Origin of the sequence: Rhizobium sp. WW_1, assembly GCF_003610155.1 — a bacterium.
Lineage (GTDB): Bacteria > Pseudomonadota > Alphaproteobacteria > Rhizobiales > Rhizobiaceae > Rhizobium > Rhizobium tropici_A.
On sequence record NZ_RAIN01000004.1, the window covers coordinates 337,165 to 450,958 of the forward strand.

A 113,794-nucleotide genomic window follows, 5' to 3' on the forward strand; every position below is an offset into this window, starting at 1 on the left:
CTTCGGAAGGCGAACTGGAACAGGAATTCGGCGTCAGCCGCACGGTCGTGCGCGAGGCGGCAAAGATATTGTCCGCCAAGGGTCTCGTGACCGTCAGGCAACGCACCGGCACACGCATCGAACCGCGCGAGCGATGGCAATGGCTCGACGGGGAATTGATCGCATGGCTGTCGCGCGGGCGGATCTCGCATGGCGAGTTAATGGCCTTTGCCGAAGCCCGCCAGATCATCGAGCCGGGGGCTGCCGCGCTGGCGGCGTTGCGAGCAACCGATCCGGAACGACAGGCAATCCTCGACAACTATCGCCGAATGGAGCAGGATCAGAGCGACCCGGCGGCGGCCGTCGCCGCCGACAAGGCCTTTCACATGTCGATCCTCGCCGCGACGCATAATCCCGTGCTGCAAAGCCTGCGTCAGGCAATCGAATCCATTCTCGATGCTGTCTTCCCACATACAGTCGGGGCATTCGCGGCCAATCTCGAAAACCATGCCGCGGTCGCCAAGGCGATCACAGCAGGTGACAGTATCGCCGCCAGGCTCGCCATGGAGGCCGTTCTCGACCAGACCGCAGGCTTCCTTGGACACGCGCGGACGCAATCAGCATCATAGCCGTCACGGCCTGCCTGCCGGAAAAGCGAATATCGACGAAGCGATTGACGGGAAAGGACCGGACCGCGAAAGGGGGTTCGCCCCTCGTAAACGGAACGCTCTCACGGCCGGTCCCACATTCCTGCGGGCCAGGCCCGCAAGAGGCGGCGCTTTTGCGCGCGCATTGCGGCAATATATTGTCTGTCGCTAAAAAATAGGCGGCGAAGAAAATCGCGCAATGCTAGCTTTCATTGCCGCCTCGCGCCTAGATAGTCGTATCAGGTTTATTCTCTCGACACATCTGTCGGCATTTTTCAATCCGCAGGGCGCCCTATGATGACCGCAACGCCGATCCCCCGCTCCTCCATCGCAACAGCGCGCCTCCGCCTGCGCCCGACTTCGGCGGCCGACGCGGAACGCGCATTCGAAATCCAGAACGACTGGACCGTGACGCGAATGCTGAGCAACGCCGCCTATCCCCCTCACCAGAAGGATGTCGAGGACTGGTTTTCCGATCACGCGCACGAATGGGCCGATGGCACCGCATATCGCTTCGCCATCGAGCAAGGGGAAAGAATGATCGGTGTCGTCGATGTCGACGGTATTGCCGGCGGCGCAGGCAGCCTTGGCTATTGGCTGGAGCGACCGGCTTGGGGCAAGGGCTACGCCTTCGAGGCGGCACAAGCACTGGTTAGCTTCGCCTTCCACGAAATCGGCCTCTCCAGCCTCGAATCCGGTCACGCCTCCGACAACCCGGCTTCCGGACGGGTGTTGACGAAACTGGGATTCACGCCAATCGGCAACAGGGAACTTGTCTCGAAAGCGCGCCGCGAAACCATCGTCCAGTGCTGCTATTTGCTGCGGCGCTAGGCGAGCCGCATGCGCAGCATAATCCGAGGCCGGGCCGTCCCGTGACTTCGTTCCCGTTACAGCTCGATTTCGTAGACCTGCTCATGGGTCGCGACGAAAGCCATTCCTTCCGGCGTCACCCAGCCGCGAAACATTCCCGGCGTGTTATAGGGCGCCACGGCGACACCCTGGGCATCTATGGCTACCAGCCCGGCGCCGATCTCGTGAGGCGCAAGGTCATGGTGGATAAGCCCATCGGTCGCGGTCGCGATATCCTGCCTCAGATAGGCCATGCGAGATGCGATCTCGTGCCCGACGACATAGCGAATGAAAAACTCGCCCTTGCCCGTTCCCGAAACCGCGCAGACGCCATCGCGCGCATAGGTGCCCGCACCAATGACCGGGCTGTCGCCCACACGCCCGTCAGGCTTGTTGGTGTAGCCCCCCGTCGAGGTGGCAGCAGCGAGATGACCGGCGGCATCGAGTGCTACGGCCCCGACCGTACCGTGTTTTTCGTTCTCTGTTCCCTCGGTGCCGGCAGCGGCATGACGCTTCATCGCTTCCAGCGCGTCAACGCGCTTCTGTGTGGTAAAATAGGATTGTGGCTCGACCGGCAGGCCTTTGGCTTCAGCAAACCGATCGGCTGCAGGACCGGTCATGTAGACGGCGCGGCCATCCTCCATCAATGCACGCGCGGCCTTGATCGGATTGCGGATCGCGCGAGAGGCGCTGATCGCCCCCGCTTCCAAGGTTGCCCCGTCCATGATCGACGCATCCAGCTCATGAATGCCGTTCTCGTTCAGCGCTGCGCCATGGCCAGCGTTGAAATGTGGGCTGTTTTCCATGACCATTACAGCAGCCTCGACCGCGTCGATCGCGCTGTGGCCGGCCTTCAAGCGCGTATAGCCTGCACGCAAAGCGGCAGCCAGATCATGGCGCGCGCCCTCCCACTCTTCCGGTGTCATGCTGTCTTCGGGCATGACACCGCAACCGCCATGAATTGCCAGTGCAATTTTCATCATTTTCCACTCCGACCAGGTGACGGCATATCCTGTTTACCGATCACCGCTCCGATGAATTGCGCCCGATCCTGGAGATCGGGCATCGCGATTCAGTTGAAGGCGATATCGCCGATGACCCTTACCCTTACACGGCGCGCACCGCCAGGAAGATAAGCGATCGGAATGTCCTCGACTTCAAGCGTCTTCAGGCTTTCACGGCTCGCGCCGGAAGCGACGGCTGCGTTCTGAGCCTCCGCCTCCGCCTTGGCGAGAGCCTCGTCACGGCTCAACCCTGAAAACACCTGGTCAACTTCGCCCGACACCTGCGCCATCGCAGCACCGAGCGCATTGGCCACGCCGGCATTCTCGACGCGAAGAACCTCCGAGGCGCCCGCGATCTTGTCGGGAATCAGGAAAGCGCCGCCGCCGACGGCGATCAGCGGCACATCCTCCGCCGACGTCTTCATCTGGTCGAAACTGTCAGTCACCATGTCGCGGATACGTTCGAGGCTCGCCTTGACGAAGGCCGGATCGAGATCGCGAACACGATCCCTGTCCCCGATCTCGATCAGACCGGCGGCGACGGCGACGTCCGAGGTCGTCAGCGTATTGCCGCCAAAGACGCGCGCCTCCGTCAGGATGCGGTAGCCGACCGAGCGCGGCCCGATCTTGCCCGTTTCCGGATCGATGATCGTCCCACCCCCAAGCGCGATCGGCAGGAGATCGGGCATACGGAACAGCGTGCGCACGCCGCCGATATGGACGATGTTGTTGGCCTCGCGCGGGAAGCCACCGACGAGGCAACCGATATCCGACGTCGTACCACCGACATCGATGACCATGGCGTCGCTCAAACCCGTAAGGAAGGCCGCACCGCGCATCGAATTCGTCGGGCCGGAGGCAAAGCTGTGGACCGGATTGGCCGCGGCGACATCCGCCAGCGCCACCGTACCGTCGTTCTGCGTCAGGTAGAAGGGTGCTGTAACGCCTGCTTCGCGCAGCGCGTCTGAAAATGCCTTAACTGTGGTCTTGCCGAGCGCCTGCAGCGCCGCATTGAGAAGCGCGACATTCTCGCGTTCCAGCAGCCCGATCCGCCCGAGCGTGTGCGACAGCGTAATCCTTGCATCGGGGATCACCGAGCGAACGATCTCTGCGGCCTTGACCTCGCATTCGGTCGTCAGCGGCGAGAAGGTCGCCGATATCGCGATCGACGTGATGCCGGCATCGCGGATCTTCATGGCCGCTTCACGGATTTCGTCCGGGATCATGGGCACGAGTGGGCTGCCGTCATACTCGTGGCCGCCGTGGACCATGAAGATCAGCGGATCGACGGCCGCGCGCAGATCGTCAGGCCAATCGCACATCGGCGGCAGGGACGCGCCGGTCGGCAGCGCAATACGGATCGCCGCCACCCGCTCCAGCCGCGCCCGCTCGACGACGGCGTTGGTGAAATGCGTAGTGCCGATCATCACCGCATCGATCGGCCGTCCCGCGCCGACGTGACCCGCCACATGGCTCAAAGCTGCCTTCACGCCCGACATCACGTCCTGTGTCGTGGGAACCTTGATGGAGGCGATGATCTTCTCACCGTCGATCAGAACGGCATCCGTATTGGTGCCGCCAACGTCAATACCGATGCGTTTCATGAAAATACCGATCTGAAATCAATGTCATAGCCGAAGGCACGCGGGCCGACAGCAGCGATCCCCGCAGGCGTCGTCAGGAGTTCCGGAGCCGGCAGGGCGACAACGGTTACGCGCTGGCCATAGCGCACGGATTCCGTGCCGATCGCGCTGCCGGAAATCGTGTCCAGAAGGCATAGAAGATCCGGCGTCATCGCCACCGGCTCGCCATCGCGGAAGGCAACAGCCCATTCGTTCTGGAAGGCAAGCTCCATGCGCGAACCCCTGTCGGCATCGATGCCTTCGATGACGGTCCGCCCGCGCAGGAAGCCGCCGGTCGTTTCGCGCGCCACATCGATCACCTTGCCGCGGAACAATTGCTTGCCGCCCTCGTGATCGAGAACCGCCTTCACCGGATCGTCGTGACGGGCGCGCGCCTCGATGACGGTGCGTCCGAGTTCCGTCGCCTTGGTGATGGTGTAGTGAATGCCCCAATCCTTCACCTCACGACCCGTGCGTGGAGCCTTGCAGGTGGCGGCGGTCGAACCGACTTCGGTGCAAACCTTGCGGGAGATCCGCTCCATCCACTTCCAGGACGCCGCCCTGGTGACGATGACCTCGTTGTCGCGCACGTCGACGAGGGAAAGCGGGTACATCGGCAGGTTGCCGATGGCAAAGGAGGTCATCTGCGCCTCGGGATAGGCGCGCCCCATAGCATCGGCGTTGACAACAGGCCGGCCGAGCATTGCGGCTGCGAGGAAGGAGGAGAGTGCATTCGAGCCGCCGATCTCGACGCTCATGATCGCGCGGAACGGCTTGCCGAGATAATCCTCCATGACCTCGACCGCACGCGCCAGATGCACGGGATCGCTGAGGCGTTCCTGCCCAACCAGCGGCGCACCCATCTTCGAGACGACGGCAACCATGTCGTCATCATCGAGCGCCATCGGGTCCATCACCTGCACGCGACGGCCCTCGGCGTAGAGCCTTCGGAGATTGAGCGTAGAGATATAGGGGTTACCACCGCCTCCGGTACCCAGAATCCAGGCTCCCGTTGCGAGCGGCTCGATATTTTCTTCGGAAAATTCCTGAAGCATGTTTCACCTTTGGCAGTAGAGCAATTCCAGGAAAAGTGCGCAGCGGTTTTCCGTCCGGGATTGCCTAAAATAAGGAGATAGAGCGGTTCGGAGATTCCATGAAAAGCTGAACCGCTCTAGCTTTCCCGACCCCGAATGGGGCCGGGCCTATTCTTGTGCAGGCGAAGATCAGTTCGCCTTGCAGTCCCAATGGAAGTTCGAGAAGTTGAGGTCCCAGCTCTGCATCGGAATGAACTCATAGCCTTGCAGGCACTTGTTCGCCGCATAGCGCCGGTTCGGTGATACCGCCCAAACATCGGGCTGCAGCTCAGCAAGCTTTGCCTGCAACTCCTTGTAGGTCGCATTCTGACCCTTGATATCAGTGGTCGCCCGCGCCTTGTCGATCAGGGCATCGACCTCGGGGTTTTGCAGCCATTCCATCGACATCCAGGTGCCTGATGCCTTGGAGTGATACTGATTGTAGAAGATCGCATCGGGCGACGGGTAGTTGGGCGAGATGTTGACCTGTGTCGATGCCGGAGTGGTTTCCGGCTTCGACGAGAGTTCGACGATACGGTTCCAGGGCTCCGGCTTGATGTCGAGCGTGATGCCGATCTGTTCGAGATTGGCCTGCATCAGCAGCGCCACTTCCGACTCGAAGGCTAACGAGGCGACATAGCTGTTGACCAGTGTGATCTTCTGACCGGCATATTTCGACTTGGCGAGCTCTTCCTTTGCCTTCTCGAGATCGAAAACCCCGGGCGGGATGTCATCGTTGTGAGCATCCTTGAAGACGGTCGAAAGCGGGCCGGTCATGTCGAAACCGGGATAGATCGCTTCCTGAATGGTCTTGTAGTCAGTGGCATAGGCTATCGCGCGCCGAACATGCACGTCGTCGGTCGGATAGACCTTGCTGTTCAACTTGATGACGAAGCCGCCTGCTGTCGTCGACTGAAGCAGTTTGTAGCCCGGCATCTTGCCGATGGTTTCATAGGTATCGTTGCCGAGGCCGTGCGAGGAGAGACCGAGATCACCCTTTTCGGCCAGCGCCTTGACGGTCGCGTCGTCGCTTGTCTGGATGAAGCGCACTTCGTCGATCGGCGTTCCCTTCGTCCAGCCGAGGAAATAATCCGGATTGCGCGCGATCACCATATCGGCGGAGCGATTATAGCTGACGAGCTTGTAGGGGCCGGAGCCGGCGGAGTGCTCGCCGACATAGGCTTCACCCCATTTGTCGTCGGGCTTGGAGTTGGCTTCGATTAGCTTTTCGTTCAGTGCCATCATCAGCGGCGTCACAGCCATGAACGGCGAGAACTGGCGATCGAGCTTGACGACGACGGTCTTGTCATCCGGCGCGGTCACATTGTCAGGTTGCACGAGGCCGACGACAAGGTTCGAGGGACCCTTGTTGATGCCGATCAGGCGGCGGATCGACCAGACGAAGTCGGATGCCTTGACCGGCGTGCCGTCCTGAAACTTGGCGTCATCGCGAAGATGGAAGGTATAGGAGAGGCCGTCCGCGGAGATGTCCCAGGATTTTGCCAGATGGGGCACGATCTCGCCTGAAGGGCTGACCGTCGTCAACGCGTCATACATGTTCACGATGGCCATATAGCCCGTATAGTCGGTGACCTTCGCCGGATCGAGCGAACTGAAGATCTGCATCGTGTTGACGGCGATCGACACCTTGTCAGCCGCCATTGCCGCAGCCGAGGTCAGCGGCAACGCCATGGCGCTGGCGAGCAGAAGCGTCGTCAGACGCAGACCATTAAAACCCATCTTCATGCAAGTTCTCCTCTTATATGCGGGAACCATCCCGCTTATGGTTATGCTGCCTTTCGTTCGGGCGCAGGCAGCGGCGAATAGGTGATGTCCGGATAACCGAAGGCCGCGGGGCCAACGACTTCGAGCGCGCGCGCGCTGCGCAGCAGCTCGTGGCAGGGAATGGCGACGATCGCGACGCGCTGGCCGTAGCGCAGCATTTCCGTGGTGATCGGGTAGCCGGTATCGACATCGAGCAGCACGATCAGGTCCGGCACGCAGACCTCGATCACACCATCGCGACGGAAGACCAGAAACTCGTTCTGGATCGCCACGTTCGCCGTCTGGCCGTTGCAGTCGTCGAAGCCGGCAAGCTCCATATCGCCGATGACGAAACCGCCGCGCAGATGACGCTTCAGGTCAATGATCTTGCCATTGAAGACCCGCCGGCCGCCTTCCAGCGCGCAAACAGCGGCAATCGGATCTTCTTGTGCCTTGCGCGCGCGGATCACCGCTTCGCCGAGCGCAATCGCCTTGGTGAAGCTCTTCGGGATGCCGTATTGGTGAACATAATGGGCCTGCATCGGCGCCGTTGCCAGCATAGCGGCACCGCCCTGGGCAACCACGCAGGCGCGTGCCATGCGCTCGTGCCAGACTTCCGACACGGCGTGGCTGAAGATCACGGCATTGCCGTGCAGGTCGCACATGACCGAAGGCGTCGAGCTGTGACCATAGATCGAGAAAGTCGTCATCTGCATTTCGGGGAAGGCCCGGCCCATCCCATCGCAATCGAGGATCGGCAGGCCGCCGAGGGCTGCTGTTACAAGCGGGTTCATCGCATTCGCGCCGCCGATCTCCTCGCAGACGATGGCATCGACCGGCGTGCGAATAAGCTCTTCCATGGCGCGCAGGCAGCGCAGGCCTTCACGTCCCTCGCGGATGCGCTCGACGCCGACAACCGGTGCGCCGATGCCGCCGATCGACATGCACAGGGCATCCGGCTCGATGGCGTCGGTCGCCAGAACCTTCATCTCGTAGCCCGCCTTCATGGCTTCGAGAGCAAGCAGCTTGCCCTGATAGGGGTTGCCGCCGCCGCCGGTGCCGAAGATGCCGGCACCGATTTCAAGGGCGTCAAGATCTTCGGGGGTCAGCCGGCGCAGTGCCGCGTCATCGTATTTCTGCTTGCGCGTCTCAGGCATGATGGCCTCCCATTTCACCGACGACTTTGACGTGAATGCGCGTGGCGTTGCCTGGCAGATAGGCAAGCGGCGTGTCCTCACGCTCGATAACTTCAAGGGTTTCGGCAAGCGCTCCGGCGGCGATCGCCTTTTCGCGGGCTTCCGCTTCGGCCTCGGCAAGTGCGCTCTCGCGGGTCCGGCCATCGACGAGCGAGAAGACGCGATCCGTCTCGCCGCTGATCTGGGCAATGGCAGCGCCGACGGCGTTTGCGACGGCAAAATTCTCAGGCATGATCACCTCGAGATCGCCGATGCGATCAGGCATCAGGATCGAACCGCCACCAACGGCGATGACCGGCACAGGCGTCGAAGAAATCCGGCTGCGTTCGACGCAGGCCTCCAGCATGGCGTTGATTTTCGCCACAGCCGCATCGACCAGACCCTTGTCGAGATTGGCGACCAACGCAGCATCGCCGACATCAGCCTTGCCGGCGGCAACGGCGATATCGGTGGCGGTCAAAGTCGATCCGCCAAAGCAGAGCGCTTCCTTGCGGACACGATAACCCACCGACTTCGGCCCGACAGTGATCCCCGCCTCCCCCTTAACGACGAGCGAGCCGCCGCCGAGCCCGATCGAGAAGACATCGGGCATGCGAAAGTTGGTGCGAACCCCGCCGATATCGACGGTCGTGGAGGCCTGGCGCGGGAAACCGTGCGAGAGGGAGCCGACATCCGAGGTCGTGCCGCCGACATCGACGACGACCGCGTCCTTCAACCCGGTCAGAAATGCCGCGCCGCGCATCGAATTGGTCGGGCCGGAGGCAAAGGTCAGCACCGGAAAGGCACGCACGACATCGGCTGCCATGAGCGTGCCGTCGTTCTGCGTGATATAGAATGGGCATGGGATACCGGCTGCCGCAAGCGCCTTGCCGAAGGCAGCGACGGTGCGATCCGCGAGAGACAGCAGGCTCGCATTCATGATGGCCGCACTTTCGCGAGCCAAGAGGCCATGACGGCCGATATCCTTCGACATGACGACAGGCAGGCCGGGGCAATGCTGCTGCAGGATTTCCTTGGCCCGCAGCTCCATGGCATCGTTGATGCCGCTGAAAACGCAGGTCACGGCCGCGGCCTTCAGCCCTTTCGCCCGGATTTCACCGGCGATGCGTACGATGGCATCCTCATCGAGCGGCGAAAGCTCGCGTCCGTCAAATTCGTAGCCACCCTTGACCTGGTAACCGTGATTTCCGACGATCTCGCGCAGCTCATCTGGCCAATCGACCATCGGCGGCAGGCCGGCGCCCGACGGCAGGCTCAAGCGGATGGCTGCGACCTCGTCCATATGCCGGCGCTCGATGACAGCATTGGTGAAATGCGTGGTGCCGATCATGACGGCCGCAATACGGGTCCGGTCGATGCCGGAGGCCTCGATGACCTTCTCCAGTGCTTCGATCACGCCCGAAGTCACATCCTCGGTGGTCGAGGCCTTGACCCCGGCCAGAACGGTCTTTCCCTCCAGGACGACAGCATCCGTATTGGTGCCGCCGACGTCAATTCCAACGCGATACACGTCAGGCTCCTCTTCGATCAATCTGTGGTTTTGACGAGGAAGCGCGTGCGCTCTTCCTCGCTCACGGCGGGTTTCAGACGCTCCTCCTCGTCGGTGACGACGGGAATCGCGGCTATCAGCGCGCGTGTGTAGGGGTGATTGGGTTCGGCAAAGACCTTTGGCGTCGGTCCTTCCTCGACGATCTCGCCGCGCAACATGATGGCGATGCGCGAGCAGAAATTGCGCATCAGCGATAGATCATGCGAGATCATCAGATAGGTGAGACCAAGTTCCTCGCGCAACTGCAACAGCAACTCGATCACGGTCTTCTGCACCGAAACGTCAAGCGCCGCGGTCGGCTCGTCCAGGATCAGGATCTTCGGCTCGGCGGCAAGCGCGCGGGCAATCGCGACGCGCTGCTTCTGGCCGCCGGAAAGCTCATGCGGATATTTCGCCAGGTAGGATTGCGGCAGGCGCACGAGATCCATGAGCTGCTTCATCCGCGCCTCACGGGCCGGCCCATCCATGCCGATGGATTTCAAGGGCAAGGCCAGAGTTTGCTGAACGTTGCGCTTGGGATTGAGCGAGGTGCCGGGGTTTTGATAGACGATTTGCGTCAGCCGCTTGCCGCGCCCGGGGGCCGGCGCGTCGATGGTGACGCTGCCTGACGTCGGACGCGACAGTTCCATGATGATGCGCGCGACAGAGGTTTTGCCGGAACCGGACTCGCCGGCCAGCCCGAAGATTTCTCCCTGGCGCAACGACAAGTTCACGTCACGGACGGCGTGGAAACCAGGTTTCCTGCCATAGACCTTATTCAGGCCCTCGACCTTGACGATGGGAGCCCTATCGCTCTGCGGCAGATCGGTGACGCGCTCGCCATATAGCGGCGGCACGGCTTCCAGTAGCGCTTTAGTATAAGCCTCACGCGGCTTGGTCAGAATCTCACGGCACGGGCCGGCCTCGACGATGTCGCCGTGATGCATGACCACCACCCGGTCTGCGACCTTGCGCACGACGCCGAGATTGTGGGTGATCATCAGGAGCGCCATGTTCTCCTCGATCACCAGTTGGTTGATCAAATTGAGAATCTCATCCTGCGTCGTCACGTCGAGCGCCGTGCCGGGTTCATCGGCGATCAGCAGCTTCGGCTGGTGCAGCAGTGCAAGCCCGATCAGCACACGCTGGCGCATACCGCCCGAAAGCTCGGAGGGATAGGCGTTCATCACGCGCTCAGCATCGGCAAGCTGCACGCGCCGCAAGACGGCGGCAATCCGCGTCCGACGCTCGGCCTTCGACGAGCGGACGCCGTCGCGCTTGTCTGCGAACCGCATGACATCGTCGAGATGTGTGCCGATCTTGAAGACCGGATTAAAGGAGGAAAGTGGGTCCTGCATGATCAGGGAAAAGGCCGTGCCTTTCAGCGCTTCGCGCTCTCTTCTCTGCATTTTCAGGACGTCACGCCCTGCCACCGAAATCACGCCCGAGGCAATGGAGGCATTTTTCGGCAAAGTGCCGATAATCGCCTTTGCGGTTACGGATTTGCCCGACCCCGTCTCGCCGATGAGAGCGACCCGCTCTCCAGCGGCGACAGTGAGGGAAATATCACGCAGCACCTGCCGAGTGCGGCCGTAGGTCGTGAACGAGACGTTCAGCGCCTCGATCTTTAGAAGCGGCTCGGTCATGGCTTAGCTCTCCACATCAAACATGTCGCGCAAGCCATCGCCCAACAGATTGAAGCCGAGCGTCACGTAGAAGACCGCAGCACCGGGGCACACGACTTCCCACCAGTAATCGGGCATGAACTGGCGACCATCGGCGACCATGGAGCCGAGGTCCGGAATGGGCGGCTTCACGCCGAAGCCGAGGAAGCTGAGAGTGGCGCCAAACAGGATGACGAAGGCTGCATCCAGCGTCGTCTTGACGGAAATCACCGCGACACAATTGGGCAGGATCTCGCGGAAGAGGATGTGCATCGGCCCGGCGCCGGCAAGGCGGGCCGCCTCGATATAATCTTCGGACGCGATCGACTTCGAAACGGAGTAGATCAGCCGCGCATGCCACGTCCACCATAGCAGCGTGATGGCGATCATCGCGTTCATCAGGTTCGGCTCTAGCAGGTTCGACACGGCAAGCGCCATAACGAGCGGCGGCATTGCCAGCATGACGTTCGTCAGACCGGTGATGATCTTTTCGACCCAGCCGCCGAAGTAGCCGGCGATGAGGCCGAGCACGGTGCCGATCGGCACGGAAATGCCGAGCACGCCGATGACGAGAAGCAGGGAGACGCGCATGCCGAAAACGGTGCGGGAAAAGATATCCCGGCCCACCTTGTCGGTGCCGAACCAATGGGTGGCATCCGGCGCAACGTGCCGTGCACGAAAATCGACGACGGCGCCCACATGCTTCGGATAGGGCGTGAGCCACGGCGCAAAAACCGCGAGCACGACAACGGAAATCAGGATCAGCGTACCGATCACCGCAGCTGGATTGCGGCTGAAGCGGTACCACATCATGTAGCCGGTGCTCAGGGCGCGGTCGGAGGCATCAAGCATCTTCATATCGGCCATCAACGTGCCTCCTTGCGGCGCTGGCGCGGGTCGATGATCGAGATCAGGACATCCACGACCAGGTTCGCAACGATGAAAAACAGCCCGGCGACCAGCACCACTGCGGTCACGGCGTTGAGATCCTTTTGCAGGATGGCGTTCAGCCCGTAGGAGGCGAAGCCACCCCAGGCAAACACCATCTCGATGACGAAGGCGTTGCCGATGAGCGACGCGAATTCGAGCCCCATGATCGTCAACGGCGCGATCGACGACAGCTTGAGGAGATAGCGGAAAATGATGACCCGCTCGGGTACGCCGAAGCTCTGCAGGGTCAGGACATGGTCCTTGCGCTGGTTCTCGAGCATGGAGGAGCGGGTGATGCGGGTAATCTGTCCAATGCCGGCCATGGAGAGCGCGAAAGCCGGCAGCAAAAGATGCTGCAGTGCGTCCACGAAGACATCGAGACGTCCAGCCAGCAGGCCATCGATCAGCAGAAAGCCGGTCGGCCCGGGCTGAAAGCCAAGGGAATGATCGAGACGACCGATGATCGGCCAGTTCGGCAGACAGCGCGCTGCGAGCAATTGCAGGCTGATCGCGAACAGGAAACTCGGAATGGTCACTCCGGTCAGCGACAGGATGCGGCCGATATGATCCAGCGCGCGATCCCGGAAATGGGCGGTGATGACACCAAGCGGGATGGCCACCACGAACATGAAGATCACGGAGACGAGCACCAATTCCACCGTGGCCGGCACGGTCTGCTCCAGATCCGTGGTGACCGGGCGCTGGGAAACCAGAGACATGCCGAGATCGCCATGCAGCGCCTTGCCGACATACTCGGCATATTGCACCGGCAGCGGCTTATCCAAACCCATCTGCACGCGCAACGCATCGACCTGTTCCTGCGTTGCCGCAGGACCGAGGGCCATGCGCGCCGGATCTCCCGGCACGACGCGCGCAAGCGCAAAAATCATGATGGAGAGCGCGATCATGACCAGCACGAACGTGCCGAGCCTGGTCAGAATCGCGACCAACGGATGTTGCTGCATCGACGGGAGGTTCCTTGTTCGCCAGCTAACTCACGAACAACAATCCTGATCTTCGGACGACGAACAACTGCGTCAAGGTATAGTTTTTCAGCTTTATGGTATAGGTTATTTTTCGATTTGCGCTTACAAACCCGGCATGAACAGACTGCTCCCCCGCCCCCGCCTGTGTGATCGCATCGCTGCAGAGCAAGCCGGCGTGATTTTTCTGCGTGCGCCCGCCGGCGCCGGAAAGACTGCAGTTCTGTCCATGGCGGCGCAGGCGATGGGCAAAAAAACCTGCTGCCTCCAGCAGCCGCGCATGAGCGACGTCGAGGAGGGATGGCTCTTCTGGGACGTACCGGTTTCGGCGCGGTCCGCCCGCCTTTCCGCACAGCTCCTCGAAATCATCCGTGTCGTGGTGATCGCCTGCCGTCCCGATCAGCGCATCAGTGGGCTGGCGCGGCTTATCCTGCATCGCGGATCGGTCACGCTCGATGCCGGAGACTTCACATTTTCAGCCGAGGAACTGCATGGTCTTCCCGCCGAGGACGCAGCCCGGCTCGCCAAGGATTATGCCGGCTGGCCCGCATTTCTGTCGCTGACACGCCTGCGAGACCCGCGCCTTGGCATCGACTACCTGCGCGAAAATTTCCTCGCTCACCTCTCACCGGGACAGACGGCTTCGCTATCGATCTGGCTCGAAGCGCCCGCATCGCTCCCCGCAGAAGAATGGGCGGGCCTTTTGCCGCCCCTTCTCGCAAAGGCTCCGGATGAGCATCCGGCACTGTTGAAGCTCCTCACCATCGCCGTCAACGAGCGACTGGCGACCTTCGAGACAACGGTCGCTGTGATCGAGGTTGCCGCCGCCTTCGAACGGGCGGGACGAGCGCTTGCCGCCATGGCCCTGCTCCTCGATCACGGCCACGAGGCCCACGCAGCGCAAATTCTCGAGCGCGCACGCGGACTGGAGTTGATCTACCGCAACAGCCTCGGGACCTTTCGCGACATCATCATGCGCTTTTCCCATGAGATGATCGCGACCAACGAGGTCGTGCTTTTCGCCCTCGCCCGCACGCTGCTGAAGCTAGGAGAGCTGCAGCGCGTGCGCCATCTGGTCGGCAAGCATTTGGGTTCGGACTATCTCGATCCGCTCAAGGTCTTGCTGCGCGGATCGCGCTTTTCCTTCGCGGCACGCACCTTTCGGCTGAACCTCATGATCTCCGAGGATCTGATGCCGACCGACGCCATGATAACCCGCCTCGGCGAGTTCATGGCGGATTATCCAATGGGCGACTACGGCAAGTGGGCAGCCTATTACAATGCACTGCTCGAATTCGAGATTCGCCGCCGGAACTTCCGCGAGGCGGAGGCTGCCGCAGCCAGAGCCCTAATCTACCTCGGCCATATGGGCGGCCAGCCGCTATTGGAATTCTTTATCCATCTTCACCAAACGGTGCTGCGCCTGATGAGCGGTGATGCCCTCTTTGCCCGTCGCGCGGCACAGGAGGCACGGCAGAAACTGGAACAGGTGCCGCATGCGGCGGAAGCCGAATTCCGCATGCTGCGGCTTGCGGAAGCCTGCATCGTCTATGAGGCCGGCCAACCCCGCGATCTCCTGCAATTCGTTCAAAACGAGTTCGATAGTTTCGCAGCCGTGGAAATCTGGCCGAGCCTGATGCAGTTCGCACTTCACTATGCGTCACAGGTGCTGGCGGACCACTTTCCGATGGTGATCCGGCCAGGCTTTCTCGACGGGCTCTGGATACATCTGTCGGAAGGCTTGCAGTTTCACGCCATGATGGAGGTCCGCACCGCTATCGCTTATCAGAACGCCAATCGCTGGAGCGATGCTGCAACAACGCTTTCCGCTATCCGCATGCGGATCGGCCGCAACTGGGTCGAAAGCGCCAACGAGGAACTGACGCGCCTGACCAGACGTGACGAGATTTCCTATGCCATGGCTTGGCTGCGCGATTCCGTGCGCCTTTCGACACCGCGTCCCTATCTGTCGCGGCAGATCGATGCGCTGATCGCCAATCCGAAAGTCACCAACCGTGAGAAAGTCGCCCTGCAGCTCTGGCAGAGCTACGCCGCCTATCAGCGTCGGGACAATGCCGCTACGCGAGCGCATCTGCTATCCGCGCTTGAAGGTGCGACCCGCCTCGGCTGCAACGGCGTCCTCTCCGAGGAGCGGATATTCCTTTCACCGCTTCTCAAGAACCAGCGCATCCGCAGCTTCATCGAAACCTCGTCCGATGTCCGCACCGCGCTTTCGCTCTTTGCGAGCTCCGTGAATTCGCCACAGGCCAAAGCCTTGCAGGGCGGCCTCTCGCAACGCGAGGTGCAGATGATCCAGTTGATCGCCAGCGGCATGTCGAACAAGCGCATTGCCCACACGCTCAGTGTCTCCGAGGTGACGGTGAAGTTTCACCTCGGAAATCTGTTTCGCAAACTTGGCTGTCATCGCCGCGCCGAAGCGATCCGGGCAGCAACCGCGCTCGGCTGGCTGTAACCGCGACAACTGCCGGGTCAGACCAGGCTTGCCTTGTCGGCATCCTCCTGTAGGGCGCGGCTGGCGCCGCTGTCTTCCGCTCCCAGCACCGCATAGCCGATGCTGGCGAAGTGAGAGTTGACGAGCTTAAGATCGCGCAACGTTGCCAGGAACAAGCTGCTTGAGCCGAGCAGGGCCGGATTGGCACCGCCAAGGCGCACCAGATGGTCCCTTGCTGCGGCTCGCTCGGCTTCGTTGAGCTGCCGTTTTGCATCCACCAATTCCTGGGCGGAGCGCCGGTCTTCGGTCGTCAAGGTCGACAGCGCCAGCCGCAGATCGGCAGCGACCTCTGCCTGGATCGTCTGCAGGGCAGCATGATCGGCCGCATTGAGCGTCCCTTCCGCCCGCCGCGTGATCTGTTCCAGGCAACGCTCGAGAATATCCCCGGCATGTCCGAGATTGACGGCAAACTCGATGACATCGGAGAGGCGGCTGGCATCGCGATCGGTCAGCTCCGACGGCTCCAGACGGGCGAGATAGGCTTTGACAGCCTCATGCAGCATGTCAAGCTCCCTGCCGAGGCGGACGGCCTGCGCTGTCGCCTGCTTGTCCGGGCGGGAGAGATCGGCCGGAACCAGACGCAGCAGCGCTTCGACCAGGTCGCCCATGCGCAGAATCTCGCGTGCCGCGCTTGTCAGAGCGAGATAGGGCGTTTCCAGCACCGATTTGTCGAGGAAGAGCGGGCGTGTCGCTTCGCCGACAGGCTTGATCTTTTCAGGAAACAATTTGACCAACAGGGTCTGGGTCGGGCCGAGCAGACCGACGCAAGCGATGGCCAATAGGGCATTGAAGGCCAGATGGAAGTTTGTCAGCACCGAAGCCGGATCTGCCATGTGCTTCTGGAGCATATCCGCAAGAGGGTGCAGAAACGGCAGCACGACGATGCAGCCGATGGCGCGGAACAGAAGGTTGCCCATCGGCACGCGGCGGTTGGCGGGATTGGCCGCATTCGTTTCGAAGACCGGAGGCAGTGCGCCACCGAGATTGGCCCCAAGAACCAATGCAAGGCCAGCGGTCGGCGTCACGACATCGCCGGCGGCAAGCCCCACCAGCAGCAACATCACGGCGACGCTGGAATGCGCCGCAAAGGTAAGCGCCGCCGCCAGCAATATGTCGAGCACGGGATCACCGGTGATGGCATCAAGTATGCTGCGCAGCACGGGCGCGGTGCTGACCGGCTGGATCGTCTGCACGAGGTCATGCAGGGCAAGCAGCATCAGGCCGAGCCCGATACCGACGCGTCCGAGCTGCCGGATGCGCCCCTTCGGGCCGCGCTTGAAGGCGACGTAGCCGGCAAGAAGCAGCAACGGTGAAATGAAGGAAACGTCGAAGGAGAGTGCCTTGACGATCAGGGCGGTACCGACGTTGGCGCCCAGCATGACGGCGAGAGCCGGCACGAGCGCGACTGCGCCACGCGCCGCAAATGAGGTGACCATCATGACTGTCGCGGTACTGCTCTGAAGCAGCATCGTTACACCAGCGCCGGCCGCGACTGCGACCAGCCGATTGCGTAGCGCGCGGCCGAGAACACGCCTCAGGTCGGAGCCGAAGGCTTTTTCTATGCCGCCCTGCACCATGCGCATCCCCCAAAGGAGGAGTGCGACATGCCCCATGAGTTCCAAAATGACGAGACTACCGGTCATCACACATTATCCGGTTGAGAATGAAAAAGGATTGGCAGCGGAACACTGGCGGCCGCAAAGCCGCCGAGCATCGTCATCTTCGACACGACACATTTCCGTCATGGCCAGAATCACCCCCCGCCCTTTGCAAGCGACCACACGCAGAAGTATCACGCCAATTGCGACAACGAGATAACCACGTCGTGCGGTCGTTCGCTGGCACTGTTGCGCATTGTATGCCGCTCTTCGTGACGGCGAGTTCAAAGGTGGTGGTCATGATACTGACCTCCTGGTTCGATGGTTGTTCGAACCCGGGAGGCCAGACCGCGGATCAACGCCGGCAGCGCTGACCCTTGCGGTCACATGGTCTTCCCGGGCGGTGGGTCAGCACGACGAACGCATTCGACGAACGTCGACTGTCGCATTCCGTGTGCTGGCGACTAGATCGCGGGTTCATGTGGTCCTCTGTGATAGTCCGAGCCTGATCAGAATCAGGCATCCTGAGATGCGGAGCCTCAGGATAAGTTGCTGTATACGCCACCGCGAAACAGGATCAATCGATACCATAGTATAATCGGCTAGGCCCGTATCGGCACGTGCCGGTGCAACCATTGCTCTATGGCGAGGACTGCTCGGCCTCCGGCTGGCTTGGGGCTTGTTTGGGCGGCACGTTGCCGTTCTGCTCGGCGCGGTCGCGATGCAGTGCTGCGCGGGCCAGCAGCATGAAGGTGACCGGCGTCGTGACGGTGACGAAAACACCGATCAACAGTTCATGAATAACGAGCGTTTGCGTCGAGATCGAAAAGAAGATCAGCGAAGCGATCATGATCGCTCCGATGCCTCCGCTCGTTCCCAATGTCGGCGCGTGGATGCGCTCGTAAAATGTCCCAAGCCTCAGAAATCCGATCGCTCCGACGAGCGTCAGGAAGGCGCCGACCACGAGAAGCCCGCCAACCGGGATCGCAGCCCAGAGAGGAATGCTTTCAAGCGGCGCACTCATTCGATCACCTCCCCGCGCATCAGGAATTTTGCGAGCGCGACGGTTGCGACGAAGCCCAGCATGCCGATGACAAGCGCCGCCTCGAAATAGACGACGCGACCGGTGCCGATGCCGAAGGTCAACAACAGCAGCATGGCATTCACATAGAGCGTGTCGAGCGCGATGATGCGATCCTGCGCGCGCGGCCCGCGGAACATGCGAATGGAAGCGATCGCCATCGCCGCCACGATCATCAGCTGGGCAGCCGCGACGGATATATGGATGATCATGGCGCTCATGCGAATATCTCCAGCAACAGGCTTTCGTAACGATTGGCGATCGTATCGCGCCATTGCGCCTCGTTTTCGAGATCGAGGACATGCAGCAGTACGGTATTGTCGTTGGAATCATATTCCAGCCATGCGGACCCAGGCGTACTGGTCAGGATAACCGCAAGCAGCGCCAGCGGGATCTGATCCCGCACCCTGAGCTCAAGGACCACGAATCCAGGCGTCGCCCTGCGCGAGCGTCCCCTCAGGATGATCCACGCCACCTCTACATTCGATTTCAGAACATCGAAAACGACCCGGAAGAAAAGCTTGGGCAGCAAATACCATTTCCGCAGCCCCGGCTTTTCGGGCCGCAGCGAAGCCATGCCCCAGGAGGCGAAGACTGCGACCACGATACCGAGAATAAGCTGGCCGAGCGTGAAGCCGTTCAACAGCAACCACATCAGGATCAGGCTCAATGCCAGAAGCGGATAAGGCAACATCAGAGACCTCCCGCCTTTACCGGCGCGACCACCGCATTGCGGACAGCATCGACATAGACATTCGGATCGCTGAGCGTGCGAATGGTCGCGTCCATGTACTGCATGACCGGCCCCGCCCAGATGGTCAATGCCAGTGTCAATGCCAGCAGACCCATCACAGGGACGATCTCGATGACGAGCACTCGCGGGACCGTACCCTCGATCGAGCTCCAGAACGTGCGGATGCCGGCGCGCGTCATGGCGATCAGGGCAGCAATACCCGAGAGGATGACGAGCAGGATCAGGGTCCAGACGGCAGCGCTCGGCGGAATGCCGATCGCACCGGTTCCCATCATGGCGGAGAGCATGGCAAATTTGGCGACAAAGCCCGAAAGAGGCGGCAAGCCGGCCAGCAGGATACCGCAGGCAGCAAAGCAGATGCCGAGCATCGCCATGGTGCCGGGCATGGTCACGCCGTCACCCTCCACCGGCTCCTTCTCCTCGGCATCGCCATATGCCTCCATGGTGACGGCAAGAACGCTCGCACCGGCGTCCTGTCCGCGCTCGACGAGCTCGATCAGCATGAAGAAGGCGCTGATCGTCAGCGTCGAGCTGACGAGATACATCAGTGCTCCGGACGAAATGGAACCGTCATTGATGCCGATCACCATCAGCAGGGTGCCGGATGATACAAGCACCGAAAAGCCGGCAAGCCGACCAAGCGCCTGCGACGCGAGCACGCCGACGGTTCCGAATATCAGCGTTGCCATGCCGCCATAAAGCAGCACGGTCGCGCCGAAGCCGGCCGAAGGGCCAACGCTGAAGAGAAGCATGGTCAGCCGCAGGATGACATAGATGCCAAGCTTGCTGAGGATGGCGAATATGCCGGCAACCGGCGCCGAAGCGGCACTATAGGCCGTCGGTAGCCAGAAGCAGAGCGGCCACATGCCGGCCTTGATGAGGAACGCAATGCCGAGCACGCCGGCGCCGGCCTGCATGAGCATGCGCCGATCCGCCGACATTTCCGGGATGCGCATGGCGAGATCGGCCATGTTCAGCGTTCCCGCCGTCCCATAGATCAGGCTGACGCCGATGAGGAAGAGCAGTGCCGCTGCCAGATTGACGGCGATATAATGCAACCCCGCCTTGACCCTCAACGGCCCGGAACCGTGTAACAGTAGGCCGTAGGAGGCGGCAAGCATGACCTCGAAGAAGACGAAGAGATTGAAGAGGTCGCCGGTCAGGAACGCGCCGTTGACCCCCATCAGCAGCAATTGGAACATGGTATGAAAATGGGCGCCGACGGCGTGCCAGCGCGCCAGCGAGAATATCAGCGCGGCAACGGCGACGATGGATGTCAGGAGCAGCATGAGCGCCGACAGCCCGTCGAGCACGAGCACGATGCCGAAGGGGGCACTCCAGTTTCCGAGCAGATAGGCGCGTTCCTGACCGGGCGACCCGCCTTCCGCACGGAAGAGCACAAGCGCAATCCCCACCAGCAGCAGTGTCGCCGCCAGGCTGATGAGCGCCTTCAAGGTGCGAGAGCGCTCATCGATGAAGACAAGCAGAGCGCCCGCGATGAGGGGAACGAGGATCGGCGCGATGATGAGATGGTGCGACCAGCCTGTCATTTCCGGTCGCTCCTTCCATCGACATGGTCCGTGCCTGTCAGTCCGCGCGAGGCCAGCAGCACGACCAGGAACAGGGCCGTCGTTGCAAAGCCGATGACGATCGCCGTCAGCACCAGGGCCTGCGGCACCGGGTCAGCCAAGGCACGCGTTACCGTGCCATCGCCAAGCAGCGGCGGCACATTCGTCTTCACGCCGCCGACGCCGAAGATGAAGAGATTGACGGCATAGGAGAGCAGTGACAGCCCGATGATGACCTGATAGGTGCGCGGGCGCAGGATCAGCCAGACACCGCAGGCCGTCATCACGCCGATCGCAATGGACAAGATGAGTTCCATCAATCCCCCCTTGCCTTCTCGGCATCGAGTGCGCGCAAGCGGTTGATACGGATCGACTGGTGCGCGAGCGCAACAAGGATCAGAACCGTCGAGCCCACAACGAGCAGGAAGACGCCAAGATCGAAGAGCAACGCGCTTGCCGCCGGCACCTTGCCGATCAGCGGCACATCCAGATACTGGAAATGCGAGGTGAGGAACGGATAGCCGAAGAACCACGCACCGATGCCCGTCGCCGTCGCGATCAGAAGCCCGGCGCCCATCCATCGCAGCGGCAAGATGCGGATGCGATCCTCCGCCCAACGCGTGCCGCCGGCGAGATATTGCAGCAGGAAGGCGATAGACAGTGTCAGGCCGGCCGCAAAGCCGCCGCCCGGCGCGTCATGCCCTCGCATGAAGATGTAGACCGACAAGGCGATGACGAAGGGGAACATCCACTGCATGATCACGGACGGGATCAGCATATAGTCGCGGACCGTATCGCCGGCCGAACGCTCTGGCCTCTCTTCGTCGAACCGGTTCTGGATCTGCTGCTGCTCCGGCATCTCCATGCTGTCGGGTGCAGGGCGAAAACGACGCAGCAGCGCATAGACGGTCAAGGCAACGACGCCGAGAACGGCGATTTCGCCCAAGGTATCGAAGCCGCGGAAATCCACCAGGATGACGTTAACGACGTTGCGGCCGCCGCCTTTCGAATAGGCGTTCTCGAGGAAGTAATTCGCGATCGCGTCGGGCACCGGCATGGTCATGACGGCATAGGAGACGAACATCATGCCGACGCCGCAGATGACGGCGAGCGCAAGATCACGGAAGCGGCGGAAGCGAGCGCGCAGGCTGACCGTGTCGTCGATGCCTTCGGTCCGCTTCGGCAGCCAGCGCAACCCCAGCAGGATCAGAACTGTCGTGACGATCTCCACCAGAAGCTGGGTGATCGCGAGATCCGGCGCAGACAGCCAGATGAAGGTCAGGCAGACGATCAACCCGACGCCACCCAGCATCACCAGGGCGGCAAGCCGTTGATACTTCGCAAAGAAGGCGGTGCCGATGGCCAGGCAGATGCCGATCGCCCAGACGGAAGCGAAAACCGGGTCAGCGCCCAAAAAGGAGAAATGCTTTGCCTCGAACCCGGACAAGTAAAGCGGCAGCAGACCGGCGGCAAAACCCGTCACGACAACCCAGCGAAGCTGCGGCTGCAGCTTGCGCGTGCCGATCCGCTTTTCGGCTATTCTCGCCCAGTGCCAGGAGACTTCGACCAGCACCCGCTCGAAGATGCGCTGCCCCTTCAGCCGGCGGAAAATGGGCGGACCGTCATCGCATCGCGACAGATAATCCTTGAAGACGAAATAAAAGACCGTCCCGCCGATCAGGGCAATGATACTCATGACGAGCGGCAGATTGAAACCATGCCAAAGTGAGAGGCTATATTGCGGCGTATCCGCATGGAGAACGCTGACCACGGCAGCCTGCAGGAAGGGCGCGACCGAAAGCGTCGGAACGATACCGACGACCAGGCACACCACGACCAGTAGCTCGATCGGGAAGCGCATCCAGCGGGGCGGCTCATGCGGCTTGGCAATCGGCAGATCGGTCGGGGCCGGTCCGAAGAAAACCGTCTGAATGAAGCGCAGCGAATAGGCAACGCTGAAAGCGCTTGCGAGCGTCGCCACATAGGGAAGTATGCGATCGAGAATGGAATCTGCATGGGTTTCGATCGCTTCGGCAAAGAACATTTCCTTCGACAGGAAGCCATTGAGCAGCGGAACGCCGGCCATGGCCGCACTTGCAACGATCGCGAGCGCTCCCGTGAATGGCATATAGCGAAACAGACCGCTCAACTTGCGCATGTCGCGCGTGCCCGTCTCGTGATCGATAATACCGGCCGCCATGAACAGCGACGCCTTGAAGGTCGCGTGGTTCACCATGTGGAAGATGGCGGCAACCGTCGCAAGCGGACTGCCAAGGCTAAGCAAAGTCGTGATAAGGCCGAGATGACTGATCGTCGAATAGGCGAGCAGGCCCTTGAGGTCCTGCTGGAACATTGCAAAATAGGCGCCGAGCAGCAGCGTGATGATCCCGGCTGCTCCGACGATGTAGAACCACTCATTCGTGCCGGCGAGAGCCGGCCAGAAACGAGCCAGCAGGAAGACGCCGGCCTTCACCAGCGTTGCGGAATGCAGATAGGCCGAGACGGGCGTCGGCGCCGCCATCGCATTCGGAAGCCAGAAATGGAAGGGAAATTGCGCGCTCTTCGTCAGCGCGCCAAGCAGGATCAGAATCAGCGCCGGCAAATAGAGCGGATGGCTGCGGATGATGTCGCCCGACGCCAGGATCTTGTCGAGATCGTAGCTGCCGGCGATATGGCCGAGCAGGATCAGCCCGATCAGGAGGCAGAACCCGCCGATCCCCGTGATCGTCAGCGCCATGCGGGCGCCATCGCGCGCTGCCGCGGTATTGTGCCAATAGCTGATCAGCAGGAAGGAAAAGATGCTGGTCAGCTCCCAGAATATCGAGAGCAGAATGACATTGCCCGACAGCACGATGCCCAGCATCGCCCCCATGAAGGCAAGCAGGAAGGAGAAGAAGCGCGGAACCGGGTCCTCCTCCGACATGTAATAGCGGGCATAGACGATGACGAGGAAGCCGATCGCGGTGATGACGACCGAAAACAGCCAGGCAAAGCCATCCATCCTGAGACTGAAATTGAGCCCCAGTTGCGGCAGCCACTCTATGCTGTAGCGGACGACGCCACCGTCCATGACGGCGGGATAGAGGCTTGCGGAGATGAGGAGTGCCAGGAATGTGACGGCGCCGGCGATCCAGGCAGGACCGCGCCGAGACTGCGTGCGCAACAAGCATACGGAAAGAAGACTTCCGATAAACGGCAGAGCCAAAAGTGCTAGAATGAAAACAGGCTCGCCAGTTATCCCAAAACGTCGTTCCTTCGTTCTTCCGGATCGTCTCGGACTGCCATGGCGGCAAAACCCCTAGAAATCCGGTATATTATGTCCTATATGATAGATATCGCCCAATATGGGCAGCTTCGAACCCGACGTCAAGGTAAGATGGCGATGATTTTGACACCAGCGCTCTGCCGAGCAGCCCGTGGCTTCCTGGATTGGACGCAGACGGACCTTGCCGACCGCTCGGGCGTGTCGCGCAGTACGATCCGCGACTATGAGGGCGATCGGCACAGCTTGCATCGGGCAACCGAGGCGCAGTTGCGGCTGGCCCTGGAGACAGGAGGCATCGCTTTCTTCCGCATCGAAGGGCATGAGATCGGCATCTGCGCCAAAATCGTTACCGCTGATGCTGAGATTCCCACACATATTGAGAGTTGCGAGATCATATCGGCTTCTGGTGAACGGAACCAGACGTTTCCTCGCAAGGGCGGGCAATAGGGCTCGAACAGACGATTACCGAGATCCTGACGCTCATGAAAGAGCGCAGGGTTTCCGTGCCGAAACTATGCCTGCATTCCGCGCAGGCGAGTTGCATCCATGCGCGCGCCACGACCTAAGCCAGCAGCGCAAAGGCTGAAAGATGGATTGTGATGCCTGCTCGCGAGAAGGTGAACGAAAGAGCCCTCAATTCAGCCATATTGCGACCGACTACCGCATCCGCGTTGTGCCCCAAGACGACCGGAGAGACCAATGTCCGACACCACCGCAACTGCAGCAGATATGCCCAGGACTCGATATCGGCCATCGCAGCGGCTCCTGCATTGGCTTATGGCCATCGTCATCATTTCGGCGCTGATCATCGGCCTCTACTGCTCCTATCTCACGCCGGGCACACCGCTGCGGCGGGCCCTTCTCGACGTGCACAAATCGCTCGGCATGACGGCGCTCTTCCTCATCGCCATCCGCCTGCCGCTGCGGCTCTCACTCGGTGAACCCGCCTTCCGGAGGCCACTTGACGTGTTCAATCACTATGCAGCTCGCGGCGCGCATATCCTGCTCTATTTGCTGATGATCGTGATGCCGCTTGCCGGCTACACGACATCCGCCACCGGCGGCCACGATCTGCCGTGGTTCGGCCTGTTCGAGTGGCCCAATCTGCTGCCGCTCGACAAGAGGCTGGAAAGAATTTCTGCCGAAATCCACCAATATGCCGGCTATTGCCTGATTGCGATCGTCAGCCTGCATATCCTGGCAGCCCTCTGGCACCATTTCATCCGCAAGGACGAGGTGCTGAAGAGAATGGCTTTCTAATACTATTCTTTATCATGTTAATTCAATAATTTATCAGAATATCTGAGCACGACGAATTTACTATTTTTGCTCAGGATCCCGTCGGGATAGCACCGAAAGCCAGCGATGCGTGCGCCATCCGTCCGCCGGAGCTATCTCGATTTCTCGTCAGTTTCTCGAATCTTTGCGACCGACCTCATCCGATCATAAGAAGAATAGGTGAGCCTGATTTCGCCGGGCGAAAGGACGTTGTAACCAGGAAATGACGCGCAGCGTACCTGCATATAAGCCGCGCACGGTTTCGGGGTGGCAGGCGTGCCTCACCTCAACCTCCATATGATATTTCCCTTCGACATCGGCAGTCGTCATGATGCGGGACTCACTCCTATCGATCGCTCGGCTTCCGCAATCGCACGTTTGCCGAGGCCCGATTTGACGATGCGGATCAGTTCCTCCTCGCTCGTCTCGGTGGTTGCCGCATCGAGTACGATCTCCCCTGCATGCAGAAAATTAATGCGGTCGCAGACCTCGAAGATCTGATTGTAGTTGTGAACAATGAGGACGACCGAAACCTCGCGCTGCCGCCGTAGATTCTGGATAAGACCGAGCACCTGGGCGCTCTCGCGGACACCGAGCGCGGCAAGAGGCTCGTCCAGGATCAGCACCGTCGGCGAGGAATAGATCGAGCGCGCAACGGCGATGCACTGCCGCTGACCGCCGGAGAGCATGTCGACCGTACTGTTTATGCTGGGAATGGAGATGCCGAGCGTATCCAGATAGGTGCGAGACAGCTGGCGCATCCGTTTGTTGTCAAGCAGGTTCAAGCCGAGGACCCGCCGGCGCTGCTCCCGCCCGAGAAACATGTTGTGATAGACGCTGAGATCGCCGATGAGCGCAAGATCCTGATAGACGGTCTCGATGCCACGCGCGCGCGCATCACGCGGTGAATTGAACCGCACCTCCTCGCCGTCGAAGAACATCTTGCCTCGGTCCGGAGCGTGAAAACCGGACATCGTCTTGATAAGCGTCGATTTGCCGGCACCATTGTCGCCGACGAGAGCCAGAACCTCGCCTTTGTGAAGCTTGAGGCTGACATCGACGAGAGCGGTCACAGCGCCGAAACTCTTGCTGATATGCTGCATCTCCAGAATGACAGGCGCATCCTGCGGCAGAGCTGGAATGGTTTCGCTCGTCATTTGCGCCTCCGTATGCGCAGGCTGTCGACCTGCACGTTGATGATCATGGCTGCGACGATCGCCGCGCCGAGATAGATGTCGGATGTCGTTGCCTGCGCGCCGACCATGACGAGGCCGTTGTTCAGCGAAGCGACGACGAAGGCCCCGATCAACGAACCGATCGCCGTGCCCGATCCGCCGAGCAGCGACGTGCCGCCGATGACGGCCGCCGCGATCGCCTGCAATGTCAGGAAGGGGCTGCCGGCCGTCGGATCCGCGGAGGAAAATTCAGCCGTGTTGATGATGCCCGCGAAAGCGGCAATGCCGCCGGCGATCATGAAATTGTAGATTTTCATCCAGTCGGTGCGGATGCCGATCTCCCGGGCTCCGGTGATATTGCTGCCGGTCGCAATCGTATGAAGGCCAAAGCGGGTCTTGGTCAGCACCAGGGCAAGCGCAAGCACCACCAGCAACGCCCATAGGAATGGAGAAAAAGCCGTGAGCCCGTGCAGAGAGAAGAGGGAATCGCCGGGGCCGTAGAGGCTCTCGCCGAATATCGCATTGAAGGGCTCCTCTACAGGCGCGACGATCGGCTGGCTGTCATAGATCGAAACGGTGATACCCTGCAGCAGAAACAGCGTACCGACGGTCGTGATAAGCGATGGCACCCGTAGCCGCACGGTAATGAACCCGTTGACGAAACCGACGGCAATACCGAGAAGTATCCCGATGATGGCTCCAACGAAGAGCGGCACACCCCAGGTGATCGACATCAGCACCATGAGATAGGGGGCCAGCGAAAACGTACTGCTCAGCGACAGATCGATCTCGCCGGTAATCATCAGCATGACCTCGGCGACGGAGATCATGCCGAGCCGGCCGGTATCCCTGAGCACGACACTCATCAACTGCGTCGTCAGAAAGCCGCCATTGCTGCCGATCTGGAAGTAGATGACAAGCAGCACCGCAACCACGGCAATGCTTGCCTCTCTGTAACGGGACAACATCGTTGCGAGCCGGCTACCCAGTGAGACATGTCCGGCTGACGTCGGTGAAATCGACCGATTGATATTCTCCATCCTATTGGGTTCGACGTTCATCTGTCATTGGCCTCGTCATTCGTGATGCGGCTTGCGGTCGGCGGAGAAGTGCACAGCCTGACTTGCCGTGCACTCCAATCGTTGCTGCCGGTCTATTTCGGCTCGTCGGCCGTCCGGCCCTCGAAGCGCGTCTGGCCGAGATAGTTGTCGACATTGTCCTTAGTCACATAGGCCTGGCTGGTATCGCTGTTTGCCGGACCGACCAGACCGCCGGATACCTTGTAGAGGAACATCTGCTGCACCGGCAGGAACCCTTGCAGGTAGGCCTGCTGATCGGTCGTAAACGTCACATCGCCGCTCTTGATGAAGGTCAGGGTCTGGGGGAACAGGTCGAAGCCGGCAACGACGCCGCCCTTTTTGGCCAAGCCATATTTGTTCGAAACAAAACCGCAGGCATAGGTATCTGATCCACCAGTACCGAAAAGTCCAGCCACGTTCTGATGGCTGAGATAATAGGATTCGACGCGGGAGATTTCCGTCTGCGGATCCGGGCCGGAATTGACGACATCATAGGTGATGCCATTGCCGAAATCCTTGATTGCCTGGATGTATCCGTCGAGGCGCGGCTGCGTGTTGAGCGAACCGGGCACGCCGATCGTCAGCATGACATGGGCCTTTGCCGGCAGGAGTTTCAGCCATTTCATCGCCACATTGTAGCCGGCCTGATAGAGCGGCTGACCGACATAGGACAACCGCTTGTTCGGGCTGCCAGTCGGGACGTCGGCATTGAAGGCGATGACGGGGATACCGGCGGCCGCCGCCATGTCCGTTGCCGCATCGAAGGCCTTGGGATCGACCAGACAAACGGCAATGCCGTCTGCCTTCTGGGCAATCGCTGTCTGCATGGCGCTGACCATTTCCGAGACGACGTTCTTCTGCGAGCCCGTCCATTGATAGGACGCGCCGAAGGCCGCGCAGGCATCCTGGATGCCGTAGATGCAAGGCGTGAAAAACTGGTCCAGTGTCACATGGCAGACGAAGTAAAACTTGTAGGGCTTCCTAGGCAGGCCGCCGCTCGCGCTAGCGGCTGCCTGGGCCATCGCGAATTGCGGATTTGACATCAGGCCGGCGGCGCCGCTTGCAAGTGCAGCAGCCCCGAGACCGGCCTTGGCCGCGAAGCCGAAGGCTTCCCGTCTGCTCAAAAATTTCTGTGCGCGGTGTTCTTCATTCGCATCATCGTCATTCTTCGACACGGGGCTTCCTCCCTTATGCGATGGGAGCCACACCTCCCGTGTGCTTTCCATCGTACGGTTACATTGTTGTACGACAAGTTTTATGTCAATATGAATCGGCGCGCGGCGGTTGGCAAGCCAGTCTCCAGCCATGTCACGAATTGGTGAAACCTAGAAATCGTCAGGAAAATCTATGCCGATACTGGAAAAGAGAAGCGTAACAGCGGGTGGGTTGACCGTCACCACGATGGGATTGGGAGGAACCGGTCTCGGCAATATGTATCGCGCAACGGATCCCAAGGTGGCGCTCGATACGGTCCAGGCCGCTTACGACAGCGGGTTGCGTTATTTCGATACCGCCCCGGTCTACGGTTTCGGTCTCGCCGAGACGCGGCTGGGCGAGGCGATCAAAACCCTGCCGCGCCGGGACATCGTCATCTCGTCGAAAGTCGGATACGATCTGGTGCCGATCCCTAAGAGCGAGGTAAAGCCTGTCCTGTGGGACGAAGCGCCGCCATTCCGGGCGGAATTCGACTATTCGCGCGACGCGGTGCTTCGTTCGATCGAAAGCTCCCTGAAGCGGCTCGGCACCGATTATATAGACATGCTGGCGATCCACGATCCCGACGAGGCCATCCATTTCGCCAGGGGAGAAGATCCCTATGCGCGCAGCCGGTTCAAGGAGGCGATGGAGGGGGCCTATCCGGCGCTGGACGAATTGCGCTCACAGGGCGTCATCAAGGCTGTTGGCGTCGGCATTAACCAATGGCAGATGCTGTCCGATTTCGTAGAGGCGGGACAATTCGATTATTTCCTGCTGGCGGGACGTTACACGCTGTTAGAACAGGAACCGCTGGCCACGCTCTTTCCGGCCTGCGAGCGGAAGGGGACCAAGATCGTCATCGGCGGCCCCTATAATTCCGGTATCCTGGCGACCGGCGCCGTCAAGGGCGCTACCTTCAATACCCGGAATGCGCCGGCAGACGTCCTTGAGCGAGTGGCGCGTCTGAACGCCGTCTGCGAAAGCCACGGCGTTCCCCTGGCCGCGGCCGCGCTGCAATTTCCCTTCGCCCATAGACTTGTCGTCAGCGTGATCCCGGGCGCGCGTTCAGTCGAGGAACTGAAACAAAATCTCGACTATCTCAGCTGGCCGATCCCGGCTTCGCTCTGGTCCGATCTCAGACATGAGAAACTCATCGATGCCGCAGCACCGCTGCCGGCCGGTGCGGTCTAGGTAAATCTTCGCGCGTCCCCGACGGAGATCGAGGATCGTCGTCGGAAAACGCAGGCTCGGCAAGAGGGCTTCCCGCCTGAAGAAGCCCTGTTGTCGTCATCGGCTCACCCGCGGCTCATATGGAACGACCAACTAGACCAAGGATCACGAAGAGTGCCTGCGTGGCGTCTCAATCCCTCGACATCATCCCAAGCAGGAGCGTATTGCCCACGGAATTCCCGCACCCATGGCACACCAGCTTTTGCGCCAATCGGCCTACTTTCATATCGCCTCCAAAGCGCCTGGCCATGACGTAGCGATCCACAGGAGCAGTTCTTCCACAAACCGAGCAAGCGGCGCGAAGCTCGTACCATTGAGGTAGGCTCGCGAGCGTATGCTGATATTCGTCATGTGCCAGCGGCAGCAGTGCTATGCCTTTTCGGTGTCTCATTGGGCCTCATCCCCATGCGCCATATCGCAGCTTGTTGACTTCCCTGCCCATCAGAACATAAAGGGAACAACACGGAGTAACAAGCCAATGATTCGATATGCACCCGCCGCGACCCCGACGAGCGCCATCCCTCCCACCAAAGCGACAGCTCGCACGCCCGCCTCTTCGAAGGCGAGCATGGAGACGCCGGCGATCGAGACCCTGGACGTCATCGAGGAGCGCAAACCGGCCGGCGAAGGTGACTTGCTGCTTGCGGAGCTTCCGGAGGTTTCCGCTCCAGCCAAGAAGGCGACCAAAGCTCGCGCTCCAAGAAAGTCGAAGGCGGAACTGGTGGGCGCCACCGCTGCCCAGCTCGACCTGAGCGCATAGTGCGCATTTCAGCAAGCAACCGATTCTACTTCGTCGCGTAGCGACCGCCGGGCTTGGATAGATCAGGCAATCCGATCGGCTGGCTGTGGCTGCGTGAAGAGTTCGTCGATTTCGAGCCAGAGATCCGCGGGGATCGCCAGGCGCGACCAAGCAAGATTTTCCGCTATGCGTTCCGGCCGGCTCATTCCGAGAACCGCAGCAGCGACTAGAGGGTTGCGAAACGGAAACTGGATCGCGGCCGCCTGCAGCGGCAAGGCATGGCGGCGACAGATTTCCTCGATCTTCCTGGCTCTGGCGATGATTTCCTGCGGAGGCGCACCGTAGTCGAAGGTTGCGCCGGAGCTGCCGGTGCCGGTTGCCAGAATGCCGGAGTTGAACACACCGGCGACGACCACCTCGACACCCCGCCGCTCTGCCTCCGGTAGAAAGTCCGCCTCGGCACTACGATCGAGCAGCGTGTAACGGCCCGCCATCATCACCGCATCGAGAGAGCAGGCCTTGATGAAGCGCGTCGCGACATCGCTTTCGTTGACGCCGACACCGATCGCTTTCACGTGGTCTGCCTTGCGCAGATCATCGAGTGCCCGATAGCAGCCTTCGATCGCCTCGTTGAACCGCCGCTCATAGCCGTCCCCATGCGTGAAGCGATCGACATCATGGATGTAGACGAGGTCGAAATCGGCAATTCCAAGCCGGTTCGCCGACTGCTCCAGCGACCGCATCGTTCCGGCATAACTGTAATCGAACACCGGTTTCAGCCGCAGTGGCGAGGCCCATAGGCCGTAGTCGACGTTTTCGCCATAGGGAGGCACCATATAGCGCCCCGCCTTGGTGGAAACGGTGACTGTGTTCCGATCGATGGTCCGCAGAAAACTGCCAAGACGCAGCTCGCTGAGGCCATGACCGTAAAGGGGCGCGCTATCGAAATAGCGCATTCCCCCTTCATACGCTTTGCTCAGCACCTCGGCCGCCTGCACTTCCGTGACATCGCGGTAAAGCGTGCCGATACCGCTTGCACCGAAACCAAGCCGCGACTTGAAACCAATACGACTTGCGGATGGACTCTTAGTCATGCATTCCGCTCCCAAAACTCGGGCAGCCGATAGACCTCGATGGCGTTGAGGCCAAAGATTTTTTCGCGCTCGGAATCGGAGAGGTCCTTCAGGCATTCCTGAAGCGCATCGACGACCCGGTCGTAGCTTGCAGCAACCAGGCAGACCGGCCAATCCGTGCCGAACAGGCAGCGATCGCTCCCGAACACCTCGAGCGCCTCATGGACATAAGGCTTCAAGTCGCCCGGCGTCCAACTCTGCCAATCGGCTTCGGTGACCATGCCAGAGAGCTTGCACCAGACGTGATCGCGCTGGCTGCGGAACTCACGGATCAAGGTTGCCCATTCGTCGAAACCACGATTGCGGATCTCCGGCTTCGAGATATGGTCGAGCACGAAACGCGTGTTCGGAAACCCCTGCACGGTCTTGATGCAGGACGGCAGCTGCGGCAGGTTCGGCACGAGATCGTAGACGAGCCCTGCGGCTTCGATCGCTTTCAGGCCCCGTTTGACGTCTTCGCGCAAGAGCCAGTTCGGGTCGGTTTCCGTCTGGATCAGATGGCGCACGCCCACCAGCCACTTTCCCTGCGGCGATGTTTGGAGTTGGGCCAGTGTTTCAGGAAGCTTCGGATCGGTCAGATCGACCCATCCGACCACGCCGGCAACGAAGTCCGTCGCCTCCGCAGTCCTGATGAAGTCCCATGTCTCGCCGAGATCGTTCCAGGTCTGGACGAGTACCGTGCCGGTCACGCCGTTCTTTTCAAGGCTCGGCCTGAGGTCGGCGGGCGCGAATATCCTGTTGATCGGCTCGAAGGGTCCGCTCAGCCAGCCGTAGTCTCCGCCGCTGGTCGGATCCCAGAAGTGATGATGGGAGTCGATGATTGGGCTCGTCATGGCGTCGGCTCCTTACCAGCGCTGGTGAACATATTGCCTGATGTAGGTATCGTAGATCGATCTGATCTCCTGCATCGCGGCTTGCGATATCGCCGGCAGTCCTGCCGCTTCGGCATTCGAACGGGCCTGCGCCGGATTGCGAGCGCCCGGAATGGCGACGGTGACAGCGTCGAACATCAGAATCCAGCGCAGCGCAAACTTCGCCATGGTGGTATCGCCCGACACCAGTGGCCGCACCTTCTCGACAGCGTCGAGGCCGACCTCATAGGGCACGCCAGAGAAGGTTTCGCCAACGTCGAATGCCTCGCCGTTGCGATTGAACAATCGATGGTCGTTCGTTTCGAACCTGGTATCTTTCTTGAACTTGCCCGACAGCAGACCGCTTGCCAGCGGCACGCGCGCTATGATCGCAACTTTCTTGTCCTGCGCCTGCTTGAAGAAATGTTCGATCGGACGCTGGCGAAAGGCATTGAAGATGATCTGGATGCTGACGATACCGGGATATTCGATCGCTTTCAGGGCTTCCTCGACACGCTCGACGCTGACGCCGTAATTGCGGATCTTGCCCTGCTCGACCAGCCGATCGAGACGTTCGAACACTTCCGGATGGTAATAGAGATCCGTCGGCGGGCAATGCAGTTGGACCAGATCCAGGCAGTCGGTCTCCAGGTTCTTGAGGCTTCGGTCGATCCAGCCGTTCAGGTTTTCTGCGCTATACCCCTCGACGGACTGCTGAGGCAGGCGGCGACCCGCCTTGCTGGCGATAAATGGACGCTGCCCGCCCCGTTCCTTCATCACTTTCGCAATGAGGCGTTCGGAATGGCCGTCGCCATAGACATCGGCGGTGTCGATAAAGGTGACGCCCGTGTCGAGCGCGGCATGGAGGGCCGCAAGCGCCTCTTCGTCATTCACCTCACCCCATGCTGCGCCGATCGCCCATGCGCCGAAGCCGATCTCACTGACCTTGCGGCCGGTTTGGCCGAACTCTCTCGTTTGCATATCTCACTCCCTCGCTAGGGTTGCCGGAGGCCCAGCTTCCCAGGTTTGACTTGCTTGACATTCTCCACCAAGCCAATTATCAGAAAACAGGGTTGTACGACAACCCGGTAAGTACGCAAAATCTGCACTGGGAGGATGGGATCGTGCGATCACTGGTATTGGGAGGCGTTTCGCTTGCGCTCGGCCTCGGCGCGTCAGCCTATTCGGCGTCAGCAGAAGACACCATCAAGATCGGTGTCGTCGCCGCCGAATCCGGCGCCTTCGTTTCAGCCGGACACACACTGCCGGCCGGCGTCGGCCTGGCCGTCAAGGAAATCAACGATGCTGGCGGCGTCAAAGTCGGTGACAAAACCTACAAGATCGAGCTCCTTAAGCGCGACGACCGCACCGATATTTCAACCGCGATCGCCGCAACGCAGGAGCTTGTCCGCGACCAGAAAGTCGCTGCGATCTTCGGCTCGGAGACGCATGATTTCACCCTGGCGATGACGAAGATTACCCAGCCGGCAAAGGTGATCCAGATCGCCGGCAACAGCACGCTTGCGAAAATCCTCAATCCGAAGTCGGTCGCGCCGGGCGGAGAAGACCACTACCTGTTCCAGTCCGAGCCGCAGGAATTTCAGCGCTCCGGTTCGACCGCCCGTGGCGTGCTGAGCCTGCTGACGCCGCTCGTCGGCCATCCCTTGAAGAAGTCCGTCGTCATCGTCGGCAACGACGCGACCGGCCAGTTCCTGACCTCCTATTACGTCAAGGCACTGAAGGCAGAGGGACAGGAGGTGCCGGAGGTTATTTCCTATCCGCCCGATACCACCGATTTCTCGCCCTTCCTGACGCGCGCCAAGAGCCTGAACCCCGACGTCGTGCACTTCTGGTACAATGGGGATTCAACGCTGACGGCCCTGCCGCAGGCGCTCGAACTCGGCGTGGCGCCGAGCTACTTCCTGTTTGGTGTCGATCCCGGCATCTGGAAGGAGCGCGGTCTCAGCGCCGACGTTCCGGTTGCCATGAGCTGCGTGCCGATCTGCTGGGGAGAGTCCTCCAACGCCAATGCAAAAACCTACTTCAAGAACTACTTTGCGGCCGGCGCCCCGAAGGGCGTGACGTCCTCCGTGTCCCTCCTTTACTACGATTATGTCCACATGCTCGCCGAAGCTTGGGAGAAGGCGGGTTCGCTCGATCCGGACAAGACGGTCGCTGCGATGGAAACGCTGCATCACAAGGGTGTCGTGTCCGACGACCTGTCCTTCAACAGCAGTCACCAGGTTACCCACGCCACCGAAGTCTGCGCCGCAGCGCCGGGTGGCAACATCTCGTGCGCCATGCAGCAGCCGCCTGCCGAAGCTCCGGCGGAATAGGGCTCCGCGACGCCGTCCCGCCGGCAACAGCCGGCGGTTCTCCATCGGACGTAAACGGGCCTGATGACCAGAGGCCTAGGCAATGGCGGAAAGAAGCCGTGGATATTTTCATTCAACAGCTCCTCAACGGTTTGTCGATCGCAAGCGTCATTACGCTGATCGCCGTCGGTGTCACCTTGATCTTCGGACTAACTGGCATCATCAACTTCGCCCATGGCGAGTTCCTGATGGTCGGCAGCATCGTCACCTGGCTTGCAGTCCGAGCGGGATTGGGCTTTCCCATTGCGCTGGTGCTCGCAGTTCTTGCCGTCGGCGTGATGGGCTTCGTCCTGGAGCGAAGCTTGTTCCGATTCACGCTGACGCGACCGACCAACGGTTTCATCGTTTCGCTCGGCCTCATCGTCGTTCTGCAGCACATCGTCATCTTCTTTTACGATCCGAACCAGAAAAGCATTCCGCGCCCGCTTTCAGGCATCTGGGATGTCGGCGGCGTCCGCATCGCCTCCGTCCGCATCATGGTCATTCTCGTTACCATTGCCGTCGTGGCGATGACCTTCGCCGTGGTCACCCGCAGCCGCTACGGCCGTGCACTGCGCGCCGCAGTCGACGACCGCGATACCGCCGCACTGATGGGGATTCCGGTCCGACGCTACATTACCGGCGTCTTCGTGCTCGGCAGCGCGCTCGCAGGTCTCGGTGGAGCGCTGCTGATCGCCCTCTTCCCCATCACGCCGTTTACCGGAGGCACAATGGTGATGAAGGGGTTCGCTGTGGCGCTGATCGGCGGCCTTGGAAACCTGACAGGCGCCGTGGTGGCAGGTCTCATCCTCGGGATCGTCGAAGGCTTCAGCGCTGGATATGGTTTCTCCGAATGGACCGATGCCTATTCCTTCGCATTGATGATCCTTGTCCTGCTCTTTCGCCCGAACGGCCTCTTCGGCGGTACGAGCGGCCCGAAGATGGCCTGAGACGGGAGTGAACCATGAACACCACACTTTCCTCTCTGCGCTCGCTGGTTCCGGCCCTCGCCGTCCTGATCGTGCTTGCCGCCATGCCGGCGCTTGGACCGAGCAACCGCCTGCTGTCGCTGGCGATCTCGGCCGGCATCAATATCGTTGCGCTTTATGGCTTGTCCGTCCTGTTCGGCCAGACCGGCATCCTGTCGATGGGTCATGCAGCTCTCGTCGGGGTCGGCGCCTATGCCGCCGCGGTGCTGGCGCGCGACGCCGGCCTTGGCTTCTGGATTGCTCTGCCGCTGGGCGGCATCTTTGCGGCAATCGCCGCCGTTATCATCGGTGTGCCGTCGCTGCGGGTTTCGGGCCATCATTTCGTGATCATGACCTTCGCCTTCGGTCAGTTGCTGACTATCGTTCTGACCAATGGCGGCGACTATACGGGTGCGGCAACCGGCCTCGACCTGCAGCTGCCGGTCAGTTTTCTCGGCGTACAGGCCGATGATCTGATGCCCTATTATTATATCGTCCTGGCATTCGTGACGCTCAGCGCTATCGCTAGCTGGGCCATCATCAACTCCCCGTATGGCCGCACATTACGGGCCATTCGCGAAAACGAAAAACTCGCGGCCTCCCTCGGCATCAATGTCGGCAGGCATAAAATCGGCGCCTTCGTGGTCAGCGGCGTGTTCGCCGGTGTCTCCGGCGTCCTGCTCGCCTATTTCCTGCGCCACATCTCGCCCAGCCAATTTGCATCCTTCCCAAGCATCTACCTGGCCCTCATGGTGATGATCGGCGGTGCCCGTCTCCTGCTCGGTCCGATTGCCGGCGGCATCCTCGTGTCCTTCCTGCCTGAAGTCCTGAACCTCGACCCGGTTGAATCCCGCATTCTGTACGGTGTCTGCCTGATCGCCGTCATCCTGCTTCTGCCGAATGGTCTGATTGCCGGCCTGATGGATGGCTGGCAGCGCCTCCTGCGCGGCAATGGTCCGAAGGACGCGGCACATCACGCGGGCGGCAAGCGCGCGTCGGAGGCCAGCCGATGAGCGCGATCCTCGACATCAAGGGACTGAAGAAGCAGTTCGGCGGGCTGACGGCACTGTCAGGGATCGATGTCTCGATCGAGGAAGGCGAAATCCTCGGGATCGTCGGGCCGAACGGCTCCGGCAAGACGACCCTCTTCAACGTCATCACCGGCGTGCACAAGCCGACGGAAGGCAAGGTCAGCTGGCGCGGCCGCGATATTACCAGTCTTGCCGCCTATGAGATTTCCGGTGCCGGCATCGGCTACACTTTCCAGCAAGCAATGGCCTTTCCGGGCCTGTCCGTCTGGGAAAACGTGCAGATCGCCTGCGAGCACGCACGTCGTAGCGCCCGCCCCTATCCCTGGGCGACACCATCTGCCCTACTCGATTTTGTCGGCCTTTTGCCGCTTGCCGGCGAGACGGCCGGCGTATTGCCGTTCGGCAGCCTGCGGCTTTTGGGCATCGCGCTCGCACTTGCGACACGGCCGTCGCTTATCCTTCTGGACGAACCAGCGGCCGGTCTCAACGACAAGGAAACGGCAACCCTTGTCGGGCTTGTCCAGCAATTCCCGACTCATGGCATCAGCGTCTGCGTCATCGATCACGACATGAAACTGATGCAGATGCTCTGCAAGCGGCTGATCGTGCTCGACTTCGGATCGAAGATCGCGGACGGGCCGACCGAGGCTGTGCTCGCCGATCCGAAGGTGCTCGAAGTCTATCTGGGAGGCGCGCTGTGAGCCTTTTGACCGTATCGAATGTCACCACAGGCTATGGCGCGACCGTCGTCAACCGCGATGTCTCCCTGACGCTTGAGGACAATGAGGTGATTACCATCCTCGGGCCGAACGGTGCAGGCAAGTCGACGCTGCTTCGCACCATCGTCGGACTCGTCAGGCCGCGCGCAGGACGCATCAGCTTTGCAGGCGAGGACCTGACGAGCCGAACGCCCGATATCATGGCCAAGCGCGGCGTGGTTCTGGTGCCTGAAGGACGGCGCATCTTCGCCGAGATGACCGTTGAGGAAAACCTCCGTCTCGGTGCCTACGCAAGACGCGACGGCGATGCCATCGAGACCGACGTCAAGACGATGGAGAGCTTCTTTCCGATCCTTGCAACGAAACGCCAGCAGAAAGGCGGGTCGCTTAGCGGCGGTCAGCAACAGATGCTGGCGATTGCCCGCGGCCTGATGGCAAGGCCCAAGGTTCTCCTGCTCGATGAGCCCTCGCTCGGGCTTTCGCCGCTGCTCGTCAAGGAGATCCAGGCGATCATCCTCGATATCGGCAAGACCTTCGGCGCGTCGGTGCTGCTTGTCGAACAGAATGCCGGACTGGCACTTTCGGTCGCCACGCGCGGCTATCTCATGCAGAACGGCCGTATCGCCACATCCGGTCCCATCGCGCAATTGAAGGACATGTCGCTCATGCGCGAACTCTATCTCGGCGGCGTTGCGGAGAAGGCATGATGGACGCGGTCTCGATTTCCTACGGTCGCGGACACCTGGAATTTGCTATGCCCGCGCATGCCAAGCCGACGCTCGTTCGCAAGAAAGTCCTGCCGAAACTACCGGATGCCCGTGCCGCCATCGCCGCAGCACTTGCAGCACCTATCGGTTCGGCGCCGCTTGCCGGATTGTCGAAGGGTCGCTCGAGTGCCTGCATCCTGATCTGCGATATCACCCGACCGGTTCCGAACCGACTGTTCCTGCGGCCGATGATCGAGATCATGGCGACGTCGGGCATTCCACTGGACAGAATATCAATCCTCGTTGCAACCGGACTGCATCGCCCCAATCTCGGCGAAGAACTCGCCGAACTCATCGGCGACCCCTGGGTCCTGGAGAATGTTCGCGTCGAAAACCACTATGCCCGCGACGAGGCGGCCCATGTCGATCTCGGTTTCACCTCAATACGACAGACGCCGGTCAAGCTCGATCGCCTGTTCGTCGAGGCGGATCTACGTATCGCGACCGGCCTTGTCGAACCGCATTTCATGGCCGGCTGGTCCGGCGGCCGCAAGGTGATCTCGCCCGGCGTCGCGCATCACGAAACGATCCGCACCTTTCACTCCGCCCGTTTCATGGAAGATCCGCTGGCCGTCCAATGCAATCTCGTCGGCAATCCGCTGCATGAGGAGCAGCTTGAGATCGTACGAATGCTGGGCGAGGTCCATGCGCTCAACACTGTTCTCGATGAGGACCGCGATCTTGTCTGTATCACCTTCGGCGAGATCATCGCGAGCCATCAGGCCGCCGTGAACTTCGTCAGCAATGCCACGCATGTGCCGATAGATCGAAAGTTCTCCACCGTGGTCACCTCTTCCGCCGGCTATCCGCTGGACAAGACCTATTACCAGACGATCAAGGGTATGGTGACGCCACTCGATATCCTGAAGCCTGGCGGCACGCTGATCATCGCTTCAGAGTGTTCCGAGGGCTTCGGCTCTGGCGAGTTCCGCGAGGCGCAAGCCAAACTCGTTGAACTCGGACAGGAGCGTTTCCTTGCGACGCTGACGGCGAAAAGCCTGGCAGAAATCGACGAATGGCAGACAGAGATGCAGCTGAAACCGATGCGGCTCGGCAGGGTCGAGCTTTATACGACCGGCCTTACCGGAAATGATCGCAGGCTGACGGGCGTCGAGATGATCGACGATATCACCCAAGCGATCGAGCGCAGCATTGTACGAAGCGGAGATCCCAATGTCGCAATCATCCCCGAAGGTCCCTATGTCGTGCCTCGCTATGCCGTTTGAGCGATCAGTGCTGCAGGCTGGCGTCACGGAGTTCTTCGAAGCGAGCCGTGCTCTTCGACAGATGATTGCGCAACGCCTTGCGTGCCGCGGCCTCATTGCCATCGCGGATCGCGTTGAAGATCGCGTGATGCTCCTTGCGCATGCCGGCCGCGTGGCGGATGCGCTCAGCGGCCGTCATCCTGTCGAGCCGCGCCCATTGCCGCGGCACCATCGCCGTCCCGAAAGTATCGAAAAGACGACTGTAATAGGAATTCTGCGTCGCGACGAGAATGGTGCGGTGAAAGGCGAAATCCTCTTCTGCACCATACCCGCCCTCATCGATCGCGCGGTCCAGCGCGTCGAGGCGATCCTGCATGCGGACGATATCTTCCGGCGTCCGGCGAAGTGCTGCAAGCCCGGCCGCCTCGTACTCTATGCCGATACGAAGCTCGAGGACACGAAGCACTTCGTCGATCGATTCCAGATCGTTCGGAATGATCGAGAAGGAGCGCGGCTTCGGGTCGTTGGAAACGAAGGCGCCAAGGCCCTGCCGCGTCACGATAAGCCCTTTCGCACGCAAGGTAGCGAGCGCCTCTCGGACGATGGTCCGGCTGACACCCGTCGCCTCCATGATCGCCTGCTCGGTCGGGAGCCTCTGACCCGGCTTGAGATCACCCGATTCGATCTGGGCAATCAGGCTGTCGGCAAGACCGCTACGCAGGTTAGGCATCTGCTGGATGGTGCTGAAGACGGCGTTATCCCTGTCCTTCATACTGTCTCGAAGTCCGTTTCCGCTGTCCGCCGCGAGGCCATTTCCATCGTAGCTACCTCATATGACTCAAAAAAGCAAAAGCTCGGACGATCACTGACTTCAATTTAACGGGGAGGGAAAAATGAAAGAGAAAATCGGCTTTATCGGGCTTGGCGCCATGGGCTCGGGCATGGCGGCGAACCTGCTGTCAAAGGGGTGGCCGCTGACCGTCCTCGCTCACAGGAAGCGCGAGGCCGTCGACCGGCTCAAGGCGCTTGGCGCGAGCGAAGCGGCGACGCCGAAAGAACTTGCCGAAGCGAGCGACGTCATCCTGCTCTGCGTGACGGGTTCGGATCAGGTTCAAGAGGTCGTTTCCGGCCGCAACGGCATTGTCGCGGCAGGAAAGCCGCTCCTGTTGATCGACTGCTCGACCTCCAATCCTGCCGTAACGGTCAAGCTTGCCGAAGGGCTCGCAGCCTCCGACATCACATTCGTCGACGCTCCCCTTGCGCGGACGCCAAAGGAAGCGGCCGAAGGCAAGCTCGACGTGATGGTGGGCGGAAACGAAGATGCAGTCGCGCGTGCCCGCCCGATCCTCGAAGCCTTCGCCGCGCGCATCGTTCCAACCGGCGGCGTCGGAACGGCCCACACCATGAAGCTTCTCAACAATTTCGTGTCGATGGGCTATTCCGCAATCTATTCCGAAGCCTTGATGCTCGCGGCAAAGGCCGGCCTGACACCTGAAGTCTTCGATAGTGTCCTGCGCGGCAGCCGCATGGACTGCGGCTTCTATCAGGCCTTCTTCGAATTCGTGCTGAACCGCAACGAGAATGCTCAGCGCTTTGCGATGGTGAATGCGCTGAAGGACATGTCGTATCTCGCATCCTTTGCCCAGTCCGTTCAAGCGGCCAACCCGGTCGGTGCTGCGGTGCGCAACAGCTTTGCGGCGGCCGTCGCTTCCGGACATGGGGAAGCATTCGTCCCGGCCTTGTCCGATGTCATCGCGTCGATGAACGGAGTCTCCTTGCAACCAGCAAAACCCGAATAGGCGCACGGCCCAATGCTTGAACTTCATCTCGACCCGATCGGTGGAATTGCCGGCGACATGTTCGTGGCGGCGCTTCTGGATTTTCGGCCAGACCTTGAAAAGGATCTTTTGACGACCCTGTCGCTCTGCCCGATGATCCCGGATGTCACGTTCGAGCCGCTCCATCACGATGACGGCATTCTGGTCGGGCGTCGATTTCTCGTGCAACGACATCAACAGCCGGCGGAGATGCAGACCAATGAAGCGCCGGCGCATCATCCCACCTCCGAGGACCACCCCCATCATGATCATGTTAATTGGTCGATGATCCGTCAGGCGTTCCTTGGCTCGGCGCTAGACGCCGAAACCTTAAGGCACGCAATCGGCATCTTCACGCATCTGGCCGAGGCCGAAGCGAGAGTGCATGGCACTGATCCGGAGCATGTCCAGTTCCATGAAGTCGGCGCATGGGATTCGATCGCGGATATCGTCGCTGCGGCCTGGCTCATCTCGAGGCTTGGCGTCGCCAAATGGACTGTCGGGCCGCTGCCGCTCGGCTCCGGACGTGTGCGGACCGCGCATGGTCTGCTCGCCGTGCCGGCACCGGCGACTGCCCTCTTGATGGAAGGCTTCACGACCATCGACGACGGAATTGCCGGCGAGCGAGTGACGCCGACGGGCGCGGCGATCCTGCGTCACCTCTGCGATCCCTTCGAAACATCCCATGCTCCACGCCGATTGCTGGCATCGGCTCACGGTTTCGGAACGAAGCGCCTACCGGGGCTGAGCAATTGCCTGCGCCTACTTGCTTTCGAGCCGCTTGCAGTTTCCACGCCGCGGGATGAGGTCGCCATTCTCGAATGCGAGATCGACGACCAGACGAGCGAGGACATTGCGCAGGCAATTGACAATCTGCGCAGCAGGGCCGGCGTCCTCGACGTCATACAGATGCCTGTCTTCGGCAAGAAGGGCAGGATGATGACGCATCTGCGTGTCCTGACCGAGCCGGCCGGCCGTGACGATGTCATCGCCGCCATCTTCGACGAGACCACGACAATCGGGGTTCGCCACAGCCTGACGCAGCGCACCGTCCTGCCGCGCCAGACAGCGACGGTCGATGCGGATGGTCGGCGGCTGCGCGTGAAGCTCGTCGAGCGCCCTTCGGGCCTCACCGCCAAGCTCGAGGCGGACGATCTTTCTGCTGTCGGCACCGCTGTCGAACGCGCGCGGCTTCGCCGTCACGCGGAAGCAAAATCCCGGGAGGAAGAACGATGAGGCGGAGACTGGAAGCTATGTTGTCGTCGCTGGAGACATGCGCGGTCGCCATCAGCGGCGGCGTCGATTCCATGACGCTCGCCGTCATCGCGAATCGTCTTCTCGGCACGGCGCACGTCACGATGATGCATGCCGTCTCGCCCGCCGTGCCGCCGGAGGCGACCGAGAGGGTACGGAGGCTTGCGGAGAGCGAGAGTTGGAATCTTCGCATCCTTGATGCCGGTGAATTCGCCGACGAGAACTACATCGCCAATCCCATAAACCGCTGCTTCTTCTGCAAGGGCAGCCTCTATGGCGCGATCGGCAGGATCTCGGACAGGCAGCTGTTGTCCGGCACCAATAAGGACGATCTCGGCGAATACCGCCCAGGGCTGGATGCTGCGCGTCAACATAAGGTCCGTCATCCCTATCTCGAAGCAGCGATCGACAAAAAAGGCGTGCGGGAACTCGCCCGCAGTCTCGGCCTCGGCACGCTTGCCGAACTGCCCGCTTCGCCCTGTCTTTCGAGCCGCGTGGAAACCGCGATCGCCATCGATCCCGAAACGCTGCGGGCCATTCATGCCGTGGAACGCCTTGTCGGCGAGACACTGGAACCAAGCACCGTCCGGTGCCGCGTGCGCAGAAACGGCATCGTCATCGAGCTCGATCAGGAGAGCGTTGCCGGATTGGCAAGGGTCGGTACTGCGGACCTGTCAAACAAAATCACGTCATTGCTGCCCCTGGCGCTTGCCAGCCAGCCGATCAGCTTTGCGGCGTATCGCAATGGCAGTGCTTTCGTCGGAGCAAAACCATGAGTGAAGCGGACGTCGTCTTCGATTTCGATCGCGCCAGCCGCATCGGCCTCAACGAAGCCGTGTTCTGCGAAGGTAAAAGCGCAGAACAGATCGCAGCGATCCTCAAGGATGCTAAGACACGTGGCGTTGGCCTGCTGCTGACCCGGCTTGATGCCGGTAAGCTCGCCGCACTCCCGGAGGAATTGGTCGCCGATATCGATTACTGCCTGCTTTCGCGCACGGCATTCTGCGGACCTTTGCAGCCGGCACGCATCAACGGCAAGATAACGATCGTCGCGGCCGGCACCTCGGATTCGGGGGTTGCAAGGGAAGCTGCGCGCACTCTTCGTCACGCAGGCGTTCAGGCAACGCTAATAACCGATGTGGGCGTTGCCGGTCTCTGGCGGTTGATGGAGCGCATCGACGAGATCCGGCGGCATCCCATCGTCATCGCGGTGGCCGGCATGGATGCGGCCCTTGCCAGCGTGCTTGGCGGGCTCGTGGACGGCGCGTTGATCGCCGTGCCGACTTCCGTTGGATATGGCGCGTCGGAAGGCGGGCGAACGGCGCTGAATGCGATGCTTGCAAGCTGCGCGCCAGGTATCACCGTCTGCAATATCGACAATGGCTACGGCGCGGCCTGCGCCGCCCTGCGTATTTTGACGATTCTTGGAGCCCGCTGATCACCGAATTATCGATGAGAGGAGACGCGCCACGCGCGCCTCCCATTTCGTTATCAAGCCGCGTTGACGGTGAGTTGGGTCTGTTCGCCAAGGCCCTCGATACCGAGCTTGATCGTCTGTCCGGCGGTGAGGAAAAGCGGCGGCTTCATGCCAAGACCAACGCCCGGCGGCGTGCCGGTTGAAATGATGTCGCCCGGCTGCAGACTCATGAATTGCGAGATGTAGTGCACGAGGAAGGCGACACCGAAGATCATCGTCTTCGTCGAGCCGTTCTGGCGCATCGTGCCATCGACCGACAGCCACATCTTCAGGTTCTGCGGATCGGCAACCTCATCCCGCGTCACCATCCACGGTCCGATCGGGCCGAAACTGTCGGCCGACTTGCCCTTGGTCCACTGCCCGCCGCGCTCGGCCTGGAATTCGCGTTCCGAAACGTCGTTGATGAGGCAATAGCCGGCGACATGCTTCATGGCATCGGCTTGCGGAACGTAACGCGCCTCATCGCCGATGACGACGCCGAGTTCGACCTCCCAATCGGTTTTCTTCGAATTGCGGGGAATGATAACATTGTCGTTGGGGCCGGTAATCGCGCTTGTCGCCTTCATGAACAGGATCGGCTCCGCGGGGATTGCGGCGCCGGTCTCCGCTGCGTGGTCGGCATAGTTGAGACCAACGCAGATGAACTTGCCGACCCGAGCGACACAGGGTCCATAGCGGCCGGGATCGGTAACCAGCGGCAGGCTGGCGGGATCGACAGCCGCAAGTCTGGCAAGGCCGGCAGACGTCAGCGTCTCAGCGCCGATGTCGTCCACCTTGCCGCTGAGATCGCGCACTGCGCCAGTGCCATCGAGCATGCCGGGCTTTTCCGCGCCGCGTGCTCCGTATCGTATGAGCTTCATTCCAGGCTCCTTCTTGAAAACAAAGTGACGATCAGGCGTTTGCCCAGCCGCCATCGATGACGATGGCGTTACCGGTCATGAAGGCGGATTCGTTGCTGGCGAGATAAACCACGAGATCGGCCACCTCCTCAGCGGTTCCGAGCCGTCCCATCGGCTGGCGTGCGATGAAACTCGCACGCGCCTGGTCATAGTCGCCGAGCGCCCGCATACGATCCTGCAGGGAAGGACTTTCGACCGTTCCGGGACAAATCGCATTGGCCCGAATGCCCTTCGTCACATAGTCGAGTGCTACGGATTTCGTGAGACCGATGACGGCAGCCTTGGTGGTGCCATAGATGAAGCGATTGGGTGCGGCGATCACGGTCGAGGCGACAGACGCCATGTTGACGATTGAACCGCCGCCGCGTTCGATCATGCCTGGCAGGAAGGCACGGATCATCCGATACATGGCGCGAATGTTGAGGTTGACCGAGAAATCGAAAGCGTCCTCGTCGCAATCGAGAATGGCGCCGTTATGGACGAAGCCGGCGCAATTGAAGAGAATGTCCGGCGCTTCGATGCTCTTGGAGAATGCCTGGATGTCCTCTGTGTTCAGCACGTCCAGCTTGCGCACGGAAACGCCGGCATGATCGCGCAACGTTTCCAGCTTGGCTTCATCGAGGTCGGTTGCCCAGACCTTTGCTCCTTCCCTCAGAAAGGCAAGTACCGTGGCGCGCCCCATCCCTTGCCCCGCCGCTGTGACGACGGCGGTCTTGCCCTCAAGTCTTCCTGTCATTTGAAACCCTCGATCGGTGTTTAGTCGGATTGCTCCTCAGCGAGGCCGACACGGCTTGCGGCACCGTGGAGATGCGCACGCATCGCCTCCTGAGCCTCGGCTTCATTCCTTGTCTCGATGGCATCGAGAATGCGCTGATGTTCGCCAAGCGTGACGGCGGCGAGATCCTCGGACCCTCGCTGATTACCGGAGGCCAGAATGCTCTCTCGCACTTTTTCGGAGACGAAAGTCAAAAACTGAAGCATGTAGACATTACCGGTCGCAGCCGCGACGGTCTTGTGGAACTGAAGATCGGTTTTCAGCCACATGACGCTGCCATAAGGTGCTGCCTGCATCGTTGCGAGCGCATCCTTCATGGCCTGCAAATCCTCGTCGCTGCGGCGACGCGCGGCAAGGGCTGCCGCCTGCACTTCAAGAATGCCGCGCAGCTCGAACAGGGACTGGAAGGCATTGGCCTGCTGCAAAGCGTCGAAATCGATGGTCAGCACCGTGGTATTCGGCTGGTCCGCCACGAAAGCGCCTCGGCCCTGTTGCGACCAGATCCGACCCTCCGAACGCAGACGGGCAATCGCTTCGCGAACGACATTGCGGCTGACACCGAACGTCTGCGCCAGTTGCTGTTCCGTCGGCAGTTGGTCGCCGGGCCGCAAACGTCCCTGCGCGATTTCGCGTGAAATCGAGCTTGCTACCAATGTCGACAAATGCGGGCCTCGATTGACCTTGTCCAATTTCAGCGTCATGTCCTAGCCCCCTGCTTTCCCTTGCGCGCTTGCCAGAATCCGGCCTTCGCTCAGCAAATGCTCCGGATCGAATGCGTCCTTGATCCGGCGTGCCAGCTCCAACGTCAAGGGATCGGCCCGCTTCAGAAAAGCGGCCTGCTTGATCTTGCCAATCCCATGTTCGGCGCTGATTGAACCGCCATGCCGGTCGACGACATCGAAGATCACCTCTTCGGTCGCGTGGAACAAGCTATCGTATTCCTCTGCGGGCATATCCTCCGGCGGCACGATGTTCAGATGGATATTGCCGTCGCCGACATGGCCGTAGGTCACGGCGATCGCTTCCGGGTACTTGTCCGCAAGTGCGGCCAGGGTTTCGGAAACGAAGGCAGCGATGCTCGATATCGAAACGGACACATCCGTGCGCAGATACCGTCCACCGCGGCCCTGGGCCTCCACCATCATTTCCCTGAGCAGCCAAAGCCGCTCACCCTGCGCCTTGCTGCTCGCGATGACACCATCGAGCACGAGGTCGGACGCATCGGCGAAGAAGCCTTCAAGCAGCGCCTTCAGATCGACGCGACCGGCGGCAGACGCCTCGATCAGCACATAGACCGGATAGGACTGGCTCAGCGGATCGTTGAGATCCTCCCTGGCGTTGATGGCGATCTCGATACCGCCCCGCAAGATGAGCTCGAAAGCGGTCAGTAGATCGCTGCATTGCCGCCGCGCCCGCGCATAAAGCTGCATTGCTGCCTCGACGGACTCAAGGCCGACCAGCGCCGTCTCAACCTGTTCAGGCTTCGGAAACACTTTGAGGGCAGCGGCCGCGACGATGCCGAGCGTCCCTTCCGCTCCGATGAAGAGCTGCTTCAGATCGTAACCGCGATTGTCCTTGCGCAGGGTTCTGAGCCCGTTCCAGATGCGCCCGTCAGCCAAGACAACCTCCAGTCCGAGCACCAGATCTCGGGTCATGCCGTAGCGCAGCACATTGAAACCGCCCGCGTTGGTGGAGACGTTTCCGCCGATGCGGCAACTGCCCTGCGCGCCGAACGTGATCGGCAAGATACAGTCGGCAGCTTCCGCGTGGCGCTTGGCATCCTCCAGAATGCATCCGGCCTCCACCACCATCGCAAAATCGATCGGATTGACCGAGCGCACCTTGTTCATGCGCTCGAGCGAGACGACGACTTCCCCTTCCGGAAAGCTCGCAACCGCCGCACCGACGAGACCAGTCAAGCCGCCCTGTGGCACGACATGCATGCCGAGTTCGTGGCAGCAGGCCATGAAATAGCTGAGCTCCTCGGTCGATCGCGGCCGAGCGACCGCAAGCGGCCTGCCATAGTGATCGCCCGACCAATCGCGGCTGTAACGTTCTAATGCTTCCGCATCCGTTAGAAGCAGATCCGTCGGCATCGCGGCAGAAAGGGCTGCAAGCGCTCTTTCCTTGAGGGGCGACTGGGCGTTCATCTTTTGCTCCGACTCAATCTCTGAAAACGGCTGGACAATTAGGTCACTTACATGGTTATCATACAACACTGGTTTCCAACATCAAGTGCATGGACCAGTTCCATCGCCCCGCTCTCGCTAAAAACCAGTGTAAAAACGATAACTTGCAGGAGGATTCGCATTATGACCGCAACGTCCGGCCAATTTCGCATGATGCATACGATGATCCGTGTTTTCGATCTTGATCGATCGATCAAGTTCTACACCGAGCTGCTCGGAATGAAGCTGCTTCGCAAGGACGACTATCCGGGCGGAAAGTTTACCAACGCCTTTGTCGGCTACGGCCCGGAGGAGACGGATACAGTTGTCGAACTGACCTACAACTGGGGCCGGGAAGAGCCCTATGAACTCGGCACCGGCTTCGGCCACCTGGCCCTTGGCGTCAACGACATTTACGCCGTCTGCGCCGCACTGGAAAAGCAGGGTGCAAAGATCCCGCGTCCGCCGGGTCCTATGCTGCATGGAACGACACACATCGCCTTCATCGAAGACCCGGATGGCTACAAGATCGAGCTGATCGGCCTCGACACGATGTAACCATCCTTCTTGCACTTGGAGGCCGCATCGCAGCATGCGGCCTTTTTCTTTGTGAGCCGTCATCATCGCCACCCGATCATTTGATGATGGCGATCTTGCTGCGGTCGATCGTGATCGCGACCGCAAGAATGAGAACGGCGCCAAAGACGACGTTTTCCGCGAAGATGTTGATCCCGACGAATGTCATGCCGATGCGGACGATCGAAATGATCAGCGCGCCGACGGCGGTTCGCGCCACGCCGCCGAGGCCACCGGTAATCGCCGTACCGCCGACGATGACAGCCGCTATGGCGGGCAGGAGCAGTTGGTTCGCAAGGTTGGGTGAGCCGCTCGACAGGCGCGCGGCCAATATGGTCCCGGCGATGGCCGCGAGCATGCCTGAGATCGCAAAGGCGGCAATCTTCGTGCGCTCGACATTGATGCCGGCGGCGATCGCTGCCGGTTCGCCCGCGCCGATCGCCAGACTATGCCGCCCGAATCGCGTGTAGCGCAGTCCGACATAGGCGAGAACGCCGATGACAGCGGCAATCCAGATCACCGTGGGCAAACCGGCAAAGGTGCCATTGATCCAGGCCGTATTCTGGCGGCCCCCTTCCTCGATGGTAATTGCCCGTCCAGCCGCGGCCCAGAGCGCAATGCCGGCAACGACACCGCCGGTGGCAAGCGTCGCCACAAAGGATGGCACCTTCAACCGGACATGCACGTAGCCGCTTAGAATGCCGAAGGCGAGACCGGACAATATCGCTACGGGAAAGGCCAGCGCTCCGATCTGCGGCAGCAACTGAGCAAGAATGACGCTCGCAAGCGACGCTACCGCCTGGATCGACAGATCAATGCCGCCGATGAGAATGACGAAGGTCACGCCCGCGGCGAGAATGAAGAGCACGGCCGTATTCGAAAGAAGCAGGATGAGCGTATCGCCAGTCAGGAAGCCCGGCGCGGCAACCTCGACAATGAGCACCAGAACCACGAGCAAGGCGGGCGGTATCGCGCCTTGCATCCAACCGGTGGCGAGAAGCGATTTGATATCCTTCATGCGTTCCATCATCTCCTCCTCATACCATTGCCCGCACCAGATCGACCTGATCCGGCTTGTTGCCCGGTGTCGCGTCGAAATGAGCCGTCACCGCACCGTCGCGCATCACAAGCACCCGGTGGGAGAGCCCGATCGTCTCCTCCAGCGTGTCGGAGATCAAAAGGATCGCGACGCCCTGCGCAGACAATTCGCGGACAAGCTCGTAGACTTCCTCCTTGGCGCCGACATCGAGCCCGCGGGTCGGATGATCGAGAACAAGAATCCGCGAGCCGGCGGTCATCCATCGCGCCAGCACGACTTTCTGCTGGTTGCCGCCGGAGAGCTTGCGGCAAGCGATGTCCGGGCCTGGCGCCTTGATACGCAGCCGCTTGATCCAGTCGCTGGCAAGCCGGCGTTCGCGGCCGTAGCTGATGGCACCGTTTCGCATGACGCAGGAGAGATCAGCCAGGCTAATGTTCTCGGCGATAGAGAGAAACATCACGAGACCTTCGAGGCGGCGCTCGCGCGGGATATAGCCGACGCGCTTGCGGACGGCCTGCTCGGGCGAGCGAAACTGGACTGGCTCGCCGTTGATTTTAAGGATCCCGCCAGTGTGGGTAAGAAAGCCGCCAATGGCGCGGGTCACTTCCTCACGACCGGAGCCGACGACACCGGCAATGCCGACGATCTCGCCGGCCCTGATCTGCAGATCGACATCGCGGAATGCGCCTTCGATCGACAAACGGCTGGCATCGACGACAATCTCGCTGCGCGGCGGAAGCTGCTTGTCTTCCTTGTAATAGGTGGCCTGCAGACCGCGACCCACCATGATTTCGTGCAACTCAGGTCCCGTCACATCCGCAGCCTGATGTTCAGCGACGACCTGACCATCCTTCATGGTATAGACGCGATCGGAAATGCGCAGGACTTCGTCCAGCCGGTGCGACACGAAAACAAAGCTCGCTCGCGACTTCAGCGATCGTACGCGCCTGAACAGAACGTCGATATCGCTGCCGCTGAGCACGGATGTCGGTTCGTCGAGAAGGATAATCAGCGGGCGGGAGACCGTCTCCTCGAGCGTCAGCGCCTTGGCAAGCTCGACCATTTGGCGAGCGGCAAATGTCAGCTCGGAGGTTCGCGCGGTAACGTCGATGTCAACGCCGATCTTGGCGAGCTGCCGCCTGGCGGCTTCTCGCATTGCCCTCCAGTTCATGATCCCGAGGCGGACGAACTGATCCTCCTGTCCGAGATAGATGTTCTCGGCAACGGAAAGATTCAGCAGCAGCGATTGCTCCTGAAACACCATGCCGATGCCATGGACGGCGCCATCGCGCGCATTATGCAGCTTCAGCGGCTTGCCATCGAGCATAAGCGTGCCGCCGTCCGGCTGGTGTGTCCCGGCAAGGATGCGCATGAGGGTCGATTTGCCGGCGCCGTTTTCGCCGATCAATCCGACGACCTCGTTCGGCCTGATGTCCAGGGAGACATCCTTCAATGCGGGAACGCCTGCGAAGGATTTACTGATCCGGTTGGTTGAGAGCATGGCGGTCACTTCACGATCTGGAGACGCAGGCGGTCGAGCGACAGCGCAACAGCGGCAATGATCATCAGCCCCTGAACCGTCTGCTGCACATAAGGAGAGATGCCGAGCAGGATCATGCCGTTGCTGAGCACCGTGACGATCAGCACCCCAATCAGCGTATTGACGACGCCACCCTCGCCGCCCGTCAGCGCGGTCCCGCCGACGACAACGGCCGTGACCGCGGCGAAGAGACGACCATCGGCGATAACGGCATCCGAGCGGCCAAGCTGGGCGGCGGCCAACACACCGGCGACACCGAAGAAGAAGCCGGCGAGCCCGAACGCCATGATGCGTACGCGGCGAAGGTTGATGCCTGAGAGTTCGGCGACATCCTCGCCGCCGCCGATCGCCATGATGTGGCGCCCGAGCCTGGTATAATACTGGACCGTACAGGCAAGCAGGAATGCGCCAAGTGCCACCCACACCGCAAACGGCAGGCCAAGCAGGCGAGCAAGCGCGAGATCCCGGATCGACGGGTCCATCAGTCGCACGGCTGAGCCGCCGAGCATATACACCGAAATGCCGAGGCCGATGAACCAGACGCCGAGCGTCGCCATGAAGGATGGAATCCTGAGGAATGTCTGGATGATGCCGGTCGTAAGGCCCATGACTGTACTTGCAGCAATCGCGGCGATGACGGCCAGCCAGCCATAGGAGTTCGCGTTCGCATCATTGGTGGCCAGCAGCACGGTCACCATGGCGGCAATCGAAAGCGATCCTTCGACGGAAAGATCGATGCTGCCGAGCAGGATAATGAAGGTCAATCCCATCGCAAGCGTCAATGGCACGGCGGCGGAGTTAGCGATGCGAACCAGATTCCGCGGCTCGATAAAATTGGGATTGGCGAGGCTGATCAGGATGCAAAGCGCGATCAGTACGAGGACCGGAGCGTAGGCGCGCAGGCGTTTGGCATTCGCCTGGCTGAAAAGGCGGCTTCCAATCGTTGGCATGGCGTTCGCCCGCTCGCTTTCCTGATTGGGTTTGATGTGTTCGGCATTGACGGTCAACAGATTATACCTCGCTGCGGCATCAGGGGAACTGGCGGACGCAATAGCGCCCGCCAGCGATGATGCGACCACGGGAGGAGCCGCGGCCGCCGGCAGGGGGTAATCAAGTCCGGATGACACCTGTCACGCGACCCCACAGATCGGTCCAGTCCAGGTTCGGATGGGAGTCGATATTCGTCTTGTAGTAGTCCTCGACATTGTCCTTCGCGATGAGGACGGCCTTGCCGTAGAACTCCCGATGTTCCGGCGGCTCCTTGGCCGGATCGAACTTCTTTTGCAGAGCAGCCAGGCCGATGGCGAGACCCATGCCGCCCTGCCAGAAGGGATCGGAGGTGACCGTGCAGGCAAATTCACCCTTGCGCACGGCGTCAACCGCCGCCTTGATGCCGTCGACACCGACGACCGGCACCTTGCCGGCAAGGTTTTCGGCGCGCAGCGCCTCAAGGGCGCCGGTGCCCATATCGTCATTGGCCGCCCATACGCCCTTCACATCGTCGCCGAAACGCGTGAGCAAATTGCCCGTCAGATCGTAGGCTTCCGATGATTTCCAGTTGGCAACCTGGAAATCGAGAAGCTTGATGTTGGGATTGGCGGCCAGTGCTTCCTCGAGCCCCTTCTTGCGCTCGATCGCCGCAGTATTCGAGATCTGTCCACCAAGCGCGATGATGCCGCCGGAACCGCCCATAGCCTTGAACAGAATCTCGGCGATCTGCTTGCCGCTTGAAATGCCGTCGAACTCGATATGCGAGACGTAGAAGGGGTTGAAGTCCTTCGGATGCAGATCATCCGGCTTGTTCCATTGCGTCACCACATGGGCGCCGGCCTTGGCGCATGCCTCGACGATCGGGCGGGCATCGGGCGTATCGTTCGGATCGGAGTTCAGCACCATGTTGCCGCCGGTCTTGGCAAGCATCGCCTTGATGTCGGCGATGCCCTTTTCACTGTTCCCCTCCGAGACGAGGGTCACGTGATCGAGGCCGACCGATTGGGCGAAAGCTTCGGCTCCGGTTTTCCAGACGGCATGATAGGGATTGGACAGCGAACGGATCGACGTGACGAGCGTCGGCTTGTCGGCGGCAAAGAGTTGCCTCGGCAATGCCGCAACGGTAGCGCCCGCTGCAACCGTCGCCAGAAAAGAACGGCGACTTATGGCGCCGAAAGGGGAATTCAACCTTGTTGTCATTCGAAAACCTCCCTTTGAATGACGTAAATCGGATGCCGTCCTTTTTCCCGCGACACCCAGATCTGAAGCAGTTCTTGCGTATCATTTGTACGACAACCCTTCAAGACTATAACCGTACCCTTTCTCTTGACGAGGAGCAAGAGACTTGAGAATGTGATGACAAAGTGGTGCGGGGCGATGAGGAAATCCCAGCATCTGCAGATTCTTCGGAGGATAAGGATGCCCGACTATATCATCGTAGGAGGTGGCTCGGCAGGCTGCGTGCTCGCGGCGCGTCTGAGCGAGGACGCCGATGTTTCGGTGACTTTGCTGGAAGCAGGCCCGCAGGACAAGAACATCTACATCCATCTGCCAGTGGGCTTCTTCAAGATGACGTCTGGTCCATTGATTTGGGGATATGAAACCGTCGCCGGACGTGAAATCGCCGGTCGTACGATGGTCTATCCGCAAGCGCGCGTTCTCGGCGGCGGCAGCTCGATCAATGCGCAGGTTTTCACGCGCGGATGCCCGGAAGATTACGACGGCTGGCGTGACCTCGAAGGTTGCTCTGGCTGGGGCTATGAAGATGTCCGCCCCTATTTTCGCAAATCCGAAGGCAACGATACCTACGGCGGCCCCCATCATGGGACGGAGGGGCCGCTCGGCGTCAGTTCGCAGACGCCACACGCGCTGACCCGTGTCTTCGCTCGCGCGGCTCAGGAAGCGGGACTGCCATTCAATCCCGACTTCAATGCCGGCTCGCAGGCGGGCGCCGGGTTTTATCAAACGACGACGCGCAAGGGCCGGCGCAGCAGCACGGCCGTCGGCTATCTGAGACCGGCCATGACCCGCAGGAACCTGACCGTTCGCACGGACGCCGCCGTCCACCGTATCGTCATCGAGAACGGCTGTGCCGTCGGCGTCGAACTGATCGAGAACGGGCGGCCCGTGCTGTTGAGAGCTGAGCGGGAAGTCATTCTGACGGCAGGGGCGATCGGCTCGCCGAAAATGCTGATGCTATCGGGTCTCGGACCGGCAAACGAATTGCGCGCACTCGACATCGACGTCGTTCGCGACCTGCCGCAGGTTGGCAAGAATCTACAGGACCATATGGACGTCGACGTGCTTGCCGAACTGAGCGGCCCCTATGGTATCGACCGATACAAGAAACGGCGCTGGCAGATTGCCGCCGGCATGGAATATGCGTTGTTCGGCAAAGGGCCGGTCGCTTCGAATATCGTCGAAGGTGGCGGCTTCTGGTGGGGAGACCGCAACGAGAAGACGCCGGACATCCAGTTTCATTTTCTTCCCGGCGCAGGCGTAGAGGCAGGCATAGACGGCGTGCCCGGCGGCAACGGCTGCACGCTGAACTCCTATCATGTCCGCCCGAGATCGCGCGGAACCGTCACGCTCCGTTCCAAGGATCTGCGCGTCGCGCCGTTGATCGATCCCAACGCCTTTGCCGAACCCTATGATCTCGAACGGGCCGTCGATGGCATCAAGATCAGCCAGGAAATTCTTTCCCAGGCCGCCTTCAAGCCGTTCGTGAGAAGGCTGCATCTACCCGACGGAAATATTCGCACCCAGGCGGAGTACCGCGAATTTGCCCGGCAATATGCGCGCTCCGCCTACCATCCGGTCGGAACATGCCGGATGGGCAGCGCAGATGACGCCGTGGTCGATCCCGAACTCAAGGTTCGCGGCATAGATGGGCTAAGGGTGTGCGACAGCTCGGTCATGCCGAGACTGATTTCATCGAATACCAATGCGGCAACGGTAATGATCGCCGAGAAAGCGGCTGACATCCTGAAAGGCGTGACTCAAGTCAGCACGCAACACGAATATGCCTAAACGTTCCCGCGACGCACCGGATCTATCGGCCTGCCCCTCGCTCACACGCTCTCGGCAAATTATGATGCCCTATCCGCCTCGGACCGTCTCGCGCCAGATCAGATCAGATCGCAATGTCAGCGACTTGCCTTCGGCAATGCCGCTTTCCGACAACCAGGTTACAGCCTCCCGTGCAATTGCCGCGACCGGTTGCGAAAACGTGGTCAGCCGATAGGAAGACCAGGACGCCTGCTCGATGTCGTCGAAGCCGACGACGCAGAGTTGGTGCGGGATGGACAGCGAAAACTGATGGCGAGCGGCATCCATGAAACCACACGCCAGCAGATCCGTTGCGCAGAAGACGGCATCCGGCCTCTCCTTCCTGGTCAGAAGGCGTTGAGCCACGATCCGTCCAGCCTCGTATCCCGTCCAGCCATGCCGCTCGACGGCAACCTCGAGCCCATGATCCCGGGCGGCAGCGATGAAGCCTCCCTCTCTCGCCACCAGGCTTGGCGTACCAGCCTCGGAATTCGCAAAGGCAAGGCGAGTGCAGCCGGCACGCACAAACGCCGTGACCACGCGCGCTGCCGCTTCCCGCTCGTCGAGATTGATGTGCAGTGGGCCTGACTGATCCTCATCGCGATTGATCAGCACGAGCCGTTGCCCGCTGCGCAGACAGAGCTCCGTGATCGACTTGTCCGGCAGGCCGGAAAGGATCACGGACGCATCGGCACGGTAGCGGATCGCCTGCTGCAAGGCCGCGTTGACGCTACCATCGGAGCGATCGGTATTAATCAGCATCGCCACTTTCCCCGCCAACTGCAGTTGCAGTGTTAGCTCCCGCAAAAGAGCGGAACGATACGGTGTCGCGACATCGGAAACGATGAGGCAAACAATGCCACTTTCGTTACGCATCAGCCCGCGGGCGAGATGGTTGACCTGATAGCCGAGCTCCTCCGCCGCCCGAAGGACCTTCCGCTTCGTGGCTTCCGAAACACTGGCGCCGGGCGTGAACGCGCGGGAAACGGCCGAGCGCGAAACGCCAGCACGCTGCGCCACTTCCTCAGCGCTGACGAAATCTCTCTGTGACACGGCGCCTCTCCTGTTACCGACGCGGAGTCCATCACAGTTTGCAATCGCGTGCAATATGCGCACTATGTCAGTTTTGTGAAACTTTTATGACAATATAGGTTGACAGCGTGAGCCAAGCAATGCAGCATTTGCACACGCTTGCAAAAGCGCCCAGCGTGGAGGCGCTGCAAAGCAGGGAGGACATCATGCGATTGGTTAACATGGCCGCGGCGGCCCTTGCCGCGGGAGTATCTCTTATTGCCTGGTCGGCACATGCCGCAGGCGACCTGAACATGATCTGCTCGGCAGATCCCGAAGTCTGCGACATGATGAAGGGGCTCTTCGAGAAGCAGAGCGACATCAAGGTCAATATGGTCCGCCTGTCCGCCGGCGAAACCTATGCCAAGATCCGCGCCGAGGCCCGCAACCCGAAAACCGACATATGGTGGGCGGGAACCGGCGATCCTCACCTGCAGGCGGCAGCCGAGGGCCTGACGCTCGAATACAAATCTCCGCTTTTCGACCAATTACAGGACTGGGCAAAGAAGCAGGCCGAAAGCGCCAACTTCCGCACGGTCGGCGTTTACGCCGGAGCGCTTGGCTGGGGATACAACGCTGACATTCTCAAGAAGAAGGGCTTGAAGGAGCCGAAATGCTGGGCCGATCTGCTCGATCCCTCCTACAAGGGCGAGATCCAGATCGCCAATCCGAACTCGTCGGGCACGTCCTACAATACGCTCGCGACGCTCGTGCAGATGATGGGCGAGGACAAGGCTTTCGATTATCTCTCGAAGCTCAATGCGAATATCTCGCAATATACGAAATCCGGCTCCGCCCCGGTGAAAGCGGCCGCCCGCGGGGAAGCGACTATCGGCATCGTCTTCATGCACGACGCCGTCGCCCAGACGGTCGAAGGCTTCCCCATCAAGGCAGTCGCACCCTGCGAGGGCACCGGGTACGAGATCGGCTCCATGTCGATCATCAAGGGCGCCAGGAACCTCGAGAACGCCAAGAAGTGGTATGACTGGGCGCTCAGCGCCGAGGCGCAATCGCACATGAAGGACGCGAAGTCCTATCAGCTTCCTTCGAACAGGTCGGCCGAGGTCCCGAAGGAGGCGCCGAAGTTCGAAGAGATCAAGCTGATCGACTACGACTTCAAGAAATATGGCGATCCGACGGTGCGCAAGGCCCTGCTTGCCCGGTGGGACAAGGAAATCGGGGCGAAAGCCAACTGATCGACCTTCCCGATTGCCAACGCGGGCCGGCTCCCATGTGTCCGGCCTGCGTAGCCCCTGAATATTGCTGAACGGGATGCGAATCCGACCATGACCAATAGCAAACGCCGGCTGGATGTCGCGCTTATTCTCGGCATCGCTGCCCTGATACTACTCCCATGGTATCGCATCGAGGGCGGCTTCTTCAGCCTCGGCTGGCTGAGCAGCTTTCCCTTCGCCCCCTCCACAGCGCCGGGAATACTGGAAATCGTCAGCTACGGCCGATGGTGGCTCGCGATCGCCGTCGGGCTCTTCTTGCTCGGCGGCATCGCGCGCTTCCTTTCCAATCCGAAGCAACGCGGCGCGCTCATGGCCTGTGCCGGTGCGTTGGGCTTTGTCTTCTTATCCCTGCAGGGTCTTGCCATAACGTCGTCGGGCTGGAGCTGGGCGATCAGCGAAAGCCTGTTCGGCCCGCTGACGGATGGCCAACCTGCCATGGGCGCCGGCGCCATCACGCTCGGCATCGTCTATGTTCTGCTCTTTTCCTTCGGCCTTGCCGAACGCGGCGTGATGAAGGGTGATGCCTTCGTCGTCAGCGCGATCACCATGCTGATCGTACTGGTCGCAATATTCGTCTTCTATCCCGTCGGCAGCATGTTCGTCGGAGCATTCCAATCGTTTGACGGATCGTTCGATCCAAGCGGCTTCGTCAACAACATCCAAGATCCGTCCATCTGGAGCCTCAGCTGCGTGGTCGGCGGCGACCGTTGCGGCGTCGCCTGGCGCACGCTCTGGCTCGCCATCCTGACGGCAGGCACATCGACGCTGCTGGGGCTCTGCTTTGCCCTCGTCGCCACCCGCACGCGCTTTCCCTTCAAGAAGGGTCTCAGGCTCCTGACGATCCTGCCGATCATCACGCCGCCTTTCGTGGTCGGTCTGGCGTTGACCTTGCTGTTTGGTCGGTCGGGCGTCATCACACAGACGGCCGCCTCGCTCTTCGGAATGGAACCTGGTCGCTGGCTCTATGGCCTGACCGGCATATGGATCGCGCAGGTTCTCTCCTTCACCCCGATTTCCTTTCTCGTCCTCATCGGCGTCGTCGAAGGCGTCAGCCCGTCGATGGAGGAGGCGTCACAGACCCTGCGCGCCGATCGCTGGCGCACATTCTGGCGGGTATCCCTGCCGCTGATGAAGCCCGGCCTGGCAAATGCCTTCCTGATCGGCTTCATCGAGAGCATGGCCGACTTCGGCAACCCGATGGTGCTCGGCGGCAGTCACGGCGTTCTGTCGACGGAAATCTTCTTCAGTGTCGTCGGCGCGCAGAACGACCCCTCGCGCGCTGCCGTCCTTGCGATGATCCTGCTGTTCTTCACCCTGAGCGCCTTTCTTGCGCAACGCCTCTGGCTACAAGGCAAAAGTTTCGCGACCGTCACAGGCAAGGGCGATTCTGGTGCTCACGCCGCCTTGCCCCGCGGCCTTTCGATCGCGGTTCATGCGGTTGTCATTCCCTGGATGATCTTTACCGTCGTCGTCTATCTCATGATCCTCTTCGGCGGCTTCGTGCGCACCTGGGGTCTAGACAACACGCTGACGGTCGAACACTACATCAAGGCCTTCTCGATCGGCCTGCGCGACGACGGCGGTCTTGCCTGGAGCGGCGTTGCCTGGAACTCCTTCTGGACGACGATGGAAATCGCCCTGATCTCCGCGCCACTAACGGCCGCTGTCGGCCTGCTGACGGCCTATCTGATCGTGCGCCAGAAATTCGTCGGTCGCGGCCTGTTCGAATTCGCGCTGATGATGAGCTTCGCCATCCCCGGCACCGTGATCGGTATCAGCTACATCATGGCCTTCAACCTGCCGCCGCTGGAAATGACAGGAACGGCGCTGATCCTGGTCGCCTGCTTCGTCTTCCGCAATATGCCGGTCGGTGTTCGCGGCGGCGTGGCCGCCATGAGCCAGCTCGACAGAAGCCTCGACGAGGCCTCGCTAACGCTGCGGGCCGACAGCCTGCGCACCATCCGCAAGGTGATCCTGCCGCTGCTGCGGCCGGCGGTTACCGCAGCGCTCGTCTACTCCTTCGTGCGAGCCATCACCTCCATCAGCGCGGTCATCTTTCTTGTCAGCGCCCAATACAACATGTCCACCGCCTATATCGTGGGCCTGGTCGAGAATGGCGAATATGGTGTGGCGATCGCTTATTCTTCCGCGCTCATCGTCGTCATGATCACCATCATCGCCAGCTTTCAGCTGCTCGTCGGAGAAAGGCGGCTCCGACGCGTAAACCGCGTCGCGATGGCGCCGGCGCCGGCAGCACCCGCATCCCTTGCTCAGGAGAAAACCGCATGAATCCGAAGGCTCCCGGTTCCGTCGTCTTCGAGAATGTCCGAAAGACCTTCGGCGCATTTACCGCCATTCCCGATCTCTCGCTCACCATCGAACCCGGAACGCTCGTGACGCTGCTCGGCCCTTCCGGTTGCGGCAAGACGACGACGCTTCGCATGCTGGCGGGGCTCGAACACCCCTCCTCGGGCCGTATCCTGATCGGCGGCAAGGATGTCACCATGCTTCCGGCCAACGAGCGTGACGTCTCGATGGTCTTCCAGAGCTATGCTCTGTTTCCGCACATGACAGCTCTCGACAATGTCGCCTATGGGCTGGAGTCCTCAGGCATGAAACGCAGGCAGGCGCGCGAGAAGGCCGAAGGCGCGCTCGACCTCGTAGGCCTGACGGGCATGGGCGCGCGCCTACCGGCGGAACTCTCCGGCGGTCAGCAGCAGCGCGTCGCCGTTGCGCGTGCGCTCGTCGTCGAGCCTCAGGTCTTGTTACTCGACGAGCCGCTTTCCAATCTTGACGCGCGGCTGCGCCGTCGCGTCAGGACCGACATTCGCGAATTGCAGCAGCGGCTAGGCTTTACCGCAGTCTATGTTACCCATGACCAGGACGAGGCGCTCGCCGTGTCCGATCGCATCATCGTCATGAAGGACGGCGGCATCGCACAGCAGGGCGCACCGCGCGAACTCTACGATGCCCCGGTCTCCGCCTTCATCGCCGATTTCATGGGCGAGGCCAACGTCATGACATGCGATGTCATCGAGACTGACGGCGACAGCGCCACGATTGCGATCGAAGGACTTCTTCACCGGATCAGCGGTCGTTCGGTCACACGAGGTCCCGCCCAACTCGCGGTGCGACCGAACGCGATCATGCTGACGCCAAGAACGAGTAACGGCTCCTTTAACGGCCTGATCACCCACTCGGCCTATCTCGGCGATCATGTCGAATATGAGGTAAAGACCGACCGCGGCTCCCTCTTCGTCATCGACGCGACCGTCGATTCCGCGCTTCCTCCCGACACGGATGTCACGATCGCTTTCAAGGATCGTGGCGTTGCCGTCATCGGCGGCTAAACGCCGTCAAACATTAGCTATTTAAGGACATCTGCATGACATCCGCACCCCTCGTCGATCTTGAAACACGTCTCTCCCTTGCGCAGGCCATGGCCCGCGAGGCCGGGGCGCTCGCGCTCGACTATTTCAAGCGGCGTGAGACCCTGATCATCGAAACCAAGCGCGACCTGCAGGATGTCGTGTCCATTGCCGACCGGGAGGTCGAAAATCTCATTCGCGGCCGCATCCACCAGGCGCATCCTGGGGACAGCATTCTTGGCGAAGAATATGGACTGGAAACAGGCACCTCCGGCTATACGTGGGTTGTCGACCCGATCGACGGGACAAGTCCCTTCGTCAATGGCATGCCGAATTGGTGCGTTTCCATCGCTGTGCTGCATGACGGCATTCCTGTAATCGGTGTGATTTCGGCGCCGTGCCATGATGAACTCTATGTGGCCGCGCAGGACAAGGGCGCCACCTTGAACGGCAAAAGCCTCAGGCTGGATGCCACTCGCAACATCCGTAACGCCGTGACCGGTATCGGCGCCAACAATCACGTATCGCCTGCTTTCGTCGCCAGGATGGTCGAGCAAGTGCTCGAGGCGGGGGGCAACTTCGTTCGCAATGGGTCGGGTGCCCTGATGCTCGCTTATGTCGCGGCCGGCCGCCTGGTCGGCTATTACGAACCCTACATGCACGCCTGGGATTGCCTGGCAGGCTATTGCCTCGTCAAGGAAGCCGGCGGCTGGTACCACCCGTTTCCGACTGAAGGCGAACGTCTCACCAAGGGGTCGGTTGTTCTGGGCGCGGCACCAGGCGCGATCGACGACCTCAAAAAGATAGCTGGCTTATAAAATTCACGGTAGACAAGAGCCGGGTAGACACTAATTTAAATGAACGCGCTTGCAAACCGCTCACCAGATCCGGCGGATACCTAGCGCAAAGCGGGCTTGTGATCGAGGAGAGTAAGCCAGTCCGTTTCACAGAAGAGATAACAATGGGAGGAATGATGCCTAATCGCTTCACTTGGAGCTGCCTTGGGGTGGCCGCAATTTCATTTGCCGGGGCATCGCACGCGTTTGCAGCAACCGAGCTGCAATGGTGGCACGCCATGTCGGGCGCCAACAACGAAGTTGTCGAACAGCTGGCCAAGGAATTCAACGACAGCCAGAAGGACTATAAGATCCTACCCGTGTTCAAGGGTACCTATCCAGAAGCGCTGAACGCCGGTATCGCCGCTTTTCGTGCCAAGCAGGCACCGGCTATCCTGCAGGTCTTCGATGCAGGCAGCGGCGTGATGATGGGTGCCGAAGGCGCGATCATGCCGGCAGCCGAAGTCCTGAAGAAGGGCGGCTATACATTCGACAAGTCGCTCTATCTGCCCGGCATCGTTTCCTACTATTCGAAGCCGGACGGTACGATGCTGTCCTTCCCCTACAATTCGTCTTCCCCGATCCTCTATTACAACAAGGATACCTTCAAGAAGGCCGGGCTCGACCCCGAAAGCCCGCCGAAAACATGGCCTGAGGTTTTTGATGCCGCCAAGAAGATCAAGTCGAGCGGCGCATCGGCCTGCGGCTTCACCTCCACCTGGCTCACCTGGATTCAGACCGAGAACTTCGCCGCCTGGAACAATGTCAGCTACGGCTCCAATGAAAACGGCCTCGGCGGCACCGATGTCAAGCTGGCGTTCAATACACCGCTCTTCGTCCAGCATTTCCAGGCGATCGCCGACCTCGCCAAGGACGGCACCTTCCGTTATGGCGGCCGCACCTCGGAAGCCAAGCAACTTTTCACTTCGGGGGAGTGCGGCATCCTGACGGAATCATCCGGCGGCCTCGGCGACATCATCAAGAGCGGCATGAATTACGGCATCGGACAGCTCCCCTACTACGATGGCGAGGGCAGGCCGCAAAACACCATCCCCGGCGGCGCCAGCCTCTGGGTTTTCGCGGGCAAGAGCGACGCGGAATATAAGGGTATCGCCGAATTCTTCCACTTCCTGTCGCAGACGAAGATCCAGGCCCGCCTGCACCAGGTATCCGGCTATCTGCCTGTGACGATGGCTGCCTATGAGGAAACCAAGAAATCCGGCTTCTATGACAAGAACCCTGGCCGTGAAACACCGATCCTGCAGATGTTGGGCAAGGCTCCCACTGCCAATTCCAAAGGCGTGCGCCTCGTCAACCTGCCGCAGGTGCGCGACATCATGAACGAAGAATTCGAAGCAATGCTGGCGGGCAAGGAAGATGCCAAGACGGCGCTCGACAAGGCCGTGCAACGCGGCAATGCCGCCATCCAGCAGGCCATCGGCAATTGATGGGTTGATGCGGTCTGGCCCGCAGCCCTCAGGCTGCGGGCAGTGTCCCATCCTAGGAGATCGCCATGCCGCGTGTCGTCTTTCCGAACAAGATCCTTCCGTATTTCCTTGTCGCTCCGCAGATCGTCCTGACGGTGGTCTTCTTTTTCTGGCCGGCAAGCCAGGCGCTTTATCAGTCGATGCAACGCGAGGACCCCTTCGGACTGAAAAGCGGTTTCGTGGGCCTTGCCAATTTCCGCGCTATTTTGTCCGACGAGACCTACCTGCATTCCCTCCAGGTGACGGTGATTTTCAGTGTTGCTACGGCACTCCTGCCGATGATCGTCGCGCTTGCGCTAGCGGCTGCCGCCGACAAGGTGGTGCGCGGTCAGGGTCTTTATCGGACGCTGCTGATCTGGCCCTACGCGGTCGCACCCGCCGTCGCCGGCATGCTATGGCTCTTCATGTTCAATCCGGCCATGGGCACACTGGCCTATATTCTGCGTCGCAACGGATTTGCCTGGGACCCGCTGTTGAATGGCAATCAAGCCATGGTGCTGGTCATCATCGCCGCCGCCTGGAAGCAAATCAGTTACAATTTCCTGTTCTTTGTTGCCGGCCTACAGGCAATCCCCAAATCGTTGCTTGAAGCGGCCTCGATCGACGGCGCTCGAGGCGCCCGGCGCTTCTGGACGATCGTCTTTCCGTTGCTGGCGCCGACCACCTTCTTCCTTCTCGTGGTCAACACAGTCTACGCCTTCTTCGACACGTTCGGCATTATCCATGCCGTCACCGGCGGCGGACCAGCAAAAGCGACGGAGACACTTGTCTACAAGGTCTACAATGACGGTTTCGTCAATCTCAATCTCGGCTCCTCAGCGGCTCAGTCCGTCGTCCTGATGGTGATTGTCATTGCGCTTACGGCCTTCCAATTCCGCTTCGTCGAGAAGCGTGTGCATTACGGGTGAGGCAAGCCGATGATCGAAAAACGTCCCGTCGCCAATCTGATCGGCCATCTCATGCTGATCCTGGGCATCATCATCGTTGCCTTCCCGATCTATTACACTTTCGTTGCCTCGACGATGACATCTGCCGAGATACTGCGGCCGCCTATCTCGCTACTGCCGGGTGGCCATTTTAGCGAAAACTATGGCGAGGCCCTGAACGGCGGCGTCGAGCGTGTCGTTGGTGTCAGCCTCGAGCGGATGCTCTGGAATACATTTATCGTCGCGGTCGTCATCGCCGTCGGCAAGATTGCGATTTCTTTCCTGTCGGCCTTCGCCATCGTCTTCTTTCGCTTTCCGCTGCGGATGGTCTTCTTCTGGATGATCTTCGTCACGCTGATGCTGCCGGTGGAGGTGCGCATCCTGCCGACCTACAAGGTCATCGTCGATCTTGGCATGATCGATACCTATGCGGGACTGACGCTTCCGCTCATGGCTTCGGCAACGGCGACGTTCTTATTCCGACAGTTCTTCCTGACGGTGCCGAGCGAATTGCTTGAGGCGGCCCGCATCGACAATGCCGGTCCTTTCCGCTTCATGCGCGATATCCTGTTGCCGCTGTCGAAGACCAATATAGCCGCGCTATTCGTGATCCTCTTCATCTATGGCTGGACGCAATATCTGTGGCCGCTCCTCGTCACCAATGACGCGAAGATGTCGACGATCATCATCGGGCTCAGGAAAATGGTGGATTTCGCCGATGCGGCGACGCCTTGGAATTTCGTGATGGTGACGGCGATCCTGGCGATCATCCCGCCCATCCTCGTCGTCGTACTGATGCAGCGCTGGTTCGTCAAAGGTCTGGTGGAAACGGAGAAATAATGGCTGGGATCACCCTCAAAAATGTCCGCAAGACCTATGGCGGCAATGTCGATGCGATCAAGGGCGTGTCGCTCGAGATTGCCGATGGCGAACTTGTGGTGCTAGTCGGCCCCTCCGGCTGCGGTAAATCCACTCTGCTGCGTATGATCGCAGGCCTCGAAGCCATCACCTCCGGCGAAATCAGCATCGGCGACCGCGTCGTCAATCGTCTGGAACCTTCCGAGCGCGACATCGCCATGGTCTTCCAGAACTATGCGCTTTATCCGCATATGACCGTACGCCAGAATCTCGCCTATGGTCTCAAGAACAGGAATGTTCCAAAAACCGAGATAGACCAGCGTATCCAATCAGCAGCGCGATCGCTCGAGATTGAGCCTTTTCTCGAGCGCAAACCACGTCAACTCTCCGGCGGCCAACGGCAACGTGTGGCGATGGGCCGCGCCATTGTGCGCGAACCGGCTGCATTTTTGTTTGACGAACCACTCTCAAATCTCGATGCGAAGTTGCGCGTGCAAATGCGCATCGAGATCAAGCGCCTGCAGCGTTCACTCGCGACCACGAGCGTGTATGTCACCCATGATCAGATGGAAGCGATGACGCTAGCCGACAAGCTCGTTGTTCTCAATGGCGGCAAGATCGAACAAGTGGGCAGCCCGATCGAACTCTATGAGACGCCGGCGACAACCTTCGTCGCCGCATTTATCGGCTCGCCCTCCATGAATCTGATCAAGATCAATGAAAGCTCCGGCATCACGCTGCCGGCAAATATAGGAACTGCGGCTGCCTTCCCGACGATCGGAATTCGCCCGGAAGACCTTCATCTCTCGGAAACCGGGCAAGATGGATGGTTTCACGCCAAGGTTCGCGTGCAAGCCGTCGAGCTGGTAGGAGCAGAAAGCTATGTGCATGGGACGTTGCCTGATGCTCAAGCCATCATCTTCCGCGTCCCAGGCCGATCTAATATTGCTATCGACCAGGAATGCTATATCCAGGCAGATCCCAAAAGGCTGCATATGTTTTCGCAGGACGGCACACGGCTTAGATGAAGACGTATAACTGCCGGTAGGAAGAGGATCGGACATCCCGTGATGAATGACCGGCTTCTTGATGATATCCGAGCCATCGGCCACGTCTGATGGGCAAGGTAGTTAGCATATTTGCATGCTGTGGAGCCACGTTATGCCTCGGTTGCCGTCCGTAGATCACGTCAAAGCAAAGTTTCGAATTCATATAGGATGAAAGAAAGCTACATAGGCATCGGCGGTCTAAGGATGGACTTATCCACACAGTAACATCTGATTGAACCAAGCATGTCTTACAAACATCACCGAGATTCCTTTGAACGATCGGAACTAAATAAGATAAAGATGAGAGCAAATATCACGAAGATAGTGATCTTAAACCACTGCCATCACTTATGATGAAATAGCTATCTATGTGTTCAGCGAAGCCCAACGGCGTTCACTCAGGGATCACAGTCAGGCAGGCCCCAGCATGATGAATGTTTCGCTCTTCGACACACCTTCCGTCGCCCTCACGGTTGAAATCAGCTCGTTCAGTTGAGACATGGTCGATACTTCGATCTCGGCGATCATGTCCCAGTGCCCGTTCGTGTTGGAGAGCGATGCAACCCCCGGCAGACGTTTGATGGCGGATATCGGATTTCGCGGAGACCCGGAGATTTCGACGAGGATGAAGGCTCTGATGAGGTCCTTGCTTGCATCGTCCTTCAGCCGGACCGTGAAGCCCTTTATGTCCCCCGTTGCGATTAACCGGTCCAGGCGCTTTTGAGCCGTCGCCCGTGCAACCCCTAAAATCTGCGCGAGCTGCGGAACCGACGCTCTTCCATTGATCCGCAGTTCGGCGATCAGCTGTCGATCGAGGTCATCCATAAATCTATCATTTCGTCAAAATTATTACTATTTCGGCATTTTATCGTGATTTCGATCACTTTGCATTCTTTTTTGTTCGCTGATCCGGGACTACGACTGATCTCGCGTTGACGGGACAGCGGCTGGATAAAAGAGGGCGAACCAAATAACCAGCAGCCGATCCGGCCATCGCTCGGACCATACCTGAGCGCCATCCAAGGTCCATGCGCGACCTATTTGGGAGAGGATCTACAATGAAGTTGAACCATATTCTTTCCGCGATTTTCATCGCGGCAGCGGCATGCCTTCCTGTTACGGCCGTCCACGCCGACGATCTTCAGAAGGTCGAAAAGTCAGGCCAGCTTTCCGTTGCCCTTTCGGGCGTGTTTCCGCCATTCAGCTTCGTCGACGAGAGCAACAAGGTTGTCGGCTTCGATGTCGATATCGGCACGGAGATCGCAAAGCGCCTCAAAGTCGAGCCGAAGATTGTCACGACCGCCTGGGACGGCATCATCGCTGGTCTGGTTACGGGCCGCTACGACACGATCATCGGCTCGATGAGCATCACGGAAGAGCGCAAGAAGGCGGTGGATTTCGTCGGGCCGTACTACCGTTCCGGGCTTGCCGCCTTCGTCAAGAAGGGCGCGAACGTCCAGAGCGTCGACGCACTCAAGGGAAAAGCCGTCGGCGTCACGCTCGGAGAAGCGGCCGAAAAATGGGCGCGCGAGCAGAACGCCTTCGAGATCCGGACCTACAAGGGGTTGCCGGAGATGCTCCTCGATTTGCAGGCCGGTCGCGTGGACGCCGTTATCGCTGACGATGTTCCCGTCTTCGTCGCGATCGCCAAAAGCAATGCGCCCATCGAGCAGGTCAAGGATGACAAGATGCCGAAGTACGACATCGGCATCGCTGTTCGCAAGAACAATCCCGAACTGGCAGCCGCCATGCAAAAGGCGCTCGACGACATGATGGCCGACGGGACCTACCAAGCCATCTCCAAGAAGTGGATCGGTCAGGACATTCGCTGATTATGCGGGCCGGGTCCAAACGCGGCCTGGCCAATATTCCACTTTTTCGGAACCCGGTCGGCTGCGAGATCGCCCCGTCGACCGATTCCACATCGCTTCAACGGTGGCTCGTTGTGCTGCCGCAAATAAGGAGCGCTGGCCCGGGAGGCCGGAATGGACTTTCAACTTATCGGACGAATAGCCCCGTTTCTGGTGGACGCGTCTATGGTGACAATAGAGCTGACCGTCTGCTCGCTGCTTGTCGGTCTCGTCGTTGCCACCATAGTCGTCATCGGCCGCTTTTCGAAGCTGCGGACGATACGGCTGCTTGCGACCGCCTATGTCAGCATCATGCGCGGCACGCCTGTTCTGGTGCAGCTCTTCCTGGTCTTTTTCGGCGGACCTCAGCTCGGCTTTGAGCTTACGCCATTCGTGGCGGGAGTGGTGACGATGGGGTTCAATATCGGCGCATACATGTCCGAGGGGGTCAAGGGAGCGATCATCGCCGTCGACAAAGGGCAGACGGAAGCATCGCGGTCGCTCGGGTTTGGGCGCTTCGATACGATGCGCCTCTTCATACTGCCGCAGGCTGCTCCACTCATTATCAAGTCGCTCGGGGTGAACACAGTCATCTTGTCTAAGAGCACCGCCTTGGTGTCGACCATCGGCGTCGTCGAGCTTACCTATGCGGCGCAACGGTTCGTCACCTCGACTTACAAGCCCTTCGAAGTCTTCACCGTCGCCGGGGCGGCCTATATCGCCATCGTCGCCGCGATCTCCCTGATTGTGCGTGGCATCGAGCATCTCTTTGATGTCACGCGGAGGGCGCAGGCATGAGCTTCGATTTCAGCGTCGTCCCCTCCTATGCGCAGATACTCTGGACAGGCGTTCTTTGGACCATTCTGATAACCGTTCTCGCAGGCGCCATCAGCGTCGCCTTTGGCATCGGGATCGCGGTCACCTCAATGTACGGCTCCAAGATCGCAAGCGTGCCTCTAAGAGGCGTCGCCTTCCTCTTCATGGGAACGCCGCTCCTGCTGCAGCTCTATCTTTTCTATTACGGGCTGTCGCAAGTGGGGATCATGCTGCCGGCATTCTGGACCGGCGTTCTGGGGTTGGGACTGCACTACGCGGCCTATAATGCCGACATCTTCCGGGCCTGCCTGAAAGGCGTCGATACCGGTCAGACAGAAGCAGCCAGATCGCTCGGCTTCGGTCGCGGCGCGACGCTGCGGCATTTCATCATACCCCAGGCCCTGCTTACCGCCCTGCCTCAGGTCGGAAACAACAGCATCATCCTTCTCAAAGATACTGCCGTGCTCTCGGTGCTTGGCATTACGGAGCTGGTTTTGAGTGCCCAAAGGGCAATCAGCGAAACCTACCGCCCCTTTGAGTTCTATTTCACCGCCGCATTGCTCTACTACCTCGTCAACCTGGCGATGGAGTATCTGTTGAGCATCGCCGCACGGAAAGTGGAAGCCATCCGATGACATCACAGCTCCCCATGATCGAACTGCGACAAATCCGCAAATCATACGGAAATCACGAGGTACTCAAAGGTATCGACCTGAGCGTCGAGCGAGGCAAGATCGTGTCGATCATTGGCCCGAGCGGCTCCGGCAAGAGCACCCTGCTGCGATCCATCAACATGCTCGAGGCGCTGTCGTCCGGAGAGATTTGGCTCGAGGGCCAGCAGGTGAACCGCCCGCTCAAGGGGCGCGCATTCGAAAACCACATCAACCATATCCGCCAGGAAATGGGCATGGTGTTCCAGCAGTTCAATCTATTTCCCCATCTGACGGTCCTGCAGAACATCATGATAGGACCTATGAAGCTGAAGGGCCTGACAAAGCCGGCCGCTTTGGAGCGAGCTAACGCCCTTCTTGCGAAGGTCGGACTGACGGACAAGGGGGATGCCTATCCAGCCCGGCTATCGGGCGGGCAAAAGCAGCGCGTCGCGATCGCTCGCGCCCTGGCCATGCAGCCCAAGGTCATGCTTTTCGACGAGGCGACCTCCGCTCTCGATCCTGAGCTTGTCGAGGAAGTCAACCAGGTCATGAAGCAACTGGCGGCCGAACATATGACCATGCTGATCGTTACGCACGAAATGCGGTTCGCCGCCGAGGTGTCGGATCACGTCCTGTTCATGGACGGCGGCGGCGTCGTTGAGCAGGGCAAGCCTGACATCGTCCTATCAAATCCTACCGAAGAGCGTACCCGCGCCTTCCTTCGAAAGCACCTGGCGAACTGAAGCCCAATGACAAACCTATTGGAAACAAGCAAAATCGACCGAAAGCATGTCCGCGATCTGGCGCTGCGCCTCACATCCTGGTCAAGCGAGACGGGAACGCCCGGCGAGGCTTCCTTTGCCGACCGGTTCCACGATCTTCTGATGGAAATTCCCTATTTCCGCGAGCATCCGGAACACATCCGGCTGGTGGCAAGCCATGGAGAGCCCCTCACCCACAACGTCGTCGCTCTTGTACGGGGAACCGGGAAACGGACCATAGCGATGGCGGGCCATTTCGACACGGTCTCCACCGATAATTATCATGAGCTTCAAAACCTTGCCTGCGATACTCCGGCACTGCATCAGGCTCTTATCGAGACGATCTCGGCGCGGACCAGCCGATCCGAACAGGAGGAGCGGGCTCTGGCCGATCTGCTGAGCGGCGATTTCCTTCCAGGACGCGGCCTTCTCGATATGAAGAGCGGCCTCGCCGTCGCGGTCGCTTGCCTGGAACAGTTCGCCGCCGATCCGGATCGTCAGGGAAATCTCGTGCTGGTCGCCACGCCGGATGAGGAGCGAGAGAGCCGCGGGATGCGGTCGCTGCGCGACGCACTGCCCTCGATCGTCAAGGACCTCGATATCGATATCGCCGCAGGCATCAATCTCGACGTGACATCCGACCAAGGCGACGGAAGCGAAGGCCGCGCGGTCTATGCGGGCACGATCGGCAAGCTCCTGCCCTTCGCACTGGTCGTCGGCTGCAGCTCTCATGCAAGCTATCCGTTCGAAGGCGTGAGTGCACAGGCCATGGGAGCGGCCATCCTATCCCGGCTCGAGGGCAAGGCTGCTCTGGCCGACCGGGACAACAACGACATTTCGCCTCCGCCCATTTGCCTGGAAGCAAAGGATTTGCGCGATGGCTATGAAGTCACGACGCCAGAACGCTTCTGGGTCGCGTTCAATTGGCTATACCACACGATGTCGGCCGACGAACTCTTCTTACGCTTCAAGGAACAGGTCACCGCTGGCGCCGAGGAGGCGGTGGACACGTTCGCGGAACAGGCGCTTCAGTTCGGGACCCTCGCCGGAAAAAGTGCGGGGGCGATCCCGGCCAAACCCCGAATTCTGAGTTTCGATGAACTCAAGACGATTGCCGGACAAGTGGCGGGCGAAGACTTCCCCTCGATATATGCGGAAGAGGAGCGCTCACTTTCCGGCATCGACAATCCCTTGGTGGTTACGCGCAGACTGACTGCGTGGCTTGTCGGCATCGCTCGCGTTTCCGGTCCGGCCGTCATCATAGGTTTTGCCGGGCTGCACTACCCGCCTTCCCATCTCAACCACGATGTCGAAAACGACCGGGCTCTCCACGAGGCGATCGAGCAAGCCCGATCACGTCTTGCGAGCGATCAGGAAAAGAGCGTCAGTTGGAAGCCGCATTTTCAGGGCATCTCGGACATGAGCTTCCTTGGCCTTGCCGCCGGCAACAGCAAGGTCGTATCGGACAACACGCCGATCTCGCGCTTGATTGACAATCCGCCAGGCGATGCGTTGCAGTTCCCCGTGGTCAACCTCGGCCCATGGGGGAGAGAATTCCACCAGAAGTTCGAGCGCGTGCATGAGCCCTACGCCTTTGCAGTTTTGCCCGACCTCGTGCTCGAAATTGCCACCACCTTTCTCACCAAAGGCAATCGCTAAATAACCCTGCGCCTCCAGGTGTGCGTTTCCCGCGCGCCCTCCAGGCATGCTAAAAAGGACCGATGGAATGTCCGCGAATCCAAACCTGAATATCGTCCCCTTCGTGAGCGTAGATCACATGATGCGCCTGGTTCTCAGGATCGGCGTGGAGACATTCCTGACCGAGCTTGCCGCAGTTATCGAAGAGGACTTCGCGCGGTGGGAGCAGTTCGACAAGACGCCCCGCGTTGCCTCCCATTCGGACGAAGGCGTCATCGAACTCATGCCGACGAGCGACGGCACGCTTTATGGGTTCAAGTATGTCAACGGTCATCCGAAAAACACGAAGGAGGGCCGCCAGACCGTGACCGCCTTCGGCGTACTGTCGGATGTTGGCAACGGCTATCCGATGCTGCTTTCGGAAATGACGATCCTGACGGCGTTGCGCACAGCCGCCATGTCGGCTGTTGCCGCAAGACATCTGGCCAGATCAAATTCCAGAGTGATGGCGATCATCGGCAATGGAGCGCAAAGCGAGTTTCAAGCCCTAGCTTTCAATGCAATCGTCGGCGTCACCGACCTGAGGCTCTACGACATCGATCCGTCAGCAACACAACGCTGTGCTGCGAACCTTTTAGGGACGGGCCTTAGCGTCAAGATCTGCGGTTCCTCGCAGGAAGCCGTCGAAGGTGCGGATATCATCACGACCGTAACCGCCGACAAGCAGTCCGCGACGATCCTCTCCGACAACATGGTTGGACCCGGTGTCCATATCAACGCGGTCGGCGGCGATTGCCCGGGAAAGACGGAGCTTCACAAGGATATCCTCCTGCGCTCGGAAATCTTCGTCGAGTATCCGCCACAAACCCGTATCGAGGGCGAGATACAGCAACTGGATGCCGATTACCCCGTCAACGAGCTCTGGGAAGTGATTGCCGGACGGCGCGAAGGGCGAGCATCCGAACGCTCGATAACGCTGTTTGACAGTGTCGGATTTGCCATCGAGGACTTCTCTGCCCTGAGATATGTGCGCAGCAAGCTCAAGGAAACCGGGCTCTATGCCGAATTGGACCTTCTGGCCGACCCCGACGAGCCACGCGATCTCTATGGAATGCTTTTGAGGTGCAAGGCGCAGATCGCCGCCTAGGCTTTTCGACAGCCATCGGAGGATCAGGCCAATCGCGCAGGCTAGGGCCAATCCAAGCACGCGGCGCAGCAATCCGGGTGGCGGACGGGCCTTGTTCCAAACGGATCAGGTGTTTCAGTCAATGCTGTCCTACCGAAACATGGCTGCTGACGAGCCGACCATGCCTCAGATCATGGATCATCACCGCAGGAGGGTCTGCTGCTTGCGGCATGCGAGATGCATCGAGCATGAGGGGATTGGCGGGACATATGGAGCCGCATATGTAGGCCGGAATACCGGCAAACAGGCTCGACATTCCCCGATGAACATGGCCACTGCAAATGGCGACTGGCTGTCGAACGCCGCTTGACAGCAGGCCCGCCAGGGCCTCCGTACCCCTACACATGGCAGCATCCAGCAAAGAGATGCCACAGGGAAAAACATGATGGTGGGTAAAGAGCAGTGGGGTGCTTGCCGAATTATCCGTCAGCACCTGCCGCAACCAGGAGAGATGTTGCGCGACATCACCATAGGCTGCACCGTCGACACTTGTATCGAGCCCGATTAGCGGAATCCCACCGTGAGACTCGATAAAATGCATTGCGGATTGCTCGTGCCAGTAATCCACCTGCGGCATGGCTGCCCGCATAATGGTGCGATCGTCCGAGTTGCCGGGCAAGATCAGCGAACGACAGGAAAGACGATCAAGCGAAGCCGTTATGACGCCGTAGCCCTCTGGCCAACTCCCGTCGACCAGATCGCCGGATACAACCAATATGTCGGGTTCCAGGGCCGTCAACCAGGACACGGCACGCTCGAGTCGGGCAATGCCATCATTCGTCGGGCTGGCATGAATGTCGCTAATCTGGGCGATAAGCATGAAGTCCATTTCACATTGGTGCGATATATCGAATGATGATCGTTATAACATAGTCCGTTCATCGTTCTGCCGCGAAATCGCAAGTACGATCGCACATCGGCAAAGGCGATCATCGCATATTGAGGCGAGACAGAGTGAGGCGTGATTGCTCGCACAACGCCTCGTTTTTTCCGCCGCGATAATAGCTCAATGCGATCACGGCCGCATAAAGCGCCCAGCCCTCCGCCCGAAGCCAATCAGCATCTTCGATCCCACAAGCGGAACGAAAGGCATCACGAGCGGACTGATCGACCCATGTCCATGCCGCGGCATAATCCGCCGCGGGATCGCCGACGGCACAGAGACCCCAGTCGATGACACCCGCCAGCTTCCCATCTCTGGCGATCAGATTATCCGCCTTCAGATCGCCATGCAGCCAGACCGGCGGTCCTTGACGGCGGGTCTGGCTGGCCCGCTTCCAAAGTTGCATCGCCGCCTTCGTGTCGATCTCGTCAGCGAGAATTTCGATGGCGGCAAGCGTAACCGGCGACAAGACCTCCAGGGCTACGCCTCGGCGATGGTTGCTTTCTCCGGCGGGCGGCGCCCCCTCCGTATCCACACGGTGCAGAGCGTTGAGGAAACTCGCAAGCGCAAGCGCTGCCGCAAGCGGGTCCGCAATGTTCTGCGGCGCGGCAATATCACCCTCCATCCATTCGAAGATCCCGAATTCGCCTTTCAAGCCGAAATCAATCCTCCCTCTGAAGTACAATTTCGGGACGTCAAGCAGGAGATCGCCGAAACGAGGCAGCCAGTCGAGCTCCTTGGTGATGAGATTGGCGGCCGCCTCCCGGCGGGGAAGCCGCAGCAACAGCTTTTCACCCACCCGATAGATGGCATTGTCGGTTCCCGAAGAGGCAAGACGGCGCACGGGAAGATCTGCCCATTGCGGTGTCGTTCTCGACAGCAAACGCCGAACCATGGACTCGTCCACTACAATATCGTCATGCATCATATAAACCAGCCAGCTATTCCTGTTGCCTTATCAACCCGACCACCTCGTCTGCCGAACGCACATCGCCAAAGCTGCGATAGATATTGTGCAGCGACGCATTGTGATCCTGATCGCGCCGTGCCGCGGTGGCGTCTGCTACGAAAATGACCCGGAAACCGGATGCAAAGGCATCTCTTGCCGAAGACTCGCAGCATATGTTCGTCAGCGTACCCGTGATGATCACCGTGTCTATACCACGCTCCCGCAGAATGCCTGGCAAGTCGCAGGCACCGGGAAAGAACGCGCTGTAGGCGAATTTTTCGAGAAACAGATCATCCACAGCGCGATGAAGACCTTGCCAGATTCGCTGCGCGACCGGTCCCTCCCCTCCCGACATCCTGAACAGCTCCGCGACGTCTTTTCCATAGAATTCCTCGGCCAAGCCTGGATGAGGCTGTACTGCGCCGGGCACGACCCAGGATATGAGCCCGCCAGCATCTCGAAGTGGGTCGGCAATGCGCTCGATATTCGCAACGATCCCGCGGCAATAGCCGCTTTCCGCGACAAAGAACGGGATCATGTCGATGACGACAAGTGCAGTTTGCCGTGGAATTAGGCATTCAAAGGCAAATCGCCGCCCACGCCTTTGCTCCTGCCGCTCATATTCGCGCGGCTCGATAAGCCAATGGTGCAATTTCGCCAAAGGACTTTGAGGGGGCGGCGTTACGGCGGCATCCTGTTTCAAAGTCATCTCGAAATCCGTTCGATCTGAAGCATTTGCGACTCGCGGCAGCAATGGTCGAGCCGTTCGAACCCACTGTCAATCCGCCTAGGCATCTGCGCCGAACGCCGCGGTCGGCCGTCATATCCCGAAAATCTTGCATCACGCCGGCGGCCACTTGACCTCAACTATAGTTGAGGTTGCAGAGTGACCCGCCAGAAGGAGATTTATCGAAATGAAGATACTGAAGGACGAAGACTTGACCAGCACGGCAATGATGCCAGTTGCAATCGCTGCCTTGGAAAGAGCTTTCCTCGCCAAAGCAACGGGTCTGTTCGTCTCCCCGCCCCGGCATCACGTCTCATTTCCCGGCAGCGGCGATCTGGTGTTTACGGTCGGCGGCATACTCGGCGAAAGACCACTTGCCGGCTTTCGTATCTATGAAACATTCGATGGGCCGGAACATTCACAGATCGTTGCCGTCTGGTCGGCAAACAATGCGAAACTGAAGGGTGTCGTTCTGGGCGAGCGCCTCGGCCAAATCAGGACGGGAGCGATCGGGGGCATCGCCATACGCCATCTAAGCGCTCCAAATGCCAAAACCGTCGGCGTCATAGGCACTGGCGCCCAGGCGCGAACCCAACTGATCGCCGCTGCCACGGTTCGCGAAATAGAGGTTGCTCACGTCTTCAGCCGAGACGAGAAGGGGCGCAAGGCTTTCGCCAAGGAAATGCAGCGCGCATTGAACATATCGATAAAACCCGTCGAGAGCGCAAGCGAGGCCGTCGCGGATGCCGATATCGTACTTTGCGCCACCAGCAGCGATCTGCCTGTTATCCGCGCATCCCAGTTGAAGCCGGGTGCGCATATCAACACTGTTGGCCCGAAGACAGCAAATGGACATGAACTCGGTCTTGACATAGCGGATGCGGCCGACTTGATCGTGACGGATTCCCTTGCACAAACACAGACCTACGCCTCGCCTTTCTTCCTGGCGGGATCACGTCACGAACATCGCATGCAGGAGCTTGCTGATGTCGTTGCAAACAAGGTTCCGGGCCGGGCATCGCCGATCGACACGACGCTTTTCTGTTCGGTCGGGCTGGCGGGAACCGAAGTCGTCGTGGCCTCGGCGATATTCGACGCCTTGAGAGACTGATCGCCTTCCGCTTTACTGTGGCTCGCCGATCTCCACCGCATGACCGTCCGGATCGTAGAAACGGAACACCCGCTGCCCCCATTCCTGCTCTTCGACGGGGTGGATAAGGTCCACATGCGGCGCTATCGCCGCATAGGCAGCGTCCACATCCTCATGTTCGAAATAGAGGAGCACGTTTCGTCGCCCATATGACGCGGATGTTTCGCTGCTTTTACCCCAGATCGTTTGCTCCAGCGATTTTCCCTCATGAATAGCAAAACCGGTATCAAACAGCACAAAGTTGCCAAAATCATTCAGGATCTTGAGGCCCAGCAGGTCGCGGTAGAATACCTTCGAGCGGGCGATGTCGCTGACGAAAGGGATTGGATTTACGAAACGCATCGCCAAGACCTCCCCGATCGGGAAAAGAACCGTTGGAAAGCAACCTTTAAACTGCTTCGCTAGATTTCGTAACCGGAAGTCGATATTCGGAACGTCATTTCAATCCTGTCTCGCAATCGGAGAGCCATCCATGACGGAAGCCACCCGAACCATGATCGTCATGGATTCTGAAAATTCCCGCTTTCAATTCCGGGCGGGCGCAATGATCCGCCATGGCGATCATATCCTGATCCACCGTGCGGTCGCAGATCCCTTCTGGTCCCTGCCCGGCGGCCGGATCGAGTTTCATGAAGCAGGCGCCGAAACGCTGGCCCGCGAGATCGAAGAGGAAATCGGCTGCAAAGCGACTGTCGGTCCGCTACGCTTCATTATCGAGAATTTCTTCGAATTTGCCGGACGACGCGTTCATGAGCTCGGCCTCTACTATGAAGCCGAGCTGCTGCACCCGCTTCCATTTCACGAAACGGAAATCGTGCATCGAGCGCAAGACGGTAGCGCGGAACTTGAATTTCGTTGGGCGCCTTCCACTGAAGTGGGGCTCGACCGCTTCGACCTGGTGCCGGCCCCCATACGCAACCTTATTGCCACCAATCCCGCCGGCATTCAGCATTTTGTGCGCCGTGGAACTGCGTAAGCACCGGCCGTCGGTGTTGATTGCGATGACAACGTAATCACTTCATGGGCGCGCAGACGCCCTTACGGGCTGGCTCCGAATTTTGAGGTCTCCATTCGATGTCGCGTGTCGTTATCCTAGGAAATGCAGGCGGTGGAAAATCCACGCTCGCCCGTAAATTGGACGAAAGACATGCCATTCCCCATGTCGAGATCGACGCGCTTCTTTGGCAAGAGGGTTGGGACCCACACCAATCGAGACCTACGTCGAGCAGCATGATCGGATGATATCCGGTGAGAATTGGGTCATCGACGGCTTAGGCCATCGAAATTCGATCCCGGCGCGGATAGACCGCGCAACCCAGATCATCCTCATCGACATGCCTCTATGGATGCACTTCTGGCTTGCGGCCGAGCGGCAGATCGCCTGGCAGGCAGGCAAGCTCGCGCATACACCCGGCGGCCTGTCAGCCATGCCGCCGACACGGGATCTGTTTCGCACCATGTGGGAGATTGAGCAGCAATGGATGCCCGGCATCCGTCGCCTGTGCGCTGAAGCGCATGATGCCGGCAAGATGCTGACACAGATTAGCAGCGTCGACGAATTGAATGCATTCGCGGAAGATTTGGGGAAATCATGAATCCCGAAGACCACATGAGGCTTTATGCCGAGAAGATAAATCTTCATCGTTTCGACGCGGTCGCGCCGCTTATTTCGGCGGATGCAGTTTTCTGGTTTACCGATGGCACTTACAAGGGCACCGACGCGATCAGGGCCGCGTTCGAAGATACGTGGAAAAAGCTTAACAACGATATCTATTGGCTCGAGGACATCCAATGGATCGCTACCGGCGAGAGTACCGCCAGCTGCATATATCGCTTTCGCTGGCGTACAAGCATCAATGACAAGATCCTTGAGGGGTACGGTCGCGGAACCACCGTGCTGCGCAAGGAGGCCGGCGACTGGAAGATCATTCATGAACATCTCAGTCGGCCGCCAGTGTCGAGCGCTTCTCCGTCGCTTTCTTCCTAGGCTTGCAACTGGACGCCACGATTCCGGCCATCGCGCTGCCGACGAGCTGAAGCTTGCCGATCTCCTGGCATCGGAACGGTCGGCTTAGGCTTCGACAAGGCCGTTCATATCCACCACCTTGTCTGCTTTAGCGATCACCGAACGCCTGTGGGTAATCGCGAGCACCGTGACATCACGGGAAAGCGCGCGAATATGCTCCATAATATCCCGCTCCGTTGCCTCATCCAGCGCCGAACTCGCCTCGTCCAGGAAGAGGATGGCAGGATTGCCGTAGAGGGCGCGGGCAATCGCGATGCGCTGGCGTTCGCCGCCGGAAAGCTTCAGGCCGCGCTCGCCGACGGTGGTTTCGAAACCCTCGGGCAAGGCATCGATGAAGGGAAGAATTGCCGCCTTCTCGGCGGCCAGGCGCAACCGCGCCTCATTCTTTGGTCGGCCGAGGAGAATGTTCTCGGCAAGACTCTCGTTCAGCAGAATGGCATCCTGCGGCACGACGGCAATGGCCGAATACCAGTCGGCCCGATCGATTGAGGCGAGATCGACCCCGTCGATCAGGATGCGGCCGGAATCCGGTTCGATCGACTTCAGCGCCAGCTTGAAGATCGTCGACTTACCCGAGCCTGTCTCGCCGACGAGAAATGTTATTGCGCCGCGCTCGGCTTCAAAACTGACATCCGTTACCCCACGGCCATTATCGTAGGCATGGCTGACACGAGCGAAGGTAAGCCGGCCGTCGGCCGTTGCAAAGGACGTGGCCTGCGACACCTGACGTTCTTCCGGCGCCTGCCACATGCTTGCCATCGGTGTCAGCGTTGCGCGCGAACGGGCTAAATCATCGATCGCATGGGCCATCATCTCGAAAGGCATGTTGAGCTGCAGCAGCAAGGTATTGAACAGGACGATGTCGCCGATCGTTACCTCGCCGGCGTTGTAGCGCGGCATAAGCAGCAGAAACGTTACGGTGAACTGGATGGAAAGCCCCAGTCCAAGCACAGCGATATAGCCGACGCGCTGCAATACATAGCCGCGCCAGGCGTCTCGCACTTCCGCCGCCTTGGCGGTAAAACGCCGCCTCATCCAGTCATGGCTGCCGAAGTGACGAAGCGTCTCCATCGCGTTCATGGCGTTTCCGACGAAGCGCGCGTTTTCCTGACCGGCCTCGATCGCTTTATCCAGAAAGATACGCGCGCGACGAACGGAGATTAAGGTGAGCACAATCGTCGCCGCGCCATAGATTGCGACGATCAGGGTCACCTGCAGATTGATGAGCGCGCCGAGCGTCAGAAGCGTAAGCAGGATCTGGATGAAGCCCGGAATGAAGACGATGAGACCGAGCTGGACAAGCATCGTGAGAGCGCTGCTGCCGCCTGCGCTCGCGGTTTGTATCTCGCTTGGATTATGCGCGATGAAGAAGGCGGTGGTCTTCTTCAGAATGCGTTCGAAGAAGCGCGTTCTCGCTATAAAGCCCAGATTCTGCGAGCTCATCAGCGAAAGATATTGCACCATCTGCTGGAGGGCGGAAGACGCACCCAGCAGCAGCGCATAGATCGCCAGGCCTATCATCACGCCACGAACGGTGTCGCCCTGTGGCAGACGGTCGATAAATCGGGAAAAGATATAGGGAGCGGCGACGCCGCTGACACTGGAAAGCAGGACAACGACGACGCAGATCAGCAAGGTCCTGCGATCGGATTTCCAATAAGCACGCAGGATCTCGCTGATAGGTTCAAGAATGCTTGGTTTTTCAGCCATCGAAACAACCTGACCTTAGGGCGACAAGGCTTGGTCCACGCCGATATGCGGCGCGGTCGACTCGGAAAGACGAGAAGCCATTTGAAATCGCGGGGGCACAACCTATAAGCGTCAAAAATCTATACGGCAATACTCATGAATAATATATCAGAGGTCATGAGCGCCTGAGACACGGCTGCGAAAAGAGCCGCTCTGGCTGAAGGAGCGGCTCAAACCCGATAATCACCTTTGTGCGTCGGGAACCAAGGGCGCCTATCTGCGGACCCTCTCACCCGCAATCGGCGTGCGGTCTCTAGTGCTGGCTGTCCGGCACGACCACCCGCATGCCGTCGACGACGCCGCTTGCGAGGATCTGACAGCTGAGACGGCTGTTCGGTGCCGGTTCCATCACGAATTCGATCATCGTTGCCTCCTCTTCCGAAGGTGGCGGCAGAAGATCGAAATGCGGCTGCTCAATGTAGCAATGACAGGTGCCGCAGGCCAAGGCACCGCCGCATTGCGCCACGATCCCATCGATCCCGTTCCGGATGGCGACGGCCATCAAGGTTTCGCCCTCCTCTGCCCGCACGCGCGTCTCGCGGCCGGCGGAATCGATAAACACGATTTCACACATCATATTCTCCATGCTTTCGGCAAATCCGCTCAAGCGGCAACGAGGCGGATGTCGAGACGTTTCGGACCGCGCACCGACAGCCCTCGCTTGTAGGCGGGCCTATCCTCCAGCAGCTCTATCGAGCGGGTACGCTGCAGGAGCGTCGAGAAAATGATCTCCATGTCCAGCCGGGCCAGATGATTGCCAAGACAGAAATGCGCGCCGCCACCAAATGCCACATGGCGATTGGGCGTGCGATCGACCTTTAACACATCAGGCGCCTCGAATTGCTCGGGATCGCGATTGGCAGCACCGTAAAGCAGCCCGATCTTCGTGCCCTTTGGCAGTTGCTTGCCGGCGATCACTTTCTCCTCCGTCAGATAACGATGGAAAAATGGCAATGGCGACTCGAAGCGGAACATTTCCTGGATGGCGGTCGGCATGACGGCCGAGGTTTCGCGCAACCTGTTCAGAGCATCGGGATATTGCAACAAGGCATGCATGCCGCTGCCCAGCACGTCGATCGTCGAGCCGTGCCCGGCCATCAGGATCAGCATGCAGGTGGAAACAAGCTCGTCTTCGGTCAGCTCGCCGGCGACATGCGCCTCGCTCAGCCGACAGAGGAGATCGTCGCGCGGGGTGCGCACGCGCTCCGCGATAAGTTCCTTGAGGAGCTCGTAGAACTCCGTCGTCGCGCGCTCGGCGATCGCCTTGCGTTCCGCGCTGCGGTCAACGTCGAAATACTGCACGACTTCTTCCGACCACTTGCGCAGCTGCCCGGCATATTCGTCCGGCACGCCGAGAACCGAACCGATGATATGCCCTGGAACCTGCGAGGCGAGGTCTTCAACAAAGTCGATCGTACCCGCCTGAAGGAGGCGATCGAGCAGCTTGTCGACGAAGTCCTGGATCATGCCGCGCTGGCGCGCGACGAGCGCCGGGGTAAACTCACGAAAAACCTTGCGGCGCAGCCGGTCGTGGGTTTCGCCATCGGAATCCAGCAGGCTGAATTGCACGAAACGCGAATGGTTCGGCATGTCGTGCCAGTTCTGCCGCACCTTCTGCTCCTCTATCTCCTCGGGCGAAAGAAAGAATTCGAGCGAGCGCACGAGTGTCTTGTCGGCGGCGGCAGCAGCCACGTCCTGATAGCGCGATAGCAGCCATATGTCGAAATGCTCGTAATAGACCGGACCGGGACAGTCGCGCAGCGCGCGGTAAGCGGCATAGGGATCGTCCGTGAACGCCTGCGAAAGCGGATCAAATGCTGGGGTCGCCGTCGACATGGTGGGGGCCTCGTCCAATCTGGTTCATCGGCCGCAGAATACAGCGTCGACCCATGAAAAGACATGGATGCGAACCGCAGCCATATGGATAAAACTCTCATACTTTATTAGGGTGGCGCTACCATGACCGACGACATGACTTCATCCGAAACCCGCCCTCTCGACGATGTCTTCTTTCAGACTCCAGGCCGGTTGTCCCGCGCCTTTCCCTACTCGCTTCTTGCCGCCGGCCGTCGTGTCTGCACCCCAGCGGAACCGCCGATCGCCCATCGTTTCAACCAGCAGACACTGATCCTGACCCTCGGCGGAAAGGGCCTGCTGGAGGTCAACGGGCTGTCGAGCCTCCTGCGGGAAGGAACGATCGCCTGGCTGGATTCCTCGATGCTCTATTCTCATCGCTGCGAGCCGCGCCATTCGCACTGGTCCTATCTCTGGTTGGGGTTCGTGGGATATGGGCTCGACACCCTGTTCGACAGTCTCGGCGTCATTGCAAATCCGATCTTCGACACGGCAAATCCGCGCGATCAGCAGGCTCTGTTTGAAGGCATCCTGGCCGAGGTCGAGACGGGCAGCTTCCTCGCGGACAACAGATGCTTTGCCCTGTTGGCCCAGCTGATTTCATCGCTCGTATCCGAGCGCGCCGAGAACGGCGAGCCGAGCGGCGCCCTCCAGCGGTTGCAGCGGGTCATGGAACTCGTGCGCGCCGACCTGACACGCCCCTGGACGGTCGGAGAGTTCGCCGCCGCCGCCAATCTGAGCCAGGCGCAACTATTTCGTCGCTTCCGCCAGAGAATGGGGACGACACCTCTCGACTGGCTGCGCCACGAGCGCGTCAATGCCGCAAAGCCAATGCTTGTGGTAACAGATGAGCAGGTCGGCCGGATAGCCGCCAGATGCGGTTATCCCGACCCCTTTCATTTTGCCCGTGACTTCAAGAAACTGGTCGGCGCCACGCCGAGCGAATTCAGGCGGCAGGGACAGAATGCGAGGCCGCGTGGGGACTGACGGATGATAGGCCCGATGCCTTGCAACTTCCGCGCAAAGCACGGGCCATCGCCGGCTTTTGCTCGCGCCGATTGGCTCGGTCTCGGCGACACGCTAAGAATTGTGATACCTGAAACGGGACCATCCGAAGCGCGCGCCGCGCTTCCAGTCGGGGATTGAAAAGTGACGACCGAACAAAGCGTTCTGCGCATCTCCATCATCGTGACGTTCATTCTGGCCGTCGCCGGCATAGCCTTTGGCCTTCTCTCCGGCTCCTATGCGATCGTCTTCGATGGCGTTTACGCGCTCACCGACGCAAGCATGACCATCGTCGCGCTAATCGTTTCCAATCTGATCGTGTCCTCCGCAACGAACACGACGCCGGCCGGCAAATTCGCCAAGCATTTTACCATGGGTTTCTGGCACCTCGAACCCATGGTGCTTGGCCTCAATGGCGTGCTCCTGACGGGTGCCGCAGTCTATGCCCTGATCAACGCCATCGGCAGCATCATGGCCGGCGGCCGGCATCTTTCCTTCGATCAGGCCATCATCTATGCGGTGCTGACCATGATCATCGCCTTCCTGATGGCGGCCTATGGCAACCGCACGAACAAGACGCTCAGATCCAATTTCATCGCACTGGACGCCAAGGCATGGATCATGACAGGCTGCTTGAGCGGCGCGCTGCTGCTCGCCTTCATCTTCGGCTTCTTCATCCAGGGAACGAACCTGCAATGGCTGTCCCCCTATGTCGACCCGGTCGCTTTGGCTTTGGTCTGCCTCGTCGTCATTCCCATGCCGATCGGAACGATCAGGCAGGCATTCGCCGATATCCTGCTCGTCACGCCTGCGGACCTGCGGGAACAGGTCGATCGCGTCGCCGGTGACATCGTTCGTCGTTACAACTTCCTGTCCTATCGCTCCTATGTCGCGCGCGTCGGCCGCGGCAAGCAAATCGAGCTTTACTTCATTGTTCCGCCTGATGGGCCGGCGAAGAAACTGGAGGAATGGGACCATATCCGCGACGAGATCGGCGAAGCGATCGGTGACGAGGGTCCGGACCGCTGGTTAACCATCGCATTCACGACCGACCCCGAATGGGCCGAGTGAGCGGATGCGAAGACACGCCCCTACCCTCGCCAGTCACTGAAGACATCGGCGAGGAAATTGACAAAGCTGCGCACCTTCCGATCCGACGTGGCTCGCCTCGGGAAGAGTGCGTTGAGCTCGATATCGTCGGCGCGCTGCCATTGCGGAAGAACGGCCTCGAGCTCACCGCGCGCAAAATGCTGTAAAGCGAGCTGCGGCGATATCAGCGCTATGCCCGCACCGGCAACGGCCTGGCGGATGATGGTCGTCACCTCGTTGGACATCAGGATTGGCTTGACGGCGACCTCGACCACGTTGCTGGCCTCGTCGAGCAAGCGCACCGTCGCCAAGGAGGTACCCGCGCCCATGATCATGATCGCATGCTCTCTTAGATCCTGCGGGCGTTCCGGCCGGCCGAACCGGTCGAGATAAACGGGGCTTGCGGCGAGATGGGCTCGGGATCGTCCGAGCAAACGCGCGGAATAGCCGGAATCGGAAAGCGGGCCGGTGCGCAACGCCACGTCGAAACCATGCTCGATCAGGTCGAGAGGGTAGTTGTCGTAGGTCAGCGCGAGCTGCACCTTCTGATAGTGCTGCCGGAACTCGCCAAGCCTCGGCTCCACGACGCTCAGACCAAGCGTATAGGGCATGAGGACACGCAACATCCCCTGCGGCTCGATGCGCACGGCACGGGCGGTCTGGTCGGCCTCCTCCAGGATTTCCTCGGCCCGGATGCAGCGCTCATAGTAGTCACGCCCGGCATCCGTGACCCATACGCGCCGCGTCGTGCGGTAGAGCAATTGAACGCCGAGATCGTCCTCAAGCTGCTTCACCCGCCGGCTGACACTGGTCAGGGGCAACCTGAGTTGCGTTGCCGCCGCCGTGAAACTACCGCGCTCGACGACCCGCAGAAAAATCCGAATGCTTTCGAGATCCATGACCATATTCTACCATTTTCAGCAATAATATGTCCCAAATTTACGCTATTATCTTTATCCGTCCATACCGTTATCACTGCGCGCATGACGGTGGCATGTTTCAACTCGACAAGATTATTCGGCGTGGTGGCGCGTGGGCTTGCGCCCCCGGCATGGCTAACGTGGCCAGTGGTCGGTTTCGCGCTGCGAACGACGGCGGCATCGCTTGTCGCGCTCTATATTGCCTTCCTGCTCAATCTCGACGATCCGAAATGGGCGCCGATGACGGTCTGGATCGTGGCGCAGTCAAATCGCGGCATGAGCCTCTCGAAGGGCCAATATAGAATATTGGGCACGATCATCGGGGCCATCGCCGCGGTAACGATGGTCGCGCTGTTCGCGCAGGTGACGGAACTGTTCATCCTGACACTTGCGGTATGGCTGGGGCTCTGCACGGCACTTGCCACCGGCTTGCGCAATTTTCGCGCCTATGGCGCCGTGCTTGCCGGATATACGGCAGCCATCATCGCTTTCGATTCCATCAGTTCGCCGCTAGAGGTCTTCGACATCGCGATCGCACGGGTGATCTATATCGGCCTCGGGATCGTGACGGAAGCCGTCTTCACCACCATCTTCGCACCCGGCTCGCCGTTGCAGGAGATCCAGGTGCGGCTCGCGACATATCTGCGCGAGGTGGCCGATCTCTGTGCGCGGGCATTGCGCGGCCAGGCCAACACTTCCGGCTTCCAGCGGCTGCTGACGGGAGCGCTCGAACTGGATGTCGCCGCGGAATATGCCGCGGCAAGCTCGGGCTCCGTGCGCAGCCGTTTCGGCCATCTGCGCGGCGCGGCGGTCGCAGTGCTGACCCAGATGGCGATTGCGCAATCTCTTCGCGAGCATCTCGCCGGGCGACCGGATCTTGACGAACCTCTCGTCGGCAAAACGACCATGGCGCTCGACGCCATCGGCGTGGCATCCCCAGCCGACCCCGATACCATTGCCGCATTGCGGGCCGATGTCCGGGCTGCGCTCTCCGAAACGGCTGATGACTCAGGTCGTGCGATATCGCCCCGACTTGCGATTCTCGACCATCTCGACAGGCTGCTCGAAGCCGCGCACGATGCATTGACGCGCCAAGCCCTGTTCTCAAACGAGAAGGCGCCACCTTCGCGGCTCAATCTCTCCTTCCATGTCGATCACCTCCTCGCCGTTCAGAACGGCATTCGTACCTTTGTCGCCATCGTCATAGGATCGTGGTTCTGGATTGCAACCGCCTGGCCGTCCGGCCCGAGCTTCATCGTCATCCTGGGTGTCATCTGCGCGCTGTTTGCCACCCGACCGAACCCGGTGGTCGGGGGCGTGGGGTTCCTCAAGGGCGGGCTGATCGCAGTGCTCGCGGCAGCGATCTGCAATTTCGCCATCCTGCCGATGCTGTCGGACTTTACCGAACTCGCCGTCATCCTCGGCATCATCATGTTCGCAACAGGCCTTGCCATGCGCAATGCCCGCACCGCGGCCCTGGCAACGAGTTTTGCCTTCCTGTTTCTGGATCTGGTGAGCCCGGACAATGTCAGCCGCGCCGACGCCGCCTCATTTCTGAACGGCGCATTGGCGCTGGTGCTCGGCGTCGGCGCGGGCGTTCTTGTCTTCACCCTGCTCTTTCCCTTCAATCCCGAGGCTAGGAGACTGCGCCTGCAGCGCGCCGCGCGGCGCGATCTGGCCGATATCGGCTTGACACCTGCCCGCTGGACACGAGAGCGCTGGCTTAGCAGAACGGTCGATCGGCTGAGCAGCCAAGCCGCAACAAATGCCGGCGTCCCCGAAAAGCAGGCAGAGGACGATCTCAGAGGAATGCTTGCCGCGCTTACGATCGGCGAGGCGGCGATTACACTATCCGAATTGGCAAGGGAGCACACGGGCCTTTCCAAACCATTGGCCGTCGTCCTGCGTCAGCTTGGTCGCGGCGATCCACTACACCTCGCCAAGGTCTCTCGCGGCGTCATCAACCATCTCTCCTATCGGATCAACAAGCCCGACGCTCCGGCACGTCACACGCTGATCCGCGCGGCAACTCAGCTCGACGCCGTCGCTTCGGCGGCGGCAAATCATGCCGATTATCTCCGCGGAAAACGAGCTGCCTGATGGCGTCGGGCGCCTCAGCTGTCCGTTGCCGGAAGTGAGCCGCCCGGCACCCTCCTCGATCCTGAGGAGCCCACTACCAACCTCTGAACCCGGCTTGTTATCGGTTTCTCGATACCCCTGAAGAGCGCCAGGGCGAACAGGGCAGCAACAAGCGACGCAAAGAAGACGAACAGACCGAGAGGAAGAGCGCCGCCGATCACTTTTACCCATATGGCCCGCATCGGCCGCAGGATAAAGGGATGGGCGAGATAGAGGCTATAGGAGGCATCCCCCAGGGCGACACCCCATAGGACTATCTTGTTACGGGGCAAGACGGGACCGATTGCGGCGGCGAGAACAAAAAGAGCCGCAGGCAAGCCGCTTCGCAGAAACTGCGGCAAGGCCGCATCGTTCCAGGGCATAGAAATGCGCACGAAACCGAGGAGGCCAATGGCCATGAGCCCGAGCGCCGGCGCGGCACCGATCCTCACACCACTGCGGAAGATCAAGGCGACATAGACGCCGAACAGAAACTCCAGAATGATCGGGCTTGTCCAGAAAGCTATCTGAACATGGCTTAGATCGACCAGATTCCCGACCAGCGCCATCCCGATCATGAGCACCGACAGCCAGACGATCCCCAGCCTGATCGGCAACAAGAGCGCCAGTGCAAAAAACACGTAGAACAGCATCTCGTAGTTCAGGGTCCAGCCCAATGCGAGCACCGGCCTGATCTCATCCACGCCGCGCCCCGAAGGGATGAATAGGTAGGACGCGAGGACATGCGGTGCGGAGCCGATCGGAACAGAAAGCAGCGAAGGCGCCACGAGGGCGCCGAGAAGCAATGTACTGGTCAACAACCAGTAGAGCGGGACCACGCGTGCGCAGCGCCTCAGGAAGAAGCGCAGCGGAGCGCCGCCCTTGCCGAAATCGGAAGCGGCCGTGTGGGTCATGATGAAACCGGAAAGGACAAAGAATATGTCCACCCCGAAACCGAGATTCCAAGCGGAGCCATCGACAGCCGCACGTCCGGTCGCGACGGCGAGTGTCTCCGTCTCGTGCAAGGCGTGCGCCACAACGACGGAAGAGGCTGCGAGCGCGCGCAGCACCTGAAGGTTCAGCAGCCGCGCGGAACTGTTTGACGGCGTAGGAGATGGGATTTCGGCGGACTGCGTCTCTCGCATTTCCTTCAAACTCCACAGCGATACGAAGCAAGACTGCCAGTTTGCGGGCCCGGGCACGACAGGGAGCGCCGCAGATGCGCATTCAGCCTCGCCGCAGGGATAGTTACATTTCGACTGCGGCACGGGGCGGATCGGCGGTGGGCACCGACACCGGCAGCAGAGCTCTCAAGTATTATTCGACAAAACGTCACCGGAAATCCCAGAAACACTTCCTTGGATCTTCAGTCACTAGGAGAAATAATATAACAACTCGTCGCCACGTGCTTAAAACGTGGGCTTTGCTTCATCATATAGTTATCATCCTGTTAATCATCGTCCGGCGTGGCACATGCAACCCGCTCGCAGCCGCCATACCTCGGGCGCCCCTCTGGTTTCGGACACGCCCAACATAATCTTGATAATCTTGTCACGCGACGGGACAAGCAAGGCTTTTTCAGCCGGCTTCACCGCGCGTCAGCACATCCAACAGTTGACTTGTATTGTCGATGGAGAACTGCACGCGCTCACCCGGCCAGACGGATTCAGAATAGGAAATCGGCGTACCCTTGAGATCGACGTCCACCTTTCTGAGCGCGACCACCGGCTGAGACATGGGCTGGCAAAGCTGCTTTGCCTCCTCGCTCGTGGGTAGACGAACGATAATGTCGGTCCGCAGGCGAATATAGTCAGGGATGCCGTACTCGGCGAGAATAAGGGTGACGCTTCGTCCGCCGCGCCGCGCCTCGTCGAAGCCCGGAAAGCGGCGCACGGGATAATAGGCATGCGAGTAGTTGATCGGCTCCTCATCTGCAAAGCCGCGCCTGACGATGTGGTAGACCGGCTCGCCATGCGGGAGTCGCAACGCCTCGGCAATCATCTCCGAGGCCGGAACCACTTCTTCATGGATGGCCTGCCCAAGCGGCTCCCTGCCCTGATCCAACAGGTTTTGGGAAAAGCGCGTGCGTTCGGACAGCCGATAGTCGAGGCGGCTATCTCGAACGAAGGTTCCACGGCCCTGTTCGACGAGCACGAGCCCCCGGCTTTCAAGGCGGGAAATGGCGCGCCGTATCGTATGCCGCCCGACACCGAACCGCTCCATCAGGTCGGTCTCGGTCGGAAGCTGAGCCTTGGGCGAAAGCCGGCCGGTCATGATATCCTCGGCAATATCGCTCTCAACCTGTTGCCATTGCCCGTGCAGCGACCTTTTCTCCATGCCTGCCTTCCGAATCCGATCATGTCATTCGAATGTCATATATCGGCTGCAGCGTCGTTTTTCAATCTCCGTTCGATAGCCGGGACCTTACGAACAACTGCCGAAGCCGATTCTGTGATTACACTTTGGCATTTAGCCATATTTCTCTTCATATGAATGTCATTGGCGGCGGATAGATAAATATTCGAATGTTTTATTAGTCATTCGGATATTGGGGATATTATGGTAGGGTTTAATCGTCGTCAATTTATCGCGGGCACGACCGCACTCATCGGCACATCGATCGTAACGGCCGGCAAAGCCCGGTCTGCCGATGCAACTATCGAGATTTCGAGCACCTGGGGCCCCGACAAGCCTTTCCAGAAGGTTGTCGATGCCTTCAACGCCAAGCAGCTCGGCGTGACGTTCAGCAACCGCTTCGACGGCGATTATGAAGCCGTCACCGCAAAGGCCGTTGCGAGCATTGCCGCGGGGCGGCCGCCGGCCATGATGATCACCGGCTGGAAATTCGGCTATTTCGCCAAGCGCACGCTCGGTGCCCGCGACCTGCGCGAGATCAATGCCGCAAAGGCCGAAGCGATCCTCGCGAATTTCCGCTCGTCGGTGCTGCCGCTGGTCACGATCGACGGCGCCGTCATCGGCCTTCCCTGGGCGATGTCGACCCCGATCACCTATGTCAACAGCGACATGTGGAAGGCTGCCGGCCTCGATCCCAACCTGCCGGAAACGCCGGATACGAAATGGCTCTACGAGAGTGCCCGTAAGCTCGATGCGGCCCTCAAGGGCAAGCACCCGACCTATCGCTCGCCGATCTCGCTTTCCAATAACGAATGGACGAGCCAGTCCTTCATCCAGAATGCCGGCGGCTACATCATCGATCCCGATGGCAAGCTGGCGCTCAACAGCCCGGAAGCGATCGCCGGCATGAGCGAATATTGCGCCCCCGCCCACGAAGGCCTCTGGCTGCCCGTCAGCGACAAGGAGCAGACGGCTGCCTTCCAGTCCGGCGCGCTTGCGATCTGCACGACCAGCTCGACCTCCGCCGTCACCTTCCCCTTCGGCGCGGCAAAGGCTGTCACGACTAAGTTCCCCGGCCTTGCGGGACATCCGCGCAAGATGAACAGCGGCGGCAATTTCCTCGCCGTCTACACGCGCAACAAGGAACAGGCGGAAGCCTCCCTTACCTTCCTCGAATTCTGCGCCTCGAAGGAAGGCCAGGCACTCTGGTCTCAGACCGGCTACCTCAACACCTCGAAGCACGATATTCCGCTCATCAACGAGTTCATGAAGCCGGCGGCCGCACAGCTGGCGGATGGCCTGACCGCTGAGACGATCTGGCCCGGCAAACGCGGCCTCGAGGGTCAAGCAGTCTGGCGCAAGTGGGTTTCGCGCATGCTGCTCAAGGAAACAACGGTTGCCGACGGCATCAAGGGCGCTCATGACGAGCTTGCCGGGCTGATTTCGGCATAGGCTTTCGATCATGCCATTCCGTTTTCGATCGCTGGCCCCCTATCTCTTCGTGGGGCCAGCCGTGCTTGCCGTGGCGATCTTTCTGTACGGTCCGCTGATAGCCTCGATGTTGCTGTCGGTGGTCGACTGGAATCTACTGTCGGCGGACATTCGCTTTGTCGGTGTCGAGAACTACGCATCGATTTTCGACAATCCCGACTTCCGCATGGCAGCCTGGAATACCCTGCTCTATTGCGCCGTCCTCATCCCGGCCGAGATCGTGATACCGTTGATCTTTGCCGTCATGCTGCATTCAGTACGCAAGAATCCCCTGCAAGGCCTTTATCGCGGCAGCCTGTTCCTGCCGACGATCGTTGCCTATTCGGTTGCGGGCGTCGCCTGGTCCTGGTTGTTCAATCCGGTCAACGGCCTGCTCAACGAGATCCTTGGCTATTTCGGCTTTCCGCCGTCGCGCTGGCATACCGATCCGAGCCTTGCGCTCCTCTGCGTCAGCCTCGTCACCTTCTGGAAGACCTTCGGCCTCAACATGCTGCTGTGGCTGGCGGCACTTGCTAACCTGCCGCATCAGCTGCGTGAGGCGTCGCAGCTCGACGGTGCGGGCTCGACGCGACATTTCTTCAACATCAGCCTGCCGCTGATGACGCCAACAGCCTTCTTCATCAGCGTCACGACCTTCTTCCATGTGCTCGACGATATCGTCGGCATCATCGACGTGCTGACCCATGGCGGACCCGCCGGCAGAAGCTCGAGCCTCCTCTATTTCCTGTGGCAACAGGGTCTGCTGTTCTTCCAGTTCGGGCCGGCCAGCGCCGTTGCGGTGATTATCATCGTGATCATCCTCGCCGTTACATGGCTGGAATTCCGCGTCGGCGAGAAGCGGGTGCATTACAAATGAGTGGCATCGGCCGTAGCCTTCACAGATTGCTGCTTCATATCCTGTTGCTGGCAATCTGCATCGTCACCGTATTTCCGCTCGTCTGGATGGTATCCGCAGCCTTCACGCCGAACGACATGATCATGGCCAAGGCCGTGCGCCTCTGGCCCGAAAGCCCGACCCTGTCGAATTTCACCATCGCTGCGAGCCGTCATCCGATCTGGATGTGGCTGTGGAATTCCATCCTCACCTCGTCCCTCATCACGGCCGGAAAGCTTGTTCTCTCAATCCCCGCGGGCTTTGCTTTCGGGCGGCTGGAGTTCAAGGGCAAACAGGCGCTGTTCTGGTTCGTCATCGCCACCATGTCCTTCCCGAACGTGCTCGCGATCATTCCGACCTATATCGCGGTCGTAAAGCTCCAGGCTGTCGACACCTACGGTGCGATGATCATCCCGTCGATCCCCTATATCGGCTTCTATGTCTTCTACATGCGCCAGGCGTTTAGATCGCTTCCGGCATCGATATTCGAGGCCGCGCGTATGGACGGAAGCGGGCTGTGGCGGCAGTTCATCGAGATCGGTGTTCCGAACATCATCCCGGCAATCGCTGCTCTTTCGGTGATTTCCTTCATGGGCGCCTGGAACATCTATCTCTGGGGCCAGCTCGTGCTGGACGACGCCTTCAAGAAGACGCTGACGACAGGCATTGCCGTTTTTGCCGATCTCGAAGGCGCCGATCGGGCTTGGGGTCCGCTGATGGCAACAAGTCTGTTGTCGATCGTCCCCGTTCTCTTGATATTCCTGCTGGCCCAGCGTTTCATCGTGGATGCGCTCGCACCAGGCATTGACGACAGATAGGCAAGGCATGCCCCGAATAATCGTAATCGGATCGGTCAACCACGATCGTATATGGCAACTGGATGCTCCGCTGGTGCCGGGCGCGCGCATACAATTCTCGTCCCAGACAACCCGGCTCGGCGGCGGCGCCTATTACACCGGTCGGCAACTCCTGGAGCTTGGCGCGGATGTGGCGCTCGTCTCGCGGCTGATGCTGGATGCGCAGGGACAAGCAGCACTCCAATCACTCGTCGCAGCCGGCTTCGATACGAAGCATATCGCGATGGCGCCGGGAGAAACCGCACCGCTGGAAATTCTGCTGGAGCCGAATGGGGAGCGCACGATCATAGCGCCGGCCGGCCGATCCCAACCGCTGAAGACGGCAGCGCAATTGTCAGGCGCCGGCGTCTATATCAATGCTCTCGCTCTCGACGCAGGCCTGGTCGAACAGATCGACGCCCAGCCGCTCGTCGTTTCGCAATTCCCGCTCAGGCCCGCGACGCCGCGGCCGGCTGACTATGTCATCTCCTCGCGCGACGACGTTCCCGACGATCTCACGCTCGCATGGCAGCGCGCCGGCCAGATTGCCGGCTCGAGATTGAAGATGCTGATCCTGACCGACGGCACGCGGCCGATCACGCTATTCGATGGCCTGAAAAGCGTGGAAATCGAGCCGGCCGCCAAGGTCGATACGGCCAATACGATCGGTGCCGGCGACCGTTTTGCCGGCTCCTTCCTCTTTGCCCTGGTGGAAGGGCGGACGCCGGCGGCAGCCGCGCGGGAAGCAAGCCGGATCACAGCGGAATGGCTGCGCCGGCGCGGCGACTAAGGGCGTCACGCCGCCTCAGAAATCTGATCCCGCAGGGCAAAACGTCGTGGACAATTCATTCGAATGAATATAGAAATCATTCGAACATTCGAAAGCCCCGCTCCCCTAACGAATCCTAATGCCCAAGGAAAAGATGATGACTGAGGAGAAGACTGGCAATCCGGTCAGCGCATCCTATAACCATGCGCAGGCACTGGAAATTCTCGCCGCAAGCCGCCCCGCGAACATAAAGGCGTCAGCCGAAAGAGTGCTCGATACGCTTGGCGAGGTCGATGTTGTCGCAAACCGCACCGGCCTCGCAATGCTGCCGCTCATCGACACGGTCAAGAATACCGCTTTCCACCTTGGCGAAGTCCTGGTGTCGGAAGCGCATATCCGCGTGCCGGATCGCGCCGTCGAGGGTTATGGCGCGGTGGTCGGCCGGGATCTCGAACATGCCATGGCAATGGCGGTCATCGATGCGGCAATCGCCGCCAATCATCAAGCCGACATCATTCTCGAACTGCTGGAAGCCGAACGGCTGCACCAGCAGGCGGAAGACCGGCTGCTGCTGCAAAAAGTAGAAGCCACCCGCGTGCAGATGGAGACGTTCTGACCATGGCGCACAATCTCCTGCCAACCCTCGACGATACCCGCACAAACGCCACGTTCGAGGAACTCATGTGGGCACTGAGCCGGCCCGGACAAGTCCGGGAACTGCCCACAGCAGGCTTTTGGCCGCTTGCCGAAAGCCTGCTTGACCGCGAATGTAGCTTCCATGCGGCGGACGATCCGACCCTGGATGCGCAAATGGCCGCAACAGGCGCAAGACGTCTTCCGCTCGCCAGCGCCGACTATGTCTTCGCCACCATCAATTCCGCGGAAAAGCTCGCGGCCTTGTCGACGTTGCGCATCGGTAGCCTGCTCTATCCGGATGACGCCGCGACGCTGTTTGCTCCGGCACGCTTTGGCTCCGGACAGCGGCTGCGCCTGACCGGCCCCGGCATCAAGGACAGCGTCACGATCGATATCGACGGCATCGATCCCGCCTTCTGGCAGATGCGCGCCAGGGCAATCCGCTATCCGCTCGGCTGGGATCTCTATCTGGTCGATGGCAAGCGCCTGCTCGGCATTCCCCGTTCCACGAAAATCGAGGTGCTCTGATGGCCTATGTAGCAACCCGCGGTGGCGAATACGCCATCGAACAGGCAGAGCGGCTGTTTCGCGCCGATCTCGGCCCAATCACGCGAGAGCGCGTCGAGGCCGTGCGAACCGGTCTTCCCTATCTCATCGACCGGCTGATGGGCGAGGCATCGCTTTACGAACCCGATCTCGCCGCTCTGGCGCTCGCCCAAGCCGGCGGCGATCTCTACGAGGCGATCCTTCTGTTGCGCGCCTACCGCACCACCCAGCCCCGCATTGCCGTCGCGGAGCCGGTCGACCAGCCGGATCTTTTCACCGTCCGCCGCATCTCCGCCGCTTTCAAGGACATTCCCGGCGGTCAGATACTGGGCCCGACGCTGGATTATTCCCATCGCCTGCTCCAGGTCGATGTGCTGCAAGGTGAGGACTACGTGCCCGAGCCGGTGATCCCGGCCGTCGCACCCGCGCCGGCGACCCAGCCGTCACTGACCAGTTGGCAGAAGGCGCAAGGGCTCGTTCCGGATCACCCTGTGGAAACGGTGGCGCCGGAAGAAATCCCCGACCTGACGCGCGAGCCACTGCTCTTTCCGCCGGCACGCGCCCACAAACTGCAGAGCCTGGCGCGCGCCGACACAGGCGGCACGCTTGCGCTCGGGTATGCGACAATGCGCGGCTACAGTTCGGTGCATCCCACGGTCAACGAACTGCGCCTGGCTTACGCCCCGGTTCGCCTGCGTCATCCCACCGGCACGATCTTCAGCGCCGGCCGCGTCCGCGTCAGCCAGACCGAAGTCATCTCCAAGGCCAAGGAATTGCAACTGGGCTTCTCGGCGACCTTCGGCTGGAACGAGGTGAAGGTGATCGCGGCCGCGACGCTCGATCTCGCCTCCAGCCAGCCCAATCCGCATCCGGCCGCCAACGAGGAATTCGTTCTCTATCATACCGAGCCGGTCGAAAGCTCCGGCTTCTGCATCCACTTCAAGCTTCCGCATTACGTTACGTTCCAGTCGAGCCTCGACGCGCTGCGCCGCGTCAAGGCGGACAAGAGCGAGGCTGCTGCAAAACCCGTTGATGCCGAGAAGCTTGCCTCGAAACAGGAAGAGGTCGCGCTATGAAACTGCAGGAATTGACCAAGCCCTGGATGGCTTTCAACTACGGCTTTCTCGATGAATCCGCCAAGCGCGAAATGCGCCGCCGCATTCTGAAGGCAATTGCCGTCCCCGGTTATCAGGTGCCCTATGCCAGCCGCGAAGTGCCAATCGCCCGCGGCTGGGGAACGGGTGGCCTGCAGGTCACGCTGACGCTGCTCAAGCCAACCTCCGTCGTGAAGGTCATCGATCAAGGAGCTGACGATTCCGTCAACGCCAGCAGCATCCGCAAATTCGTCGGCCGTGTCGGAGGCGCGGTGGAGACGGAAGACACGATGGCCGCGACCATCATCCAGTCCCGACACCGCATTCCGGAGGAGAAGCTGCGCGAGGACCAGATCCTGGTGCTGCAGGTTCCGAACCCGGAACCGCTGCGACCTGTCCAGCCTGACATGTCGGTCGCGCGCGAAATGCATGGCGATGCCGATTATGGCCAACTCTGGTTGATACTCTACGAGCAGCTCGTCAAATCGGGCCGGATCATGCAGGGGTCGAGCTATCCGAGCATGGTCAACGGTCGCCATGTAATGACGCCATCGCCCATTCCGCGCTGGGATGTGCCCAAGCTCAATCAGGCGGATCACCTGACGATCCTGTCTGCCGGCCGCGAGAAGCGCATCTTCGCCGTGCCGCCTTATACACGCGTCGAGCCGCTTGTCTTCGACGACGTGCCCTACCGCGTCGAGGATCACCAGGACAAGACCTGCTATCGCAGCAACGTCGCCGGCTTTTTCATGAACGAGCTGCCGCAGGAAGATGGCTCCTCGCAATACGAGCTGTCCGACAGCCATTTTGGCGTAAAGCACATCCGCAAATCGGAAGCGGAAACCGTCGAGATCGGCGAAACCTGGTACAACAACGGAAGGATGGACTGATGGCCACGCTCGATCCCATTCAATCGGCGGCACTCACTCGCCAGCCGCCACGGCTGATGATGGCCGACCCCATCCTCACCATGCGTGGCATTGCCCGCAATTATGGCGACGTCACTGCGCTTGGCGGCGTCGACGTAACAGTCTATCCGGGCGAAGTCCTCGGCATCGTCGGCGAATCCGGTTCGGGCAAGTCTACGCTTCTTCGGATGATGAACCTCGAGGATACGCCCGACACCGGCACCTATAGTCTTGCGCTTCCCGGCCACGAGGGCCGCAACCTTTTCACACTCGACCGCTTCGAGCGGCGTATGCTGCGCGCGCATCATATCGGCATCGTCTACCAAAACCCGCATCTCGGCCTGCTGATGAACCACACCAGCAGCGGCAACGTCGCCGAGCGCCTGCTGATTGCCGGCAACCGCAATTTCGCCGAGCTGCGCGAGCGGGCACGCCAGTCGCTTGATGCGTCGGAATTTCCGATCGAACGCATGGATGCCCGACCGAACGAGCTTTCCGGCGGCATGCAGCAGCGCGTGCAGCTCGCAAAGGCGATCGCGCTTGAACCTGCAGTCCTCTTGCTCGACGAACCGACCACGGGTCTCGACGTCAGCGTTCAGGCGTTGGTGCTCGACACGCTGAAGCGGCTGCAGCGCGAACGTTCCATCACGATGGTTCTGGTTTCGCACGATCTCGGCGTCATCCGCACGATGGCAGACCGGGTTATGGTCATGCGGCGCGGCAAGGTCGTGGAACAGGGTCTTGCCGACCAGATCTTCCAGGACCCGCAACACGCCTACACCCAGCAGCTCGTTCACGCCAAGCTTTGAAGGAAACAGAAGAGATGAACATTCAGGTTTCCGCCCGGCAGAACACCGCTCCGGTCTTGCGTGTCCAGGGCCTTTCGAAGCAATTCGAAATGCATCACCTCAAGCGCACGCTGTTTGCCTTCGAGAATATCGAGTTCGAGCTGAGCGCCGGCGAATTCATCCTGCTCAAGGGCGAGAACGGCGCGGGCAAGTCCACCCTGCTGCGCACGCTCTACCGCTCTTACCTGCCGCGCGCCGGCCACATCTACTATCACACGCAGGAAGGGATCATCGATCTCGCAACGGCGGCGGATGTCGACATCGCCGTACTGCGCCGCCGGGAAATCGGCTTCGTCACCCAGTTCCTCAACGCCCGTCCGCGTGTCGCGGCCGAAGAGATCGTGGCTGAGCCACTGAGGCTTGCGGGAACGTCGCATTCCGAAGCTCTCGCCGAAGCGCGGCGCTGGCTCGATGCCTTCGGCGTGAAGAAGCAGCTCTGGTCGGCCTACCCTTCCACCTTCTCCGGCGGCGAGCAGCAGAAGGTCAATCTGGCCCGTGCGCTCATCCTGCCACAACGCCTTTTGCTGCTCGACGAACCAACGGCCTCGCTCGATCATTCCGCCCGCCGCGCGCTGGTCGAACGATTGGCTCAGCTCAAGGCATCAGGCGTTGCGATGATCGGTGTTTTTCATCATCCAGACGATGTAAAGGCATTGATCGACCGGGAATTGCATCTGGAAGCCATCAAGATCGAGGACGAGCAGGACGATGTGGCTGAGTAATTTTGAAATCGTATTACAGGATCGCGTGATCGAGCGCGGCGCCGTCAGGATCGAGGATGGGTTGATCGCGGATATCAGCGAAAGACCGGTCGAAGGCGCCGAGATAGACGGCCATGGCCGGTTTCTCCTGCCCGGTTTCGTCGACATGCATGGCGACATGATCGAGAAATGCGTGGAGCCTCGTGTCAACGTCCGCATGCCGCTCGAACTCGGCGTCTACGACCTCGACAAGATGCTTGCCGCCAACGGCGTGACAACGGCATATGCAGCCGTCGCCTTCACGCCCGCCACCTATGGTCATGTGCGCTCGATCGAGCATACTCACGCGATGATCGAGAAGCTCGCATCGATGCGAGACGAGCTTTTGATCGACCACCGCGTCCACGGCCGCTTCGAGGTAACCTTCCTGCCCGCGATCGAGGAAGCAAAGGTCCTGATAAACGCCGGCGCACTTCATCTGATCTCGCTGATGGACCACACGCCTGGCCAGGGACAATATCGCGATATCGAACTGCACATCGCCAACACGGCGAAGGTCAAGAAGATCAGCGAGACCCAGGCGGCGGAAATGGTCAGGCAGCGCATGGCCGCCCGCAGCGAACACGGCGACAGCATGGACATCATCAACGGGTTGGCGGAATTGGCACGCGAGCACGGTGTCGTGCTGGCATCCCACGACGACGACACGGTCGAGAAGGCAGCGCTGCTGCATAGCCTCGGCGCCGCGATCAGCGAATTTCCGATCAACATTGCAACGGCGACCGAAGCGAGGCGGTTGGGATTGGCAACGGCCATGGGCGCACCGAATGCGCTGCGCGGCCTTTCCTACTCCGGCAATCTTTCCGCACGCGAAGCCTATGAGGCCGGCGTGCTGGATATCCTCGCGAGCGATTATCACCCATCGGCTATTCTGCCTGCGGTGATCGCGCTTGCGGAAATCGGCAAGGGCGGTCTTCCCGCTTCGGTCGCATTGGCAAGCGCCAACCCGGCCAAGGCACTCGGCTTGCATGATCGCGGTCGGATCTGCGAGGGGCTGCGTGCCGATTTCGTGATTGCGGAACGCGGCAAAGTACCGCGCGTACGCGGCACCATCCGCAGCGGCAAGATGATCTGGTCGGACGGCTCCATCAAGGGCTTTTGATCCGCGAGGCTTTACTGTCTCACACTCCGAGCCAGCAAGTGGCGCCGGTCATCAGCGGGAGGGTGCGTCCCTCCCGCTGATTTGCACAGCTCACATCGCCTTTTCCGGATGCGGTGAGCCCTCATAAGCACCCCAGATCGACTGATCGAAATTGATCGTGGCGCCGGTCATCAGGCCGGACTCTTCAGACGACAGGAAGGCGACGGCGCGGGCGACCTCGGCCGGATCGACCAGCCGGCCGAAAGGCTGCTCCGCGGCCGCCTTTGCCAACCAATCTTCCGCGGCCCCGTGATATTCGCGCTGGATGCGATCCTCGCCGTCGCTCGACATCCAACCGATATTGAGGGCGTTGACCCTGATCCGGTTCTTAAGCAGTGAGAAAGCTGTATTCCGGGTCAAGGTATCGAGCGCTCCCTTGGAAGAGCAATAGGCGCTAATGAAGGGCTGGCCGGCCAACGACGACATCGAGGAGATGTTGACGATCGTCCCTTCGATGCCGTTGGCGATCATGTTCTTGATCACGTCCTGCATCAGGAAGAAGGGCGCACGCACATTGACGGCGAACATTCGGTCGAACAGGTCCGGGTCGGTGTCGAGAATGGTGCCTCGATCGGTGATGGCGGCGACATTGACGAGCGCATCGATGCGGCCGAATTTCTCGACCGCTGTCGCGATGACCTTGCGGCAGTCCTCGACCTCGCCGAGATCAGCAGGGACGAAAACAACCGGTATCTTATAGCGATCGCCAATCTCGCGTGCCTTGGCTTCACCCTTGGCGGTGCTGCGGCCGCAGATTGTCAATCCGGTGGCCCCGCGTTCGGCAAAGAGCCGGGCGACTTCCGCGCCCAGCCCCTGCGTGCCGCCGGTGATGACGGCAAATTTTCCATCCAGTCGGCCCATCGGATCCTCAAGCCTCCCTGCGCGCAGCATGGGCGGCGATCAGTCCGGCAAACTGCCCGGCATCCGTTGCAGCATCAATTGCCTCAGCCATGATCTGCGCCTGGGTCTTCGGGGCGAGGCCGCCGACTGGAGGATCGCTGTCGAGGTTGGTGGGGAAGGCATAGCCCTCGGCCGTCGACGCGATGACGTTGGCAACCTCTGCCCGGCTCAGTGTCCCGGCACCGAATGCAGTGAGAAGTGCGGGATAGACAGTCACCGACATGCGGCTGCGGTTGACGCTCTCCATCGCCCGCCCGAAGGCCGAGGAAACCTGCAGGAGATTGGCCATGCGATAGATGTCTTTCGAGACATTGTTGCCGGCGCCGTGCATGACCGCCGGATTGAAGAAGACGGCATCGCCCTTCTCAAGCGGCAATTGCACATGATGCTCGGCAAAATAGGCCTGGAATTCCGGTCGGCCGAAAGCGATATAGCCCTCGAAGAAGGTCTGCGAATAGGGCAGGAACAACGTCGGCCCGCTTTCAAGCGGCATGTCGCAATGCGCGACTGCACCCTGCAGCGTCAATAGCGGCGAAACCGCGTGGATATGGCCGGGATAGGCCTGCATCTGCTGCGGCGACATGAAGCCGAGGTGGTAATCACGATGCGGCTTCTGCGCTGTGCCGCCGGGATTGACCCGGTTCATCTGCGCCGTCATCTGGTAGCCGACGCCGAGCCAGGCCTCCGACACAAGCGCGACCGCAGTCGAAGCATAATAGCGGGCAAAATTCTCCGGGTCCGCCAGGCAGTGTTTCTCGAGCGCATTCCAGATGCGGTCATTGGCGCCGGGCTTGGCAAAGTGATCACCCCCGCCCTTGCCCTTTTCTTTCTCTTCGCGAACGATAGCTTCGAACACAGAGGTCGCGCTATCAACAACCGCGTTATCCGGCATGGCGTTCTTGATAACGATGATGCCTGGGCCTGTGGTAAAGACTTCGACCCACTCGGCCATCAAAGCGCGGCGGTCGTCTTCATTCGCGGCGGCGGCGCGAACCTTGCCGCCATCATAGATGAGGATGTTCTTCTCGATTCCTGCCGCCAACGGCCAGTCCGCAGGATTGGCTGTCTTTTCGACCAGGGCTTTAAAGGTGTCGAAATTGCCGCAGTCGGCCGAAAGCCAAACCTTCTGGCTGCGCCGGCTGGCGAGCGTCTGAGCGTCCATGGTGATCTCCTCCCAAAGTGACGTTGGACTTATGGGATTGATCCTAGCCTCGGCCCGACCTATGAAAAAGATAGGAAACACCTCAAAAACACCTCAGAAAGAGTCACCTTGAAGTCACGTTTCCCCTTGAAAGACATCGCGCTGCAAGCCGGGCTCAGCCTTGCGACCGTCGATCGGGTGATGCATGAGCGCACCGGCGTTCGCACCGTTACCCGCTCGCGGGTCTCAGCGGCGATTGCCGAACTGGAACGACAGTATGTGCAGTCCGGCCTTGTCGGAAAGCGGCTCGTGATCGACGTCGTCATGGATACGCCACAGCGCTTTTCGGCGGCCGTCCGCGAAGCCTTCGAAGCGGAACTGCCCGGCATGCGGCCTGCATCGTTTTCCGCACGTTTTCATGTGGCCGAGACGATGAGCGAGGCAGAACTTCTGGCCATACTGCGCGCCATACGTCGCCGCGGCAGCCATGGCGTCGTGCTCAAGGCTCCGTCGACGCCCGCCATTGCCGATATCGCCGCCCAACTTATGGCGGCGAAAATCCCGGTCGTTACTTTGGTGACCGACCTGCCCGAAAACTCTCGTATCGGCTATGTCGGCATGGACAACCGCGTGGCGGGAGCAACGGCAGCCTATCTGCTCGGTCGCATGGCCGGAGAGCAGAAGGGCAAGGTGCTGGTGACGCTGTCGAGCAGCCTTTTTGCTGGCGAGGACGAGCGTGAACGGGGATTTCGTGACGTACTGTCAGGGCGATTCCCCCATCTTTCGGTCGTGCGAATTTCCGAAGGCTTCGGCGTCGACCGCACAACCGAGCTGCTTGTCCGCGATGCGCTGGAACGTGAGCCGGAAATCCATGCGGTCTATTCGGCCGGCGGCGCCAATCGCGCCATATTGAAGGCCTTTGCCGAAGCCCGGCGCGCGTGCACTGTCTTCGCCGCTCATGATCTCGATCAGGATAATGTCCGGCTACTGTCAACTGGCGAGATCACCTTCGTCATTCACCACGATCTGCGCCACGATGCCCGCAGTGCCTGCCAGCTCATGCTCGCCTATCACCGGATGCTGCCGGCCGACTTTCAGGTAGCGCCGTCGCGGGTTGCGATCGCAACCCCATTCGACCCAGTGCATTGATCGATGGCTCCGTGCGCAGTCGGCGAGCAGGCTATACGATTACTGCGACAGCGTGCCATCGACCATGATCTGGATTCGCCCGAGGCTGCAGCGCTCGACCCGCACTTCAATTCCATAAACCTCAGCCAACAGCTCTGGCGTGATGATCTCGTCGGCCGCCCCATGAACCTTGAGGTCTCCGTCTTTCAGCACCGCCACGGAATTCGCATAGCGAAGCGCCAACGGGACATCGTGAAGCACGGCGACCACGATCGTTCCCGATTCGCGGGCGAGCGCGGCTGCACATTCCATGACGTGAATCTGATGCTTGAGATCGAGTGCACTTGTCGGTTCGTCGAGCAGCAGGACTTCGGGACGGCGGACGATGGCCTGGGCCAACGCGACCATCTGCCTTTGACCTCCCGATAGCTCCGCAAGCGGCGACATGGCGAGATCGACGGCGCTTAGCCGCGCGAGAGCATCATAGGCTTCCTTCATGGCGGTCTCGCGACCGAGCATGCCGCTGCAGGCGCTCATGACAGCTTCGATGACGGGCAGGCCGATAGCCGGCGGCTGCGATTGCGGCATATAGGCAATCCTCTTGGCTCGCTCCGCCCGCGAAAGGCGGGCGAGATCCGTACCGTCGAGAAGAATTTTGCCGGAAGCCGAACCAAGGCCGGCAATCCCGCGCAATAATGTGGACTTGCCGGCCGCGTTCGGCCCGAGGAGCGCCAGAACCTCGCCGCGCGGCAGCGGGCCGAGCGAAATGGAATGCACAACCCTTTTTCGACCGTAGGCGACGGTGAGATCGCGAATGACGAGACCGGCCCCCTCATCCGTCATCGGCTCGGTCTCCCGTTGAAGATCAGGATGACGAAGAGTGGCACGCCGACGAGCGCCGTGACGATGCCGACAGGAACGACGAGCCCCGGCAGCACGATTTTGCTGGTAATCGAGGCAAGCGATAGCAGCAGGGCGCCGACCAGCGCACTGGCAGGAAGCGTAAAACGCTGATCCTCGCCCACTAAAAGTCGCGCGATATGCGGCCCGACAAGACCGATGAAGCCGATCGTGCCGACGAAGGCGACCGCGATGGCCGAGAGGAGGCTTACCCGCAGCAGGGAGAGATAGCGCAGCCGCACGACATCGATGCCGAAGCTGATCGCCCGTTCCTCCCCCATACGCAGTGCCGTCATTTGACCGGCGGCGCCGAAAGATAAGGGCATGACCACGGTAAGGGTAATTGCCAGCACGGCGACCTTGTCCCAATTGGCCCGTGCGAGACTGCCGACCGACCAGAAGACGAGCTGCTGCAGCACATCCTCCGTCGCCATCAACTGAAACAGCAGGATGACCGCGTTACAGCTGAAGACGAGCGCAATTCCGAGCAGCACCATCGTCTCCATATTTCCGGCCCGCAGCCTTGAAAGGGCATCGAGCAACAGTACCGAACCGAAGGCGAAGACGAAAGCGGCAAGCGAGACCAGCCAGTTATAAGGCAGCCAGGAAAGCGCGAGATGGAAGACGATGACCGTCGAAGCGCCCAATGCCGCCGCCGAGGCGACGCCCAGCGTGAAGGGGCTGGCGAGCGGATTGTTGAGGATGACCTGCATCTCCGCTCCGGCGAGCGAGAGCGAAGCGCCAACAAGTACGGCCATGAGCGCAAAAGGCAGGCGAACGTTCCAGATGATGACGCGATCGGTGGGTGACAGATCCCCCGCATGGAAAATCCCGTTAAGGAGATCCGCCGCACTCATGCCAGATGAGCCCGTGACAACGTCATAGCCGAACGATACCAGAAGAAGCACAAACAGCAGAGCTATGATGACGAGACGCCGCAGCACGAGGCCGCGATAGGCGATCTGCGTGTTCGCAAAACCCGAGATCGTACCGGCATCGTGCTTGTGCCCCGAGGTCACAGGAGCGTCCATCCACCGTTTCCCGTCAATTCGCGACGCCGGACTCGACCCAATAGGTGCCGGCGGTGTCGATCGCGAGCAGCGATTTGGCCATCTCCTGCTCTGTCTTGGCCGGATCTATGTCCTGAAACAGCTCCGGATGAATCCATTTTGCCAGAGCTTCGATGGCAAGGATATTGTAGGGCGAATTATAGAAGTCATGCCAAAGGCCGTAGGCCTTGCGATCGCGGATCGCTCGCAATTCCTTGAATTCCGGACGGGCAAGAACGGCGCCGAGGCTCTTTTGCGCAGCCTCTTCGTCAACTCCTGCCCCCAGCAACAGGCCGGGAGAGCGATTGCCAGTGGCAATGTAGATATCGGGATCAGCGTGGAGAACATATTCGACCGCGACGTCGCCGATAGCGCCGGGCACGACGCTGGCCGCGATATTACGACCCCCGACCGTAGCGACGAACTGTCCGAGGCCGCCATTACCCGTCGTGTGGCCGGGCGCCTGCCAAACGCCCGCGAGAAGTTCGAGAAAGACGCTCGGCTTCTGCTCGTCCTTCAAGGCGGCGACGCGCGATGTGATCAAGCCAAGATGTCGGGCATAGAAATCGGTGAACTCCTTTGCCTCCGCTTGGCGGCCGATAGCTTCACCGATGACAGTGATGCTCTTCGGCGTGTTCTCGATGGGAGAAACACGAAAATCGACATAGAGCACGGCGATGCCTGCCTGTGCCAAGGTTTCCGCGATCGGGCTATGCGCTTTCGGTCCCTCGCCGGCGACGCTGAAGATCACCAGATCCGGCTTCAACGAAAGAATGGTCTCGACGCTCACGCTCACTTCGGAGGTCTCACCGATTACGGCGATATCGGCAACGGCCGGAAACTTCTTCTTGTAGGTTTCGAACGTATGCGGATCGAGCTTGCGCAGATCATTCTGCCAACCGACGACGCGCTGAAACGGATTGTCGCGGTCGAGCAGCGCCAGAGCATAGCTGAGCCGGCTTTCGCCCAGCACGATGCGCGAGACATGGTCGGGCACGTGGACCTTACGGCCAAGGACATCGGTCACATCTGCTCCATGCGCGATCGCAGGCAGAACCAGGCCGATCGAGAGGAAAGCGAGAATACGCAGAGCCCTTAACAGCGAGCCGGCAATCGTCATCAAGAACTCCTTGGCGATTATTCGAAAATATCAAAGTGGCCGTGCGGTTGGAGCAGCCGCCGGGACCCCGTCGGATCGAGGATCTCTTGCATCAATCCTTGCAGACGGGGAACTGAAACCTCGTCATATCGATATGCATAATATGAATTTCTATCTCCACTTTTTCTCGTAAATGTGCATTTTCCTAAAGCGAAGCACTAGGAATGGTCGACGAGCATGCAATCCCCCAACATAAACAGTATCGATCTCAACCTGTTGCGCGTGTTCGATGCCGTCTTTCGGGAGCGCAACATCCTGCGTGCGGCGCAACGCCTCGGAATGAGCCAGCCTGCGGCCAGCCACGCTCTGGCACGCCTGCGCCATGCGCTCGGTGACGATCTTTTCGTGCGCTCGGCTCAGGGCATGCTGCCGACATCGCGGGCCGAGCAGCTTGCCGAACCCATTAGGCAGGCGCTCAGCTATCTTGAACTTGGCCTGCAATCCGGGTCGTTCGAGGCTTCGACCGCGCGCCAGCAGTTCAGGCTTGCGCTCGACAACAGTTCGGCAATCGCGCTGACATCGAGGATCGTTTCCATGGTCGGCGCCGCGGCGCCCGGCATCTCACTCAATCTGCGGCCGAGCGGCACCATCGATATAGACCCGATGCTCGATGCGTCCGAGCTCGACCTCTTCATCGGCCGTCCCGGCGAGGATCGCGAACGCTTCGCGTCGCAACAGCTGAGCAGCGACGATTTCGTCATTGTGCATCGGGCACAAATCCGCGCGACGCAAAGCCCGATGACCTTGGAGGAACTGATCGGAAGACCGCATCTCAATCTCTCCTCAGCTGGCGACGACACCGGCTTTCTTGACCGCTGGCTTGCCGAACGACAAGCCCATCGCGACGTCAAGCACTCTGTGCCGCTGCTTGGATGCACCGCCGTCCTGCAGGAGCACGATATGTACATACCCATGAGAAGGCCTATTGCCGAAGCTATCTGCAACGGCTCCGGCCTGACGATCAGCGAGCTACCCTTCGCCTCGCCGCGGATAACGACCTGCATGCGATGGCATCGACGACTGGATTCTCAGCCGGCCCATATCTGGCTGCGCGAAGCGATCGCAAAAGCGGGCGGATCAGGCGGGAAGCCGGTTATTCGATCTCAGTGATTTCCAGCTCTTCCTTACCGAGGGTCACGACATCGCCGACTGCCTTGCCCATGAGAAGCCTGGCAACGGGTGATACATAGGAAATCGAGCCCGTCTTCGGATCGGCCTCATCCTCTCCGACAATGCGGTATTTCTGCACGCGCCCATCTTCACGACAGTAGGTCACCATGCTTCCGAAAGCGACGACGTCCGATGAAACGGGCGCCGGTACCACTTCGGCAGTGCGAACCCTTTCCGCGAAATAGCGCGCATCGCGCAGCGGTATCGACGTCTGCCGGCGGCGCTCGTTGATATCCTCGATTGCGCTTGCTGCTTCATAGGCCTTGCGCGCGTCCTGAAGCTGCAGTTCCAGAGCTTTCAATCCCGGCTCGGTCACGCGGTTCGGATGCGGAGAAATCGGCCGATCCGGCAGCACGGTTTCCGCCGCCGTTTCAGCACTTTCTTCCTTCATGAACGCAGTGCTCAATTTCAAACTCCATTCCTACGAACAAATCAGCCTTGAACTATAGACCAGATAGCAAGCTGGGAGAAACACGGATGGTCGACCGCTGGGATACGACCCGCCGAATATGTGTGCGGAGATTTCTTGGCATTCCGCACGCCATTGCGTAGCATCGCGCCAAACCGGGACACGCCCTAAGGGCAGTTCTGGCCCGCGCCAAAGTTAAAACAAGGGATCACCATGCGTCTGGATAAGGAGTTGTTCCGCTCCCTCTCTCTTCTCGGCATGGTCTTGGGCCTGATCTTCTTTGCAGCTTCGCTCACCCCCAGCCTCATGCCACGCTCCTATCTCGTGCAGGGCCTACTCTCCGGCATCAGCGCCGGTGTCGGCTACATGATAGGCACGGCACTGACCTGGCTCTGGATCTATCTGCAGCTGCCGGTTCCCAAGCGGTCGCTGAAACTAGCCCGTTGGTCGATCGGCATCGCCTGCCTGCTTCTCTGCCTGGCAGCCCTCTGGCATGCGACCTTCTGGCAGAATTCGATTCGCATTCTGTGGAAGATGCCGCCGATCGCCAGCGCCGATCCCTATTGGCTTGCCGCCGTGGCCGCAGTGACCTTTTTGATCGCGCTCATCGTCGGACGTCTTTTCCGCGTCGCCAGCCTGCTGTTTTCGCAATGGCTTGCACGCGTGGTCCCGCGCCGGCTTTCAAAGGTGATCGGCGCCCTCATCGCCGTCGCATTGTTCTGGTCGATCGGCCAGGGCATATTGCTTCGTTTCGCGCTGGACACCGCGGATGCATCCTTCAAGCAGGCCGACGCGCTGATCGAAGACGACCAGCCGATGCCGCAAGCCGACATGAAGACCGGCAGCTCTGCCTCGCTGGTCGCCTGGCAAGGGCTGGGACGACAGGGCCGGTATTTCGTGGCCTCAGGCCCCGGCGCCGGCAATATCTCAAGCTTCTGGAACGGGCCGGCAAAGCAGCCGCTTCGTATCTATGTCGGTTTGAACAACGCTGAAACCAGCAAGGAGCGCGCTGCCCTCGCCCTGAAGGAGATGATCCGGCAGGGCGCCTTCGATCGCTCCATGCTGGTCGTGATTGTGCCGACCGGAACGGGTTGGATCGACCCGGCCGCGGTCGACACGCTCGAATATGTGCAGCATGGTGATGTCGCCAGCGTCGCCGTCCAATATTCCTATCTGACAAGCTGGATGTCGCTGCTCTTCGAGCCGCAGCAGGGCGAGGAAACGGCAACCGACCTGTTCGACACCGTTTACGGCTATTGGTCGAAACTGCCGCGAGACAAGCGGCCAAAACTCTACCTGCACGGCCTGAGCCTCGGCGCGATGAACTCGCAGCTGTCGCTCGATATCTACAACGTCATCGGCGATCCCGTGAATGGCGCACTCTGGAGCGGTCCTCCGTTCCGCAGCGTCAGATGGAAGGCGGCAACTGCGGCGCGCAGCCCCGGCACGCCGGAATGGCTGCCGAGATTCCGCGACGGTTCCGTGATCCGCTTTGCAAACCAGGAGCATGCGCCGGACCAGTTCGCCGCTCCCTGGGGGCCGCTCCGGGTCATCTATCTGCAATATGCGAGCGATCCCGTGGTATTCTTCGATGCCGCTTCCGCCTTTCGCGAGCCGGATTGGATGAAAGCGCCTCGCGGGCCTGATGTCTCGCCGGAACTCACCTGGATACCGGTCGTGACCATGCTCCAGTTGCTCTTCGACATGATGATCGCAACGACGTCTCCGATCGGCTACGGACACATCTACGCGCCCCAGCACTATATAGACTGCTGGGTATCGCTGACCGATGCGCAAATCTCGCCGGAGGATCTCACACGCCTGAAATCGCTCTTCGCCGCCCGCTTCGGAATGACAAACTAGAGCCGGAACAAGCGGCCACCCGCCATGCCAAGGATCATGCCGGACCGGGGAAATCCCCAAGCGTGACATGAACGCTTTTCAGCTCGGAATATTCATCGAATCCGTGCCGTCCGAGCTCCCGTCCGACGCCGCTCTGCTTGTAGCCGCCGATCGCCAGCTGCGGCGCGCCATCGCCCATGCCATTGATCCAGGTGCGGCCCGCCTTGATGCGGCGAATGGCCTGGAAGGCCGTCGAAAGATTCGTCGACCAGACGCAGGCGGACAGCCCGTAGGGAGTGTCATTCGCCATGCGGACCGCCTCCTCCGCCGTCTTGAAACGGAAGGTCGTCAGGACCGGGCCGAAGATTTCGTCCTGCGCAATGGTCATTTTCTGACTGACATCGGTGAAGATCGTCGGCGCGTAGAATGCCCCGGCTTCGCCGAGCCTGTCGCCGCCCATCAACAGCTTCGCGCCATCTGCCCTTCCCTGCGCCACATAGCCAGCGACCTTGTCGAGATGCGGCGGATGGATCAGCGCGCCGACATCGACACGATCATCCAAAGGATCGCCGGTGACGATCTTTGCCGCAACCTTCCGAACCTTTTCCAGAAGCGCATCGGCGATGCTCTCATGCACGATCAGCCGGCTGCCGGAGATGCAGACCTGACCCGAGCAGTGGAAGACCCCGCCCGATATTTTTGCCGAAGCGGCATCGAGATCGGCATCGGCGAAAACCACCTGCGGCCCCTTGCCGCCGAGTTCCAGCCCTACCCTCTTGATGTTCTGGCCGGCAAGCGCGCCGATCACGCGTCCGACGCGCTGCGAGCCGGTGAAATTGATGACGTCGACACCGGGATGTTCCGCCAGGATCTGGCCGACATCGGCACCATATCCGGTCACCACGTTCAAAACGCCTTCGGGCAAACCGGCCTCGAGCGCTAGCTTCGCCATGCGGATCGTCGATCCCGAGGTGAATTCACTCGGCTTGATGACGACGGTGCAACCGGCGCCGATCGCCCACGGAATGCGCTCCGAGCCGATCAGCAACGGAAAGTTCCAGGGGGTGATCAGGCCGACGACGCCGACAGGCTCGCGCAGGATGAGGCCGATCGTGTTCCCGCCGAGATCATTGTGCGCCTCACCTTCCAGCCCCTGCGCATGCCCCGCCGCATAGCGCCAGAGGCTCACGGAAAAGCTCATCTCTCCCCGCGCTTGATTGATGGCCTTGCCGACTTCGAGCGCCTCGATCGTCGCTAGTTCCTCGACATTCGCCTCGATCAGGTCGGCGATGCGGTTCATGATGCGGGCACGCTCCCCGCCGGTCATTTTCGGCCAGGGACCGTCGTCGAAAGCACGGCGGGCAGCAGCAATTGCCGCTTCGGCATCCGCGCGACTTCCCTTAGGGATGATACTGACGACATGACCGGGATGGGCCGGGCTTTCGCGTGCAATCGTTTCTCCTGAAAGAGCTGGAACTGATTTGCCGGCGATGACCATGCCGTAACGGCGCTGCTGCAAAAGTCGCGGATCGTCCAAACGCGGTGCGATGAAGGGGAATGCCGTCATGTTGCTGTCCTCACTCTCAAAATTTCAGGGTCTCGATGACAATCCGGCGGCTCAAGCCTGATGCTGCAGGCTCTCCAAGGTCAGGCTGTGTTGCAGCGGCTTACCGGCGACGAAGCGTTCGATCTCGTCGACAACAAGCCGGCCGAGACGCTGTCGCTCATTGCCGATCGCGCCGGCAATATGCGGCGTCAGCACGACATTCGGAAGGTCATAGAGCGGTGAATTCTCCGGCAAAGCCTCAGGCTCGGTCACGTCGAGGAAAGCAAAGAGCCGGCCGGTCACCAGCTCGGCCTCCAATGCGGTCTGATCTACCAGACCACCTCGGGCAGTATTGATCAGCGTTGCGCCGTCGCGCATATGCGCAAGCATGCCGGCATCGATCATGTGTCGTGTTGAAGGCAGCAGCGGTGCATGCAGCGATATCGTCTGGCATTCGCTCATCAGTTCCGGCAGCGAAACCAGCTCCACGCCGAGTTGTTCTGCTTCTCCGGCACCGACCAACGGGTCAAAAAGCAGAATGTCCATAGCGTGCGGGCGCAGCAGTTCAAGGACGCGGCGGCCAATGCGCGAGGCGCCGACGATCCCGACCTTCTTATACCAGCCGCCACTATCACCATCGAAGGACTGATGCAGTTCCAAGGAACGCCGTTGCTGCGCATAAAGCTGCCGGAAGCGGAGGACGTCCTTGTTTGCGAACAGGATGGCGGCAAGTGCAAACTCCGCGACCGGAACGGCGTTAGCGGCGGCCGCGTTCGTCACCGTGATCCCGCATTCGAAGACTGCCGGGCCGATGAGATGCTTGACCGATCCCGCGGCATGCGCGATGAACGTCAGGGATGACGCCCTTTTCAATACCGAGGCATCGATGGGCGGGCAGCCCCAGCCGGTGATCAATATATCTGTATCCGCAAGCTGGGCACGCGCAGCACCGCTTTCAAATTCCAGCAACGGCGCCCGGGAAACGATGTTGCAGTGCTTTTCCAACCGCTCCTGGTCGGATGCGGAAAATAGCTTGTCCATGCCGAGCGGGCCGAAAGCAAAGCTGAGCCTTGGCGGCGGGATGACTGATGGCGGCGACAACGACGAACTCCCGGCGGCGCACTGTCCGCAAATGCTTGATGGCATTCACGCCACTGGCGCGAGAGATCGCATAGAAACGCAAACGACGCAATAGATTCGCGCACATTCCGTCGATTTACGCAATTTGCGCGACCGTCGCACCGGACTGCAGGGTAACGGCGCATTCAAGCTGGAGGGGCATCGCGTCGGGTTCGGAAATGCGGCGCTGCGCAAGTAGAATGGCCTGATGGGCCATCTCGAAACAGTTGACCCGCATTGTCGTCAATCGCGGATGCATCATCGCAGCATAAGGCAGATCGTCAAAGCCGATCACCGAAATCTCGCCGGGTACACTGAGACCCGCAGCTTCCAAGGCATTCATCAGCCGGAATGCGGCCATGTCATTGGCGCAGAACACACTCGTCCAATCCGCCTCGCCCTTCGCACGGCGCTCCACTTCGGCGAGCAAGGCCGTATCGACCCCGTTGGCAACGCCGATCGCTGCAGCAGATGCATCGGGATAGTCTTCCAGTGCAGCATAGAAACCACGGCGGCGCTGTGTGGTCGTCCATCGCGTATGGTCATGAATATAAAGCAGTTTTCTGTGACCGGCCCGAAGGAGGGCACGTCCGGCCATGCGCGCTCCATAGAAATTGTTGGGCGCCACGCAGTCAAACCGCATATCCGGATCATAGCCATTGACGAGAATAGCGCGCTGGCTACCGCCTAGGAAATAGCTGGCCAGACCATCGGTCAGATCAATGCCGATGAAGATCGTCGCATTTGCCTCTTCCTGCTCCTGATCGCGCGCCATGCGCTCCGGCCCAAGCGACGTCTCGTCCACCATGCGGATCGACAGGCTGAAGCCGCTGTCGCGGGCATTGTCGCGCAAGCCTCCGATGACCGCTTCGTAGAACGGAGCCAGACCGCCGGTGGCAAGACTTCCTGTCACATAGGCCCGCAAATGCTTGGTCGGCTCGGCAGCGCTCCGGGCGCGACCGTAATAGCCGGCATCCTCCGCAATCTTGCGAATTTGCATGCGCCGCTCATCACTGATCCCCCGCGCATCAGACAACGCGCGCGAGACGGTGCTGACCGAAACGCCCGCTGCCTTGGCAATTTCAAGCTGATTTGCGTTGGATTTCGGTGAACGAGTCAAATTCCCTACCCTTCAGATTTTCCAGATAATCATGGGATTCCCGCGAGAAATCCATCCCTCGGCGCCAATATCAACGCCTCAGTCATGATCAAGTACACGAAAATCGCAATAGATTTTGCACAATCTCGCAAATTGCGCAATTGACAATGCAAATTGCGCGTGATGAATTGCCGATTGTCGCGAAAGGATCGGCCTTTGGGAGAGCGCTTTCGCCGGATGTGGGAGGACATGTAATGACCAACGACATAAAGAGAGACCTTGGCCAGATCGCGTTGAACCGACGCCAATTGCTGCAAGCCGCCGGCGCAGGCGCTGCCGCCGCAGCATTTTCGGGCATTGGCGCGCCAGCTATGGCACAGGAAAAAGTCGAGCTGACGATGTGGGCCTGGACGCCGAACACGCAGGCCGAGATCGACCTTTTCACCAAGGCCTTTCCGCATATCAGCGTCAAGCTCGAGAACGCCGGCCAGGGGCCGGATGAATATGTAAAGTTGCGCAATGCCATTCAGGCGGGTACAGGCT

At 60.2% G+C, this 113,794-nt stretch carries 107 protein-coding genes and 1 pseudogene (2 of these 108 running past the window's edge); 55 read left to right on the forward strand and 53 right to left on the reverse strand.

Translation table 11 applies throughout. From position 1 onward, the window contains the following. Positions 1–608, forward strand: partial view of an FCD domain-containing protein gene (locus tag BJ928_RS14675; protein ID WP_052227551.1) — the 3' portion only. The gene continues 94 nt to the left of window position 1, outside the view; only the last 608 of its 702 coding nucleotides appear in the window; its start codon lies off the left edge, out of view; the stop codon is at positions 606–608. A gap of 312 nt (positions 609–920) precedes the next feature. Next, a complete protein-coding gene (locus BJ928_RS14680; RefSeq protein ID WP_047630127.1) occupies positions 921–1,457 on the forward strand; it encodes a GNAT family N-acetyltransferase in 537 nt (178 codons plus the stop codon). A 56-nt stretch (positions 1,458–1,513) separates the two neighbouring features. On the opposite strand, the gene BJ928_RS14685 is transcribed toward BJ928_RS14680, so the two are convergent. The 9 genes from BJ928_RS14685 to BJ928_RS14725 form a co-directional block, all read right to left on the reverse strand. Beyond that, positions 1,514–2,458 (reverse strand): isoaspartyl peptidase/L-asparaginase, encoded by a 945-nt coding sequence (locus tag BJ928_RS14685; protein ID WP_047630130.1) that lies wholly within the window; start codon positions 2,456–2,458, stop codon positions 1,514–1,516. Positions 2,459–2,547: 89 nt separating this feature from the next. Continuing rightward, on the reverse strand, positions 2,548–4,083 hold the full coding sequence (locus tag BJ928_RS14690) for a hydantoinase/oxoprolinase family protein (protein WP_047630132.1): 1,536 nt from the start codon (positions 4,081–4,083) through the stop codon (positions 2,548–2,550). After that, on the reverse strand, positions 4,080–5,156 hold the full coding sequence (locus BJ928_RS14695; protein WP_047630135.1) for a DUF917 domain-containing protein: 1,077 nt from the start codon (positions 5,154–5,156) through the stop codon (positions 4,080–4,082). The genes BJ928_RS14690 and BJ928_RS14695 overlap by 4 nt, the downstream gene beginning before the upstream one ends. 168 nt (positions 5,157–5,324) lie before the next feature. After that, positions 5,325–6,920 (reverse strand): ABC transporter substrate-binding protein, encoded by a 1,596-nt coding sequence (locus BJ928_RS14700; protein ID WP_047630138.1) that lies wholly within the window; start codon positions 6,918–6,920, stop codon positions 5,325–5,327. Between the two features lie 41 nt (positions 6,921–6,961). Further along, the gene (locus tag BJ928_RS14705) at positions 6,962–8,095 is read right to left on the reverse strand and encodes a DUF917 domain-containing protein (RefSeq protein WP_047630141.1); all 1,134 of its coding nucleotides are present in this window, start codon (positions 8,093–8,095) and stop codon (positions 6,962–6,964) included. Beyond that, positions 8,088–9,644 (reverse strand): hydantoinase/oxoprolinase family protein, encoded by a 1,557-nt coding sequence (locus BJ928_RS14710; protein WP_047630488.1) that lies wholly within the window; start codon positions 9,642–9,644, stop codon positions 8,088–8,090. Before BJ928_RS14710 ends, BJ928_RS14705 begins: the two co-directional genes overlap by 8 nt. A gap of 17 nt (positions 9,645–9,661) precedes the next feature. Further along, positions 9,662–11,308, reverse strand: a complete 1,647-nt coding sequence (locus BJ928_RS14715; RefSeq protein WP_047630143.1) for an ABC transporter ATP-binding protein — start codon at positions 11,306–11,308, stop codon at positions 9,662–9,664. Between the two features lie 3 nt (positions 11,309–11,311). Then, complete coding sequence (locus tag BJ928_RS14720) at positions 11,312–12,193, reverse strand: ABC transporter permease (RefSeq protein ID WP_047630145.1); 882 nt, start codon at positions 12,191–12,193, stop codon at positions 11,312–11,314. Continuing rightward, the gene (locus BJ928_RS14725) at positions 12,193–13,221 is read right to left on the reverse strand and encodes an ABC transporter permease (protein ID WP_047630147.1); all 1,029 of its coding nucleotides are present in this window, start codon (positions 13,219–13,221) and stop codon (positions 12,193–12,195) included. Before BJ928_RS14725 ends, BJ928_RS14720 begins: the two co-directional genes overlap by 1 nt. Positions 13,222–13,357: 136 nt before the next feature. Between BJ928_RS14725 and BJ928_RS14730 the strand changes: the two genes are divergently transcribed. Continuing rightward, positions 13,358–15,712 (forward strand): LuxR C-terminal-related transcriptional regulator, encoded by a 2,355-nt coding sequence (locus tag BJ928_RS14730; RefSeq protein WP_047630149.1) that lies wholly within the window; start codon positions 13,358–13,360, stop codon positions 15,710–15,712. Between the two features lie 17 nt (positions 15,713–15,729). On the opposite strand, the gene BJ928_RS14735 is transcribed toward BJ928_RS14730, so the two are convergent. The 7 genes from BJ928_RS14735 to BJ928_RS14765 form a co-directional block, all read right to left on the reverse strand. After that, the gene (locus BJ928_RS14735; protein ID WP_047630151.1) at positions 15,730–17,394 is read right to left on the reverse strand and encodes a Na/Pi cotransporter family protein; all 1,665 of its coding nucleotides are present in this window, start codon (positions 17,392–17,394) and stop codon (positions 15,730–15,732) included. A gap of 595 nt (positions 17,395–17,989) precedes the next feature. Next, a complete protein-coding gene (gene mnhG / locus BJ928_RS14740; RefSeq protein ID WP_047630154.1) occupies positions 17,990–18,373 on the reverse strand; it encodes a monovalent cation/H(+) antiporter subunit G in 384 nt (127 codons plus the stop codon). Continuing rightward, the gene (locus BJ928_RS14745; RefSeq protein ID WP_047630156.1) at positions 18,370–18,651 is read right to left on the reverse strand and encodes a K+/H+ antiporter subunit F; all 282 of its coding nucleotides are present in this window, start codon (positions 18,649–18,651) and stop codon (positions 18,370–18,372) included. Before BJ928_RS14745 ends, mnhG begins: the two co-directional genes overlap by 4 nt. Then, a complete protein-coding gene (locus BJ928_RS14750; RefSeq protein ID WP_047630158.1) occupies positions 18,648–19,124 on the reverse strand; it encodes a Na+/H+ antiporter subunit E in 477 nt (158 codons plus the stop codon). The genes BJ928_RS14745 and BJ928_RS14750 overlap by 4 nt, the downstream gene beginning before the upstream one ends. After that, positions 19,124–20,734, reverse strand: a complete 1,611-nt coding sequence (locus BJ928_RS14755; protein ID WP_047630159.1) for a monovalent cation/H+ antiporter subunit D — start codon at positions 20,732–20,734, stop codon at positions 19,124–19,126. Before BJ928_RS14755 ends, BJ928_RS14750 begins: the two co-directional genes overlap by 1 nt. Further along, the gene (locus BJ928_RS14760) at positions 20,731–21,069 is read right to left on the reverse strand and encodes a Na+/H+ antiporter subunit C (protein WP_047630161.1); all 339 of its coding nucleotides are present in this window, start codon (positions 21,067–21,069) and stop codon (positions 20,731–20,733) included. The genes BJ928_RS14755 and BJ928_RS14760 overlap by 4 nt, the downstream gene beginning before the upstream one ends. Beyond that, positions 21,069–23,990, reverse strand: coding sequence for a monovalent cation/H+ antiporter subunit A (locus tag BJ928_RS14765; RefSeq protein WP_245432345.1), 2,922 nt, complete (start codon positions 23,988–23,990; stop codon positions 21,069–21,071). Before BJ928_RS14765 ends, BJ928_RS14760 begins: the two co-directional genes overlap by 1 nt. A gap of 78 nt (positions 23,991–24,068) precedes the next feature. Here BJ928_RS14765 and BJ928_RS14770 point away from each other — a divergent pair. After that, positions 24,069–24,371: pseudogene (locus tag BJ928_RS14770) on the forward strand (helix-turn-helix domain-containing protein); the annotation flags it as partial. 345 nt (positions 24,372–24,716) lie between these two features. Next, a complete protein-coding gene (locus BJ928_RS14775; RefSeq protein ID WP_052227552.1) occupies positions 24,717–25,277 on the forward strand; it encodes a cytochrome b in 561 nt (186 codons plus the stop codon). A gap of 183 nt (positions 25,278–25,460) precedes the next feature. On the opposite strand, the gene BJ928_RS38820 is transcribed toward BJ928_RS14775, so the two are convergent. From BJ928_RS38820 to BJ928_RS14790, 4 genes are all read right to left on the reverse strand, one after another. Then, complete coding sequence (locus BJ928_RS38820; protein WP_156151433.1) at positions 25,461–25,625, reverse strand: hypothetical protein; 165 nt, start codon at positions 25,623–25,625, stop codon at positions 25,461–25,463. Further along, entirely contained in the window at positions 25,622–26,452 is an 831-nt protein-coding gene (locus BJ928_RS14780) for an ATP-binding cassette domain-containing protein (RefSeq protein WP_052227553.1), read from the reverse strand. The genes BJ928_RS38820 and BJ928_RS14780 overlap by 4 nt, the downstream gene beginning before the upstream one ends. After that, a complete protein-coding gene (locus tag BJ928_RS14785; RefSeq protein WP_183079411.1) occupies positions 26,449–27,438 on the reverse strand; it encodes an ABC transporter permease in 990 nt (329 codons plus the stop codon). Before BJ928_RS14785 ends, BJ928_RS14780 begins: the two co-directional genes overlap by 4 nt. A 185-nt stretch (positions 27,439–27,623) precedes the next feature. Next, on the reverse strand, positions 27,624–28,724 hold the full coding sequence (locus BJ928_RS14790; protein WP_047630166.1) for a sugar ABC transporter substrate-binding protein: 1,101 nt from the start codon (positions 28,722–28,724) through the stop codon (positions 27,624–27,626). A 172-nt stretch (positions 28,725–28,896) separates the two neighbouring features. On the opposite strand from BJ928_RS14790, the gene BJ928_RS14795 reads away from it, so the two are divergent. Together BJ928_RS14795 and BJ928_RS14800 are read left to right on the forward strand one after the other, a co-directional pair. Continuing rightward, positions 28,897–29,937 (forward strand): aldo/keto reductase, encoded by a 1,041-nt coding sequence (locus BJ928_RS14795; protein ID WP_047630169.1) that lies wholly within the window; start codon positions 28,897–28,899, stop codon positions 29,935–29,937. A gap of 517 nt (positions 29,938–30,454) precedes the next feature. Beyond that, positions 30,455–30,736 (forward strand): hypothetical protein, encoded by a 282-nt coding sequence (locus tag BJ928_RS14800; protein WP_147413910.1) that lies wholly within the window; start codon positions 30,455–30,457, stop codon positions 30,734–30,736. 62 nt (positions 30,737–30,798) lie between these two features. Here the strand turns inward: BJ928_RS14800 and BJ928_RS14805 are convergent, their stop codons facing one another. From BJ928_RS14805 to BJ928_RS14815, 3 genes are read right to left on the reverse strand one after another with little or no spacing between them, the layout of a single operon-like run. Next, positions 30,799–31,809, reverse strand: coding sequence for an aldo/keto reductase (locus BJ928_RS14805; RefSeq protein WP_047630175.1), 1,011 nt, complete (start codon positions 31,807–31,809; stop codon positions 30,799–30,801). Continuing rightward, positions 31,806–32,681 (reverse strand): amidohydrolase family protein, encoded by an 876-nt coding sequence (locus BJ928_RS14810; protein WP_047630177.1) that lies wholly within the window; start codon positions 32,679–32,681, stop codon positions 31,806–31,808. The genes BJ928_RS14805 and BJ928_RS14810 overlap by 4 nt, the downstream gene beginning before the upstream one ends. 12 nt (positions 32,682–32,693) lie before the next feature. Then, positions 32,694–33,680, reverse strand: a complete 987-nt coding sequence (locus BJ928_RS14815) for an aldo/keto reductase (protein WP_047630180.1) — start codon at positions 33,678–33,680, stop codon at positions 32,694–32,696. A gap of 143 nt (positions 33,681–33,823) precedes the next feature. Between BJ928_RS14815 and BJ928_RS14820 the strand changes: the two genes are divergently transcribed. From BJ928_RS14820 to larA, 6 genes are all read left to right on the forward strand, one after another. After that, complete coding sequence (locus BJ928_RS14820) at positions 33,824–35,035, forward strand: ABC transporter substrate-binding protein (protein ID WP_047630182.1); 1,212 nt, start codon at positions 33,824–33,826, stop codon at positions 35,033–35,035. A gap of 98 nt (positions 35,036–35,133) precedes the next feature. Beyond that, positions 35,134–36,003, forward strand: coding sequence for a branched-chain amino acid ABC transporter permease (locus tag BJ928_RS14825; RefSeq protein ID WP_047630184.1), 870 nt, complete (start codon positions 35,134–35,136; stop codon positions 36,001–36,003). A gap of 14 nt (positions 36,004–36,017) precedes the next feature. After that, a complete protein-coding gene (locus BJ928_RS14830) occupies positions 36,018–37,034 on the forward strand; it encodes a branched-chain amino acid ABC transporter permease (RefSeq protein WP_047630186.1) in 1,017 nt (338 codons plus the stop codon). Beyond that, positions 37,031–37,753: an ABC transporter ATP-binding protein gene (locus BJ928_RS14835; protein WP_047630187.1), complete on the forward strand. Its 723-nt coding sequence runs from the start codon at positions 37,031–37,033 to the stop codon at positions 37,751–37,753. The genes BJ928_RS14830 and BJ928_RS14835 overlap by 4 nt, the downstream gene beginning before the upstream one ends. After that, on the forward strand, positions 37,750–38,478 hold the full coding sequence (locus BJ928_RS14840) for an ABC transporter ATP-binding protein (RefSeq protein WP_047630188.1): 729 nt from the start codon (positions 37,750–37,752) through the stop codon (positions 38,476–38,478). The genes BJ928_RS14835 and BJ928_RS14840 overlap by 4 nt, the downstream gene beginning before the upstream one ends. Further along, entirely contained in the window at positions 38,475–39,764 is a 1,290-nt protein-coding gene (gene larA / locus BJ928_RS14845) for a nickel-dependent lactate racemase (protein ID WP_047630191.1), read from the forward strand. The genes BJ928_RS14840 and larA overlap by 4 nt, the downstream gene beginning before the upstream one ends. 4 nt (positions 39,765–39,768) lie before the next feature. Here the strand turns inward: larA and BJ928_RS14850 are convergent, their stop codons facing one another. Then, complete coding sequence (locus BJ928_RS14850; protein ID WP_047630192.1) at positions 39,769–40,515, reverse strand: FadR/GntR family transcriptional regulator; 747 nt, start codon at positions 40,513–40,515, stop codon at positions 39,769–39,771. Between the two features lie 121 nt (positions 40,516–40,636). On the opposite strand from BJ928_RS14850, the gene BJ928_RS14855 reads away from it, so the two are divergent. From BJ928_RS14855 to larB, 4 genes are read left to right on the forward strand one after another with little or no spacing between them, the layout of a single operon-like run. Then, positions 40,637–41,542, forward strand: coding sequence for an NAD(P)-dependent oxidoreductase (locus BJ928_RS14855; RefSeq protein ID WP_047630195.1), 906 nt, complete (start codon positions 40,637–40,639; stop codon positions 41,540–41,542). Positions 41,543–41,554: 12 nt separating this feature from the next. Continuing rightward, a complete protein-coding gene (locus BJ928_RS14860) occupies positions 41,555–42,796 on the forward strand; it encodes a LarC family nickel insertion protein (RefSeq protein ID WP_047630196.1) in 1,242 nt (413 codons plus the stop codon). Further along, entirely contained in the window at positions 42,793–43,590 is a 798-nt protein-coding gene (locus tag BJ928_RS14865) for a potassium ABC transporter ATPase (RefSeq protein WP_047630199.1), read from the forward strand. The genes BJ928_RS14860 and BJ928_RS14865 overlap by 4 nt, the downstream gene beginning before the upstream one ends. Continuing rightward, positions 43,587–44,252, forward strand: coding sequence for a nickel pincer cofactor biosynthesis protein LarB (gene larB / locus BJ928_RS14870; RefSeq protein ID WP_047630200.1), 666 nt, complete (start codon positions 43,587–43,589; stop codon positions 44,250–44,252). Before BJ928_RS14865 ends, larB begins: the two co-directional genes overlap by 4 nt. 53 nt (positions 44,253–44,305) lie before the next feature. On the opposite strand, the gene BJ928_RS14875 is transcribed toward larB, so the two are convergent. From BJ928_RS14875 to BJ928_RS14890, 4 genes are read right to left on the reverse strand one after another with little or no spacing between them, the layout of a single operon-like run. Continuing rightward, positions 44,306–45,151 carry a fumarylacetoacetate hydrolase family protein gene (locus tag BJ928_RS14875; RefSeq protein WP_047630201.1) on the reverse strand — a complete coding sequence of 282 codons (846 nt, stop codon included), beginning with the start codon at positions 45,149–45,151 and terminating at the stop codon, positions 44,306–44,308. Between the two features lie 31 nt (positions 45,152–45,182). Then, positions 45,183–45,926 carry an SDR family oxidoreductase gene (locus tag BJ928_RS14880; protein ID WP_047630202.1) on the reverse strand — a complete coding sequence of 248 codons (744 nt, stop codon included), beginning with the start codon at positions 45,924–45,926 and terminating at the stop codon, positions 45,183–45,185. A gap of 20 nt (positions 45,927–45,946) precedes the next feature. Next, positions 45,947–46,666, reverse strand: coding sequence for a FadR/GntR family transcriptional regulator (locus BJ928_RS14885; protein ID WP_047630203.1), 720 nt, complete (start codon positions 46,664–46,666; stop codon positions 45,947–45,949). A 3-nt stretch (positions 46,667–46,669) separates the two neighbouring features. Continuing rightward, positions 46,670–48,115 (reverse strand): FAD-binding oxidoreductase, encoded by a 1,446-nt coding sequence (locus tag BJ928_RS14890; RefSeq protein ID WP_047630204.1) that lies wholly within the window; start codon positions 48,113–48,115, stop codon positions 46,670–46,672. 162 nt (positions 48,116–48,277) lie between these two features. Between BJ928_RS14890 and gloA the strand changes: the two genes are divergently transcribed. Beyond that, positions 48,278–48,691, forward strand: a complete 414-nt coding sequence (gene gloA / locus BJ928_RS14895) for a lactoylglutathione lyase (RefSeq protein WP_047630205.1) — start codon at positions 48,278–48,280, stop codon at positions 48,689–48,691. A gap of 76 nt (positions 48,692–48,767) precedes the next feature. Here the strand turns inward: gloA and BJ928_RS14900 are convergent, their stop codons facing one another. From BJ928_RS14900 to BJ928_RS14915, 4 genes are all read right to left on the reverse strand, one after another. Further along, positions 48,768–49,736 carry an ABC transporter permease gene (locus BJ928_RS14900; protein ID WP_047630207.1) on the reverse strand — a complete coding sequence of 323 codons (969 nt, stop codon included), beginning with the start codon at positions 49,734–49,736 and terminating at the stop codon, positions 48,768–48,770. A 10-nt stretch (positions 49,737–49,746) separates the two neighbouring features. Beyond that, positions 49,747–51,249, reverse strand: a complete 1,503-nt coding sequence (locus BJ928_RS14905; RefSeq protein ID WP_047630208.1) for a sugar ABC transporter ATP-binding protein — start codon at positions 51,247–51,249, stop codon at positions 49,747–49,749. Positions 51,250–51,254: 5 nt separating this feature from the next. Then, a complete protein-coding gene (locus BJ928_RS14910; RefSeq protein WP_047630493.1) occupies positions 51,255–52,238 on the reverse strand; it encodes an ABC transporter permease in 984 nt (327 codons plus the stop codon). Between the two features lie 160 nt (positions 52,239–52,398). Beyond that, positions 52,399–53,478: a sugar ABC transporter substrate-binding protein gene (locus BJ928_RS14915; protein ID WP_047630209.1), complete on the reverse strand. Its 1,080-nt coding sequence runs from the start codon at positions 53,476–53,478 to the stop codon at positions 52,399–52,401. A 219-nt stretch (positions 53,479–53,697) separates the two neighbouring features. Here BJ928_RS14915 and BJ928_RS14920 point away from each other — a divergent pair, with 219 nt between their 5' ends. Next, positions 53,698–55,308 carry a GMC family oxidoreductase N-terminal domain-containing protein gene (locus BJ928_RS14920; RefSeq protein ID WP_047630210.1) on the forward strand — a complete coding sequence of 537 codons (1,611 nt, stop codon included), beginning with the start codon at positions 53,698–53,700 and terminating at the stop codon, positions 55,306–55,308. Positions 55,309–55,377: 69 nt separating this feature from the next. On the opposite strand, the gene BJ928_RS14925 is transcribed toward BJ928_RS14920, so the two are convergent. Beyond that, positions 55,378–56,379: a substrate-binding domain-containing protein gene (locus tag BJ928_RS14925; RefSeq protein ID WP_047630211.1), complete on the reverse strand. Its 1,002-nt coding sequence runs from the start codon at positions 56,377–56,379 to the stop codon at positions 55,378–55,380. A gap of 185 nt (positions 56,380–56,564) precedes the next feature. On the opposite strand from BJ928_RS14925, the gene BJ928_RS14930 reads away from it, so the two are divergent. From BJ928_RS14930 to BJ928_RS14965, 8 genes are all read left to right on the forward strand, one after another. Further along, positions 56,565–57,593, forward strand: a complete 1,029-nt coding sequence (locus BJ928_RS14930; RefSeq protein WP_047630494.1) for an ABC transporter substrate-binding protein — start codon at positions 56,565–56,567, stop codon at positions 57,591–57,593. 90 nt (positions 57,594–57,683) lie between these two features. Further along, positions 57,684–59,921 carry an iron ABC transporter permease gene (locus BJ928_RS14935; protein ID WP_047630213.1) on the forward strand — a complete coding sequence of 746 codons (2,238 nt, stop codon included), beginning with the start codon at positions 57,684–57,686 and terminating at the stop codon, positions 59,919–59,921. Continuing rightward, a complete protein-coding gene (locus BJ928_RS14940) occupies positions 59,918–60,982 on the forward strand; it encodes an ABC transporter ATP-binding protein (RefSeq protein ID WP_047630215.1) in 1,065 nt (354 codons plus the stop codon). Before BJ928_RS14935 ends, BJ928_RS14940 begins: the two co-directional genes overlap by 4 nt. A gap of 35 nt (positions 60,983–61,017) precedes the next feature. Next, positions 61,018–61,818, forward strand: coding sequence for an inositol monophosphatase family protein (locus BJ928_RS14945; protein WP_047630216.1), 801 nt, complete (start codon positions 61,018–61,020; stop codon positions 61,816–61,818). Positions 61,819–62,006: 188 nt separating this feature from the next. Beyond that, a complete protein-coding gene (gene ugpB / locus BJ928_RS14950) occupies positions 62,007–63,284 on the forward strand; it encodes a sn-glycerol-3-phosphate ABC transporter substrate-binding protein UgpB (protein WP_245432307.1) in 1,278 nt (425 codons plus the stop codon). A gap of 65 nt (positions 63,285–63,349) precedes the next feature. Beyond that, entirely contained in the window at positions 63,350–64,231 is an 882-nt protein-coding gene (gene ugpA, locus BJ928_RS14955) for a sn-glycerol-3-phosphate ABC transporter permease UgpA (RefSeq protein ID WP_047630217.1), read from the forward strand. 9 nt (positions 64,232–64,240) lie between these two features. After that, entirely contained in the window at positions 64,241–65,089 is an 849-nt protein-coding gene (ugpE, locus tag BJ928_RS14960; RefSeq protein ID WP_047630219.1) for a sn-glycerol-3-phosphate ABC transporter permease UgpE, read from the forward strand. After that, positions 65,089–66,135, forward strand: coding sequence for a sn-glycerol-3-phosphate import ATP-binding protein UgpC (locus tag BJ928_RS14965; RefSeq protein ID WP_047630221.1), 1,047 nt, complete (start codon positions 65,089–65,091; stop codon positions 66,133–66,135). The genes ugpE and BJ928_RS14965 overlap by 1 nt, the downstream gene beginning before the upstream one ends. Before the next feature lie 432 nt (positions 66,136–66,567). Here the strand turns inward: BJ928_RS14965 and BJ928_RS14970 are convergent, their stop codons facing one another. Continuing rightward, the gene (locus BJ928_RS14970; RefSeq protein ID WP_047630223.1) at positions 66,568–66,981 is read right to left on the reverse strand and encodes an Lrp/AsnC family transcriptional regulator; all 414 of its coding nucleotides are present in this window, start codon (positions 66,979–66,981) and stop codon (positions 66,568–66,570) included. 233 nt (positions 66,982–67,214) lie between these two features. Between BJ928_RS14970 and BJ928_RS14975 the strand changes: the two genes are divergently transcribed. From BJ928_RS14975 to BJ928_RS15000, 6 genes are all read left to right on the forward strand, one after another. After that, positions 67,215–67,988 carry a transporter substrate-binding domain-containing protein gene (locus tag BJ928_RS14975; protein ID WP_082011801.1) on the forward strand — a complete coding sequence of 258 codons (774 nt, stop codon included), beginning with the start codon at positions 67,215–67,217 and terminating at the stop codon, positions 67,986–67,988. Between the two features lie 153 nt (positions 67,989–68,141). Continuing rightward, positions 68,142–68,804: an amino acid ABC transporter permease gene (locus tag BJ928_RS14980; RefSeq protein WP_047630225.1), complete on the forward strand. Its 663-nt coding sequence runs from the start codon at positions 68,142–68,144 to the stop codon at positions 68,802–68,804. Further along, a complete protein-coding gene (locus tag BJ928_RS14985; RefSeq protein WP_047630227.1) occupies positions 68,801–69,457 on the forward strand; it encodes an amino acid ABC transporter permease in 657 nt (218 codons plus the stop codon). The genes BJ928_RS14980 and BJ928_RS14985 overlap by 4 nt, the downstream gene beginning before the upstream one ends. Continuing rightward, positions 69,454–70,218, forward strand: a complete 765-nt coding sequence (locus BJ928_RS14990) for an amino acid ABC transporter ATP-binding protein (protein WP_047630229.1) — start codon at positions 69,454–69,456, stop codon at positions 70,216–70,218. The genes BJ928_RS14985 and BJ928_RS14990 overlap by 4 nt, the downstream gene beginning before the upstream one ends. A 6-nt stretch (positions 70,219–70,224) precedes the next feature. Continuing rightward, positions 70,225–71,895, forward strand: coding sequence for a M20/M25/M40 family metallo-hydrolase (locus BJ928_RS14995; protein ID WP_047630231.1), 1,671 nt, complete (start codon positions 70,225–70,227; stop codon positions 71,893–71,895). A gap of 67 nt (positions 71,896–71,962) precedes the next feature. Then, the gene (locus BJ928_RS15000; RefSeq protein ID WP_047630232.1) at positions 71,963–73,021 is read left to right on the forward strand and encodes an ornithine cyclodeaminase; all 1,059 of its coding nucleotides are present in this window, start codon (positions 71,963–71,965) and stop codon (positions 73,019–73,021) included. Positions 73,022–73,139: 118 nt separating this feature from the next. Here the strand turns inward: BJ928_RS15000 and BJ928_RS15005 are convergent, their stop codons facing one another. The 3 genes from BJ928_RS15005 to BJ928_RS15015 all read right to left on the reverse strand — a co-directional run bounded on the left by BJ928_RS15005 (position 73,140) and on the right by BJ928_RS15015 (position 75,601). Beyond that, positions 73,140–73,889 (reverse strand): phosphodiesterase, encoded by a 750-nt coding sequence (locus BJ928_RS15005; protein WP_197070119.1) that lies wholly within the window; start codon positions 73,887–73,889, stop codon positions 73,140–73,142. A 100-nt stretch (positions 73,890–73,989) separates the two neighbouring features. Next, positions 73,990–74,838, reverse strand: coding sequence for an aminoglycoside phosphotransferase family protein (locus BJ928_RS15010; protein WP_183079412.1), 849 nt, complete (start codon positions 74,836–74,838; stop codon positions 73,990–73,992). Positions 74,839–74,884: 46 nt separating this feature from the next. Beyond that, positions 74,885–75,601, reverse strand: coding sequence for an isochorismatase family cysteine hydrolase (locus tag BJ928_RS15015; protein WP_052227556.1), 717 nt, complete (start codon positions 75,599–75,601; stop codon positions 74,885–74,887). Positions 75,602–75,806: 205 nt separating this feature from the next. Here BJ928_RS15015 and BJ928_RS15020 point away from each other — a divergent pair, with 205 nt between their 5' ends. Continuing rightward, positions 75,807–76,730, forward strand: coding sequence for an ornithine cyclodeaminase family protein (locus tag BJ928_RS15020; protein ID WP_047630238.1), 924 nt, complete (start codon positions 75,807–75,809; stop codon positions 76,728–76,730). 12 nt (positions 76,731–76,742) lie between these two features. Here the strand turns inward: BJ928_RS15020 and BJ928_RS15025 are convergent, their stop codons facing one another. Continuing rightward, positions 76,743–77,111 carry a VOC family protein gene (locus tag BJ928_RS15025; protein WP_047630241.1) on the reverse strand — a complete coding sequence of 123 codons (369 nt, stop codon included), beginning with the start codon at positions 77,109–77,111 and terminating at the stop codon, positions 76,743–76,745. A 130-nt stretch (positions 77,112–77,241) separates the two neighbouring features. On the opposite strand from BJ928_RS15025, the gene BJ928_RS15030 reads away from it, so the two are divergent. The 3 genes from BJ928_RS15030 to BJ928_RS15040 all read left to right on the forward strand — a co-directional run bounded on the left by BJ928_RS15030 (position 77,242) and on the right by BJ928_RS15040 (position 78,756). Beyond that, positions 77,242–77,745, forward strand: coding sequence for an NUDIX domain-containing protein (locus tag BJ928_RS15030; protein ID WP_047630243.1), 504 nt, complete (start codon positions 77,242–77,244; stop codon positions 77,743–77,745). A 217-nt stretch (positions 77,746–77,962) separates the two neighbouring features. Further along, entirely contained in the window at positions 77,963–78,364 is a 402-nt protein-coding gene (locus BJ928_RS15035) for an adenylate kinase (RefSeq protein WP_245432308.1), read from the forward strand. Beyond that, positions 78,361–78,756 (forward strand): nuclear transport factor 2 family protein, encoded by a 396-nt coding sequence (locus tag BJ928_RS15040; RefSeq protein ID WP_047630245.1) that lies wholly within the window; start codon positions 78,361–78,363, stop codon positions 78,754–78,756. Before BJ928_RS15035 ends, BJ928_RS15040 begins: the two co-directional genes overlap by 4 nt. 84 nt (positions 78,757–78,840) lie before the next feature. Here BJ928_RS15040 and BJ928_RS15045 read toward each other — a convergent pair whose 3' ends face one another. The 3 genes from BJ928_RS15045 to BJ928_RS15055 form a co-directional block, all read right to left on the reverse strand. Beyond that, a complete protein-coding gene (locus BJ928_RS15045; protein ID WP_047630248.1) occupies positions 78,841–80,505 on the reverse strand; it encodes an ABC transporter ATP-binding protein in 1,665 nt (554 codons plus the stop codon). Between the two features lie 292 nt (positions 80,506–80,797). Beyond that, positions 80,798–81,106 (reverse strand): 2Fe-2S iron-sulfur cluster-binding protein, encoded by a 309-nt coding sequence (locus BJ928_RS15050; RefSeq protein WP_245432324.1) that lies wholly within the window; start codon positions 81,104–81,106, stop codon positions 80,798–80,800. A 41-nt stretch (positions 81,107–81,147) separates the two neighbouring features. After that, positions 81,148–82,380, reverse strand: coding sequence for a cytochrome P450 (locus tag BJ928_RS15055; protein ID WP_047630252.1), 1,233 nt, complete (start codon positions 82,378–82,380; stop codon positions 81,148–81,150). Positions 82,381–82,503: 123 nt separating this feature from the next. Here BJ928_RS15055 and BJ928_RS15060 point away from each other — a divergent pair, with 123 nt between their 5' ends. Both BJ928_RS15060 and BJ928_RS15065 read left to right on the forward strand, forming a co-directional pair. Next, positions 82,504–83,385, forward strand: coding sequence for an AraC family transcriptional regulator (locus tag BJ928_RS15060; protein ID WP_245432326.1), 882 nt, complete (start codon positions 82,504–82,506; stop codon positions 83,383–83,385). A 162-nt stretch (positions 83,386–83,547) separates the two neighbouring features. Beyond that, complete coding sequence (locus tag BJ928_RS15065) at positions 83,548–84,474, forward strand: cation transporter (RefSeq protein WP_047630254.1); 927 nt, start codon at positions 83,548–83,550, stop codon at positions 84,472–84,474. A 20-nt stretch (positions 84,475–84,494) separates the two neighbouring features. Here the strand turns inward: BJ928_RS15065 and BJ928_RS15070 are convergent, their stop codons facing one another. Then, positions 84,495–85,391, reverse strand: a complete 897-nt coding sequence (locus BJ928_RS15070; protein WP_047630499.1) for a LysR family transcriptional regulator — start codon at positions 85,389–85,391, stop codon at positions 84,495–84,497. Between the two features lie 168 nt (positions 85,392–85,559). On the opposite strand from BJ928_RS15070, the gene BJ928_RS15075 reads away from it, so the two are divergent. Further along, positions 85,560–87,512: an FUSC family protein gene (locus BJ928_RS15075; protein WP_052227557.1), complete on the forward strand. Its 1,953-nt coding sequence runs from the start codon at positions 85,560–85,562 to the stop codon at positions 87,510–87,512. A 14-nt stretch (positions 87,513–87,526) separates the two neighbouring features. Here BJ928_RS15075 and BJ928_RS15080 read toward each other — a convergent pair whose 3' ends face one another. Then, complete coding sequence (locus tag BJ928_RS15080) at positions 87,527–88,675, reverse strand: acyltransferase (protein ID WP_245432328.1); 1,149 nt, start codon at positions 88,673–88,675, stop codon at positions 87,527–87,529. Between the two features lie 433 nt (positions 88,676–89,108). Beyond that, positions 89,109–89,867 (reverse strand): phosphonate metabolism transcriptional regulator PhnF, encoded by a 759-nt coding sequence (gene phnF / locus BJ928_RS15085; protein WP_047630258.1) that lies wholly within the window; start codon positions 89,865–89,867, stop codon positions 89,109–89,111. 222 nt (positions 89,868–90,089) lie between these two features. Between phnF and BJ928_RS15090 the strand changes: the two genes are divergently transcribed. The 11 genes from BJ928_RS15090 to BJ928_RS15140 all read left to right on the forward strand — a co-directional run bounded on the left by BJ928_RS15090 (position 90,090) and on the right by BJ928_RS15140 (position 99,750). Further along, positions 90,090–91,337, forward strand: coding sequence for an extracellular solute-binding protein (locus tag BJ928_RS15090; RefSeq protein WP_047630260.1), 1,248 nt, complete (start codon positions 90,090–90,092; stop codon positions 91,335–91,337). 10 nt (positions 91,338–91,347) lie between these two features. Continuing rightward, positions 91,348–92,232, forward strand: a complete 885-nt coding sequence (locus BJ928_RS39340) for a sugar ABC transporter permease (RefSeq protein WP_082011802.1) — start codon at positions 91,348–91,350, stop codon at positions 92,230–92,232. Next, a complete protein-coding gene (locus BJ928_RS15100) occupies positions 92,229–93,068 on the forward strand; it encodes a carbohydrate ABC transporter permease (RefSeq protein ID WP_245432329.1) in 840 nt (279 codons plus the stop codon). The genes BJ928_RS39340 and BJ928_RS15100 overlap by 4 nt, the downstream gene beginning before the upstream one ends. Before the next feature lie 7 nt (positions 93,069–93,075). Next, positions 93,076–93,876: a PfkB family carbohydrate kinase gene (locus tag BJ928_RS15105; RefSeq protein ID WP_047630265.1), complete on the forward strand. Its 801-nt coding sequence runs from the start codon at positions 93,076–93,078 to the stop codon at positions 93,874–93,876. A gap of 118 nt (positions 93,877–93,994) precedes the next feature. Then, the gene (gene phnG / locus BJ928_RS15110) at positions 93,995–94,471 is read left to right on the forward strand and encodes a phosphonate C-P lyase system protein PhnG (protein WP_245432330.1); all 477 of its coding nucleotides are present in this window, start codon (positions 93,995–93,997) and stop codon (positions 94,469–94,471) included. A 2-nt stretch (positions 94,472–94,473) separates the two neighbouring features. After that, positions 94,474–95,019, forward strand: a complete 546-nt coding sequence (gene phnH, locus BJ928_RS15115) for a phosphonate C-P lyase system protein PhnH (protein ID WP_047630267.1) — start codon at positions 94,474–94,476, stop codon at positions 95,017–95,019. Continuing rightward, complete coding sequence (locus BJ928_RS15120; RefSeq protein ID WP_047630268.1) at positions 95,019–96,113, forward strand: carbon-phosphorus lyase complex subunit PhnI; 1,095 nt, start codon at positions 95,019–95,021, stop codon at positions 96,111–96,113. Before phnH ends, BJ928_RS15120 begins: the two co-directional genes overlap by 1 nt. Beyond that, a complete protein-coding gene (locus tag BJ928_RS15125; protein WP_047630270.1) occupies positions 96,110–97,021 on the forward strand; it encodes an alpha-D-ribose 1-methylphosphonate 5-phosphate C-P-lyase PhnJ in 912 nt (303 codons plus the stop codon). The genes BJ928_RS15120 and BJ928_RS15125 overlap by 4 nt, the downstream gene beginning before the upstream one ends. After that, the gene (locus tag BJ928_RS15130; protein WP_047630272.1) at positions 97,021–97,848 is read left to right on the forward strand and encodes an ATP-binding cassette domain-containing protein; all 828 of its coding nucleotides are present in this window, start codon (positions 97,021–97,023) and stop codon (positions 97,846–97,848) included. The genes BJ928_RS15125 and BJ928_RS15130 overlap by 1 nt, the downstream gene beginning before the upstream one ends. Before the next feature lie 14 nt (positions 97,849–97,862). Continuing rightward, positions 97,863–98,609, forward strand: a complete 747-nt coding sequence (locus tag BJ928_RS15135; RefSeq protein ID WP_052227558.1) for an ATP-binding cassette domain-containing protein — start codon at positions 97,863–97,865, stop codon at positions 98,607–98,609. Continuing rightward, positions 98,596–99,750 (forward strand): alpha-D-ribose 1-methylphosphonate 5-triphosphate diphosphatase, encoded by a 1,155-nt coding sequence (locus BJ928_RS15140; protein ID WP_047630273.1) that lies wholly within the window; start codon positions 98,596–98,598, stop codon positions 99,748–99,750. Before BJ928_RS15135 ends, BJ928_RS15140 begins: the two co-directional genes overlap by 14 nt. Before the next feature lie 90 nt (positions 99,751–99,840). Here the strand turns inward: BJ928_RS15140 and BJ928_RS15145 are convergent, their stop codons facing one another. Both BJ928_RS15145 and BJ928_RS15150 read right to left on the reverse strand, forming a co-directional pair. Next, the gene (locus tag BJ928_RS15145) at positions 99,841–100,650 is read right to left on the reverse strand and encodes an SDR family oxidoreductase (protein WP_047630275.1); all 810 of its coding nucleotides are present in this window, start codon (positions 100,648–100,650) and stop codon (positions 99,841–99,843) included. A 7-nt stretch (positions 100,651–100,657) separates the two neighbouring features. Continuing rightward, a complete protein-coding gene (locus tag BJ928_RS15150) occupies positions 100,658–101,851 on the reverse strand; it encodes a phytanoyl-CoA dioxygenase family protein (RefSeq protein ID WP_047630277.1) in 1,194 nt (397 codons plus the stop codon). Between the two features lie 108 nt (positions 101,852–101,959). Between BJ928_RS15150 and BJ928_RS15155 the strand changes: the two genes are divergently transcribed. Continuing rightward, complete coding sequence (locus tag BJ928_RS15155) at positions 101,960–102,979, forward strand: LacI family DNA-binding transcriptional regulator (protein ID WP_047630280.1); 1,020 nt, start codon at positions 101,960–101,962, stop codon at positions 102,977–102,979. Between the two features lie 39 nt (positions 102,980–103,018). Here the strand turns inward: BJ928_RS15155 and BJ928_RS15160 are convergent, their stop codons facing one another. Genes BJ928_RS15160 through BJ928_RS15170 form a run of 3 tightly spaced genes read right to left on the reverse strand, consistent with a single transcriptional unit; the run spans position 103,019 to position 106,027 of the window. Continuing rightward, a complete protein-coding gene (locus tag BJ928_RS15160) occupies positions 103,019–103,801 on the reverse strand; it encodes an ABC transporter ATP-binding protein (RefSeq protein ID WP_047630282.1) in 783 nt (260 codons plus the stop codon). Then, complete coding sequence (locus tag BJ928_RS15165) at positions 103,798–104,889, reverse strand: iron ABC transporter permease (protein ID WP_082011804.1); 1,092 nt, start codon at positions 104,887–104,889, stop codon at positions 103,798–103,800. Before BJ928_RS15165 ends, BJ928_RS15160 begins: the two co-directional genes overlap by 4 nt. 13 nt (positions 104,890–104,902) lie before the next feature. Continuing rightward, positions 104,903–106,027, reverse strand: a complete 1,125-nt coding sequence (locus BJ928_RS15170) for an ABC transporter substrate-binding protein (protein WP_047630283.1) — start codon at positions 106,025–106,027, stop codon at positions 104,903–104,905. A 216-nt stretch (positions 106,028–106,243) separates the two neighbouring features. Between BJ928_RS15170 and BJ928_RS15175 the strand changes: the two genes are divergently transcribed. Continuing rightward, positions 106,244–107,176, forward strand: coding sequence for a LysR family transcriptional regulator (locus tag BJ928_RS15175; RefSeq protein WP_052227559.1), 933 nt, complete (start codon positions 106,244–106,246; stop codon positions 107,174–107,176). On the opposite strand, the gene greA is transcribed toward BJ928_RS15175, so the two are convergent. Beyond that, positions 107,160–107,642: a transcription elongation factor GreA gene (greA, locus tag BJ928_RS15180; RefSeq protein ID WP_047630505.1), complete on the reverse strand. Its 483-nt coding sequence runs from the start codon at positions 107,640–107,642 to the stop codon at positions 107,160–107,162. The genes BJ928_RS15175 and greA overlap by 17 nt on opposite strands. Before the next feature lie 216 nt (positions 107,643–107,858). On the opposite strand from greA, the gene BJ928_RS15185 reads away from it, so the two are divergent. Continuing rightward, positions 107,859–109,508, forward strand: coding sequence for an alpha/beta-hydrolase family protein (locus BJ928_RS15185; protein WP_047630285.1), 1,650 nt, complete (start codon positions 107,859–107,861; stop codon positions 109,506–109,508). 34 nt (positions 109,509–109,542) lie between these two features. Here the strand turns inward: BJ928_RS15185 and BJ928_RS15190 are convergent, their stop codons facing one another. The 3 genes from BJ928_RS15190 to BJ928_RS15200 all read right to left on the reverse strand — a co-directional run bounded on the left by BJ928_RS15190 (position 109,543) and on the right by BJ928_RS15200 (position 113,272). Next, entirely contained in the window at positions 109,543–111,054 is a 1,512-nt protein-coding gene (locus BJ928_RS15190; protein WP_047630287.1) for an aldehyde dehydrogenase family protein, read from the reverse strand. A 51-nt stretch (positions 111,055–111,105) separates the two neighbouring features. After that, positions 111,106–112,134 carry a hydroxyacid dehydrogenase gene (locus BJ928_RS15195; protein WP_245432331.1) on the reverse strand — a complete coding sequence of 343 codons (1,029 nt, stop codon included), beginning with the start codon at positions 112,132–112,134 and terminating at the stop codon, positions 111,106–111,108. A gap of 115 nt (positions 112,135–112,249) precedes the next feature. Then, on the reverse strand, positions 112,250–113,272 hold the full coding sequence (locus BJ928_RS15200) for a LacI family DNA-binding transcriptional regulator (protein WP_047630289.1): 1,023 nt from the start codon (positions 113,270–113,272) through the stop codon (positions 112,250–112,252). 233 nt (positions 113,273–113,505) lie between these two features. Here BJ928_RS15200 and BJ928_RS15205 point away from each other — a divergent pair, with 233 nt between their 5' ends. Beyond that, positions 113,506–113,794 carry the 5' end (the start) of an extracellular solute-binding protein gene (locus BJ928_RS15205; RefSeq protein WP_052227560.1) on the forward strand. Its footprint extends 1,052 nt past the window's final position, so 289 of the gene's 1,341 nt are visible here — the first part of the coding sequence; the start codon lies at positions 113,506–113,508; its stop codon lies off the right edge, out of view.

Excerpts from the sequence above, each read along its gene's own strand:
- BJ928_RS14830 (WP_047630186.1), top strand. The coding sequence starts at position 36,018 with ATGAACACCACACTTTCCTCTCTGCGCTCGCTGGTTCCGGCCCTCGCC.
- BJ928_RS14750 (WP_047630158.1), bottom strand. The coding sequence starts at position 19,124 with ATGTTGCCTTATCCGCTTCTGGCATTGAGCCTGATCCTGATGTGGTTG.
- BJ928_RS15015 (WP_052227556.1), bottom strand. The coding sequence starts at position 75,601 with ATGACTTTGAAACAGGATGCCGCCGTAACGCCGCCCCCTCAAAGTCCT.
- BJ928_RS14975 (WP_082011801.1), top strand. The coding sequence starts at position 67,215 with ATGAAGTTGAACCATATTCTTTCCGCGATTTTCATCGCGGCAGCGGCA.
- BJ928_RS14785 (WP_183079411.1), bottom strand. The coding sequence starts at position 27,438 with ATGTTGTCCCGTTACAGAGAGGCAAGCATTGCCGTGGTTGCGGTGCTG.
- BJ928_RS15140 (WP_047630273.1), top strand. The coding sequence starts at position 98,596 with ATGTGGCTGAGTAATTTTGAAATCGTATTACAGGATCGCGTGATCGAG.
- BJ928_RS15040 (WP_047630245.1), top strand. The coding sequence starts at position 78,361 with ATGAATCCCGAAGACCACATGAGGCTTTATGCCGAGAAGATAAATCTT.
- BJ928_RS14970 (WP_047630223.1), bottom strand. The coding sequence starts at position 66,981 with ATGGATGACCTCGATCGACAGCTGATCGCCGAACTGCGGATCAATGGA.
- BJ928_RS14945 (WP_047630216.1), top strand. The coding sequence starts at position 61,018 with ATGACATCCGCACCCCTCGTCGATCTTGAAACACGTCTCTCCCTTGCG.
- BJ928_RS14985 (WP_047630227.1), top strand. The coding sequence starts at position 68,801 with ATGAGCTTCGATTTCAGCGTCGTCCCCTCCTATGCGCAGATACTCTGG.
- BJ928_RS14755 (WP_047630159.1), bottom strand. The coding sequence starts at position 20,734 with ATGACAGGCTGGTCGCACCATCTCATCATCGCGCCGATCCTCGTTCCC.
- BJ928_RS14980 (WP_047630225.1), top strand. The coding sequence starts at position 68,142 with ATGGACTTTCAACTTATCGGACGAATAGCCCCGTTTCTGGTGGACGCG.
- BJ928_RS15175 (WP_052227559.1), top strand. The coding sequence starts at position 106,244 with ATGCAATCCCCCAACATAAACAGTATCGATCTCAACCTGTTGCGCGTG.
- BJ928_RS14920 (WP_047630210.1), top strand. The coding sequence starts at position 53,698 with ATGCCCGACTATATCATCGTAGGAGGTGGCTCGGCAGGCTGCGTGCTC.
- BJ928_RS14725 (WP_047630147.1), bottom strand. The coding sequence starts at position 13,221 with ATGCAGCAACATCCGTTGGTCGCGATTCTGACCAGGCTCGGCACGTTC.
- BJ928_RS15190 (WP_047630287.1), bottom strand. The coding sequence starts at position 111,054 with ATGACGGCATTCCCCTTCATCGCACCGCGTTTGGACGATCCGCGACTT.
- BJ928_RS14865 (WP_047630199.1), top strand. The coding sequence starts at position 42,793 with ATGAGGCGGAGACTGGAAGCTATGTTGTCGTCGCTGGAGACATGCGCG.
- BJ928_RS14810 (WP_047630177.1), bottom strand. The coding sequence starts at position 32,681 with ATGACGAGCCCAATCATCGACTCCCATCATCACTTCTGGGATCCGACC.
- BJ928_RS15045 (WP_047630248.1), bottom strand. The coding sequence starts at position 80,505 with ATGGCTGAAAAACCAAGCATTCTTGAACCTATCAGCGAGATCCTGCGT.
- BJ928_RS14745 (WP_047630156.1), bottom strand. The coding sequence starts at position 18,651 with ATGAGCGCCATGATCATCCATATATCCGTCGCGGCTGCCCAGCTGATG.
- BJ928_RS15080 (WP_245432328.1), bottom strand. The coding sequence starts at position 88,675 with ATGCGAGAGACGCAGTCCGCCGAAATCCCATCTCCTACGCCGTCAAAC.
- BJ928_RS15030 (WP_047630243.1), top strand. The coding sequence starts at position 77,242 with ATGACGGAAGCCACCCGAACCATGATCGTCATGGATTCTGAAAATTCC.
- gloA (WP_047630205.1), top strand. The coding sequence starts at position 48,278 with ATGACCGCAACGTCCGGCCAATTTCGCATGATGCATACGATGATCCGT.
- BJ928_RS14835 (WP_047630187.1), top strand. The coding sequence starts at position 37,031 with ATGAGCGCGATCCTCGACATCAAGGGACTGAAGAAGCAGTTCGGCGGG.
- BJ928_RS14850 (WP_047630192.1), bottom strand. The coding sequence starts at position 40,515 with ATGAAGGACAGGGATAACGCCGTCTTCAGCACCATCCAGCAGATGCCT.
- BJ928_RS15055 (WP_047630252.1), bottom strand. The coding sequence starts at position 82,380 with ATGTCGACGGCGACCCCAGCATTTGATCCGCTTTCGCAGGCGTTCACG.
- BJ928_RS14910 (WP_047630493.1), bottom strand. The coding sequence starts at position 52,238 with ATGCCAACGATTGGAAGCCGCCTTTTCAGCCAGGCGAATGCCAAACGC.
- phnG (WP_245432330.1), top strand. The coding sequence starts at position 93,995 with ATGCCCAAGGAAAAGATGATGACTGAGGAGAAGACTGGCAATCCGGTC.
- BJ928_RS14860 (WP_047630196.1), top strand. The coding sequence starts at position 41,555 with ATGCTTGAACTTCATCTCGACCCGATCGGTGGAATTGCCGGCGACATG.
- BJ928_RS15135 (WP_052227558.1), top strand. The coding sequence starts at position 97,863 with ATGAACATTCAGGTTTCCGCCCGGCAGAACACCGCTCCGGTCTTGCGT.
- BJ928_RS14930 (WP_047630494.1), top strand. The coding sequence starts at position 56,565 with ATGCGATTGGTTAACATGGCCGCGGCGGCCCTTGCCGCGGGAGTATCT.
- BJ928_RS14885 (WP_047630203.1), bottom strand. The coding sequence starts at position 46,666 with ATGACGCTGAAATTGGACAAGGTCAATCGAGGCCCGCATTTGTCGACA.
- BJ928_RS14730 (WP_047630149.1), top strand. The coding sequence starts at position 13,358 with ATGAACAGACTGCTCCCCCGCCCCCGCCTGTGTGATCGCATCGCTGCA.
- BJ928_RS15160 (WP_047630282.1), bottom strand. The coding sequence starts at position 103,801 with ATGACGGATGAGGGGGCCGGTCTCGTCATTCGCGATCTCACCGTCGCC.
- BJ928_RS15150 (WP_047630277.1), bottom strand. The coding sequence starts at position 101,851 with ATGGACGCTCAGACGCTCGCCAGCCGGCGCAGCCAGAAGGTTTGGCTT.
- BJ928_RS15100 (WP_245432329.1), top strand. The coding sequence starts at position 92,229 with ATGAGTGGCATCGGCCGTAGCCTTCACAGATTGCTGCTTCATATCCTG.
- BJ928_RS15060 (WP_245432326.1), top strand. The coding sequence starts at position 82,504 with ATGACCGACGACATGACTTCATCCGAAACCCGCCCTCTCGACGATGTC.
- BJ928_RS14915 (WP_047630209.1), bottom strand. The coding sequence starts at position 53,478 with ATGACAACAAGGTTGAATTCCCCTTTCGGCGCCATAAGTCGCCGTTCT.
- BJ928_RS14715 (WP_047630143.1), bottom strand. The coding sequence starts at position 11,308 with ATGACCGAGCCGCTTCTAAAGATCGAGGCGCTGAACGTCTCGTTCACG.
- larA (WP_047630191.1), top strand. The coding sequence starts at position 38,475 with ATGATGGACGCGGTCTCGATTTCCTACGGTCGCGGACACCTGGAATTT.
- larB (WP_047630200.1), top strand. The coding sequence starts at position 43,587 with ATGAGTGAAGCGGACGTCGTCTTCGATTTCGATCGCGCCAGCCGCATC.
- BJ928_RS14690 (WP_047630132.1), bottom strand. The coding sequence starts at position 4,083 with ATGAAACGCATCGGTATTGACGTTGGCGGCACCAATACGGATGCCGTT.
- BJ928_RS15130 (WP_047630272.1), top strand. The coding sequence starts at position 97,021 with ATGGCCACGCTCGATCCCATTCAATCGGCGGCACTCACTCGCCAGCCG.
- BJ928_RS14855 (WP_047630195.1), top strand. The coding sequence starts at position 40,637 with ATGAAAGAGAAAATCGGCTTTATCGGGCTTGGCGCCATGGGCTCGGGC.
- ugpE (WP_047630219.1), top strand. The coding sequence starts at position 64,241 with ATGATCGAAAAACGTCCCGTCGCCAATCTGATCGGCCATCTCATGCTG.
- BJ928_RS15105 (WP_047630265.1), top strand. The coding sequence starts at position 93,076 with ATGCCCCGAATAATCGTAATCGGATCGGTCAACCACGATCGTATATGG.
- BJ928_RS14680 (WP_047630127.1), top strand. The coding sequence starts at position 921 with ATGATGACCGCAACGCCGATCCCCCGCTCCTCCATCGCAACAGCGCGC.
- BJ928_RS15020 (WP_047630238.1), top strand. The coding sequence starts at position 75,807 with ATGAAGATACTGAAGGACGAAGACTTGACCAGCACGGCAATGATGCCA.
- BJ928_RS14735 (WP_047630151.1), bottom strand. The coding sequence starts at position 17,394 with ATGACCGGTAGTCTCGTCATTTTGGAACTCATGGGGCATGTCGCACTC.
- BJ928_RS15125 (WP_047630270.1), top strand. The coding sequence starts at position 96,110 with ATGAAACTGCAGGAATTGACCAAGCCCTGGATGGCTTTCAACTACGGC.
- BJ928_RS14890 (WP_047630204.1), bottom strand. The coding sequence starts at position 48,115 with ATGAACGCCCAGTCGCCCCTCAAGGAAAGAGCGCTTGCAGCCCTTTCT.
- mnhG (WP_047630154.1), bottom strand. The coding sequence starts at position 18,373 with ATGAGTGCGCCGCTTGAAAGCATTCCTCTCTGGGCTGCGATCCCGGTT.
- BJ928_RS38820 (WP_156151433.1), bottom strand. The coding sequence starts at position 25,625 with ATGACGACTGCCGATGTCGAAGGGAAATATCATATGGAGGTTGAGGTG.
- BJ928_RS14935 (WP_047630213.1), top strand. The coding sequence starts at position 57,684 with ATGACCAATAGCAAACGCCGGCTGGATGTCGCGCTTATTCTCGGCATC.
- BJ928_RS14805 (WP_047630175.1), bottom strand. The coding sequence starts at position 31,809 with ATGACTAAGAGTCCATCCGCAAGTCGTATTGGTTTCAAGTCGCGGCTT.
- phnH (WP_047630267.1), top strand. The coding sequence starts at position 94,474 with ATGGCGCACAATCTCCTGCCAACCCTCGACGATACCCGCACAAACGCC.
- BJ928_RS14795 (WP_047630169.1), top strand. The coding sequence starts at position 28,897 with ATGCCGATACTGGAAAAGAGAAGCGTAACAGCGGGTGGGTTGACCGTC.
- BJ928_RS14695 (WP_047630135.1), bottom strand. The coding sequence starts at position 5,156 with ATGCTTCAGGAATTTTCCGAAGAAAATATCGAGCCGCTCGCAACGGGA.
- BJ928_RS15070 (WP_047630499.1), bottom strand. The coding sequence starts at position 85,391 with ATGGATCTCGAAAGCATTCGGATTTTTCTGCGGGTCGTCGAGCGCGGT.
- BJ928_RS15090 (WP_047630260.1), top strand. The coding sequence starts at position 90,090 with ATGGTAGGGTTTAATCGTCGTCAATTTATCGCGGGCACGACCGCACTC.
- BJ928_RS15185 (WP_047630285.1), top strand. The coding sequence starts at position 107,859 with ATGCGTCTGGATAAGGAGTTGTTCCGCTCCCTCTCTCTTCTCGGCATG.
- BJ928_RS14940 (WP_047630215.1), top strand. The coding sequence starts at position 59,918 with ATGAATCCGAAGGCTCCCGGTTCCGTCGTCTTCGAGAATGTCCGAAAG.
- BJ928_RS14990 (WP_047630229.1), top strand. The coding sequence starts at position 69,454 with ATGACATCACAGCTCCCCATGATCGAACTGCGACAAATCCGCAAATCA.
- BJ928_RS15170 (WP_047630283.1), bottom strand. The coding sequence starts at position 106,027 with ATGACGATTGCCGGCTCGCTGTTAAGGGCTCTGCGTATTCTCGCTTTC.
- phnF (WP_047630258.1), bottom strand. The coding sequence starts at position 89,867 with ATGGAGAAAAGGTCGCTGCACGGGCAATGGCAACAGGTTGAGAGCGAT.
- BJ928_RS14760 (WP_047630161.1), bottom strand. The coding sequence starts at position 21,069 with ATGGAACTCATCTTGTCCATTGCGATCGGCGTGATGACGGCCTGCGGT.
- BJ928_RS14995 (WP_047630231.1), top strand. The coding sequence starts at position 70,225 with ATGACAAACCTATTGGAAACAAGCAAAATCGACCGAAAGCATGTCCGC.
- BJ928_RS14880 (WP_047630202.1), bottom strand. The coding sequence starts at position 45,926 with ATGACAGGAAGACTTGAGGGCAAGACCGCCGTCGTCACAGCGGCGGGG.
- BJ928_RS15165 (WP_082011804.1), bottom strand. The coding sequence starts at position 104,889 with ATGGACGCTCCTGTGACCTCGGGGCACAAGCACGATGCCGGTACGATC.
- BJ928_RS14775 (WP_052227552.1), top strand. The coding sequence starts at position 24,717 with ATGTCCGACACCACCGCAACTGCAGCAGATATGCCCAGGACTCGATAT.
- BJ928_RS14700 (WP_047630138.1), bottom strand. The coding sequence starts at position 6,920 with ATGAAGATGGGTTTTAATGGTCTGCGTCTGACGACGCTTCTGCTCGCC.
- ugpA (WP_047630217.1), top strand. The coding sequence starts at position 63,350 with ATGCCGCGTGTCGTCTTTCCGAACAAGATCCTTCCGTATTTCCTTGTC.
- BJ928_RS14905 (WP_047630208.1), bottom strand. The coding sequence starts at position 51,249 with ATGCTCTCAACCAACCGGATCAGTAAATCCTTCGCAGGCGTTCCCGCA.
- BJ928_RS15145 (WP_047630275.1), bottom strand. The coding sequence starts at position 100,650 with ATGGGCCGACTGGATGGAAAATTTGCCGTCATCACCGGCGGCACGCAG.
- BJ928_RS39340 (WP_082011802.1), top strand. The coding sequence starts at position 91,348 with ATGCCATTCCGTTTTCGATCGCTGGCCCCCTATCTCTTCGTGGGGCCA.
- BJ928_RS14815 (WP_047630180.1), bottom strand. The coding sequence starts at position 33,680 with ATGCAAACGAGAGAGTTCGGCCAAACCGGCCGCAAGGTCAGTGAGATC.
- BJ928_RS15005 (WP_197070119.1), bottom strand. The coding sequence starts at position 73,889 with ATGGACTTCATGCTTATCGCCCAGATTAGCGACATTCATGCCAGCCCG.
- BJ928_RS14875 (WP_047630201.1), bottom strand. The coding sequence starts at position 45,151 with ATGAAGCTCATACGATACGGAGCACGCGGCGCGGAAAAGCCCGGCATG.
- BJ928_RS14720 (WP_047630145.1), bottom strand. The coding sequence starts at position 12,193 with ATGGCCGATATGAAGATGCTTGATGCCTCCGACCGCGCCCTGAGCACC.
- BJ928_RS15010 (WP_183079412.1), bottom strand. The coding sequence starts at position 74,838 with ATGGTTCGGCGTTTGCTGTCGAGAACGACACCGCAATGGGCAGATCTT.
- BJ928_RS14800 (WP_147413910.1), top strand. The coding sequence starts at position 30,455 with ATGATTCGATATGCACCCGCCGCGACCCCGACGAGCGCCATCCCTCCC.
- BJ928_RS14900 (WP_047630207.1), bottom strand. The coding sequence starts at position 49,736 with ATGGAACGCATGAAGGATATCAAATCGCTTCTCGCCACCGGTTGGATG.
- BJ928_RS14780 (WP_052227553.1), bottom strand. The coding sequence starts at position 26,452 with ATGACGAGCGAAACCATTCCAGCTCTGCCGCAGGATGCGCCTGTCATT.
- BJ928_RS14705 (WP_047630141.1), bottom strand. The coding sequence starts at position 8,095 with ATGCCTGAGACGCGCAAGCAGAAATACGATGACGCGGCACTGCGCCGG.
- BJ928_RS14965 (WP_047630221.1), top strand. The coding sequence starts at position 65,089 with ATGGCTGGGATCACCCTCAAAAATGTCCGCAAGACCTATGGCGGCAAT.
- BJ928_RS15000 (WP_047630232.1), top strand. The coding sequence starts at position 71,963 with ATGTCCGCGAATCCAAACCTGAATATCGTCCCCTTCGTGAGCGTAGAT.
- BJ928_RS15025 (WP_047630241.1), bottom strand. The coding sequence starts at position 77,111 with ATGCGTTTCGTAAATCCAATCCCTTTCGTCAGCGACATCGCCCGCTCG.
- BJ928_RS15120 (WP_047630268.1), top strand. The coding sequence starts at position 95,019 with ATGGCCTATGTAGCAACCCGCGGTGGCGAATACGCCATCGAACAGGCA.
- BJ928_RS14685 (WP_047630130.1), bottom strand. The coding sequence starts at position 2,458 with ATGATGAAAATTGCACTGGCAATTCATGGCGGTTGCGGTGTCATGCCC.